We start from the raw sequence: 115,343 nt of genomic DNA on the forward strand, positions 1-115,343 counted from the left end.
ACACTCGCAACTGGACGCCAGCAGGCCCCGTCCGTCTCGGCCCCTCTCCGAACCTCACCCCGGCCGTGCAGGAGTTGAAGCGCATCGGCTGAACCCTCTCACGCGACATCTACCTTGACGCTCACCGTACAAGGGGCCCAAGTTCACGGCGGTTCGGAGGTCCAAGAAGGCGGGCAGGCCTCAGGCGGCGTTTCTTCCTGTGAGGTGGTCTTCTCGTCTGAGGGCTCTGGCTCGGGAGCGCTCACCTGGACGGCAAGGAGTACGCCAGCCGCAGATGGGGAGCGGGCAGCCACGAGGCGCAGGTCCCGACCGGGCCGGCTCTCGCGAAGTGCTGGCTCAGCGGGGGGAGTCACCGAGGGCTTTCTTGTGCCGCCGGCACGCGGCCCCTCAGCAGGGGCATGCCGCTGCTTCGTCGCTCCTGCTGCCCTCCGCATGTCCTCAACGTCCTCGCTCGGAGCATCCCGCGCGTGGGCCGCAACGCCTACATCGGCGTGGGAGCCCAGATGTGACGGTGAGCGACGGCGCGAAGATTGGATGGAGCCAGCGCGCCCGTCCCGGACGCCGTGGCCTCCGGCTCCAGTGTGGACGGCCTCCCCGCGAAGGAGCAGAAGAAGAACACGCTCATATGACGGGGACTTGAGCAGATCGGGGGTGAATCCTCTGCTACCGTCTCCAGTCGCGTGGATTCCCCATGACGAGCCTCAGCACCCACCCCATGGTCGAGACCTTGCGTCAGTACAAGGCCTCGGGTTCCTACGCCGAGCGCGAACGCTTCCGGTTCATGCTCCAGCTACTGCCCAGCATGGCGGCAGAGGAGCAACGCGGCGTCGTCCAGTTCGTCAGGCGGCTTCAGGACCGGGCATTCCAACTCCGGGCTACCCGTGAGCTGACGTCCTGGGTGCCTGGCGGCGTCCTGCTTCCGCTCGTGGACGTGGTCCTCAAGCGGAGTGAGCCACCCGGGCTTGCGAAGTCGCGGCGGGACACGCTCCGCAAGCTGCATCCCTTGCTGGCGCCTGTTCAATGGGACGACTCCTTCGGGCGCATCCACGGTCGTCAGGAGTTCGCGCGCCGTGTGGACTTCCTGATGGGGATCGCACGGGAACTTCCAAAGCGGCACCAGCCCCCTTTCCTGGATCAGGCCTTCATCGTCGCGGAGCAGACCCCCACCGACGTGAGGGCCTCTCTAGCGAAGTTGGAGCTGGCGGAGCTGGTCAGGGGGCTGTCGGAGCCCCTTCGTCCAAGAGTTCGTCCCCTGCTTGCCTCTCTTCCACCCTCGCCTTCCCGAAACAGGGCTGTCACCGCCTGGGCCCGGACGATGCGCCAGGACACGCCTTCCGGGTTCGAGGACTTCGTATGGGCACTCCAAGAGCTAAGTGAACCGACGTCGAGCGATACCCCGCCTCCGGGCGAGCGGGCCTCGGCATTGGCTTGGCTGGCCTCCACCCTGCCTGCGTCACAGGCGGAGCAGTCCCTGGAGGTCACCCTCAGCACGGCAAAGGACGACCGGCTCTGGATCCCCATCCAGATGGCGCTCGCCTGGAGCCTTCCGCGACAGCGACGCGATTCGCTGCTCGAACAGGCCTTTGTGCGGCTGACTGAGACCACCCAGCAGGACCGTGAGCAGATCCTCGAAGCTCTCCCTCCCTACCTGTCGGACGACCACTTTCGGGCGACTTGGCGGTTGGTCACTAGAGAGGCCGCACTACCACCGCTGAAGGTGCTCGTTTCGCTCCTGAAGCGAACACCCACCTGGGATCAATCGTCCTGGTGGCTGTTGCTGTTCGAACGCTCCCGCGAGTGGCCTGACCAGGAGCGCTGGGAAGGACTCGCCCAGCTGTCGCGCAGCCTGAAGCCAGCGCAGCGAGCCCGTGTAGTCGCGGCCATGAGCGACTCTCCGGATGCAAGGGAGCGGGCACTCACGTTGGGCACGTTGTCCCGCATGGCACGGTCGCGGGGAGAACGGGATATGCTGCGCGCCCGATCTGTCAACGCTTTGAGCGAGATGCAGTCGCCCGAGGATCGTGGGCGCACCTTCGAGTTACTCACCTCGATGGTTCCTCGCTTCGCCCTCCGGTCTATGGTGTCAGCGGATCTGTTCCCGGAGATCTCTCTCCAAGGGTCGAACCCGCGCGACCCTGGCATCCAGAGCACGCGCTCCCCGCCCCAAACCGATACCAAGATCCTGGAGGAGTTGAAGCCCCTCTCCCCACAGGAGCGGGCTGCGCTGATGCGCCAGATGATGCACCTTCTGGACGACGCACCTCCCGACCAGGACACGCCTCCCGAGCCGGTGATCAACCTCGGCTTCAGTGAGCGCCAGTCGCCAGATCAGGAGTTGCCGCGAGACGTGCCGTTACATCCCGCGACGGACTACCTCTTTTGGTTCGAGGTGGGCCGTCCCCTGAATCACTCAATCACCGCCGCGCGGCTGCCGCTGGCCACGGAGCCTATTCCCCAAGGCGCGGTCATCACTGTGGTGCTCTTCGGCTTCGAGGATGAACTGGAGGCGGAAGCGGGCCACGATGTGGGACGGCTGCGCCTGAACTCCAGCGGACAGGCGGTCGTCGAGCAATCCTCATCGCCTGCCCTGGAGGGTTCGGCGCCCTCCCGGCTCTTCTTCCCCGTGAGGACGCCCTCGCAGCGAGGCCTGCACCGGCTGCGTTGCAACATCCTCCACCAGAACACCCTGCTCCAGTCCTGGCTGATCCACGCGGAGGTCGGGGAGGGAAGCCCCGTGCAGCAGATCGCCCTGCGCGCCACCCAGGACTTCGTGTATTCGCGCACCTTGGAGCCCGCACTCCTGGAGCAGCTGCCGTCTCCGGAGCTGACGCTCATCCTTAACGGCACCGAGGACACAAGCCACCTCTTCATCTTTGGTGACGACATCAAGGAGCCCCTCACCTTCGACACTGCGGAGCTCAAGGGGCTGGTAGAGCAGGGACGCGACCGGCTCGCCGAAGCCACCTGGGGTCACCCCCGTCCCTGGAATGGTCAGGCCCCGTGTCGCTATGGCGACGGCTTGGACCCTGAGCGCCTACGCAGAGACCTCGTCGAGCTCGCGAAGACTGGCTGGCGTTTCTTCTCAGTGCTGGTGGGCCGGCTCTCCAGTGACAAGCGTGAGGAGTTCCGGAGGTCGTTCCTGCACCCCCACAGCCTGCAACTGGCGCTTAAGGAGTCACCCCAGGCCGTCTTCCCGCTGGCGCTTGTCTACGACTACAACATCGACACAGCCCATGCCCAGGAACGGTTCACGCTCTGCCCGGACTTCCTCTCCGCCTTGGAGGTGCAACGCCCGCTGGAGCAGACCGACTGCTTCATCTCCAGCTGCCGTCACGCAAGCCAGCGCAAGCCCACCCAAACCATCTGCCCCAGTGGCTTCTGGGGCTTCCGCCACGAGTTGGGGCTGACGCTCTCCACTCCCAGCGTGCGTGAGCCTCCGACGGCCATTCCCTACGCCTCCCCCAGGCATGTCGCGGTGGGGCTCTCCACGGACGCGCGGCTCATCCTACGCCAAGCCCATGTCCGCAAGTTGTGCGACACCATCCAGGCCGACTGGGTCCTCCGCGACACGCGCGACGACGTGCTGGATCTGCTCCGCGCCACCCAGCCTCACCTCGTCTATTTCTACTGCCACGGGGGAATCGACCCCCGGGATCGGTTCCCCTACATCCAGGTAGGCCCCAGCAGCGGCCCCGGCATCAGCCGGGATAACCTGGTGGCCTATTCCATCGAGTGGAAGCAATCGCGTCCACTCGTCTTCATCAATGGCTGTCACACCACGGCGCTAGAGCCTGAGGTCGCGCTGAACCTGGTCTCGGGCTTTATCGAGAATGCCCAGGCCTCGGGCGTGCTTGGCACGGAGATCACCATCCTTGAGGCGACTGCGCGCCCTTTCGCCGAGCACTGTCTCCAACGACTCTTTGCCGGGGCGACCATCGGGCGCGCGGTCCGGGACGCGCGCCGTGCCCTGCTGCAGGAGGGCAGTCCGCTGGGACTGGTTTACATCCCCTTCGTGTTGCCGGGACTGCGCTTCGCGCAGGCGCCCATGGAGCCCGTGCTCCAGAAGGAAGCCCCCGCGCCCATTCCAGCGTGAAGGCTCCCGCGTTTCACCGGCCGAAGGCCCCTCAGACGTCCGGCTCTAGGGGCAGTCGCGCCGCAGGATCCCCCAGCAGGATGAATGCGCGCAGGTCCTGGCGCATGAGAGTGAGGTCCGCCATCTCCATGTGGTCCACGTCGCGGCCTTGGTCCCTCGCTTCGTGCAGGTCGACCAGAACTGGCTCGATGTTGGCGCACTCGGAGGTTAATTGTCGTGCCGCGATGCCTACGCGGCGTCCCCTGGCAAGGTCCATGAGCGGCGTGGAGAAGCGCGAAGCCCTGGAGGGGCTACCAGCGTTCGAGGGCGACGCGGCCCGGAAGCTAGAGTCCCATGCTAGGTCGACGTGCGCGATGACGCCCAGGGGGCCCTTCGGGTTGGCGAGCGCCTTCTGCGGTAGCGCCGCCATGAAGGGGCGCGGCGCGGGCCCGTTCAGGTTTCGCAGTACTCGGTCCACCATGTCCTTTTCGGTGTCCATGCTCCGCAGCTGCTCCAACCAGGAAAGGTACGGGCTCACGGCGGGCATCCCCGCTCCGAAGCAGGCGAAGTAGAGCCAGAAGCCTCCTGGGAGGAAGGAACGGTCCTGGACGTCCTCGCCGCAGATCCGACGCCGGGCGGAGAAGCGCATTGCGCCCTGGAGCGCCTGCTGCGCTTGCGCGGATTCCCATCCGCCTGCGGACGCGCCCAGGCCATGGCTCATGGAGAGGAGCACCGCAGGGCGGGTCGTGTGGGTCGCATCGAGGAAGTCCTCGGGCCCATACCCCAGAGTATCCGGCCCGCGCAGCTCCGCCAGGGAGAGTCGCCTAGCGTCCACCGCCTGGCGCAGGTGTTGGTGACAGGGTTCCACGAGTTCCAGGTGACCGAGCCGGGTCTCGGACGTTCCATCCTTCGCCGAGAAGAGGAGCACCTCGGCCTCAGCCGCCCCCTCGCGCTGAGCCCACTGGCAGACCTTGCGCGCGTAGTGGCCGTAGTCCTCCACCTGTTCGAAGGCCAGTCGCCCCACATACGCGCGCGTGGAGAGAGCTTGCTGCAACGCGAGCGACAACCCCTCGAACCCGCCCAGCATCAAGAGATAGCGGGGACGTTCGTATTCGGCAGTGCCGTCGTGCCCGTAGTTCCGCTCACACCAGTCGTGGGCCTGCACACCGTCCAGTCCCACGGGCACGACATAGCACCTTACGTTCGCGCCCTGCTGTCGCGCCCGCAGATTCAGGAGCGGCTCCAACTCCTGGAGGATGGGCGCCATGTCCTGCCCCTGGGGAAGCACCAGCCCCCAGCGCTGCGCCGACAGCAGGTTCTGGTCCCCTCCGGGGTCACCCAGCATTCCGCCCAGATTCTTGCGGCGTGACTCGACCCCGGGCAGCAGCGCTAGCTCCCGTTCGTTCAGCTCAAGATGGATCTCGGATCCCTTCTCGGGCCCCGCGAGCAGCAATCGAAATGGGACTCGATTCCTTCGGGTCACGGGTTCCCCGCCGAGCCTGGAACGAGCAAGGTTGCCTCCTGGAGCGGAGGAAGGGCGGCTCCCTGCTCCCATTGAACGAGACGCATCGTCGCCCCACTTGCTTCGAGTGGCTCCACGGAAACATAGGTGAAGCGCCCCTGCGGGTGGGCATGCCGCAGCCTCGTGGGCTCCAACGAGGGGTTGTCCTGGAGTTCCAGCAGGAAATCCCGCCAGTCGGCAGCACTCGCGTCTGGTGCGGGCGTCCGCAGTAGCCAGATCCAGGTCCCGGTGTTGGCGAAGACGAACCCGGGCTCGGCCTTCCAGCGCGCGGAGTGCGTATGCCCCATCACCACCGCCTGGGCGCCTCCATGTCGCCGCGCCAACCGTCCGGCGCGCTCCACCTCACCGGAGTCGGGCTCCAGGTCGAAGTAGGCCACGCCCTGATACCCCACCATCCTGCGATGGAGTCGCGCGTAGCATGTCAACCCCGCGCGCATGAGCTTCCGCCGCGCGTCCTCAAGCACGTCGTCTCCATCGAAGGACGCGGGCCCGGTCGCCTCCAGGGCCTCGGCGAGCGCCTGGGTCTCGGGGGGCGTCAGCTCGGCTTCCTCCAGGCGGGCTCCCAGGCCAGCCCATTCGTCGGCCAGTTCCCCGTCGTTCGAATAGGCCGCGCGCAGTCCGCGGTTCCTGAGCAGGCCCACAACAATCTTGAGGGCGGCCGGCTTCAGCACGGTCTTCACCGCCGCAGGATTGGCGCCCAGGGCGGTGAGGACGGCCCCTTCGACATCGGGCTTGAGCAGATCCATATAGCGCATCCGCTCCTGGGCTTTGAGCGGGTTGAGTAGCTCCTTCACCAGCAATGAACCCGGGGGATAACGAAAGGGTGTGCTCGGGTCGCAGGTGCGGGCGAGTAGCTTGGCGTGGTCCACCCGGTTGAAGTCGTCATCCTGCTCGCCGTGCACGACCAGGACGCGAGCGCCGCCCACGGTGAGCAGCAAGGGCTCTGTCCCCACCTGGAAGGTCAGCTTCCGCGAGCCCCCGTCCGGCTGCTGGAGCGCCTCGCGGAGGACCTGCTGCACCTGGGGCAGCGCCAGTTCCAGGTCGTGGTTGCCCACCGTAACGATGGCCTCGCCACCCTTCAGGAGCACCTTGCCCAACGCGGTCATTACCCTTGAGGTCTGCGGGTGCCTCACCAGCGCCGAGGCCTGGCGTACCGCCCGGGACACGTCGAGCTGGAGGGGCTCCTCATCGAGGAGGAAGTCGAACGTGTCGCCGTTGAGCACGACCCTCGTCGGGGTGGAGGTCAGGGATTGCAGCAGGGCCGCCAATTCCTCTCCTCCCGCGAAGATGTCGTAGCGCCCCCCGTTGCCCAGGTGCAAATCGCTCAGGATGACAGTACGCATGAGACCTCCCTCCTGTGACCCACGGACACAGTCCTTAGCAAACCCTTGGTTGCGCCGCTCACCTGGGCTTTGAAGCCCTCATGACTCGAAATCCTATTTAAACCATGATTTCGCTAGGCGTCAGCCTCGCCGCGAGCACGGCGGACAATGCCGCCTTCGTCACGCAGATCGTGCCCACGATGCACCTCCCCGGGGAGGTGTGCATCGTCTCCGTGGACCATAGGCGGCATAGGAGCCCTGTTACGGGCGAGGGCCGGGGTAGGTGGTCGTCCAGGAGGGCCGCACGACACGCATGGGACGGTGCTGGAGGGCCCCGAGTAGGCGCGCTCCAGGCACCCCCTCCTCTGCGCAGGCGACCGGTCGCATTGGGCTCCGCCAGAGTGCATCCCTCAGCCGTGCGTCACTCCCACAGCGCCTGCTGCGATGGTCTCCTGGAATGTGCCTAGAGTGTGTGGGCAGCTCGGGCAGGTGACGGTCGCGAAGAATGCGGCGGATGACGCTGGGCGAGGTACGCCAGCACACTTCGCTGGCCTCCGCACCTTGGGCACGAGAAGACATCTACTGCGAACGTTCTGCGGAGCAACCTGGCCCAGTCCAGCCTCGGAGGGCGCTGACGACTCTCTCAGCTGCCCACGATTGCCGCCCCCGCAGATGGTGCCTCCTCCTCGCCTGAGGCCGCCGCCGGTGAGCGTCAATGTAGATGTCGCGTGAGGGGGCAGCCGATGCGCTTCATTTCCAGCACCGCCGGGGTGAGATGTGGAGAGGGGCTGAAGAAGGTGGCTGACGGGGCCCCTGGCTGAGCGCCAAGCAGGTGGAGAGGCCGTGCCGCCCCTCTGGGCACACCAAGTCGGCCGCATCAACCTCAACTGCCAGTGCCAGCGCGGCCCCGACACCGTTCCCTTCAATGGGCACAAGGACTCCGCAGAGGGCACCTTGGCTGTCGCCGACGCGCTGCACGTGTTCTCCATCCGCATGCCGGTCGCCGCGAAGACGACACCCGACAACACCACCCGGGTCCAATCCCTCCTGACCCGGCGCGAGTCAGACCTCCTGACCACGGACTTCCTGTTCTGAATTCCGACGCGCGCCGTTTCACGTGAAGGCGTGGCCTCACCCGCCATAGGGCGCGGTGAAATCACCCCAGCGGTTGTTGGGTTGCAGGCCCGTGCCGGGATTCTCCCGGCGATTGGCCTCGGTGCGCAGCTCCCGGGCCGCCGCGGCCAGCGCCTCGATGGACCTCACCCGCGCGTTGATGTCCGCGTCCTCCGCGCCCTCCAGCCTGAGGATCCAGGTCCGCATGAAGCGGACGGCGTAGAGCACCTCGGTGCGGTCGAAAATCTCACCCGTCCGCGTCAGGTCCTCCTCCACGAGATAGATGAACATCCGGGCGAAGTTCGCGAACATCCGGTCATGGACCGGACGTCTGCGATTGCCCGAGGGCGGCGGGCTGAAGTTGTCGCGCAATTGCTTGAAGCTGAAGGTGCGCACGCTGGCCAGCTTCCCCGTCCCGGCCCGGAAGCCCCCCGCCTCCATCCACCCCTGGGCGGATGACTTCTCCACCGCCATCTTCGCGAAGACGAAGGCGTGGTGGACGTCATAGAAGGGCAGCAGCACCGACTCCAGGTAGTCACCGATGAAGGTGGCGAAGCTGTCTCCCTCGTAGAGCAGCGCGGGGTCCCTGAGGAAGGACATCACGAACCACGTCTGCTGGAAGACCTGGCTCTGCTTGATTCGAGCCTCGGTGTAGGACGGCGTGTCGTGGATGGTCTGGTCGATGATGGGCGGCAGCAACGTGCAGGGATGGTTGGTGGCGTTGCAGGCCGTCTGCGCGGGGCGGGCCAGCGGCTGGATGCGCAGGTGGTCTCCGGTCTCCCAGATGGGATTGCGGGCGATGACCTTCTCCAGGTGGTCGGGGATTCGGGGCGTCCCGCCGCTCGAATCCACATCCACCAGGAAGTCTGGGTGGCGGTGGGTGCCGTGCCGCAGCATGTGCTGGAACACCTGGAGGGAGCGGTACTTCAACCGCATCCACTCGCAGGCGCGGGGGTAGTCCTCCAGGCGCGCGCCGCCCAGGTCCGGATTGCACTCCGTCAGGTCCTTCGCGGCGTCGTAGTAGCCCCAGAGGTTCTGGTCCGTGGGCTGGCTCAGGTAGGCGTCCACCCGCTGATACCACTCCTCACGCGCGGCGGCGCGAGGGCTCGAGGCGAGGTCGGGGAACCACTCGAAGACGGAGCGGTGCTCGTTTCCATGGAAGCCATCCTCGGCGAGATGGTCGAAGGGCAGCCCCAGCCGCAGGTGGCGCAGGTCGATGGCGTGCAGCTCGTCATAGGCCTGCCGTGCCTTGGCCAGCGAGTCGATGCGCCCGGTAGCCCACAGCAGCTGCCGGTCACCCACGAGGTGGTCCATGAAGGCCTCGTCGCGCTCGCTCTGCGCGGCCGAGTCGTGAACGGGGAGGCCCGGCGTCCGGGCGGCGAAGGGCTCATAGGCGGGCTGGAGCGGCCGGAAGCGCGCCGGATGGAGCAGGCGCGTCATCCCGTGTCGCTGCCGCACCACCCGGACCAGCTCGATGATGGCGCTGGCCCGGGCCTCGTCGACGTGTGTCACCGCTCGGCGGCGGAGGTCCGCGTCCGTGTAGCCCACGCGCGCCAGCTCGATGGCGTCCGGGCTGTGGCAGCCAGCACACGCGCCTCGCGTGCCCTCGTAGCGCCAGGCGTTGAGCCCCGCCGAATAGCGCGCCGCCAGCTCCTCCTCGGTGAGCGCGTTCGCTGGGACGTAGGGCGTGCCGCACCGGGCATCGGTGCCAGGGGGCTCCGGGCAGAGCAGGGACTCCGGATAGGCGACGGCCTCCGGGACGGGATCCACCGAGGGGGGCGGAGGGAGGGGGATCTCCTTCTCCTCGGACGGCGGAGACACCGGCGGGCCGGAGTCACTACAGGCAGCGAGGACGACCAGCAGCCCCACGGCGAAGAGCCACCTCGCCGCCTCGCATCGGGATGCACTGCGGGAGCGGGTGTGTTTGACGGAGGGCATGAGCTCATTCCACCATGCCCTGGGGACTCCGCGTCAATTCATGGAAGCTCGAAACCTGCCCATGTGGGCTGACAACAGGGCGTGCCTCCTCGCTGACTCAGAACAGGTAGCGCACGCCTCGTTTGTCCCACTCCTTCAGAATCTGTTCGTTGAACGGTTCCGATTCGTCCCAGCTCAGGCGCACCTCCCGCAGGGATGGCAACTCCAGCAGAAAATCGGGCGACCGTCCCAGGCAGTTGCTGTCCAGTTCGAGCAACTCCAGTCGTTTCAACTGGGTGAGGGTTTCGGGCAAGGCTTCCAGGGCGTTGCCAGCCAGTCTCAACTGTCGGAGGTTCGTGAGGTTGCCGATTTTCGGTGAGAGTCTGCGGAGTGGGTCCGAGACATAAAGCACTTCCAGGCTCCGCAGCGAAAAGACCTCGTCAGGCAACTCCTCCAGGCCGTTCTCCCAGAGGTCGAGCCTCCGAAGATGGGTGTAGCGCGCCAGTTCTGGAGAAAGAGAGGCCTTCGGGAATCCACCCAGGTCGAGCTGCTCCACGGCCTCAATCGCCGCCAGGGGCGAGGGCACCAGGTCCTCCTGCTCATTCATCAGCGCGATTCGGTACTCCAAGCCACTCCGCGCAACCCTCGTCACCTCCGGCTCTTCGGCATTGGCGTAGGTCATCCGCCAGATGGAGTCGAACAGCTCAAGCAGCGGCGACAGCACGGGGAACTCGGGAAGCAGGCCGAGCGCCTGCCGTACCTGCGCCGGCTCGGAGCTCTTCAAGAGCTGTATGATTTCCTGTTCGGAACCGGGTGCATTCATTCGCGCGAGCGTACCCTCGAACACGCGTGCACCTCGACTACCGCCCCTGCGTCAGGGAAGGTGCCGGCTCGGTTGACCCGGCTGAGTTGACCACCCGACGTGGATTCTGGAAGGCAAACGTGTCGCGAAGTACCCGCCACTGCGCGGTTGATGGCATGAGAAGCTCGTCCAGGAACGCGACACATGAGCGATTTCGAAACGGCGTGGCATGTGGAACCGGCGGGCAAGACGGGTGCGGACCGTGTGAGTGTCCTGACACGAGGGGACGCGACGGTGCTCGTGGTGGCGGATGGGGCGGGGAACTCACGACGTGGCGCCGAGGCCGCGGAGGCCGTGCTGCGTGGCGTCCAGGACGCCGTGGAGGCCGGGGCCGACGTGAAAAGCGCGCGGAGACCTGGCGCGAGGTGCTGGGGCGGTGCGACGCGGAGCGGATGGCCTCGGGACAGGGAGGGGAAACCACCGCCGTGGTCGCCTGTGTCACCCCACGGCGCGTGGTGGGGGCCAGCGTGGGGGACTCGGAGCTGTGGCTGTTCCAGGGCGGCGAATCGACCGCGCTGACGGAGCATCAACACCGCAAGCCCCTGCTCGGCAGCGGGCAGGCGCGGCCCGTCACCTTCGAACTCGCGTGGCGAGGTGGCGTCCTCCTCGGCGCGTCGGACGCCTTGTTCAAGTACGCCGACCTCCGGCGCATCCAGGCGCAGGTGAGCCTCTCCGACGCGAACGCCGCGGTGCTCGCGCTGGCCGCGCTGCCTCGACTCGCGAGCGGCGCGCTCCCGGATGACGTGGGGCTGGTCCTGTGCCGCCCGAGCGCTCCACGCCCCTGACTCCGTCCTCGGTGCGACGGAGTCTCTTCGTTCGTCGAGCAGCCGCTCCTGGAGTCGCCAGCGTGGAGGGTAGGCGCCGCCAGCCACACGGAGAGTAGGATGAGGCATGCCCTCTCCAAAATGGCTCCTCCCGGCAGCCCTGGCATTCGCTTGCGTCGCCTCCGCGGCCAGCCCCTTCCCCACCTATCAAACCCAGACCGTCGAGGGCTGGACGGTTCGCATCGATGACCGCCTGATGGCAGGGGCGAACAAGCCCCTGACGGAAAAGGCGCTGGTGCTCCTGGCGGCGCAGCTCAAGGAGGTCATCCGGATTGTCCCCGCGGGCCCCGTGGCTCAGCTCCGCAAGGTGACGCTGTGGCTGTCGCCGCCCTATCCCAACGAGCCGGAGGCGGCTCGGTACCATGCGGGCGATGTCTTGCTGCGCCGGAGTGGTCGCAGCCTGACGATGCTGAAGAGCATCGAGTTCACGAACGTCCTCATCTTCGAGAAGGAAACCCGGCGGATGCCCATATTCGTGCTCCACGAGCTCAGCCATGCCTATCACGACCATGTGCTCGGCGAGCACGCCGGCATCGAGGCGGCCTTTGCGCGCGCGAGGGAAAACAAGAGCTACGACTGCGTGGAGCGCTGGCGTGGGCCCGAGGTACCCATCACGTTCGAGCGTGCCTATGCCATGAACGACGATTGGGAGTACTTCGCGGAGACCTCGGAGGCGCTCTTCGGACGCAACGACTTCTATCCCTTCACACGGGAAGACTTGGCCAGGCACGACCCGGGCATGCTCGCGCTGCTCCAGCAGGTGTGGCAACTGCCCACGACCACGGCACCCACCCCGCCCACGACCTCCACTCCTCCGCCGGTGTCCGCCCCCGTCGATGCCCGCTGCTACTACCGGTTGACGACCCTGTGGCAGGGCGATGGCATGTCGCTGGACATCATCGGGGACGGCAAGGCCAACAACACCCCCATCCTCGCCACGACGGCCAGATACACGGGGCAGCTGTGGAAACTGACTCCGGAGGCCAACGGCTTCTACCGACTGACGACCCAGTGGCGTGGGACCAGCCTGTCCCTGGCCAACACCGCCGGCAATCGCCCCCTCCTCGTCAAATCGGCGGCTGTTCCGGAGCAGCGATGGAAGCTGACTCCGGAGCCCAACGGCATCTACAGGCTGACGACCCAGGCGCAGGGCGACGCGCTGTCGCTCGACATCGTCAATGACAGCAGGGCCAACAACATCCCCATCCTCGCCAAGACAAGCTGCAATGACTCGGGGCAGCTGTGGAAGCTGACCCCCGAGCGCCCTGTCGAGGATGAGCCGTGAGCGAGGGGCGGCTTGCTGCCCGCCTTCGCTCTCCGCCTGCACAGGTCCATTCCTGGCCGCGCCTCCCCGGATGTCTGGCTAGAGCTCGTTCAGGATGAGCAGGCCGCGCGACGAATCGATGATTTACCCGTAGTCATCGCCGGGTACGCGGATGCCGACGGCGCCCTCGAAAACGATGGTGCGCCCGGCGAAGGTGCCCGCTCTCCGGCCCGTTTCCGTTTTTAGGTGGCGTCACGCGAGGTCGCGGATGACGGTTCGCATGGGGCGATGACCTGCTCTTCCGCATTGCCGCCCTGCGCCATCAAGTCTCGGTTGTACGGGCAATCCACGATGAATTGTCAGCCGCCCGACACTTGCTTGTCCTTTTGGGCATACCCGCAGTGTGTGGTTCTTCACGGTTTCACTACCGTGTCCTCGCCGTGCCGGTCGGCGCCAGTCCTGGCTCTGGCCGCAGCAAACGCAGCCGAGGAGAACCTGTCATGACGACGATGAAGAAGTGGTGTCTCTCAGTCCTGGCTCCCGCGGTGCTTTCGTTCGGGTGCCTCGACGGTCCCGCGGTAGGTCCCACGGAGACAGCTCCCGAGGAGGTCCTCGAGGGGACGGTGTCGCAGGGCCTGGCGACCTTCACCGGCACCGTGCTCGACCCCAGCGGTCAGCCGATTGCCGGCGCCACGGTGGTCATCAATGGCATCAACCGGACCACCGACACGGCCGGCAAGTACTTCGTGTCCGTCAACAGCACGACGGGCTACATCATCAGCGTGAGCAAGTCGGGCTTCGCGCCGATGACCGACTACTTGAGCGCGGGCCTGCTCAACAACACCCACGTCCTGCCGCGCGCGCCCATCCGGCAGTTCAGCGCGACGCAGGCCATCACCATCGAGGCCGGTGACCTGTCCGTGGTCATCCCCGCGGGCTCCCTGTTCAACGCCGCGGGCCAGCCGGTGACGGGCACGGTGCTCGTCTCCGCCGCCACCTACAACCCGCGCGGCATGCCAGGTGACTTCACGGCGGTGAACCAGGGCGGCAGGCAGGTCGCGCTCGAGTCCGTGGGCGCCTTCTTCATCGGCGCGACGACGCTCGACGGCCAGCCGGTGAACCTCGGCAAGGACCGGACCGCCGAGGTCACCCTCCGCGTTCCGCAGGCCGCCGGAGGCCGCATGCCTCCCTGTGTGCTCAACGGCACCTGCCGCGCGGCTGGGTGGCGCTTCGACGCGACCATCAACCGCTGGGTGGAGCAGCGCGCCAACTTCCGCCCGAACAGCGCTGGCAGCACCTTCACGCTCATCGGCGGGCCGGCGTCCACGCCCAGCTCGGTCGTCCCCTCCAACGGCGGCCTCGGCACCTGGAACATCGACCTGGAGTTCACCAACCCCGCCTGCACCATCGTCGAGTTCGTGGGCTTCCCCGCGTACTGCTACGACATCAAGCTCAACCTCGCGATGCAGAACGCGGGCAACACCTTCGTCCCCTTCACGGACACGGTGACGCCGGCCATCCCGTTCGTCGTCCTCTACAACAACCGTCCGAACGTGGACCAGGAAGTCGGCGTCGAGTTCCCGCTCGGTGCGCCCGCGGACTGCGCCGCCAACATGACCATCTTCTCCAACCCCAACCCGACGGACCCGTCCACCTATCCCATCTACACGCCGACGGGCGGCTTCACCCAGTTCAACTCGGGCGCGCCCTGGGGCGGCACGGGCTTCCCCAAGTCGACCGTCACCCCCTTCGGCGACATCACCCTGACGGACATCGTGAACAACACCCAGCCGTGCAACTCCACGGTGACGTTCGTCTACAACCCGTAGGCCGGGCCTGAAACCCCGGCGCGGCCCCGAGTGGGCCGCGCCGGGACTCACCGATTGAATCAGGTCGGCGTCGTACAGGTGCAGGTGCTCGCGGGCGCGTAGCAGGCGTTGCTGCTGGCCGGGACGATGGAGTAGCAGTGCGAGCGTCCCGCCATCACCTCCGTGTCCGTGTACGTGGTGCCAGTGACGGTGGCGACCTTCGCCTTGCCGTAGTTGCACGCGGCGAAGCCGTCCGACTTCATCACCCAGTACTCGGTGGCTCCGGCCACCGCGCTCCAGGACAGGTTCGCCTGGCCAACGCCCGGCGTCACGGTGAGCGCGGGCGCCGCCGTGGGGCCGCCCACGCAACCCGCGTTGATGCGGGCCGGCGCGGAGCAGGCGATGTTGTGGCGAGCGAAGGCGGCGTAGATGGCCGTCATGTGCGGAGTGCCGTCGATGAGGCTGCCGTTGTCGTCGTCCGCCGCCAGCCACTGCATGTAGCCGTTGGTGGCGCCACAGCCGCTCGACGTGCCGAGCGTACAGTCACAGGCGTGCCAGATGCCGATGTTGCCGCTGCCCTGGTAGAACAGCTTGTTGCCCATCGTGTTGGCCGTGTTCGCGTCGTAGCTGAAGGGGGCCGCGCGCAAGTCGCGGGCGACGAGGTCCCATGCCGCCTGACGGACGGGAGAGGCCGCGCAGTGGACCTGCCTGCCGCAGGGTCCACCACCGCCGCCGCACCGACCACAGACGAAGTTCTGCGGCGTGGCGGGCGTGTTGGGCACCTGGGCCGCCCAGTCCGCGTCACGCACGCCCGAGCAGCGGCTGGCGCACCAGGGCGCTCCTGTCTGCGCCTCGTTCACGTTGTAGCCCGTGCCGTCCGGCGTCATGCCACAGCCCTGGTCGACGGTCTGGAAGAAGCCGTGGCCCACGCACGAGGTCGGCAGGCGGTAGATGGCCGCGATGTCCGCGTAGGCCTCGCTGGAGTTGCTCAGCGTGCCGGCGACGTCGTTGTCGTCCATGCCATGGCCCCACTCGTGGTCGAACACGGCGGCGATTTCGCCCGTGTTCCGGCACCCGCCGCCGCTGCGGAAGAAGTTGACCGTGGACCCCGTCCAGAACGCGTTGCAGGTGCTGACGATGTTCATGTTGGAGGTGAGCTGGCCGTTGAGCCACACGTTGGTGGGCAGCCAGCCTCGGGCAATCTGGGCAATCCGGTTCAGCTCGTAGAAGGAGCTGCGCGACGCGGAGGTGTTGCCAGCGGAGAAGCCCGGCGTGGTGCAGTCGTGCTGCCCGGTGACGCCGCCCAGGTCGATGGTGCCCGGGGCGGAGGCGGTGACGGGGCCGCAGTTGTCCTGGATGCGGATGTACTTGCCGTTGAGGGTGGTGGTGGTGGTGCCCGTCGTGTAGTTGAAGACGCCCGCGCTGTCCGTGTAGTCGTCCGGCCCCGGGAAGCCGGTGTCGGCCCACGGCATGGGCGTGTTGGCGAAGCTCACCCCGCACGTCGCCGTCGCGGTGCAGGTGTCCGTGTTGGTCAACAGATAGGCGCCGCCCTTGATGGTCTGGTCGAAGTAGTGGTTGTCGTCCTCGAGCGACAGCACCTCGCCGCGGGTGGCATCCACCGTGACCTTCCAGCGCTCGTGCTCACCGGGCTGCTGGAAGCCGTAGCTCCACACCAGCTGGTGTCCGTAGGCCGCGCCGAAGCCCGCGCCCTGGCGGGCCACGGGGACGATTTCCAGCGTGGGGGCCTTCCAGAGCGTGGAGGGGCTCTCGTAGAGGCCGAAGCGCTCGTAGCCCGCGACCATGGCCTGGTCCGCGGCCAGCAGGGGCAGGGGAGAGATGTCCACGTTGGCCCAGGACTCGGTGCCCAGCAGCACCAGGTTGCCGTGGCTGATGGTGGCCGCCATGCGTCCGTAGCGGACCGGGATGCCCTTGAGCTGCTGGGGGATGGAGACCTGCCACAGGTGCTCGGCGACCTGCTCGACGCGGGGCTCTCCCAACTGGAGCACGTCCACGCCAATCGCGGCCTGGTTGGCCTCGATGAACTGGAGGACCAGGTCCCCGACGACGGCCGCGTCCACCCGCGCGACGGCGCGACCCAATTGGTTGCGGACGGAGTCCAGCGTGAGCTTGTTGCCCGCACCGGTGCCGGGGATGAGGGGGACCGAGCCCATGAGGTTCGCGGCCGTGCCCGTCTGGGCATCGACGTAGACCTGGAAGCCGCGGCCGTTGCGCGCGAAGAAGTCATCCCACGCGCTGGCGCCCGAGCGGCTCAGCTTCGGCAGCGCCTCCTCGAGCGGCACCTGTCCGCTGGGGATGGTGAGCTCGGGCTTGAAGAAGGCCTGGCTCGCCAGCGAACCCGGCGCGGAAGGCGCTTCTGGCTTGAACGCCCAAGCGGGCGCCGCCAGCAGGGCGGTAAGGCAGACAGCGGACTTCAAGACATGGTGCATGGAATGGCTCCCTCGGCAGTGAATGACTGTCTGGAACGGGGGATGACGGAGGCCCGGGAGGGCGCCAGAAATCCCCGAGTTCCTTATATTTTACACTTCACTGAGGGTGTGCCCCGGAGGGCGTGAGGAGTGTTGGCCTGCGGACACTCCTGGCGCGACGGCGGATGGCAGACGCCATTCTTTGTCGTCTCGGAGACAGGGCAGACGCCGGGGCTTCTTTTCATGAGACGCATTGCGCCGGGGGCCAGGGCCAGGGTGCGTAAGCCCTGGAATTATCGAGAGATTGGAGCCTGCTTCCAGGTCCGGTTAACCTCCAGGGCCGCACTTCACCGCTCAGGGAGCCGGTCCGACATGTCCGAGCAGAAGCCCCGCCTCACGCGTCCCGTGGAGAATGTCCGCGCCGAGCTGCTCGCGGACCCAGACACCCAGCGCATCGCCAAATCGGTGGGCATGGAGCTGGCCGCCTACGTGGAGCTGGTGCTCGACTATGCCCAGCACCCGGAGAAGGAGCCGGTGCTGCAGGTCGTCCCGGACGAGGCGCTGCGGGCCGCCGGGTATGATCCACCCTCCATCCAGGAGGTGGGGGAGTTCTTCAAGAGCGCGGCGCGAGGGGAGCTGGGCCTGGGCCCACCGGCCTCCTACTCCACGGGCTTCGAGGCGACCCAGGCCGCCTCCCAGAACAAGCCCTCCCTGCGGGGCGACGAGAACCAGACGCGGGTCGAGGTCGACGAGGCCACCAGCCAGGCCCTCCTCAAGAACCTGCCCCGGGGGCCTGATCGCCTTTGAGGGGCCGGACGCAACTCCGCCGGGTAGTCCCCGATAATCAGGCAAACCTACATTTCACGAGGAAATCCCATGTCCGTCGGCGGCTCCAGTGGCGCGGGTGGTAGCAGCGGTGCGAACAGCGCGAGCAACTCCGCGAGCAACGCGGCGAGCAAGGCCGCCGACGCGGCGAGCAAGGCCGCGAACAGCATCAGCAACGCACTGGGTGGGCTCGGCAAGGCATTGGGGGGCCTGGGCGGACTGGCCAGTAGCCTGGGTGGGTTGGCCAAGGGGCTCAGCGACGCCGTCGGCAAGGTCTCCGAGGCGCTCGGGAAGATCTCCGGTCTGCTCGAGAAGGGCCTCAGCGCCATCACCGGTCCTCTCAAGGACATCGTCGGCAAGGCGCTGGACTCCCTGCCGTTCGGCATTGGCCAGCTGGCGAAGCCGTTCGCCGACAAGTTCATCGACAACGGGCTGTCCATGGTGGCCGGTGGCCCGCTGGCGGGCGTGAGCAGCATGCTCGGCCAGGCGCAGAACGTGGGCAAGCTGGCGGACACCGTGGAGACGGTCCGCAATGCGGCCACCACCGTGGGCGACATCGCGCAGGGCAAGTTCAACGCCCAGCAGCTCGCCGCCTTCGCGCAGTCGCAGCTGCTGCGCGGCGGTCAGTAGTCCTCGCTGGGAGCCCTCGAGGCTCCCGTGTCACCGCCCCGGTGTTCCATGCTCACGGCATGGGACCCGGGGCTTTTTCGTGGGCGTGAGTTCACGAGAAGTCAGATTTTTTTGGATGGCTTTGGTCGCCGAGGCAGTGGACAGACGCCACTTCCAGGCGCAACGAGGCAAGTCCGATTCGGCGGCAACTTCGTCATCGGGGGTCGGAGAATAGAGAGACAGCAGGTGGCATGCCTCCCCGCTGACCTCCTCCCGCATTGGGGTACTTCATGTCCGTGAGTGGAACGGGTTCATCTCGGAGCAGCTCGGGAAGCATGGCCGCCGGGCGCGCGGCGGACCGGGCGAGCGTGAGTGGGTATTCCGGCGACAGCCGCGCCTCGAACTCGAAGTCAGGTTCGATGGCTTCGGCTCGCGCGGCGGACCGGGCGAGCGTGAGCGGATATTCCGCCGAGAGTCGTTCCCCGAACTCGAAGTCGGGTTCGATGGCTTCGGCTCGAGCGGCGGACCGGGCGAGCGTGAAGGGATACTCCGCCGAGAGCAGCTTCTCACGGTCAGGCTCGATGGCTTCGGCCCGAGCGGCGGACCGGTCGAGCGTGCTCGGCTATACGAGTGGGTCGCTCCGCAAGGGCGCGTCGAACGAAACCGTTGGGGCCTTGCAGGACCGGTTGCGCTCCGCGGGATTCAATCCCGGAAAGACAGACGGGAAGCTCGGCCGCGCCACGGAGAAGGCCGTTCGCGACTTCCAGCGCTCGATGGGGCTCAAGGTGGACGGCGTGGTGGGGCGGCGAACCTTCGAGGCCCTCAACGGCCTTTCAAGCTTCTCGCCGAAGACGACCCGCGCCACGACCACCCAGCCGACGACTGGACGGGCGTTCGAGGGGATGGCTCGGCTCGCGGAACGGCACGGCCTCACCGTCACCTCGACCACGGGAGGAAGGCACAACCCCGGTTCGATGCACTACCAGGGGCGGGCCATCGACGTGCGCACCCGCGGCGTCCCGGCGGCGCGCCTCGAAGCCTTCATGGCCGATGCCCGGGCGCAGGGCTACACCGTGCGCGACGAACGGACACGCCCGAGGGGACAGGCGGTCTGGGGCGGTCCCCACCTCCACATTCAGAGGTAGTTCCACTCAAGCTGCCGCGCTCAAGGATGTTGAGATGGCCCTGGATGCCAATCTCCCCGGGGCGTGGTTGTGCGGGATGACAGGTCAGTCCTTGCACTGTCATCACAGCGGGCAGCCCGAGAGCTGCCCGCCGGAATACCTTCGCGGCTCGCCGTTCAATGGCTTGCGCGAATGTATCTGCTGTCTCCAACGACAACCCCGGTGACGAAGCGGCGTTGGCGTCGGATTCAATGACTCACAGCGTGCGGGTGCGCGTCCCCACGGTGGGCTGCACCGTCTTCGAGGGGCTGTTGTCGATGTCGATGATTTCGAGGGCGGGCGTCGCGCCGCCCACCGCGCCATCCAGCTGCGGGAGCTCCGCCGATTCGAGCGTGCGCAGCGTCTCCTTCTTGAGGGTGGGCTTCTTCGAGGGTCGGGTGCTCATGGCTGGGCGCTCCTGGTCCGGGATGAGTGGTCGCACACCGCACGCCCCACGGGTCGCACGGGACATCCAAGCCTAAGTCACGCAAAACAACAGCCTCAAGAAATAACTGCATCGTTGCTGTATAAGGGAATCCGAGGGTTCTTCTCCGACACGACAGCCGCCGTTCACATGCCTCCCCCATCTTCCCCCTCGCCTGACGCGCGTGAGAACCCAGCGGGGCGTACGCGCTCTGGTCGCGCGTCCCCCTTCGTCGCCGCGGACTTCTTCGTCCTGCGCACCCCGTTGCTGCCCTTTGACGCGCTCACGTCGTGGAGCGAGGGACTGGAGGGGCCGGAGGCCGCGCCAGACGCGCTCGAAGCGGCGCTCCAGCGAGACACATCGCGACTGCGCGCACGGCTGCGCCAGTGGGTGGATGACCCGCTCATCCAGGAGTCGCTCTTCATCGCCTCTCCCGCGCTGGTGGAGAGCCTGCACTACTGGCGGGAGAACGCCGACTCCGAGCAGGGCATGAAGGTCGAGCGGACTCTCGTGCGGTACTTCGCGCGAATGGCCGGGCGCAGCACTCCCTTCGGTTTGTTCGCGGGGCTCTCCATGGGGCGGTCGGGAACAGCGACACGGCTGCGCCTCTCTCCGCGCGAGGACCTGCGTCGCCACACCCGCCTGGACATGGACTACGTCTGCGCGCTCGTGGAGAAGGTGCGGCAGGAGCCTGGAGTCCGAGACCAGCTCTCGTACGTCCCCAACTCCAGTCTGTACCTGGCCGCGGGGCGGCTGCGTTACATGGAGATGCGGCACACCGGACGCGAGCGCACCTACCATCTGGTGGCGGTGGAGCCCTCGTCGTACCTGGACTCCTCGCTGGCGCGAGCCCGTGGCGGCGCGTCGCTGGAAGTACTCGCGGAAGCGCTCACCCGGGATGACGCCGACGTCGGACTGGAAGACGCCCGCGCCTTCATCGTGGAGCTCATCGAGTCCCAGGTCCTCATCCCCACCTGGGCTCCGCCGCTCACCGGGCCGGAGCCCATCCCCGCGCTGCTGGAGGCATCCGAGGGCTTGTCCGCGCTGACGCCCACGCGCACGAAGTTGGCCGCCGCGCACGAGGCGCTGGGTCGCATCGATGCCGCGCGTCCCGGTGTTCCCGTCGAGTCCTACCGCGACGTGGCCCGCATGCTCGAAGGACTGCCTGTGCCCGCGGAGCTGCCGCGCCTCTTCCAGGTGGACATGCTCCGTCCCGCCGAGGAGGCCACGCTCTCTCCTCGCGTGGTGGAGGCATGCCAGGGCGCCATCGAGGCGCTCCACCGCATCTCCGTGATCAGCGGCGTGGCCACGCCCCTAACGAGCTTCCAGCAACGCTTCGTGGCGCGGTACGAGACGCGCGCCGTGCCGCTGCTGGAGGCACTCGACGAGGAGACCGGCATCGGCTTCGCGGCGGACGGCGGCACGAGCAGTGGCACCGGCCCGCTGCTCCAGGGCTTCGCCTTCCCGCTCCAGGATGGCGACGGGCGCTTTCCTGGCGGTGCGCGCTGGCGCCACCTGCTGACCCGGTTGGAGTCCTGTTGGCGTGAGCAGACCCAGGAACTGGTCCTCACGGAGGACGACCTCCGCGCCCTTGAGTCCAGGGACGTGCCGCCGCTGCCGGAGGCCTTCTCCATCGTGGCGACAGTGGTGGGCGCCAGCACCGAGCAGGTGGACAACGGGGACTACCAGCTCGTCCTGGAGAGTCTCTCCGGTCCCTCGGGCGCGGTGATGGTCGGGCGGTTCTGCCACGCGGACCCGGCGCTGGAGACGGCGACGCGTGAGTACCTGCGCGCCGAGGAGGCACTGAGGCCCGAGGCCGTCTTCGCGGAAGTGGTGCATCTGCCGCAGGGCCGCATGGGCAATGTCATCTGCCGCCCCGCGCTACGCGAGCATGACCTCGTCTTCCTGGGACAGTCCGGTGTGCCCCCGGAGCATCGGCTCGAGCTGTCGGACCTGTGGCTCTCCGTCGAGCAGGGCCGACTGGTGCTCCGCTCCCGCAAGCTGGGGCGGGAAGTCATTCCCCGGATGACCCATGCCCACAACTACTTCTCCCTGGGGCTCGGGGCGTATCGCTTCCTGGGGCAGCTCCAGCAGCAGGGCGTCCAGAGCCTCGCGTTCTCCTGGGGGCCGCTGGCGCAGGCTCCATTCCTCCCTCGCGTCACGTATGGCCGCGTGGTGCTGGCGCTGGCGCGCTGGCGCGTGAATGCCGACGTACTCAAGGCCTGGGGCACGGCGCAGGGCACCGCGCGCTACCAGGCACTCCAGCGCTTCCGGAAGCAGGCCCGACTGCCGCGCTGGGTCTGTCTCCAGGATGGCGACAACCAGCTCCCCATCGACCTGGACAACGTGCTGAGCGTGGACACGTTCGTCCAGCTCGCGCGCAATCGTCCCTCGGGCGTGACGCTGGAGGAGTTGTTCCCCACGCCCGACGGGCTCTGTGTCACCGGACCGGACGGACGCTACATGCACGAGGTGGTGCTCCCGTTCCGTCGACGCGAGCCCCTGGCTCGAACGCCCCACGCGCCCGCCGCCACCGCGCCCGTGCCACGCACCTTTCCGCCCGGCTCCGAATGGCTCTACGCGAAGCTCTACACCGGCACGGCCACCGCGGACCGGTTGCTCACGCTCACGCTCGCGCCGGTCCTCCGGAAGCTCACCGAGACGGGCGCTGTCTCCCACTGGTTCTTCCTGCGCTACGGCGACCCGGACTGGCATCTGCGCCTGAGGCTGCATGGCGCTCCGCAGCGGCTCTACGCGGAGGCGCTGCCCGTGTTGCAGACGGCGTGTGCGAACGCGCTGGCCTTGGGCGAGGGCTGGAAGCTCCAGCTCGACACGTACGAGCGCGAGGTGGAGCGCTACGGTGGCCCCACGGGAATCTCGCTGTCCGAGCAACTCTTCGCGGCGGACAGCGAGGCCGTGTTGTCCCTGCTGGAAACCCACCCTGGAGACGAGGGGGCCAATCTGCGCTGGCGACTGGCGCTGCTGGGCATGGACACGCTGCTGGAAGGGCTTGGCCTGTCGCTGGAGCAGAAGCTGGCCGTGGCGAGTCGCTGCCGCAAGGGGTTCGGCGCGGAGTTCCGCGTCAACGCGCGCTTCGAGGACCAGCTCAGCCAGCGCTTCCGACAGGAGCGTCGGGAGCTGGAGCGGATGCTCGACGCGGCTCCGGAGGACGAGGGCCCGTGGAAGGCGGGGCTCGACATCCTGGCGCGGCGCGGAGCCCTGCTGCGGCCCCTCGCGGAGCAACTCCACGCGGCCGAGCGCGAAGGCCAGCTCACGCTTCCCGTGGCGGGGCTGGCCGAGAGCTTCCTGCACATGCACGTCAACAGACTGCTGGCGAGCGACCAGCGAGCCCAGGAACTCATCCTCTACGACTTCCTGGCCCGGCTCTATCGCTCGCGGCTGGCGAGGCCGCTCAAGGGGAGCGCATGAGGCTGCTCGCGCACGGCCGGGATGGTGAGCCAACAAGCAGTCGTCCCTGTTGGTCGGCTCCGGCGCATTCGCTATCGTCCCGAGCCGTCGGCCCGAGGCTGCATCCATGAGTGAGCAACCGCATCAGTCGTCCCTCTTCCGACAGGAAGCGCTCGACCACTACGCACGCCCCGAGGTTCGGGGAACCCTGCTCCGGGTCGACCCGTTCTGGGCGCGCGTCACGTACTGGCTCATCCTGGTGCTGGCGCTCATCCTCGGCGTGGGCCTCTCCGTCGTGGAGATCAACGACTACGCGACGGGGCCCGTGCTCATCCAGGTCCGGGGCCTGGAGGATTTGACTGTCACGTCCGCGGGGCGGGTCAGCAAGGTGCTGGTGAAGCGCGGGCAGTACGTCCAGGTGGGCCAGCCGCTGGTGGAGCTGCACTCGCCCCTGGAAGAGGCCGAGCGAAGCCGCATGACGCAGGAGTTCCGCTCGCAGCTGGCCGCGGGCCTGATGAACCCGCTCGACGCCAGCTCGCGCCAGGCCCTCTCCTCACTGCGCAGCCAGGTGGACTCGAGCGAGGCGCGGCTGTCGGAGCGCGTGCTCCGGGCCTCCGTCAGCGGCCGCATCTACGATGTCCGCGTGCGGGAGAACCAGTACCTGAGCGCGGGGCAGGCGGTGGCCTCCATCCTCCAGGACGGCTCGGAGGCCTTCGCGCTCGCGCTCGTGCCGGGGCAGTACCGGCCGATGCTGGAGCCCGGTCAGCAGATTCGCATGGAGGTGTCTGGCTTTCCGTACGTGTACCAGTACTTCCAGGTGACGTCCGTCAGCGACGAGCTGGTGGGGCCCGCGGAGGTGCGGCGCTACCTGGGGCCTGGCCTGGGAGACGCGCTGTCGCTGCAAGGCCCGCATGTGGCGGTGGAGGGCCGGCTGCCGGGTGCGACGTTCGACGTCGATGGACGCAGCTACTCGTATTACACCGGCATGCCCGGCGTGGCCTGGGTGCGCGTGCGTGCGCGCAACGGCTGGCTGACGCTGCTGCCCGTGCTCGAGCTCCTCGGAAGACCGCGTGGCTGAAGAAGACGACAAGGCAGGCTCTCTCTTCGACCGCTTCCCCGCGCTGGGCCGCATTGGCGAGCACCTGCGGCGCAAGCGTGTCCCCTTCGTGACGCAGCTGACGGCCACGGATTGCGGCGCCGCGAGTCTGGCCATGGTGCTGGGCTACTGGGGCCGACGCATCGACCTGGACGAGGTCCACACCGCCACGGGCCTGTCGCTGCGAGGCGTCAGCGCGCTGGCCCTGCTCGAAGCCGGCCAGCGCTTCGGGCTGGTGGGCCGGGCCGCGCGGGTGGACATCGACGAGCTGCATCTGCTGGAGCCCGCCACCATCCTCCACTGGGAGTTCCGCCACTTTGTCGTCTTCGAGCGGCTGACCTCCAAGGGCGTGGAGTTGGTGGACCCCGGCTTCGGCCGCCGCGTCGTTCCGATGGAGCAGTTCCGCAAGTCTTTCACGGGCATCGCGCTGCTCTTCGAGCCGTCGGAGACCTTCGAGACGGGGGGCACGGCGCCCGGCCCTCGCCGCTACCTGCGGCTGCTCACCGAGCGCGGCACCACGCTCCGGCGGGTGGTGGTGATGTCGGTGCTCTTGCAGTTGTTCGCGCTCGCGCTGCCCTCGCTCACCGGCGCGGTGGTGGACCGGGTGGTCCCCAGCGGAGACACCACGCTCCTGGCCATCCTCGCCGGGGGCATGGGGCTGCTGGTCGTCTTCCAGTTCGTCTCCTCGCTCGTGCGCGCGCACCTCTTGTTGCACCTGCGCACGTATCTGGATGCACGGATGACGGTGGGCTTCCTGGACCACCTGGTGCGGCTGCCGTTCTCCTTCCTGCAACTGCGCTCGACTGGCGACCTGATGAGCCGGCTGAACAGCAACGCCACGGTGCGTGAGCTGCTCACGTCGGGGGCGCTGTCCGCGGTGCTGGATGGCTCGCTCGTCGTCGTCTACCTGGTGCTGCTGTTCTTCGGCAGCTGGCAGCTCGCCTTGCTCGTGCTGGGACTGGCGCTGTTGCAGGTGCTCGTCTTCCTCTTCGCGCGAAAGCGCCAGCGCGAGCTGATGTCGCGCAGCCTCGAGGTGAACGCCAGCTCGCAGAACTACGAGGTGGAGCTGTTCAACGGGATGCAGACGCTCAAGGCCATGGGCCTGGAGGACCGGGCCGTGCAGCACTGGTCCAACCTCTACGTCGACGTGCTCAACGTCTCGTTGGACCGGGGGCGGCTGTCCGCGCTGACCGACTCGCTCACGTCCACGCTGCGCATGGCCTCACCGCTGGCGACGCTGGCCGTGGGCACGTGGCTGGTGCTGGACCAGCGGCAGCTCTCGCTCGGAGAGATGCTGGCCATCAATGCCCTGGCGGGGAACTTCCTGACGCCCATCTCCAGTCTGGTGGCCACCGCGTTCCAGTTGCAGTTGGTGGGCAGCTATCTGGACCGGGTGGACGACATCCTCCAGGCCCGCCCCGAGCAGACCGACGACACGCCTCGCCGCGCGCACACGCTGCAGGGTGGCATCCAGGTGTCTCACGTGTCCTTCCAGTACGGCAGCCGCTCCACGCCGGTGCTCCAGGACGTCAGCGTGGACATCCGGCCGGGGCAATTCGTGGCAATCGTGGGCCGCTCGGGCGCGGGCAAGTCCACGCTGGCCAACCTGTTGCTCGGGCTGTACCTGCCGACGCAAGGTGACATCCGTTACGACGGCATCTCCCTGCGGGAGTTGGACCTGCGGGCCGTGCGGCGGCAGATGGGCGCGGTGCTCCAGAACCCCGCGCTCTTCCAGGGAGACATCCGGAAGAACATCGCCTACTCCGACCCCACGTTGCCCCTGGAGAAGGTGCTCGAGGCGGCCCGTCGCGCGCAGATTCACGACGAGGTCATGGCCATGCCCATGAAGTACGAGACGGTCCTCAGTGACATGGGGCAATCGCTCTCCGGTGGGCAGCGACAGCGGCTCGCGCTGGCGCGTTCCCTGGTGCATGGCCCGGCCATCCTCCTCCTGGACGAGGCCACCAACGCGCTGGACACGAAGACGGAGCGGGCGGTCCAGGACGCCATCGCGGAGCTGAACTGCACGCGCGTCGTCATTGCCCACCGGCTGAGCACCATCCGGGAAGCGGACCTCATCCTCGTCATGGAGCAGGGCCGGCTGGTGGAGCAGGGGACACATGACGAGCTGATGGCCCAGCGCGGGCACTACCATGAGCTGGTCGCGCAGCAGGACCGCGCCGCGCAGCAGAAGCTCGTGGGCTGACGGACGCCCTCAGGGCGCGCGCTTGGAGACCGGTGGGGGAGCCAGCTCCACCTCGGCCAGCAGGCCCGTGGCGAGCTGCTCGCGCATCGCGCCGTCGATGAGCAGCCGGGCCTCGGCCTTCTGGTGCCGCGAGGACGGGTCCACCTCGGGCGCGAGGCTTTCTACCTGCGCTTTCAGCGTCACCCCCAGGGCCGGCAGGCGCACCTGGATGAGTGTGCCCGCGCGCACCGTGGGCGCGATGTGTTCCGGGACGGCGAAGCGCAACTTCAGCTCCTCGCTGACAAGCCGGAGGATGGGTGTCGCGCGGCCCACGAGGCCCCCGGGCACTTGATACAGCTCGGTGATGCGACCCGCGAAGGGCGCGCGAATCCGGGCCGTCTCCAGATTGCGGCTCGCGGAGTCGAGCAGGGCCTTGGCTTCCGCGCCGCGCGCCTGCGCCAGCTCCACGTTCACCTTCGCCAGGGCCACTTCGGTCTCCGCGGTCTCCACGGCTTCGGCGGCGGTGAACTGGCGGATGCTCTGCTCTCGCTTCAGCCGCTGCTGTGCCTGCAGCAACAGCAGCTCGGTGCGGCTCACCTCGGCCTGGGTGGCCTGGAGCTGGGCCTGCCGCGCGGCGGTCTCCAGTTGGAGGGGCTCCAGTTCCAGTTGCGCGACGACCTGCCCGGAGGTGACGCGTTCACCCAGTCGCGCCTTGAGCAACTGCAGCCGGCCCTCTTGTTGCGAGGTCAGGTCCAGCGTGTAGCTGGCCACCACCACGCCCACGAGGGAGTCCGAGGAGAACGCGGGACGCGATGCGGGGGCGCCCTCGGCGGGTGGCTCCGCATGGGCCAGCGGGCCACCGAGCAGGACGGCCCCTACCACGAGCCAGCGACTCGAACGCCGCGAGGTGCTTGCGGAAGCCTCGCGAGTCACGCGGCAGGCTCTTCGGTGAAGGTGACTCGGACGTCCATGCTGACCACGACGTTACACCGGGACCGTCTGCCTCCGAAATGGCTCCCATCCTCATCAGGGTGGCCTCGCCCCACTCAGGGTTGAAGGAACGGGGTGGCCTCTCGCCCGTGCGCAGCAGGCTGCACAGGCGCGTGCCCGCGTCTGCGCAACGGTGGCCATGCCCCCCGCGAGAGACGTGCGGCGCGTTCCTTGCTGATGCTCCTGCCCATGGGCAACGGCACCCATGCGTCTCCACTCATGCGCGCCTTCTACGTCGCGGGGATGACGCTCCTCATGGGGTTTTTCGGCTTCGCGATTCCATTGGCGTTCGGCATGTACCTCGACAGCCTGTCGACCGGCGACCATGGCGGGCTCAACTCCCTCTGTACCGCCCTGGGTGGCATCGCGGGCATCGGCGTGGGATTGGTGGCGATGCTGATCACCCTGGCGGTGATGTCGAGACGTCGTTGATAGGCGCATCGCACCATCGCCCGACTCGATGATGCGCGACGGTGTCGACGGTGATGTTTGTCGGAAGCGCGCCAGACACCGGACCCGCAATGAGTTGTCATGCAGGCGTGATACATGTCGGCGACACATCCCATGCGGCTGTCCCGCGCCTCGCGTTGAAATCGAGCACGGGGAGCGATGTGTCGTTGTGTGTCGTGAGCCGTACCGGGAGTATCACCCGTCGCCCCGTGAGCCAGGGCCTCTGGTAGCGTGCGCGATACATGGTTCCGACGCTCGTGACTCCTCTTCCCGAACCGGCTGAGCCGGACCTGTCCATCGCCTTCGAGCGCAACCTCGTCAACGAGCAGATTCGGGTGGCGCGGCGCCTGGGGGCGCTGCGCTTCGTCGGTGTGCTCGCCTGGCTCTGCCTGAGCGTGGGCCTTGCGTGGCCCGCGTCCCCGGTGGCGCTGGGCGGATATCTGGTGCTCGCGGGTGCGCTCTGGGCGGTGGCGGGAGGGGTCGCCCGCTGGTGCCGGTTCGCGGGCATGGCCGTGGCGCTGGTGGACGCGCCCATGGTCTTCTTCCAGCAGTACGTCACCCTCCAGGCCGGAGTGCCCGCCGACCTCGTGGGACCCATGTCCTGCGGGGTGTATTGCGTGCTCCTCGCGTTGTCGGTGCTGTCGCTGGACGTGGGCACCGTCGCGCTCTGCGCGGTGATGAGCATGGGCTTCACGGTCACCCTGATGAAGCTGGGCGAGCCTGGCGCGTGGAATCTCGCCCCCGTGCTCGTCGTCATCCTCGGCGTCACGGCCCTGACGCTCGGCTACGCCACGCACCGCATTCAACGCCTGCTGCACGGCATCTCCCGCGAGCAGGCCCGGCTCGAGCGGCTGGGGCGCTACTTCTCCCCCGAGGTGGCTCGCCACATCGCGGAGCGGGGCACGGGACTGGCGAATGGCCAGCATCGCGAGGTGACGCTGCTGTTCTCCGACATCCGAGACTTCACCTCCATGTCCGAGCAGATGGACAGCCCCCGGGTGGTGGCGCTGCTCAACGAGTACCTGTCGCGCATGGTGGAGGTGGTGTTCCGCCATGGCGGGACGCTCGACAAGTTCATCGGCGACGGCATCCTCGCGTACTTCGGCGCGCCTCTGGACCACCCGGAGCATGCGCGCGCGGCGGTGGCGTGCGGGCTGGAGATGCTCGACGCGCTGACAGCGCTCAACGAGGAGCGCGTGGCGCGGGGCGAGGAGCCGCTGCGCATCGGCATTGGCATCCACACCGGCCGCGTCGTCGTGGGGGACGTGGGCAGCACCCAGCGGCGTGAGTACACGGTGATTGGCGACGCGGTGAACCTGGCCAGCCGCATCGAAGGACTCACCAAGCAGGTGGGAACGCCGCTGCTCGTGTCCGCGACCACGCGCGCCAACGCGGGAGAGACCTTCACCTGGTCCCCCGCGGCCCCGGTGGCGGTGAAGGGAAAGAGCGAGCCGGTGGCCACCTTCGTGCCCGGCGTGGGCATCGCGCTCCTCGCGGGGCCTGTCGGGGCACGGGTCGTCACTCCACACGGTTGAGTGAAACCTCGGCTCCGCCGTCGCCTCTTTCCACGTCGGTCCGTGGCGCACCCGGGGCTCGCGCTAGCGGGAGTCTTCCGGCGCGCCCGCGAGGGACTCGGGCGCTTCGAGCTGGACGGCGGGCCCCATCCAACCAATCGAGGAGTAGGGAAGGACTTCCTCGGGGCCCGGCCCGATGCGGCCCTGGATGCGGAGGCGGACCCCTTTCCCGGTGACCTCCAACAGGGTCGCGAGGTCCGTGACGAGGCCGTGGTAACCGAACCGCACCAACATCACCTGACCGATATAGGGGGTGAGGTTGTCGCGGCAAAGGTCGGGGCCCCGCGTGAAGACGGGCTGGGCCTGGTAGTGATTGGTGGGGAGCTCGCCGGGCGGAGGAGTCGGGTGCTTCACCGCATGTCCCCTGGCGCCGTCCTCCAGTCGCGTGTGCCGCGTCCCCAGGGCCCAGCTCCAGGGCCAGGCATATTGCCCGGCGACGGCGAACATCAGCCGGCGTTCAAGCTTCTCGAGCAGTCCAGGATGGCAGGACACGGTGCCGTCCGACCGCACGTGGGTGAAGGCCCAGCCTCGCTCCGTCGGGAGGAACTGCCCTGGCTTCTCTGGCCAGGGACACCAGGACGGGGGTGGGGGCAGACGGCCCGCTTCGAGGTCGAACGAGGCCTGCGTCCTCAGCTCTCCGTTGGATGCGCTCCAGAACGCGAGCGCGGAGGGACCGATGCCCACGAGCGTGTCGTCGCCTCCCCAGAGCAGTCCCTGGAGGCCCTTGACGGCGGTGAGCCGGCGCAGGCGGCGGGGCTTCCGCCCGATGGCCCATAGCTCGACGCCACCGTCAGTGGTCAGGCATGCGGCCACGGTGCCATCGGGGGACCAGGCCCAACGGTGGGTGTCGGTCTGGTCACTGGGGTGAGCGAGCGCGGAGAGCTTCAGCCGACACAGGAAGGCTTCGTCCTCGAAGATGCAGACGGTGGGATGCACATAGTCATCCATGAGCACCGCCAGGCGTCGTCCATCGGAGGACCAGACGACCTCGCTGATGCCGACATGAGGCTGCTTGCCGGGGATGCGTTCGACGAGCGTGGCGAGGTGCTTGCCGGTGTGCCCATCGATGAGCTCGAGCCGTTGGTCGTCATGGACCAGGCGTGCACCGTCGGGTGAGAACGCGATGGGTGGTTTCACGCCTCCGAGCTGGAACTGGCTCGTGCCGCTCGCCACGTCGGTGGACGATGCGCCGCCCGTGCCGACGTAATCGAAGGCCTCCTCGTCCCAATCGCCTCCCGGCGTAAAACGGTAGCCATGAACGCGGGAGCCATCGCGGCTCCAGCGAACCCACGTGTCCGGGTTCGGGCGGTCGCGAGGCGGGACTGGCGGTGGCGGGCACCAGCGCACGTCCGCGCAGTCGTCGTTGAGCGAAGCACCTTCCCGGAATGGGACGATACAGCCGAGTCCGTTCTCCGGGCCGGGGGTGGAGACGAACAGGCGCGTCTCATCGGGCGACCAGCACCAGGCGGGAAGGTGTCCGAGGTTCTTCACGTCCTCGGGGCGCTTGACGTAGCGGGGATCCGGCGAGCCCCAGCGCCGGGTGACGTCGACCTTGAAGGACGGAGGGCCCTCGGAGAAGGGACGCAGCGCGCCGATGACGACGTCATTGAAGACGACGCCGAGCCACAGGCCCGACGGAGACCACTGGATGCAGGAGGACACCCTGCGACTCGCCACGCCCTTGTCGAACCCGTGGCTGGCGACGACTCGGCCCGTCGCCAACTCCCAGATGCGCACGTCGCCCCCGAAGAAGCCGAACCAGGCGTCGACGCGGAGGCTGGCGACGGCCAGATGCCTTCCGGAAGGGCTCAACGCGAAGGAACTCTGGTCGCCCGAGGAGTGCGGCGTCTCCACGAGCCGCGCGCCCATATCCAGGACGCGCTCGGAGACCCATCGGTGGAGGTCCGTGACGCCCCTTCGGCGCTGGAGTCGCCGCAGCCGCGCCCGCAGGGAAGGCAGGTCCCTGTGGGCCTCGAAGTGGCTGAAGTCAGCCTGCTTCAGCAGCGACTCGAGGGCCTCGTCGGAGGAGTGGTTCAGGGCGTGGAGGTCGATGAAGGGGCCTGGCATGGAGTGGATTGCCAGGGCGCGGCGGCCGCGCCCCGGTCCTCGACAGGAAGAACGAGGCTGCTCACGCGGGGTCGCGCGACATCGCCCCAAGTCGACGAGGCGCTCACACCGCCGTCCAGCCTCCGTCCACGTCGAGCACCATGCCGGTGGCGTAGGCGCACGTCGCCAGGAACCAGGCCGCGTCGGCCATGTCCCGAGGGACACCGGGCCGCTTCATCGGGACGTTGCTCGCGAGCGTGTCCAGGAACGCGCCCACCTGCGAGGCGGGCACGCCCCAGTCGATGGCGGTGTCGCGCGTGAGGCCTGGAGACAGGACGTTTACCCGGATGCCCCTGGGCGCGAGCTCGATGGCGAGCGAGCGGCCCATGGCGTTGATGGCGCCGCACAGGCCCGCGCCGCCCGCGTAGTTGGCGAGCGCCGCGTGGCCCGCGATGCCCGAGCACAACACGATGGCGCTGCCTTCGGCCATCTTCGGGACGGCGTAGCGACATGCGGAGAGCTGGCCGAAGAAGCGGTCATTGAAGAGGGCCCGCCAGGCGCTCATCGGCACCGTCTCCACGGGACCGAACACCGCGCCGCCCGCGCACGTCACCAGCAGGTCCACGCGTGGCACGGAGTCGATGAGCCGCTGCACCTGCGCTTCGTCACCGACGTCCGTCACCACGCCCCGGGCGCCATGCCCGATTCGCGCGAGGGCTTCGTCCATGCGCCCCTTGTTCCGTCCCGCGATGACGACCTCGGCCCCTTCAATGGCATATCGCTCGGCGATGGCCAGTCCAATGCCTGTGCTGCCACCCGTGATGATTGCGAGCTTCCCATCCAATGCACCCATGGCTGTCTCCAGTCGAAAGGGGCTCCACGTCCACTGCCGCCGTTCAGAACCCCGGGTTGAAGCCTCCCTCGGGAAACGCCTGCTTCGCGAGTTCCTGCATCACCGGGAAGCCGTCGAGGAAGCCTGCCTGGGCGGCGGGGATGGGTTTGCCGCTCGCGTCATGGAAGGCGATCTCCCGACACGTGAAGCAGACCACCGCGTCCACCCACGTCTTGCCAATCCAGAAGCGGAAGGCGATGTCCGGGTTGAACCCACACTTCCTCGGAGGATAGGACGCGGGGTCCTTGGCGGAGACCCAGAGGTCCGCCAGTGCCCGGCGTTGCTTCGAACTCAGCTCGGGACCCTCCTTGGGGAGGAGGAAGAAGCCGCTGCGAGGAGTGGTGTCGTCGCGTGCGGGCCCCATGTCCCATGTCTGGTCATTGTCCGCGAGGAAGATCTGCACCCGGTCCGGGCGGCGGAAGAAGTCCTCCGGGGTGGGAGGGGTGGAGCGCCCCGCGGCGGAACACGCGGTGGCGGCCATGGAAGACAGGAGGAGGGCGAGGAGAGCTGTGCGCATTCGCCCAGCCTAACCCTGACCGTGTCAGCGTCGCACGACCTCAATGGTGATGATGTTTGTGATGTGTTGGGCCAGGGCTCCCCGCCAACTCCATTGCGGAGTCGAAGTGCCGCCGCCATCCCTTCGAAGGCTTCTTGAAACTGGGCTACTCTCGCAGGCTCCATGCGATATGGGGGTTGGCACGATGAAGCGCGCTTGGCTGCGATGGATGTCGGTGTTGAGCCTGGGAGCCCTGTTCGTCACGGGGAATGCCCTGGCGCAGGCTCCCGTCACGGTGTCGCCGGAGACGCTCCGGGCCGAACGTCGGGTGAGATTGGTGAAGCTGTGGGGCGACGTCCGGTTCCGCCACCCCAGGGCCTTCTCCATGCCCGCCGAGTGGGATGCCGCCTTCCTCTCCGCGCTGCCCAAGGTGGAGGCGGCGGGGGACTCGGCGGCCTATGCCGCCGCGGTCCAGGGCATGCTCGCGACCCTGGGAGACGGGGCCACGCGGGTGGAGTCCGAGAAGCGTCCTGACGCGGGCCAGCCCCCCACGCTTCGCGCGCTCAAGAGCTGGGAGAAGGATGTCCTCGTGCTCGACCTGCGCAACCTCCTGGGAGAGCAGGGCTCCGCGTCGTTGCAGGAGTTGAGGACGACGCTGGACGCGGACGCGGCGAAGGCTCGCGCGGTGGTGCTGGACTTGCGCATGCGCGGTCTCAAACGCTACGGCCTCGCCTGGATGGTGGCGTCGTTGTTGCCCCACCTCGTCGACGGCGAGCTGCGGGTTCCCGGTCTGCGCGACCTTCGCCACAGTGGCCTGCGGCCACAGGGTGGCATGGAGGGCTTCTACCGCAGTGAGTTCAGGGTGCCCATGGACGATGTCGTCACGGGCACTCCGGGCAAGAAGCCCGCGCTGCTCGTCTTCCTGGTCGACACGGACTCCGCCATCGACCAGCCCGTCCTGGCCCTGCGCGCTCGCGGCAAGGCGCTCCTGGTCGCCGAAGGCCCACTCGATGACGGCGCCATGAACAACCAGGACACCTTGCCGCTGGGAGAGGGCTACAACGCCCTGCTGAGCGTGGACGAGCCGGTGCTGCCCCTGGAGGCGGACGTGAGTCGCCCCGCGCGTGTTCGTCTGGAGGGCCCGGATGAAGGGATGCGCCAGGCGCTCCTGCTGGCCTCCCGCCCGCCTCCCAAGCCGAAGGCCTCGGCCGCGCTCCCTCGGCCCGCGCTCCCCTGGCGCCCGGAGCCGACCTACAAGGACGCGCTCTATCCCTCGCGTGAGATGCGGCTGCTGGCCGGGGCCAAGCTGTGGACGGTGGTGCGCTTCTTCTTCGCCTACACGGAGCTGATGGACCGGCCCTGGGAGAGCCGCCTGCCAGGGCTGCTCGAGAAGCTGGAGGCGGCGAAGGACGCGAAGGCGTACGTGCTCGCGTTGGCCGAGGCGACCACCTGGCTCCAGGACGCCCATGCGATGGTGCGAGGCCACCCGGAGCTCCAGCGGTTCTACGGCACCATCCCGCCGGTCTGGGTGACGGACCTCGACGGCAAGGCGGTGGTGGTGGAGGTGCGCGATGCGGCCTCCGCGTCGGGGCTCGCGATAGGCGACATCATCGAGACGGTCGACGGGGAGCCCATCGACGCACGGGCACGCCGGGTCGCCCCCTACGTGGCGGCCTCCGTGGCCAGCTACCACCGGGACCTGACCCTGCTGATCGCGCTCGGGGGCGAGGCGGGCTCCACCGCCGCCCTGGGCGTGCGAGGCCCCCAGGGGCCCAAGCAGGCGAAGCTCATCCGCACGCCTCGGGCGAAGCTGCCTCCCTCGAAGGCCGAGTCCTACCGGATGCTGGAGGGAAACATCGGCTTCGTGGACCTGGGGAAGCTGGAGGTCCAGGAGGTGCCCGCGATGTTCGAGAAGCTCAAGGACACGCGCGGCATCGTGTTCGACCTGCGCGCCTATCCCCGCGGGACGATGTGGGCGCTCGGGCCCTACTTCGACGTGAAGGGTTCACGTCCCTTCGCCTGGTACATGCGCCCCTACTCGGGAGGACAGAACGTCGGTTGGGTGAAGTACGTCGACTGGCTGCGGGAGACGGACCTCCCCAAGTATCGGGGCCGCACGGTGACGTTGATCGACTCGCGCACCATCAGCCAGGCCGAGCACACCGGGCTGATGCTGGAGGCCGCGGCGGATACCGTCTTCGTGGGCAGCGCCACCGCGGGCACCAATGGCGACGTCACCGAGGCGATACTGCCCGGAGACATCTCCTTCTATTTCACCGGTCAGCAAGTACTCCACGGCGACGGCCGGCAACTGCAGCGCAAGGGCCTGGAGCCCGACGTGAAGCTGCGGCCGACGGTGGCGGGACTCCAGGCGGGTCGTGACGAGCTGCTGGAGCGCGCGCTCCAGATTCTGCGCGCGGAGCCCCCCAACAAGCCCGCGTCCTCGAGTCGCTGAGCGGCGCCTCCCGTCTTCGTCGGTGCCGCCACGCATGCGCCAGGGCCGGGGCGCATGCGTGGCGTTCACGTCTTCTCTGGAATAAGAGATTTCGAGATAAACATGTCTACATCCACCAAGAAGATGGACAGCCGATCCGCCCTCCCCAGGGCGGGCGGGCGTCGTCTCCGCGAGCCCTGATACAGGCGCTGAGCACCGCTTCCGCCCGGGGAAACGGGCGCGGACGAAGAAGTCGGGATTCACCCCACGGGTGAAACACAGACCATGATTTCGCTCTGGGTGCGTGCGGCCTGGCTCCCGCCTCGGATGTGACACTGGGAGCGGATGCTCCCCGCTCCCCGGCCAGGGGCTCGCCGAGGATGACTCGGAGTGAAGCCCCTTCCCCGTGGAGGCGTGAGAGCGGGCGTCATGAGCCCTTCTTCGCCTCCCTGCACCAGCGCCCTCCCTCGACAGGCCGCCTCCCTGATCGCTCCCAGAAGGCTCCCAGGTTCGGTGGAAATCCCGTATAGGGCCTGCTCGCAACGTGCGCGGCACGCGAGCGCCCCAGAGGGGGGATATCAGCCCCGGGGACTGCTCTGGAGGATTGGATGGAGTTGTCGAGTCTCGAGTCGAATTTCTGGGCAATCGCACCGGGTGTCATCGGCGCCGTGGGGCTGCTCTTCTCTGCGTTCTTCTACTTCCGGGTCAAGGCACTCCCCGACGGCGACGCGACGATGAATCGCATCGCGGGCTACATCCGCGAAGGCGCGATGGCGTTCCTCGTCCGTGAGTACAAGGTGCTCGCGGTGTACTGCGCGGTCATCGCGGTGTTCATCGGCTGGGCCCTCGGCGGTCTCGCGAGCGTGAGCTTCGTGGTGGGCGCGTTCCTGTCGCTGCTCGCGGGCTACATCGGCATGAAGGCCGCGACGTTCGCGAACGTGCGCACCGCGCAGGCCGCTCGCACCGGCTCGAAGCCGAACGCGCTCCTGGTCGCCCTGGATGGCGGCGCGGTGATGGGGCTCGCCGTCGCCGGCCTGGGCCTGATTGGCATGGGCGGCGTCTACTACTTCTTCAGGGGCCACGCGCAGCTGTCGCCCATCCTCCACTCGTTCGCCGTGGGGGCCAGCTCCATCGCGCTCTTCGCGCGCGTGGGCGGCGGCATCTACACCAAGGCCGCGGACGTCGGCTCCGACATCGCCGGCAAGGTCATCGAGAACATCCCCGAGGACGACCCGCGCAACCCCGGCGTCATCGCCGACAACGTGGGCGACAACGTGGGCGACGTGGCCGGCATGGGCGCCGACATCTACGAGTCCATGGTGGCCGCCATCGTCGCGGCCATGGCGATTGCCCTGACGGCCAACGCCACGGAGCTCTCCCGCCTCGTCGTCGACTCCTCGGCCACGGGAGGCGCGAAGGTTGCCGGCGTGGTGCTCCCGCTGGTGCTGTCCGCGGTGGGCCTCATCGTCAGCCTGCTGAGCATCTTCATCGCGCGCGCCCTCAAGAAGATGAACCCCGCGCAGGTGCTGCGCAGCGCCCTCATCCTGCCCCCCGTCATCCTGGTGGGCCTGTCGTTCGTGATGATGAACGTGTTCGGACTCTCCCAGAACATCACGGTGGCCCTGGCCGCAGGCGCCTTCGGCGGCGCCATCATCGGCCTCGTCACGGACTACTACACGTCCTCCACGCCCGTGCAGCGCATCGCGGAGGCGTCCATCACCGGCGCCGGCACCAACCTCATCCGCGGCCTCGCCGTCGGCATGGAGAGCGTGGGCATCTCCATGGCCACCATCGCGCTGGTGGCCTACATCGCCGACCAGGCGCTCGGCCTGTACGGCATCGCGCTGTCCGCGGTGGGCATGCTGGGTGGCACCGCCGTCGTGATGACGGTGGACGCCTACGGCCCCATCTCCGACAACGCGGGTGGCATCTCCGAGATGTCCGGCCTGGGCCCCGAGGTCCGCGCCATCACCGACGAGCTGGACGCGGTGGGCAACACCACGGCGGCCATCGGCAAGGGCTTCGCCATCGGCTCGGCGACGCTCACCGTCATCGCGCTCTTCTCGGCGTTCAACATGGAGGTCAACCACACGCGCATCGCGGCGGGTCTGCCGGAGATGAGCCTGCTGCTGACCAACCCGAAGGTCATCGTGGGCCTGCTGCTCGGCTCCATCCTGCCGTTCATGGTGGGCGCCTCCACGATGCTCGCCGTCGGTCGCGCGGCGGGTGCCATCGTCGAGGAGATTGGCCGCCAGTTCCGCGAGATTCCGGGCCTGATGGAGCTCAAGGCGGACCCCGACCCCAAGAAGATCGTCGACATCGCGACCAAGAGCGCGCTGCGCGAGATGATCTTCCCGGGTCTCGTCGCCGTCGTCGCCCCGCCGCTGGTGGGCTACGTGCTGGGGCCCAGCGCCCTGGCGGGCCTCCTGGCCGGTGCGCTCGTCGTCGGCGCCACCATGGCCCTCTACATGGCCAACGCGGGTGGCGCGTGGGACAACGCCAAGAAGTACATCGAGAAGGGCAAGCTGCCGGGCCACGCGAAGGGCTCGCACGTCCACAAGGCCGCCGTCGTCGGCGACATGGTGGGCGACCCGTTCAAGGACACCTCGGGTCCTGGCGTCGCCATCCTCATCAAGGTCATGAGCGTCGTCTCGCTGCTCGTGGCCTCCCTCATCGCGCTCCGGTAGTCCGCGTGATGTGGCGCGGCGCCTCGGTTCCGAGGCGCCGCCGCACGGCGGTCAGTGGCACGGACCTCGCGGCCTCCTCCAGGGGCCGCGTGGGTCCTCGGAAGCTCCGACGGGAGGAAGACGCGGGCCTTTGGCCCTGCGCACCTCCTGGACGCGTGAGCCCGCAAGCGGCTCGCTCCTCCAATGTCAGACAGCGAACACCTCGCGGACTCCGCCATGCGGGGCACCGGGGCGGTGCGTGCGCGCGTGCTACCTTTCGGGGTGTTTCGCGACCGCCTGCGCACCAGGCATGGGGGGGCAGCAGCAGCGACCCTCGCGAGCCTGACGCGCTCGCACCCGCTCCCTCGGGTGTGAGGGATGAGTGCCACCGCTGTTCCGCTGTCAGAGAGGTGTCCCATGGTCCTGGAGCTCTCCCAGCAGCAGATTCATCTCCTCTACGCCTGTCTGGCTGAAAGCATCGAGGACCTGCATGACGAGGTCATCCACACCGACATGCGCGAGCTGCGCGACTCGCTGAGGGACAAGCTCCATCAACTGCAAGCCATCCAGCGCCAGGTCGCGCCCCTGATGCAGCGGGAGCAAGTGGTCCGTTGACGCCGACCGCGCGCCAGGCGCGTCGGCGTCTGGGATTCGGGCGTCAGGGCTGGAGCGACACGCCCGCCTCGCCACGGCGCTTCAGCTCGCCCGCGGCCTGCACCGCCTTGACGAGCGTGATGACGATATAGGCGCGGATGATGAGGCCGAAGACCTGGGGCTTGCCGCCCTGGTTGATGGTGTCCATCACCGTCAGGACCGTGTCGCTGAGGTACAGGAGGATGGCGAGGATGGGGCCCGCGCGGGTGCCGCGATAGGTGAAGAAGCCGAACACCGCGGTCACCGCGCCGAAGAGGAGGGAGCCCACGCCCATCCCCAGGGCTGTCAGCTCCTCATTCTCCGTCACCATGGCGACCACGCCGAGCAGGGTGTTCAAGCCCGCCAGGAAGTAGAGCATGTACGCGGCGGACTTTATCCGCTGCTCGGGGTCCGTGGAGGACCCGGGCAGGGGCAGCCCGTTGCGCAGCACCGCCAGCTCCACGTTGAACACCCCGGATTGGATTTGAACGCTCAGGGTGCTTCCGTCCGGGAGCGTGAAGTTCACGCCCTTCTTGAGCGCGGACGACCCGCCGTCCGTGGTCCCCACGACCGTGCCATCGAGGATGACCGTGAACTTCTTCCAGGCCAGTCCCCACGACAGCTCCAGTCGCTGCGGCCCGCCCTCCTCCAGCGCCAGCTTCTTCGCACCCATGTGAAGCCCTCATCTCTGACCCGGACCGGGTCGAGAGGCCGACGCTAGCCGTTCAGCTCCGCGCCATCCATCCCAGGCCGATGATGAGCAGCACCGTCAGGTGGAACCAGCCCACGTTGCGAGCGAGCAGGGCCCAGCCCTCGCCCGAGCCCGGTGAGGTGCCGCGCCGGATGGCCGCCAGCTCCTGGTAGCCCAGCACGAGCCCCACGAGTCCCGGCACGAAGCCGATGAAGCCCACGGTGGCGAAGATGAGCGCCAGCGTCGCGCGCTGAGAGGGTTTCTCCCCCAACGCCACCGTGTGACAGCGCGAGCAGAGCATCCGTCCCACCTGCCACTTGCGGCACCTTTCACACAGGAAGGTGCCACAGCGGCTGCAGGTCCCCTCCGCGGGGCGCTCGGGATGTAGGGGGCACGGAGCGTGCGTCGCATCCATGCCCCTCTGTCTACCATGCCCCCCAGGGCGCACGTCGAACGGAGCCGGCGCTACGGCTTGGAGAGGAGAAAGGACGCGAGCTTCTCGACGACCTGCTCGTCCACATGACCTGGGACCGCGTATTCGGCGGGCCCGGGTTTGCCGGTGCCCTTGATGAACAGGTGATTGTTCTCCGGAACAGTCACCACCTCGACCTGGGCAACGCTTTCGAGACCACTTCTCCAGGGCGACAGGTCCTCGTCGGTGACCTGGTAGTCCCGTGCGCCTCGCATGATGAGGATGGGGCGCTGGAGCTTCCGGGCCATGGCGACGCCGTCGCGTGACGCCCAGTCCTGCCAATATGCCGCGGGCGCTCCCAGCAGTGTCCCGGTGCCGAGCTTCCCTGCCTTCAGCAGGCCCACGGTCTGCTCGAACTCGGCGAGCTTCTCGGCCGGTACTTCGAGATACCTCAGTTGTGCGAGCACCAGGTCCCAGGGCGGACGTCCGGGAGGCGCCAACAGGACCGCGCCCGCGACGGGCGCCGCGAGGACCGCGATCTCCGGAGCGAGGAGGGCGCCCAGGCTGTGCCCCACCACGAAGACCCGCTCGGGATGAATCTCCGGACGTGCCTTGAGGACGCCCACGGCCGCGACTGCATCCACGACGACCTCATCGTCGATGGAGGTGTTCGTGAGCTGTTGTCCGTACTGGAAGGTTCGCTTGTCGTAGCGCAGGACGGCGATGCCGCGAGACGAAAGCCCCTCGGCGATATCCTTGAAGGGCTTGTTGGGGCCAATGCTCTCATCCCTGTCATGGGGACCAGAGCCGTGGACCAGGACGACGCCAGGGAATGGGCCGCTCCCGGTCGGCACCGTCAACGTGCCCTTCAGCAGGAACGGCGCTCGTCCCACGGAGACTTCCTCGGTCCGGAACGCGGCGCCGTTGACGGCGGGCGTGGCGGACGTGGGCTGCACGACGACCTTCGCGGGGGCGGGCTCCGACACACGAGGCTCCGGCGAACTCGCACAGGCCGCGGCGACCAGGGTGATGACTCCAAGCATCTTCGCCCGATGAGGGGCGGCGTCTGAAGGGCGACAGGCAGCGCGAAGCATGTGGCTCTCCTCGTCACACGAAACGTCGTGGGCCTTCGTTGTTCGTCGACCTGCCTTTGCCCCCCTCGATGCGGCGATAGAGGACGTACGAGTAGATGACAGGGATGATGCAGGCGATGGAAACGGCCACGAGCACGGGGTTCGGCCCGGCGCCCAGCAGCCCCGCGACGAAGATGACGATGCCCGCGAGGACAAAGAGTCTTCCGCCCAGGCGGTGCGTGCGAAGCCAGACTTCGTCGCTCGCCAGCGTCCAGGGGGTTCGGATGCCAACGAAGAAGTTCTTGGTGAGCTTCCCCATGACGTTGCCCAGGAGCACGAAGAGCAGGCCCGTCGCCGCGGGAACCACTCGCTCCATGGGTACGGCGGTCCCGATGCCCGCGAGCAGGAGCAAGGCATTCATCAGGAACAGGAACGCGAGCGTCGTTGCCAGGACGAATTCGAAGACACCCTGAAACCGCTCCATGCGGTAGCCCTTGGGCGAAATCCGGGGGAGCACCACCAGCAATAGATAGATGCCGGCCATCATCAACGGCAGGACGAAGGGCCCCCACGGTTTCGGCGTGTGGCCATCCACGGCTCCCCGCGCATTCCAGTGCGTGGGTATCGCTTCCGGGAGTCGGCTGTAGAGCACGGCCGCCATCACGAACGACGCGATGACGAGTCCCAGGCTCAGCACGTTCGCGCGGCTGATTCTCATCGCTCTTCTCCATTCGGCTTGTCGACCTTGAAGAGGTCGAGAAGCAGGGCCGCTACGTCCTCGAACACAGTCGTGTTGAGGGAGTAGACGATTTGTTGTCCGCGTCGCTCGCAGCGCACCAGGTCGGCGGCCTTGAGGACGTTGAAGTGATGCGACAACGACCCCTTCGTGATGTCGAACGCCTCCGCGAGCTCCCCCGCGCTCTTCGAGCCGCCCTGCAGGAGCTTGAGCACCTTGCGCCGGGTCGGGTCCGAAATCGCCTTGAAGACTTCCTGCGTCCGCATCGCTACCTTTTTGATTGTTTGATGGGTTTCAAAATAACGACTTCGAAAATCCTGTCAAGGGGGGCAGGGGAGGGGAGACGTGTGCCCTGGGTGATTCCGCCTCTCCCTTTCACGTTCTTGCCGCGCCTTGGCCAATCCGGTCACGAAGCGCGTGGGGGAAGGCTCGGGTGCTTGTGCAATGGGATGCCCGCTCCTATTGGGGTCGCACGGTGCGCAACGCAAGTCGTGCCCCGCAGCGCAAACCCCATCAGCACAAGCGGACAAGGAGAACCCATGGCTTCCCCTACGGCTGCAATGGCAGTCAGCATCATCTTGATTCATGGCGGATTCGTCGACGGCGCGGGCTGGGCGTCCGTCCACAAGCTCCTGAAGAAGGAGGGCTACAACGTCACCGTCGTGCAGAACCCCACGCTGTCCCTGGCCGACGACGTCGCGGTCACGAAGCGCGCCATCGCCGCGCAGACGGGCCCCGTGCTGCTCGTCGGGCACTCCTATGGCGGCGTCGTGGTCACCGAGGCAGGGAACGACCCGAAGGTGGTCGGGCTCGTGTACATCTCCGCGTTCGCACCTGACGCGGGCGAGTCGGTCTCGTCGCTCATCGCCAACCCCCCGCCCGACGCGCCGGTCCCGCCCATCCTGCCGCCGCAGGACGGCTTCCTCTTCCTCGACCGCTCCAAGTTCCGCGCGTCCTTCGCGGCTGACCTCGATGCGGACACGGCTGCGTTCATGGCCGATTCCCAGGTGCCCTGGGGGGTGGAGGCGCTGGGAGGGAAGATCTCGCAGCCCGCGTGGAAGACGAAGCCGAGTTGGTACCTGGTTGCGTCGGATGACCGGATGATCCCGCCGGCGGCCCAGCGCAACATGTCCAAGCGCGCCGGCGCGACGGTCAGAGAAGTCGCCGCCAGTCATGCGGTCTATGTCTCGCGACCGAAGCAGGTTGCCGCGATCATCTCCGATGCGGCCAGGTCACTCGCGGCCAAGGCCCAGTAGCCAGGTTGCCGGCAGCCACGCCGTCTACGTCTCGCAGCCGAAGTCGGTCGCGGACATGAACGCCGCGGCTGCGCGCCGCCTGAGGCCAGGGAGATGATGCCTCAGCGCAGGCGCTGGCGTCGCCAGGCGCCCGGGCTCATTCCGACCACTCGCGTGAACGTGCGCGTGAAGTGACTCTGATTGGCAAATCCACAGGCCACGGCGATTTCGCTCAGTGACTGGGTGGCAGCCTCAATCAATCGTCGAGCCTTCTCCAGTCGCCGCCCGACGAGCCAGCGGTGCGGCGGCTGGCCGGTGGTCTCGCGAAAGGCGCGGGAGAAATGCCGCTCGGAAAGCCCGCACGTACGGGCGAGCTCAGCGAGTGAAACCGAACCGTCCAGGCGCGAATCAATGAGTTCTTTGACGCGTCGTGCGTGCGCCGGACTCAGGCCGCCTCGCAGGTTCGTGCGCGCTGCGTGGAATGCGCCGTAACCGCTCGCCAGATGCGTGACGAGCGCGAGCGCCACGTGGTCGGCGTAGAGCGTGCTGACCTCCTCCGGAGCAGCCAACGCAGGGCGTAGTGCGAGCAGCAGGTGTTGTACGACGGGATCCGAGAAGCCGACGCCCGGCTGGTGACGCAAATCATCGAGCGTCTGTGCACCCGCGTCCGCGGCATACGCCCCGAGTGCCTGTCGCTTCAGATAGATGCTCACGTAGTGAAACGGCCCGACATACTCCGAGGTCAGTGTCGAACGCAGGTCGACGATGCCGGCATGCCCCGCGTGGAAGTTCTGAGGCTGTATCCAGCGGTTCTCCGCGCGCATGGCGCCTCGCGGTCGTTCTCGCAGATGCAGTGTGAGCACGTATGCTTCGTCGCGCGGCACCGTGCCCGTGATGAGTTCGTTGGGGGCGTCGGACCGGAACTCGCCGGCGACCAGGTTTGAGCGCTGGAGCACGCGGGACTGGAGCTGCGCCCCAAAGGCCGCGGTGAAGGGAAGTTCAGCCCGTCGAGTCGAACGCGAATCCGTCATGCGAGTCTCCGCGAACCAAGAGCCATCGGTCATCCTATGTATGGCCGATTTCTCCGTAAACGATGATTGGCCCTCGATGCGGGAATGATGGAGTCCGGCGTCGTCCGTGCGGGAAAATTCTGTCGGTGGCAGGCCGTTGAAGTCAGATGTCGTGTCTCGATCAACGGGATACCTCCCAGGCCAATGCCACATGTCCATCCGGCCGCCAAAGCAGTCTGTCCACGCCATGGAGGGGGCGGTGTCAGTGAGGGTGACGCCACCCTCGCGCGTGGGCGGGGCGGCCCATGCGCACATATGAACTGGTCGGTTAAAAAGTGTTGACGAAGGAGACCTCGGGCTCTAGATATTTTAAACGACCGGTACATAAGTTGAGGCCGACATGGCGGAGTTCAGTGGCAAGGCGGCATTGGTGACGGGTGGTACGCGGGGAATCGGCGCCGCCATCGTCCGGCATCTGGCGAGGGGCGGAGCGGACGTCGCCTTCACCTATGCGAGCTCCGGGGAGAAGGCGGCCGCGCTGGTGGAGGAGCTCACGGCGCAGGGCCGCCGCTGCGTGGCCATCCAGGCGGACAGTGGTGACGCCCACGCGGTCCGGCAAGCCGTGGAGCGCGCGGTGTCGGAGCTGGGGCGCCTCGACATCCTGGTCAACAACGCCGGCATCTTTCCGTCCGGACCGTTTGAAGGAGTCTCCCTCGAGGAAATCGACCGGACCCTTGCGGTCCATGTCCGAGGCGTGTTCGTCGCCGCTCAAGCCGCGCTCGCCCACATGACCCACGGTGGCCGCATCATCTCCATCGGTTCGTGCTTCGCTCAGCGCGTTCCCTATGGCGGCGTCACGCTCTACGCGATGAGCAAGTCCGCGCTGGTGGGCCTCACGAAGGGCCTGGCGCGGGAAGTCGGCGAGCGAGGCATCACCGTGAACGTGGTCGACCCCGGGTCGACCGATACGGACATGAATCCGGCGGATGGTCCCCAGGTCTCGGCCGAGCTGGCGCTCATGGCGGTCAAGCACTTCGCTCGACCCGAGGACATCGCCGCCACCGTCGGACATCTGGCGGGCCCGAGCGGGCGCTTCATCACGGGGGCTTCGATCGCGGTCGATGGCGGCTTCACCGCGTGACCCGCGTCAGCAGGCGACAGATGACGACGAAGAAGGCGAAGAAGCAGAAGCCCGTCTCCGTGATGGGGCGGCCCCGAGGGTTCGACCGCGACGAGGCGCTCGTCGAGGCCATGCGTGTCTTCTGGGCACGTGGCTACGAAGGCACGTCCATCCAGGACCTCGTCGAGGCGATGGGCGTCAACAAGCCCAGCCTCTATTCCATCTTCGGCTGCAAGGAGGAGCTCTTCCGCGAAGCCGTCGAACTCTATGACCGGACCGAAGGCATCCATGTCTCGCGCAGCCTGGAGGAAGCGACCTCCGCGCGCGCGGCGGTGGAGGACATGCTGCGCGCCAATGCACGGGCCTATACCGCCGCCGACAAGCCACGGGGGTGCATGATTGTCCTGGCGTCGCTGTTGGGTGCGCCGGAGAACGAGGCGGTGCGGAGCTTCCTCGCGGAGAACCGCCTGAGCGGTGAGCGCGCGTTGAAGCGCCGGCTCCAGCGGGGAGTCGCCAACGGAGAGCTTCCCAAGTCCACTCCCGTGGAGAAGCTCGCCGCGTTCTACACCACGGTGCTCGAGGGACTGTCCATCCAGGCCCGCGATGGTGCTTCCGTCGAGAAGCTGACCGCCATCATCGATGCCGCGATGCTCGCGTGGCCACCTGTCGCCGGTTGAGCTGTCATCAACGAGCCAGGAGCCGTCGACTCTCGCCCCCTTGGGCAATTCATCCGCGCGGGCTCGTGGGTGCCGAGGCTGAAGTCGAGGGCCTTTAGCGGTTCTGGATGACGAGCCGCGCTTCGTCCCAGACGAGCCCATGACGCAGCAAGGTCTCCGAGAGGGGTGCTCCCGCGGGCGGAGGATGCTCCAGGGTGTCGAAGTGGAGGAGTCGGAGGGTGCGGTCGGAGGATGCCGAAGCCAGCACGGACATCCCAGGTGAGAAGGCCACCGCCGAGACAAAGCCCTGTTGGCCCCGGACGCTGCCCAGCAACTCCCCGCTGGGAAGGCTCCAGACCTTCACCCGCATGTCCATGCCGCCGGAGGCCAGGAACCTGCCATCGGGCGACACGCTCAGCGACAGCACGCCCACGGCGCCCTCATCCATGCTCTTCAGCAGGAGGCCATCGCTGGCGTTCCAGAGCCGGATGGGCTGCTTCATCCCCGCCGTCACCAGGTGGTTGTCGCCCGGCGTGAAGGCGAGTGCGCGGACGCGGTCTCCGACGTCCCACTGGCGCAGGGGCTGGCGTCGCGCCAGGTCCCAGAGACGCACGACCTTGTCCGCGCCTCCGGAGGCAAGCCGCGTCCCCGTCGAGTCGATGGCCAGGGCCCAGAGCTTCCCCGTGTGCCCGACGAGTCGCCCGAGCAGCACGCCGTCCGGCACCGACCACAAGGAGACGTCCCGCTCATCACCCACGGCCAGGACCTTCCCGTCCGGACTGAAGGCGAGCGCCCGCACCGAGCCTTTCACCGTGGACAGCTCACGGAGCTGCCGGCCCGTGGCGGCTTCGAGCAAGCGCACCTGTCCCGTCAGTGTGCCCGCGGCGAGAAGCCGACGGTCCGGGCTCGACGTGAGCGAGACCACCGCCTCCGTGCGCTCTGCTCGTGATGCGGGGGCGCTCCTGTCCGCGAGGTTCCAGCGGCGCACGCCGTCCTCCGCCCCGGTGAGGAGCTCCTGCTCCTGGGTGAAGGTCAGTGCTTCCACCCAGGCCTCGTGACCTCGAAGCATCACCTCGGCGGGTGAGGCGGGCCGGGCCCAGACATGCAGCGCTCCATCCATTCCCCCGGACGCGAAGGTGCGTCCATCCGGTGACAAGGCGATGCACGCCACGGCGGCGCGGTGGGCATCCAGGCGCTCCAGCAGCTCGCCGCTGCGCGCATCGAAGAGCTGCACGCGCCCATCCCAGCCTGCCTGGACGACGAGCCGGAACAGAGGGTCGATGGCTGTCGTCGAGATGTCGGCCTGAATTCTCAACACGTCGACGAGCTGCCCGGACCGGGGATTCCAGAAGCGGATGGAATGGTCCGAGGCCGCCGACATGGCGAGGCTTCCATCGGCGGAGAAGGCGGCCGACACCACCATCTCCTCATGGCCGGTGAGGCGATGGAGCGCCTCGCGGGTCTCCAGGTCCCAGACGCGAGCGGTCTTGTCCATGCTCGTCGACAGCAGCCATCGGCCGTCCCCCGAGAAGGCCACGGCGACGGCATACGCGTCGTGCTCGAAACGCAGTTGCTCCGTGCCAGTCGCCACGTCCCAGACGCGCACGGTCTTGTCCAATCCGCATGACGCGAGCTGATTTCCGCTGGGGGCAAAGGCCAGTCCCCGCACGACATCGGTGTGTCCCTGGAAGACGGCCACCTGCTGGCCCGTGCGAACATCCCAGAGGCGAATCTCTCCCGGCCGTCCGGCGGAGGCCAGCAGGCGGCCGTCCGGAGAGAACGCGACGGCGTGCACCTCCGCCGCATGGCCCTTCAGCTCCGCCACCGGCTCACCGCTGGCCGTGTTCCAGAGACGGATGACGGCGTCGAAGCCCGCCGAGGCCAGCAGCTTCCCGTCTGGCGAGAAGGCCGCCGCGAGCACGGAGCCCTCTGTCTTCGTCGTCCAGAGCTGGCGGGAGGCCCGGTCCGTTGCCCAGCCCAGGCCCCATCGCGCCTCGGCGGAGTCCTGCGTCGCGCGAGCCACGGAGAAGTAGCCCACGGCGAGCCCCCACTGTCGGGACTCGAGGGCTGTGTCCCCCTTCGCCAGATACACGCGTGCGCGGAGGTCCTGCTCGGTCGGGGAGGGTTGAAGGGTCTCGGCCTGGCGGAGGGCGGGGCGAGCCGCACAGGAGGTGAGCACCCACGCCAGAATCACCAGTCGCCAGCTCGGTCCGCTCATGTCTGGGCTCCTTTGTAGCGAAGCCGGCGTGCGAAGACGATTTCAAGCGCGCGTTTCCAGAGCGACGCCACTCAGACGTCGGTGGCCTTGGGTATGGCGCTTCGTTAGCGTGCGGGCCTGATGCACACTCCGCCCATGCCGCCTCCGGACAACCGCCGCACGAAGTCCCCCCTCCTCATCGCCGCCGGAGTGGGGCTGCTCGTCGTCCTGGGCCTCGCGATGATGCTTCTCCGTGGCGGCCGGAACTTCGCGCGGACCTCGGAGGATGTCGGGGGCCTCGCGGAGCTGGCGTCCATCCAGTCACAAATGCAACCCCTGGACGCGTGCAGGATTGAGTACGGCGCGCGTCGTGGCGGTCGCCAGGTCTTCGGCTCCTCGGATTCGGTGAAGGTCTTCTCGTGTGCCGAGTCCAGTGAGGTCGTCGGTGTCGACGTGCCCATCGAGCGGAGGACGGAGGGCGTCACCTTCGACATGGCCCGTCAGTCCAGGACGGAGCCGTGGGAGGTCCTGGTCGACAAGGACCGGGTGGCGCTCCCCGCGCTCAAGGGCGCCCTGGAGCAGCTCGCGCCCCTCATCCTCGAGCAGTACCCGCCCGTGCTTCTCCGGCAACGAGAGCAGAGAGAGGCGTACGACCGCGAGCTGAAGGCGCGGAAGGACGCGCAGCAGGCGCGCGAACAGGGCGCTCGAGACTCCTATCCGCGGTGACGCGGTCGGGAGCAGGTCCCGCACCCTTCCATCCTTGGGTGGTTCATCGAGCGCGGCCTTCCACGTTCGGCTGAATCCCCTTTCGTGAGGCCGCCCGTGGCCGTGCCTTGCCCTGGAGGGAGAATCGCTCGCTCAGGAGTTGGATGAAATACGTCAGCGGCGCGGAGCGCTGGCGGGAGGCTCGGGTGACGGCGCTCCAGCGGCGGCGGATTCCGCGAGGGGTGAGTCGGACCGTGTGCAGCCCGTTGCGTTGGGCCGGCAGCATCCATTCGGGCAGCGCCGTCACGCCGACGCCGCCACGCACCAGCTCAATCAGCGCCTCGGTGAGGGGCACGGGGGAGACCCGCTGCGGCTCGAGGCCCTCGGGCCAGAACACGCGCGTGAAGATGTCGAGCTGCTCCCGAGGCGCGGCATAGGTGAGCAGGTTCTCCGACACCAGTTCCCGCGCCGTGACGTGCCCTCGTCGCGCCAGCGCGTGGCCCTCGGGGACCACCAGCATGAGCTCGTCCTCGAAGAGCGCCGTCTGCGCCAGGCGGGCCTGCCGAGGGACGTCCGTCGTCAAGGCGAGGTCCAGCTCGCCATTCAGCAGCGCTCCCAGCGGCTGGCGCGTGGCCTCCAGGACGATGCGCAGCTCGACGCGCGGGTGCTCGGCCTGCCATCGCCCGAGGATGGGCGGCAGCCAGCCGTACACCGTGTAGCAACCCGTGCTGAGCCGCAGCAGGTCGTCCTGCGGGTGCGCGCGGCAGATGGCCTCGGCCTGGGCCACCTCGCTCAAGACGCGCCGCGCGGAGACGAGCAGCTTCTCGCCCGAGCCGGTCAGGAGCAGCCGTCGCTGGCGGCGCTGGAAGAGCTGCACGCCCAGGCGCTCCTCGGCATCGCGGAGCTGATGGCTCAGCGCCGAGGACGTGAGGTGGAGCTGCCGGCTCGCGGCGGCCAGACTCCCGGTGTCGGCGACCGCGGCAATCAGCTTGAAGTGACGGAGCTCGAGCATGCCGGGCAGTTTCACATGAACCCCATTCAGCATCATGGAGAAATCGTTTCGCTGCGCTCATGGCCTCGGCCTCCTTAACGTTGGCGTCCCCATGCAAGGAGGGCGGACAGATGCCCCACACCGACAGCTTCCCGAGCCCGCAGAGCCCTGTCGTATCCCCCTGGTCGTCCGTGCGAATCGACGACATCGAGCCCGTCATCGTCGGCCCTGGCTGCCTGCGCAGGGACCTGCCAAGCACACGTGACGTGAGGGTCTGGGTCGTGGACATGGCTCCCGGAGCTCAGTGGCCCTCCGTGGACGTCCACGACACCGGCGAGGAGGTCTTCGTGGTGAGCGGTGAGCTCATCGAGGGAGAGCAGCGCCTGGGCCCAGGCACCTACCTGTTCTTCCCACCCGCGAGCCATCACCAGCCGCGCACCGAGACCGGCGTGCGCCTCTTCGGCATCAATCTCGTGGCCTCCTCGGTGGCGCGATGAGCATCGACAACGGGGACCTGCTGGTTCGGCCCGCGCGGACGGGCCGCCGGGACTTCCTGCGTGCGGCGGCCGTGCTCTCCGCGGGCGCGGTCCTGTCATCCCCTGGCGTGGGACGCGCGACGAAACCTGTCGACACCGCGACGCTGCGCGCCCAGCGGCTGGCCTGGGCCGGAGTGCGATTGCGGCTCGGTCAGGACACGCTGTTCCTGGACCCATTGGTCGACTCCACCGTGTGGGGGGCCGCGCTGAAGGATCCGCTCGTCCCGATGGACGCGGGTGACGGCGGGCGCTACGTGCTGGTGACGCATCGCCATCCCGACCACTTCGACCGGATGGCCGTCCGTCAGGCGCTGGGCGACACCGGCACGCTGGTGTGCCCCCCGGACATGGCCGCGACCGCCGCCGCGTCGGGCTTCCGCGTGCGGCCCGCTCCGCTCTACGAGCCGGTCCTGCTCAATGACTTCACCGCCACCGCCGTTCCCGCCGAGGATGGTTACGGAGACACCCAGGTGTCGTGGATCGTCTCCGGTGGAGGCCGCCGCGTCATCCACTGCGGTGACACGCTGTGGCACGGGTCCTGGTGGCACATCGGACGTCAGTTCGGCCCCTTCGACGCGGCGTTCCTGCCCATCAACGGGGCGCGCTTCGGTTGGCGCAAGCCCGTCAGCGACGTGCATGGCGTCCTGACCCCGGAGCAGGCGGTCGCCGCGGCTGTCGTGCTGGGAGCAAAGCTCCTCGTGCCCATCCACTACGGCGTCACGTCCTCCGAGGACTATCAGGAGGTTCCGGGCGCGGAAGCGCTGCTCCTGGCCACGGCGCGCAAGAGGAAGGTGAACGTGGAGCTGGCGCGTCCGGGGGAGTGGCTGACCTGGCAGGCTCGGGGCTGAGTCCCCGCGCGCGGAGGCCGGGAGGGGAATGGCGGGGTGTGGCACGGAGAGTGAAGCTTCGCATACAATGTTTCACTCTCTCCGCGTCAGCGAAAGGCCCCTCGCACCATGGATTCCTCTTCCTCGCCCAAGAGCCCTCGGCGTGCCGTGGTGTGGTCGACGATGAAGTCGTACCTCAACGAGGCCGTGTCGTCGGCGCGGACGCGGCTCAACGAGCACGTTCCCCAGTTCGGGGCGCTGGAGCAGAAGTACCGGCAGCTCTGGTTCTCGCGCATCTACCAGCACAACTTCTGGCTGGATTCGGAGTCGCGCTCGGGGCCGGGCTCCACGCTGAAGGCGACGGAGTCCATCCGCCGCGAGTTGCCGGAGGTGCTCCGCAAGGCCCAGGCAAGGACGATGCTGGACGTGCCCTGCGGCGACTTCAACTGGATGCAGCACGTGGAGCTGGACCTGGAGCAGTACATCGGCGCGGACATCGTCCCGGACCTCATCGCGCTCAACCAGCAGCGACATGGAAGCGAGCGCCGCCAGTTCATCGTCCGAGACCTCATCCAGGATGACCTTCCGAAGGTGGGACTGGTCATGGTGAGGGACCTGTTCATCCACCTGTCGTATCGGAACATCTTCCGGGCGCTGGCCAACCTCCGGCGCAGCGGCACCGAGCACCTGCTCGCGACGACCCATGTGGGCTTGAGCCGCAACGAGGACATCGTCACCGGCATGTGGCGGCCGGTGAACCTGCGGCTGGCGCCGTTCCATTTTCCGGAGCCCATCCACCTGGTGGAGGACGCTCACAAGGGCCGCCACATGGGGCTGTGGCGGTTCGCGGACCTGGACCTGAGCCAGGGCCAGAAGACCGGTACCTGACGCAGGCCGCCCGCCCGCGGCATCCCGGCCGACGACCTCCTGTTCGTGCCTCACGGCCGAACAGGCCCTTGCGTGCGGACGCGGCCCGCCTGGGTGATGGGCCAGAGGCCTGTCCGTGCCTCACGGTCGAACAGGCCCTTGCGTGCGGACGCGGCCCGCCTGGGTGATGGGCCAGAGGCCTGTCCGTGCCTCACGGTCGAACATCCCATTGCGTGGCGACCGGTGGCCGGCGCGCACGAGGGGTTCGACCGCTGGATGGGGAGTCGCTCGGCGTTACCGCGAGGATCCTTGGGCGTGGAGTTCGAGCGGGAGCGGCGCCTGAAGCTGAACCTGCTCGCCCGAGCGTGGATGCTGGAAGGTGAGCGACTCCGCGTGCAGCAGGTAGCCGCCGTCTCCGGGCAGGCCCGGGTGCTCCGCCAACGGCAGTCCCCCCACGGCGAAGAGCGGGTCCCCCACGAGCGGGTGGCCGATGAAGGCGAGGTGGATGCGGATCTGCTCGGAGCGTCCCGTGTGGATGTCCACCTCGAAGAGGGTGTGCTCGGTGCGCCGCTCCAGCACGCGGGCCGTGCTGTGTGAGGGCTTTCCCCGTGCAGTGGCGCCATGCACCTCGCCCAGCAGCGGGTGGGGCACCAGTCCGATGGGCGCGCGGATGTCGTACGTCTCCTGGGTCGCGATTCCCTGGGCGAGTGCGCGGTAGCGCTTGTGTACGCGGCCTTCGCGCCAATCGCTCGCCAGGCGCGCGGCGGCGTCGCGGGTGCGGGTGAAGAGCACGAGGCCCGACGTCGCGCGTCCCAGCCGGTGCATGGGAACCGCCTCGGGCCATCGCGCCTGGACGAAGGAGAGCAGGGTGTTCTTGAGGAAGCCTCCCGAGGGCAGGGTCGGCAGTCCGCTCGGCTTCACCACGACGACCAGCTCCGCGTCCTCGTACACGAGCTCGAAGGACCGCGGAGTGTCCGCCTCTTCCCAGGGTGGGCGGTGCCAGCAGAGTAGCTGCCCCGGCCTCAGTGACTCCGAGCCGTCGGCGATGACGTCGTCGAGTCGCACCTCGCCCCGCGCGAAGCGCGCCCGCCACTCCTCCTCCGAGGAGTGACGATACTTGTCCGTCAGGTGGGCGAGCGCGCTGCTGCCCGGTCGGCTCCCGAGCTTCTCGCGGTACACATAGCCATCGTTGAGCAGCACTCGCGCACCCTACACCGCGTGCCCTCGTGGTGGGAGACACTCCGCTTCCCGCCGCCGTACTCCGCGTCTTGCTCACCGCCCACAAGGGGGTGACACATGGCTCCCCTGGGACGTGGAGCTGGCGCTCCCTGAAGGCTGTCCTTGCGAGACTGTTGCATCCAGGGTTCAGTAGACAGCCATGGCCTTCGCCCCCTGGCTGCCCTTGGTCGTCGCCCTGCATTCCGTACCCGCCGCCCCAGCGAAACCGGCGCCTGCACCTGTCTCCTTCGCGAGCTGGTTCGACGCGCGCGTGAAGGAGGAGGCGCCGAATATCACTGAGCGGTACCAGGTGGACCTCGACGGTGATGGTCGCGAGGACGAGGTGGTCTGCTTTCCCATGGCGTCAGTCGACCGTCCGAAAACCTGGGACGGACCTCCCGTCACGCTGGTGGGACTGGCCAGTGGTGAGCGCTTCGCGATGAGCGGAGGCGCGGGAGTGGACGAGCCTCTGGGCTGTCCGTCGCCCACCTCGACCGCCTCCGGCTCGGGCTTGCCGACCCTGCTCCTGCAACGTGCCGGCGCGGGGACCTCGTCATCGGTGACGCTGCGCTTCGACCGGAAGGGCCCGATGCTCGTGGCGAGCAACGTGAATCCACGCTTCAGCTTGAGGCGCATGGATTTGCTGGCCCAGAGCGCCGCCGCGTTCCACTACACACCACCGGACCCCGAGGACCCGGACTCCGAAGGGAATGAGTCCAAGTGGGAGGGTTCGGCTCGGGTGGTGTCGGACCTGGAGTCCACGGTGCTTCCTTCTCCGGGACAGGTCACCTGGGGCCCGGAGAACTGGAAGGGGCCCGAGGATGCGGACCTGACGGTGAGCCTGCGTCGTCGGGGCGACCTGATGGTGGTCAGTGTCCGGCTGAGGGATGACAAGACAGTGGTCGCCGCGGATGCGAGTCCCAAGGCCATCCTCGCCGCGGACCACCTCGAGCTGCGATGGATGGAGTGGGGCACCACCAGGTTCATGAGGGACCAGCAGGTGGAACTCGGGGTCGCGCGCAACAAACAGGGGGCGCCCGTGGCCACGTGGTTCAAGCCTCCCAAGAAGAAGGACACGCCACCGCCGACGATTCGGTGGACCTCCCCGGAGGCCGTGGAGGTGGAGGTGCCCCTGGCCTGGTTCATGCCGACGCCCGCGAAGCTCGATAATTACGACCCGACAAGGGCCACGGCCCATTTCACGGTGGTCTTCTCCGATGGCGACGGGCGCGGACAGGAGACGCTGGTAGGCGCCTCCCCGGGCATGCTCTTCGTCGCCGACCCGGGACGGCCCTTTCCCTCGCTGGCGCAGGTGGTCCAGCCGTGGGTGCGGGTGGAGGACGGCGCCACGTTGCGCAGCCTCCTCTGGTAGTCGTTGGAACGGTCAGCGTGGCAGTGGCGCGAGAGCAGCCACGCTGACGGTGGAGTGCCGAGCCCCTCGGTGCAGCCAGCGGCCCCACGGCCCAGCTTTGCGCGAGGAGGATTTCATGGCCTTTTCCGCCAGACAGTCGAACGCGCCCTTGCCTCTCGGCACGCTCGCGCCGCCCATCCGTGCTCCGGTGACTCCGGACCAGAAGGTCTCGCTCGAGGAGTTCCGAGGGGCCCCGCTGGTGCTGGTGTTCTACCCAGCCGACTGGAGCCCGGTGTGCAGCGATGAGCTGGCACTCTTCAACGAGCTGATGCCCGAGTTCGAGCGCCTCGGCGCGAAGGTGGTCGCCATCTCGTGCGACGGCGTGTGGTGCCATCTGGCCTTCGCCCGCGCGCGCAACCTCCACATGGTGCTGGCCTCCGACTTCCACCCGAAGGGAGCGATTTCGCGCGCCTACCATGCCTACCGGGAAGAGGACGGTATCTCCGAACGCGCGCTCTTCGTCATCGACGCCGAGGGCAAGATTTTCTGGAGCTACGTCTCGCCCGTGGCGGTCAACCCTGGTGCCGACGGCGTGCTGGACGCACTGGAGCGCCTCGCAGGGCAGCGCGCCGCCGAAGACGATGGAGGTCCGTCCCTGAGTCAGCGCGAGGAGAGCACCGAGCAGGAGGCACGGCCATGAGCAGACTGCGCACTCCCGTGGGTTCCCATGACCACATCCTCGGACCTGTCGACGCTCCCGTCATCCTGGTGGAGTACGGCGACTTCCAGTGCCCCTTCTGCGGACAGGCCTACGAAGAAGTGAACAAGGTGCTGGCCTCGATGGGCGACCAGCTGCGCTACGTCTTCCGCCACTTCCCCCTCACCCAGGCGCACCCCTACGCGCTCCAGGCCGCCGAAGCCGCGGAGGCCGCCGATGCCCAGGGCAAATTCTGGGAGATGCACGGCATGCTCTACGAGAACCAGCAGGCGCTCGACCCCGAGTCGCTGCTGGCCTACGCCCAGAAGCTGGGATTGGACATGGAGCGCTTCACCCGCGAAGTCTCCGAGCACCGCTACCTGGAGCGCATCCGTCGCGACTTCATGGGCGGCGTGCGCAGCGGAGTCAGCGGCACCCCGGGCTTCTTCATCAACGGCGCGCGCTACCAAGGCGACTTCAGCGCCTCCTCGCTCATCACCGTCCTTCAAGGCGGAGGTATCGAGTCGCCCAGCTACTTCTGAGCCCACGCGTCGTCCATGACTGAATGATGACCGTCTGATGGAGGCGAACACACCCTCGTGGGCGAGTGGCTGCGTACCGTGGCGGTTGGGTGCTCCCACCCAGGGGCCTTCGTGGCCCCACGCGCGAGGAGGCGCGTTCCGGATCCGCCATGCAATTCACCCTCTCGGGGCTGTGGGCCCATATGGGCCTCTTCGCGCAGGGCATCGTCATCGCGATGGGCATCATGTCGGTGCTGTCATTGGTCATCCTCGCCGAGCGCTCGCTGGTTTTCCGTGCGTCCCGTCGACACTCCCGCAGGTTCGCCTCGGAGATGGCCACGTTGCTCTCTCAAGGGGACTTCGAGACCGCGTCCCACGCGAAGCTGGGCGCGGACGTGGGCTACCTCGGCCGGACCATCCGCGCGGGGCTGACGGCGTACCGCATCTCCTCCGATGACAGTCGTGACGAGGTGATGGAGTCGGTGGCGCGCAGCCTGGAGCGTCAGGCTCAGCGCGAGGTGCAGAGTCTCAAGCGCGGCCTGGGCCATCTGGCCACCGTGGCCTCCACCGCCCCCTTCGTGGGCCTGCTCGGCACCACCATGGGCATCGTCACCGCGTTCCAGCAGATGGGCGAGGCAGGGGCGGGCGGCATTGGCACCATCTCGACAGGCATCTCCGAGGCGTTGGTCACCACCGCCTTCGGGCTGCTCGTCGCCATCCCCGCGGTGATGGGCTACAACTCCTTGCAGGGTTGGGTGGATGCCCGCGCCGTGGACCTCGCCGAGGCCAGCAACGAGTTCCTCGACGCCGCGGCGCGGGCCCTCAAGCGCGCGCGCTCCGCCGTGGTGTGATTCCTTCACCTACTCGGCGATGAGCAGCACCTCGCGGCTCGTCTGGTTCGTGGAGAGCGCGTACTGGTAGTCCCGCGCTCTCACGGTGACCTTGCGCTTGTGACGCTGGAGCATCCGCTTCAACTCCTCCACCGAGGGGACTCCATCCGAGCGATAGGACACGACGAGGATGCTGTCCCGCCACCGCTCGAACACCGCCTCGAAGGCGGAGGCGATTCGCGCCGGGCTGGCCCACGGTGTCTCCACCCGCCGGTAGGGTTTGTGTTTGTAGCGGGCATCGAACCGCTCCGGCCAATTGCTGTACTCCGTCAATCCCTCCATGAAGTGATAGAAGCCCAGGTAGTCGACGCCAACACCCTTGGCCGAGATGTATGGCGGGTCGAGGTACGCCAGGTCCGCTTGGGCTTCGAGCCGCACCGCGTCCCCACACGTCGCGACGTTCACCCGGCCGTTGTCGAAGATGGCGTCACTCGCGGCGGAGGCGGCCTTGGCGATGTGGTCCGCGAAGGGCCTGTCCCACGTCGCCTTGTTCCCGAAGGAGCGCTCGACGCTCGCCTCTCGCATGTAGAGGTTGGCGCGGTGGAAGAGGTTGTAGGGGCGCTTGGCGATGCAGGCCTGGAACACCGCGTGGTACGCGAGGGCCTGTTTGTAATCACCCGGCAGCTCGGCCAGGTTCTGCGCCAGGACATCGAGGAGCTGGTTCTCGTCGTCCGGGTAGTAGATGCCACCGAAGGTCCGCGCGATGAAGTCTCCATAGGTCCGCTGCCGCCGGGCGAGCAGTGCTGACACGTCGTCGCGCTCGAAGCGCGTCGAGGGGTTTTCGATGAGCGCCTTGCCGATGAGGTGGTTGGAGCGAAGGCAGTCGTTGTAGTGGACCTGCTTGCCTTGCACCTTGAAGAGATAGGACACCGAGCCCGTGCCGCCGAAGAGGTCGACGACGGAGTCGAACTCCAGGGACTGGAGCTGCTCCCAGAGCCACCCGAGGACCTTGAGCTTGCTGCCCTGATACCGGGTCGCGGGGAAGCGCTCGATGGAGGGCGGGGGGCTCACGGGCTGCTCACGTAGACGAGGCCCTCGGCGCCGGTCAACCTCCGCGACGCCCAGGGGCCTACGGCGTCGGAGGCCGCGCGGGGGGCACGGTGTCTTGTGGAGGGGGCACGGTGTTCACGGGCGCGGAGGTCCCCGTCGGAGTCACGAGGTTCGCGGGGCCCGGGGACTCTCCTGGCACCGAGGGCTCGGGTGGCTCGTGTCCGCGCAGGGCGATGGCGGGCAGTGAGGCGGTCAGCACACCCACGTCGAGGAAGCCGTGGAACCCCTCGTCGTCCAGCTCCGGGAGCATGCGGATTGCCGCGGGCGTCTCCGGGCGAATCGCGACCTGGGGACCCGGGGTGATGCCCATGATGTTGCAGTCCATCTCCCCGTTCAGCTCCAGGTCACATCCCCACCGTCGGCCCTGCGCGTAGCCCACCTCCAGCACCTTCAAATCCCGGGTGCTCTGAAGCAGGTGCTTCGACATGGGGACGAAGTCGTCGCTCCAGTCCGCGTCCCCCAGCCGTGTGTGGGCATTGCCCGCGAGCACCAGGAACACGTCCTGGGGGCGCGCGCTGCGCGGGTTCAACACCTTCCGGGCCATGTAGGCGTCGCGTGCCTTCCCATGGTTCATGTCCGTGTCCATGGCCACCACGAAGACGGAGCGCCCGGCGGCACGCAGCGCCCGGACCCGGTCGATGAGGTCCATCACCGCGCGGCTTCCCCGGCCGTCCTGCTGCGGCTTGCGCCAGAAGTTCCCGCGCAGCAGCGCATCCTGGTCCGCGGGGCGCCCCGGGCTCGCCAGATAGGTATTGATGCGCTCCTGCTCCTTCTCCGGGATGGCGAGGGCCACGGTGACGCCGAGCCCCGCCTGGGTGGCCTCGCACGCCAGGTCTCCCACAGTGGCGGGAATCTCGCGGGTGCCGAGCTGCTCGCCGATGAGCACCGTCAGCCCGGGCCGCAGCATCGACTGGAAGCCGGTGACCTCCCGTGCGCAGGGCTCCTGCACCTCATCCTTCCAGCGCTTGAGATAGAAAGACGGGTCCCTGGCGAAGGAGTCATCGCGCGCGAGGCTGAGCGAGCCGGTGAGCGTCTCCAGCGAGGGGCGCGACTCCAATCGCAGGGTGAGGGTCTGCTCCAGCTCCAAATCCCGGGTGCCCTGCACGGCTCCGTTCAGTTCGACCCAGGGCGCCACGTCTCGCTCCCGCTGGGCGAGCTCCACGGGTGCGCCTCTCCTCACGAAGCTCTGCTCGAACCGCTCCATCAGCATGAACCGCGAGTTCAGCTGCCCTGACGCCTCGGGCTTGATTTCAACGTCGTTGCTGAAGGCCACGCGCTTCATGCGGAAGATGCGGATGACGGACTCGCGCTCGGAGATCAGCTCGCCGGCCACCAGATAACGCGTGGAGTCACCGTCGCTCTGCCATCCCCAGGACTGGGCGCTGAGCTGCGCGGTCCGCCACTCGGTCAGCAGATATCTCGGGTCCTCGAGGGGCTTGAGGACCCAGCCCTGCTCCGTCATGAGCTTCGTGGCCTCGGCCAGGGCCTTGTCCACGGGTATCATGAAGATGTGCTCGTAACGGGGCTGCTCGGGTTCGGGCGCGACGGGGGGCGTGGCCTCCGCCACGGCTGGCGCCTGCGTGGGACGCGCGGTCGTCGCACATCCCGCGAGGAGCAACACGAGACCGGCCAGGGCTCGACGCATCGGAGGGCTCTCTTCCTTCGAAATTCCGCAGGCGGGGCTGGAACGTCCGGCCGCCCGAAGAATATCGGAAGCGCCCACCCGGGGGGCCCGCGTGCGGGGTGGAAGGTGACATCGAGCCGACACACCGTGCCGACCTTGTACTTCGGAGGGCAGTGGCGCCGCGCTCCCGCGCCGAGGGCGTGTGAACGTGTCGCCTTGGGGGCTCGCGTTGACAGGGCCCTTGGGTGAATCCGAGAGTCTCCGTGCATGAAGAAGAAGCACCGCCGAATCGTGGTCGATGACGTCACCTTCGCCTGGGCGGGCGACTGGTCCCACATCGGTGGGAGGCGCGTGGTGTCGCTGCGCGCGTGGCACCAGACCGACGACGAGCGGCCGGTGGGCCCGGTGCTGTCGGTGAAGCTGGTGAACAAGCACGGCGGCATGGTCGATTGCGCGGCCGCCGTGCCTCAGGACGCTCGCGCCGCCATCCTGCTCGGAAGGGCGCTTGGCTGGTCTCCGGAAGGTCGCGGCGTGTTCTGGATACTCCCCACGCATGGCCTTGCGCTCCAGGACCTCGACGTCGTCGACCCGGCGACGCTGGGATGAGGTGGCTGGCGACTGGCCGCTCCCGCCTCCACGCCCGCTGACGGGCCGTGCGGACGAGCTGGTGGCTCGTCATCCAGACACCCTACTTTCAGTCCAGGAGGAAGCGTCCCATGAGCGGAGCCTCGTCACGACCTGTCGAGAAAAGCGGAACCTTCAAGCTGGGCGGAGACCTGCCCATCCACCGCCTGGGCTACGGCGCCATGCAGCTCACCGGCCCCGGCATCTGGGGACCTCCGAAAGACAGGGCGGAGGCCGTGCGCGTCCTGCGCCGCGCTGTCGAGCTGGGTGTGGACTTCATCGACACCGCCGACTCCTACGGCCCCTATGTCAGCGAGGAAATCATCGCCGAGGCCCTGCACCCCTACGCCAAGGGCGTCGTCGTGGCGACCAAGGCGGGGCTCGTGCGCACCGGCCCCCATGAGTGGCACCCCGTGGCCGCGCCGAAGTACCTGCGCCAGGAACTCGAGCTGTCCTTGCGCCGGCTGAAGTTGGAGCGCATCGACCTGTACCAGCTTCACCGCATCGACCCGAAGGTCCCCGTGGAGGAGTCGCTCGGCGAGCTGAAGGACCTCCAGAAGGAAGGGAAGATTCGCCACATCGGCCTGTCGGAGGTCTCCGTGGAGGACATCCAGCGGGCGCGCAAGGTGGTGGACGTGGTGTCGGTGCAGAACCGCTACAACCTCACGGACCGCGTCCACGAAAAGGTGCTCGACTACTGCGAGCGGGAGAAGCTGGGCTTCATTCCCTGGTTCCCCCTGGCCACGGGCGGACTGGCGAAGCCCGGCGGCGCGCTCGACGCGGTGGCGCGCAAGCACCAGGCCACGCCCGCGCAGATTGCCCTCGCCTGGCTGCTGGCCCGCTCGCCGGTGATGCTGCCCATTCCGGGCACCTCGTCCGTGAAGCACCTGGAGGAGAACCTCGCGGGCGCGGAGGTGAAGCTCGGCAAGGAGGAACTGGCCGCCGTGGATGCACAGGCGTCGGGGCGCTGACGCCGCGAGGCTGAAACGACGAACCCCGGACGCCGGGCACCCGCGACAGGGGCCGGCCTCCGGGGCGCCATCAGCCTCGGCTCCTGCCTACGGCAAGGTCAGGATGCCCCACTGCAGGAAGAAGTTCTGGATGGACGAGCGCAGGCTGTTGGTCTGCGGGATGCCCTGCGACGTGCCGTAGGTCCAGACCGCGGCATGCCCATTGGGGCCGTACGGGCACCGGGCGTACCCGTGGATGGCGATGGAGTGGCCGTTGGCCACGGATGCCGACGCGAAGTAGGGGAAGGTCGCCGCCGCCTGCACGTAGCCATACGAGTCGACCCGGCCCGTGCTGCCGATGTTGGAGAAGACCGTGGCGCCGTTGATTTGATTGAACGAGCCGCCCTGGCTGGCGGACGGGGTCAGCAACGGGGTGCCATCCACGCGGTAGACGGCCTGCTCCTTCGCGGTGGCGGAGCTGCCGGGGCTCGTGTAGGTGACGAACGTGGAGCCACTGACGCGTCCCTGGTGGTCGAAGCGGGCCGTGCAACTGGAAATGCAGGGGACGAGGCGAGGGAAGGGGAAGGGAATGACAATCACCTTGCCCCAGGGCCAGTTGAGGATGATGTCCTTGTAGTAATAGAAGACCCACTTCGTGCAGTTGAGCTTGAGCCTGACCTGGCTGATGCCTGTCACGCTGGTGGCGATGCCTGACGCGTTGCCTCCAATGGCGACCAGGGAGTGCTTGGCGCCCGGCCCGTTCCAGCCCGCGAGGGTGCCCGAGGCGTTCGTGAAGTTGATGCCATAGCCCAGGAAGGCCGGGCTGTGGGTGTAGACGGCCTGCCACACGCAGGTGCAGGGGCCGCTGAGCATGTACTTCGACATCGCGTGGGTGTAGGCGAGCGCCTCGCCGAGCAGCCGGGGGTTGTTGGCCTTCACCGCCTCGATGAGGTCAATCTCCTTGTCGGGGTTGCTCTCCTCGAGCTTGGTGATGACCTCATCCAGCTCCGCGCTCAAATGCACCACGTCCGAGTTGGACGCCGCGCCGGGCGCCACCGTCAGCGTGCACTTGTCGTCCCCATCCGTGCAGTCCAGGTTGACGGTGATGGGAAGGGTGGCGAGGGGCTCGGCCTTCGGGTCCTTGGTGTCCACCAGGACCAGCCGCTGGTTCCAGCCGGTCTCCCAGGGCCGCAGGAGTGCCTTCTCCAGCTTGACCTCCGATTCCTTGCCGGGCTGCGGGCTCACCTCCACGCTGTCATTGGCGCTGTCCTTGCCGTCATAGGAGACGAGCTTCGCGCCATCGGGAAGGGCCTGCTTGTCCGACCAGAGGATGCCCACCCGCAGGGCTCCTTCCTCCAGCTTCAGGCTGGTGATGGTCGCGACCGGGCCTTCCTCTCCTTCACCAGGTTCGGCGGCGGCTCGCGCCGACGGAGCCAGCAACAGGCCCCCGAGCGCGAGCACGGACAGCGGAAGGGAACGCAGGGGGAGCGAGACGAGGTCCAGGAGACCTCGTACGGAACGATATGACATGGGGAAACTCCTTATGAAGCAGGAGACACGGTCGACAGGGGTTGTCGTCCGTGGATGTCTGTCCAAGCAGGTCCCATGCCGGTTGATGCGATATGTCTGTTTTAGCAGGGCTGGCGCGGAGGTCTTGAGGGGGCTGTGTCTGACTTTGGACAGGGGCTCGTGGCCTTTTGCGCCACGAAACCGCCCGGGGTGTAGCGCGTGACGCTACTCGCGTGGCCCGCACCGGAGGCGCAAGACAGACGCCGTGGGCGCGTCCATGCCCACGGCGAAGCTCCCTCGGCGTCACGGCGTGCCGAAGTCCTGGGTCCAGTAGTGCCGGTAGGTGCTGCTCGGGGCATTGAAGTAGCCGATGCCAATGTGCACGAGCAGCGGGTTCATGATGTTCGTGCAGTGCCCGCTGCTGGCCATCCACCCGTTGACCACCGCCGCCGGCGTGGAATACCCGGCCGCGACATTCTCCGCGGCGCGCCGGTAGGTGTAGCCCGTCGCGGTGATGCGCTGCCACGGCGTGGAGCCATTGGAGCCGGTGTGGCTCATGAAGTTGTTGGTGCCCATGTCCTTGGAGTGCCTGCGCGCCGCACACCGCAGGCTCGCGTGGTGCGTCAGCGCGGGCGCGGGCGCTTGCGCCACCCCGCCACAGACCGCGCCCGCGGCCCGGCGCTGGTTGACGAGCGTGAGGACCTGGTCCTCGAAGCCCGCCCAGGCCGGGTCCCACGTCGCCACATCGTCGCAGACCGCGCTGGCCGTGACGTCGCCGGCCGCGGTGCCGCCTGTCTCCGTGCGGACCGCTGGCACCAGGGCGCCTTCCTCCTCCGCGATGGAGGACGGTGTCTCCGGACCACCACAGCCACCGAGCAGCGCGGCACCCAGCAGGAACAAGGGAATGGAGCGGGAGGTCATGTCGAATCCTTTCTCAAGCAGATGTGTGGCCACCTCATCGGAGGCGGTCTCCTCATCCTGGCGAGGCTCGACGGGATGTCGAGAGGGAACCCGGCGCCCGCCTGCTCGCGCGGTGCGCCGTGCGCCCACTCCAATGCAAATGTTACCGGGACACAGTGACGTCGCCGGCTCAATTCCTCACATGCCACCCGTTGTTCCCGGGACGAACGCAATGTTCCGCTGTCGCTGGTTCAGCATTCGCCCGGAATGAATCGCGGGGAGTCCCAAACCCTAGAACACGCGAACGGGCCGGAGCCGAATCGAGGACATGCCATTGCCGAGCGCGCCCTGGGAGTTGTCTCCCCACCCCCAGACGACGCCGTCCGACTTCACGGCGAGGGAGTGCTGGGCGCCCGCGGAGATGGACACCATCCCGAAGAGCCCCTGCACCTGCACGGGTGACGTCCGCCGGACCCCCAGGCTTCCATCGCCGAGCTGTCCCGTGTCGTTGGCGCCGAAGCTCCACACCGTGCCTCCTGTCTTCAAGGCGAGTGTGTGCCCGTCGCCACCGTCGATGGCGGTGATGCCGAAGAGGCCCGGCACCTGGGGCGGTGTCCGTGAGAAGGCCGGCGCGCTGACTCCGAGCTGCCCCTGGGTGTTGTCGCCCCAGGCCCACACCGTCCCATCCGAGCGCAGGGCTAGGGAGTGGTTGCGACCCCCGAGCACCGTGCCCTGTCGAGCGAAGCCCTCGGCTGCTCGCACGGACCCCAGCTCGAAGCGCCGGAGCTTCCTCGGATGCCACGGTTCATGATTCCCCCCATCGCGCGGGCGACAGGGGAGGCAACGAATCACCCAACCGACCTCGCTGACAACAGGGACTCGGTCCCCTCGTGAGGGGGTGGTCTGGGGTACGCTGTGGGGGAATCTCTTCAGCGAAGGCACGCCACCATGACCGCGCAGCTCCGCGACACCGTCGAATACCGCAAGCACGCCTTCGAGCTCGCGGGGGTCCGTGGCTCCAGCCTGTTCGAGCCATCGACCCAGGGGCTGACTCCCGCGGCCATGTCGACGGCCTGCCAGCGAGGCTTCCTCTGTCTGTACCGCGTCGCGGAAAAGCGGCTCCAACTGGAGGAGCTGCGCATCGGCCTGTCGGCGCAGGAGGAGCAGGCCGTCCAGGAGGGCCGGGGCACGCCGCTGTTCGGCCAGCTTCCCGCCTACGTCAGCGAGACGCACGAGCGGGTCATCTACACGCGCTTGCGCGCGCCCGTGGCCTTCACCGGGGGTCTGCTGGTGGTGGACGGCTTCACCCGAGGGGTGCCCGTCCAGGACGGACTGCACCCCGCCTGGAGTCGCAAGCGCATCCAGGAGCTGCTGTTCGAGGGCGGGCGTCTGGTGGAGGAGCGGGACTGCGGGGAGGTGATGACGCGCGTGCGCGAGCGGGTGCGCGAGAAGTCGCTTCAGCTGGACCTCGCGGCCCACCGGGCCCAGCTCGCGGAGTGGCTCACGGACGCGTTCCGTCTGGACTACGGCTCGGCGACGTGGGCCGCGCCGCGCGGAGGATGAACTGGGGGAGCAGCTCCTCGCGGAACTTCCTCCAGAGGGCCACGTGGTTGTAGTTGCCCGCGGTGAACATCACCACGAGGTCCAGCTCGGGGACGACCATCACCAGCTGTCCGCCGTTGCCGCTGGCTTCGTACTGCGAATACACCCGGTCGCCCACGCGCAGCTCGTGGCGCCACCACGCATAGCCGTACGTCCTGCCGGGCTCCATCGTCGCGTGGAGCGCCGTGGAGCGCTCCACCCAGCGCTGGCTCACGACGCGCCGTCCGTTCCACACGCCGCCCGACAGGTAGAGCTGTCCGAGCTTCAGCGCGTCGCGGGGCCGCATGAAGATGCCGCCCCCCAGGTACTGCTCCCCTGAAGGCATCAGGTCCAGGTGGTAGCCGCGCAGCTGGAGCGGCTCGGCGACGTACCGGGTGAAGAACTCCGGTATCCACGTCCGCGTGGCCTTGCGCAGCACGCCGCCCAGCAGGTTGATGTTCGCCGAGCAGTACACGCCCTTCTCGCCCGGCGCCCGCGTCATCGGCAGGTCCAGCGTGTACTTGTACCAGTCGGGCACCGTGTCATCGAGGCGCTCCTCGTTGCCCGGGGAGGCCTCGTCGTCGTCGTCACACGCGAGGCCCGTCGACATGGTCATCAAATGCTCGACGGTGAGCTTGCGCTTGCGCGCATCCAGGTGGGCGAGCTTCCCCCGGTACTCGGGAAACAGGGAGACCACCGGCGTGTCGACAGTGAAGGGCGCGCCCTGGTCCAGGGCGATGCCCATCAAGAGGGGCGCATGTGTCTTGGACGCGGAGCGCAGGTCATGGGGCCGCTCCTTGTCGAAGCCCTGGAAGTACTCCTCGAGCACCAGCTTCCCATGGCGCGCCACGAGCAGCCCCTGGATGGCGGGCGCCGCGTCGGGGCCGGGCTGCTGGTCCAGGATGCGCTGCACGAGCTCGCGCAGGGGCTGGACGTCCATGCCGACGTCGTCGAGAGAAGCCGTCGTCCAGCCATCCTCCTCCGCGATGGGTTTTTCATACACGTACGCGCCCGTCGCGGGGATGCGCGGATGGAGGCCCACGGCCTGGTCCCGCTCCCGGGGCGTGAAGTCGAACGTGGCGTCCAGCGGTGGGTAGAACAGGGACAGCCGCCGGGCCTGGGCGTCGAAGCGCCCTTCGAGGCGCGTGGTGCCCCGGGTCGCGACGAGTTGGACGAGGCCGTCCTGGACGCTGACGCGAAACAGCAGCCTGTTGCCGAAGTTGCGCTCCGGATTGCGGATGAAGGCGCTCAGCGTGCCGTCGGCCTGCTGCTGGATGACCAGATACAGGGAGAAGCGGTCCTCGAGCGGGGCGACGTCGCCCCGCCAGATGTTGGCCCGGAGGGCACGCAGCTCCACCGGGGTGGCGAACTTCATGCCGCTGGTGCGCACGCGCGGCTGAATCCAGTGGCCGCTGATGCGCTGGCCGTCGTCCGAGAGCGTCCCGCGCAGCTCGCCCTGGCCGCCGGGGAGGATGAAGGAGACCGCCTTTCCCTCCAGGCGCGCGGGCACGTCGAAGCCCGCGATGCGTGCGCGCCAGGCGTGCGTGTCGCGCGTCAGCGTCAGCTCGCCCCGGACCTCCGGACCCAGGACGCGCTCACTTCCCCACGTGCCCACCAGGGCCTGTGCCGGGTCGGCTGGCGCGGGCGCCGCACCCGTGAGCCATGGGAGCCAGGCGAGGAGGAGCCAGAGCGTCGATGGAGCCAGGGAGCTCGAGTCGCGATGGGAGGCCATGCCGCGACGCAAGCTACCAGAGGGCCTCCGCCGGACGAGTCTGGTTGTCACCTCCGTGAGACACGTCACGGCCGTGTTCCGGGCGTGTCATCCCGTGAGCCGTGAGAGGACAGGAGCCCTGGAAAATGGGAGGCGCGCCCCTCCTGAAACAGCCCGCCAGGGGTATCGGGCAAGCTGGTAGCGTGCCGCGCATGGCGAGCAAGAAGAAGTCCACGTCGAGTGAGACCCCCGTGGCGGCCTCCTGGAGCCAGGTCGGCAAGTTCCTGGGAACGCAGTGGCCGTCGTTCGTTGAAAAGCATTCGGCCGGAAAGAAGCCGTGGTCGCGAGGGGGGCCCATCAGCGATGCGTTCGCGTCCTGGGGGCAGCCCCTGCCCAAGGATTTGACCCAGCTGCTGCAGCCGCTGGCGGAGTGTGAGCCCCCGCCGCTCGAGGAACTCACGCTCGGCTCGGATGCTCCGCGGACGACGCCCGGCAACCTCATGGAGCAGCGCATCGTCGCGGCCCAGAGCTACCGGCCGCTCTGGAAGGAACTCACGGGCGGCTTCGTCGAGATTGGCGCCACGTCCTCGGGTGACCTCTGGCTGTATGCCCGTGAGCCCCAGCGTGGAAAGGCTCGCGCGCAAATCTATCTCTTCAACCATGAGACGGATGGCATCGAGGCGCCGCAGGCCGAGAACCTCGACGCCCTGGTCTTCCGCGCCGCGCTCGTGCGGGCTCATGCGCTGGGTGAGGTCGACGCGGAGACGTTCAAGCAGGCCCGTCAGAAGCTGGACACGTGTGTCGGAGAGCTGGGCTTCGAGGAGACCCTGGCGGGAGTGAAGCCCTACGTGGCCAAGGAGGAGCCGGCCTACAAAAACGACCTCAGGGCTGGCTGGCTGGTGACGTTGCTGACGGAAGTGGGCGCGTCCGACGCGGAGCTGCGCGGAGCCTTCGACGTCGAGATGAACCCGCCGCTCACCGAGGAGCGACTCGCCACGAGCGCGGAGCGGTTCAAGACGTATCCGCCCGCGGCCTTCTACTTCTGCATGGCGAGCTTCTTCGCTGGCGACGAGGCGCGGCTCACTCAGGCTCTGGAGCTGTGCCGGCTGAGCGATGCCCCCCTGGTGAAGGACCTGGTCGCGCTGATGGAGGAGCTTCGCGCGGGCCGCAAGCAACTGGGCGCCATCTCCGACGTCCAGGCCCTGCGACAGCGGGTGATGGGACTGGCGCTGTGGGACGAGGAGGGGCGTGCGCGGGCGAAGGAGAAGGAGGCCGCGGCGGCGGCGGTGAAGGTCGCGAGCGCCGCGCGAGAGGGTTCGCTCGACGCGCTCGCCTGGGAGGCCGTGAAGGACCCCGCGCTCGGCGCCGCCATCCAGGAGGCCTATGCGGCGGATCCGTCCATGCAGGCCACCGTCGCCCTGATGTCTGCGTGGAAGGACGAGGAGAACTACCGCGACGAGGGGGTCATCGCGGAGCTCATCGCGGAAGGAGACCGTCGCGCCACGCCGCTGCTCATCTCCATCGCCCGGTACGGGGAGGGTGGCGAGGACCTCATCGCGCTGGAGGTGCTCGCGGCGTGGGCCGAGCCTCGCGCCGTCGAACTCGTCCGTGACGCGGCGTTCGCCGAGGACCGCTTCCACCTCAAGCGCCACCTGTTCATCCAGCTCATCCAGGCCCTGGGAGACAAGGCGAACACGAAGCACCTGCTGGCGGTGCTGCGCATGTATCCGCTGAAGGACGGGGATTCGGAGCGCAACCGGATGCTCGGCGCGCTCGTCTTCGCGCTCGGCGAGCTGGGGGACCCGGCTGTCGGTGACACGCTCCTGCGCTATCTGGAGCGCACGGTGGACGCCGTGGGCAAGGAGGCGCCCATCTCCTTCTCGGAGGCCGTCTGTTACGCGCTGGGCGCGGTGGGGGAGACCCGGGCGCTGGCGCCCCTGCTGGCGCGCTTCGAGGAGAAGCCGTGGAAGCTCTCCAGCTCGCCCGCGACGTGCTTCGCGCTCGGTCGGCTCGCTGGAACCGCCGACCCCGCGTCGCGCGAGAAGGCCCTCGCGTTGCTCGAGAGCAACCGCTTCTCGAAGGGGTTCTTCATCGACGTGAACAAGCAGAAGCACCCGAATACCATCGCCGGGCTCTTCCGCGACGTGGGCGGCCTGACGGTGGCGGCGTCGGGTCAGTTGATGCTGGAGGTCGCGATGGCCGGGCTCACCGAAGGCGCTCGGCGCGAGGAGGCGCTGGCGAACCTGCGCGAGCTGGTGACGGGCGTGCTGACGCAGTGGGAGGCGCGCTCCTCCAAGTACTGGACGGGCTATGACGGGTACGCGCTCCTGGCCTGGGCGCTGCTGGCGCTGCGGGCACACCCGGACCTGGGCCGCGAACTCGCGCGTCCGTTCGTCACCTCCGACGTGCCGCTCGTGCGCCTGCTGGCGAAGCAGGTCGTGGGCGCATAGGCCGCACGCGCGGGGCCTGGGGCCGGGCATGGGTGTAAAGCCCGGCCCCGCGGCCTTCGCGGCGTTGCTTCCGGATGGGGGACTACTTCGGCCCTTCGCGGAAGATGGCTCCCGCGAGGGTGGCCGCCACCGTCACGCCGGCGAACGCCACGAGCGCCGCGGAGACGAGCGAGAACAACATGGGCAGCCCCGCGTCGAAGTACACGACGGCGACCCAGCCCACGCCCGCCGCGATGACCATGCGCGCGGTGCCCGCGAGCACGGGCCAGAAGACGCGCGCCACGCCCTGGGCCGCGAACCCCAGCACGAAGCCCAACCCCAGCAGGCCGTAGAACGGCGCGACGATGCGCAGGTACGTCACGCCCGGCGCCAGCACCGCCGCGTCCTTGCTGAAGAAGTGCAGCCACGCATTCGGCGCCACGGCGGCGAGCAGCCCGATGGACCCCGCCACCCCGAAGCCCAGCCACGCGCCCACCCAGGCCGTGCGCCGGGCGCGCTCCCAATTGCCCGCGCCCGCGTTGGTGCCGACCATCGTCAGCGCCGCCGTGCCCAGGCCGAAGAGCAGCGGCACGAGCAGGTAGTCGAGCCGGGCCGCGATTCCGTAGCCCGCCAGCGCCTCCACGCCGAACAATCCCACCGCGCCCGTGACGATGATGACCGTCAGGTTGGGCTGCACCGCGCTCAGCGCCGTCGGCAGGCCCACGCGCAGGATGTCTCGAATCAGCCGCGCCTCCAGTCGCACCGGCGCCAGGCGCAGCGAGGTGCGGCCCGAAGCCAGGTGCCGCAAGAGCCAGAGCGAGGCCCCCAGATAGAACAGGACCATGGCCAGCCCCGCGCCCGCGATGCCCAGCGCGGGCAGCGGCCCGGCTCCGAAGATGAGCACGGGGGAGATGACCACCAGGATGCCCGCGCCGGCCAGTGTCACCGTCGCTGGCAGCTTGACGTTGCCCGCGCCGCGCAGCGCCGCCGCGAGCAGGTTGACGACCCAGAAGGGGATGGCGCCCGCGAAGAGATAGTTCGAGTACCGGACCGCCGCCTCCAGCGCCCCCTCCGCGCCCCCCAGCGCCCGGTAGAGCGCCGGTCCGAAGAGCCACGCGAGCACGGTGGAGGCCAGCCCCAGCCCCAGCCCCATCACCACCGCGTGCCACACCAGCGCGTCCGCGTCCTCCTTGCGATTCGCCCCCGTCGCGCGGGCGACCGCGGAGGCCACTCCGCTGCCGATGCCACCGTTGGACATCATCGTCATCAACATGAAGATGGGGAACACCAGCGACACCCCGGCCAGCGCGTCGGTGCCGAGGAAGCTCACGTACCAGGTCTCCACCACCCCGACGAACGCCTGCGCCACCAGCACCACCGTGGTGGGCACCGCCAGCTTCAGCAGCGTCGGGAGGATGGGGGCGTTGAGCAGGGCCTCGCGGATGCCGCTCGCTCCCCCGGGGCTCGTCCCACGCTCGCTGCTGGCCTCGGTGCTCAAGGGGACCGCGCTCTTCAGCTGCATGGGGTAGCTCCCGGGTGACGTATGATGAGCGTAATATGGTCTTGCGGGGGCTCGCAGTGAAAAACGCGCCAGGGCTCAGTTCAGCACGAAATCCTTGTCAGGGAGCAGGGGCGGAGGGAGCGGCTCTCCCGCGAGGTCCATCACCGAGCGCTCGATGGCGCGGGTCATGGCGTCCAGCGGCAAGTCATTGGGTTCGGTGCCGAAGGGGTCTTCCAGCTCCGCCGTCACCGTGTCGAGCGCGATGAAGGTGTAGGCGACGAAGACGGAGACGAGCGGCGTGGACCAGCCCAGGCTGCCGGTCAGCGCGAAGGGCAGCAGCAGGATGTAGAGGTACACCGTGCGATGCAGCATCACGCTGTAGACATAGGGAATGGGCGTGCCGGCGATGCGCTCACATCCGCCGAGCACCTCCGAGAGCCGGTCCAGGTTGTCGTCGAACGAGGCCACGAGCACCTCGCCCAGGCGGCCCTGGTGGCGCAGGCGGGCGACCCACTCGGCCAGGCCGAGGACCACCCGCGCGGGGCGGTGCTCCGCGGCCACCACGCGCTCGCGCACGCCGGAGTCCAGGGTGTCGAGTGGAACCGAGGTGCCGCGGAGTTGGTGGTTCAGCGAGACGGCCAGGGCGCGGAGCAGGTCTGTCACCTCGCGACGCTCCTCCAGGGAGAGCGCGGGGGAGGGATGGGTGAGCGCCTGTCTCATGAAGGAGCGCGAGACAATCATCAGCGAGCCCCAGAGCTTGCGGGCCTCCCAGAAGCGGTCATACGCGGTGCTGTTCCGGAAGCCGAGGAAGATGGCCAGCGCGACGCCGAGCAGGCCCAGGGGGCCTTCCCGCAGGTTGAAGGGATGGGGGCCAGTGGCCACCGCCAGGCAGGCGAGCGCCAGGAAGAAGCCCAGCCGAGGCAGGATGCGGGGGACGACGGAACCGCGCCAGACGAACAGCATGCGAAGCCAGTGCATTCGCGGACGAACAATCATGCGGCCCCACTAACCATGGCCGAGGGCGCTCGTCGACCACGGAGCCAGAGGACACGGGGTGGGGTTTCGGGCCATCGCGCTTGAAGGGGCGGGTTCGGGGATTCGCGTCGACGCCTGCTTCGCGGCGGCCGAGGTCGCGAGCCCTGGGCCGAGGGTCGGGCGTTGCCTCATTGGTGGAACGTGGACACGCATCTCCTCCAAGAGGTCACGGTCCATTTCGTGGGCGGAAGCGCTCCGAGCGACGCATGGGTCGCGCGGCCCTGGACCGACGTGGAAGCGCGACGGTTCGCCCTGGAGGTCGGCTCGTGATTCGTCTGAGCAACAGCACCCTGGTGTCCCTTCCGGCCGGCGTGGAGGGCCCCGCCTATGACCGCACCCGGGTGACGCCGGGCATCGCCCACCTGGGCGTGGGCCAGTTCCATCGCGCGCACCAGGCGCTCTACCTGGACCGCTGCCTCGCCCTCCCCGGGCAGGAGCGCTGGGGCATCGTCGGCATTGGCGTCCTGGATGGAGCCCGGGAGCGCCACAAGGCGGACGCGCTCCACGCGCAACAGGGCCTCTACAGCCTGACGGAGTTTCCCGCGCGGGGACGTCCCACGGTGCGAGTGGTGGGCTCGCTGGTGGGCTACCTCCATGCACCCGAGGACCCCGAGCGCGTGCTGGAGCTGCTGGCGGCTCCGGACCTTCGCCTCGTCACCCTCACGCTCACGGAAGGGGGCTACAACCTGGACGAGGCAGGGCAGTTCCTGCTGGAGACGCCCGCCGTCGCGAGGGATTTGGACAGCCAGGTGCCGACCACCGCCTTCGGGCTCGTCACCGAGGCGCTGCGTCGACGGCGTGAGCGGGGCCTGGGGCCGTTCACCGTGCTGAGCTGCGACAACCTCCGTCAGAATGGCGAGGTGGCCCGGGACGCCTTCCTGTCATTCGCCCGGGCCCGGGTGCCGTCGCTCGCGAACTGGATGGAGGAGCACGTCACGTTTCCCAGCGCCATGGTGGACCGCATCACCCCCGGCGTGACGGAGCACGAGGCGGCCCGGCTCAACGAGGCCAGCGGACTGGATGACGCGCTACCTGTGTACTCCGAGTCATTCATCCAATGGGTCATCGAGGACAGGTTCTGCGCCGGGCGGCCGCCCCTGGAGCGGGTGGGGGTCCAATTCACCGACGACGTCGGGCCCTATGAGCAGGTCAAGCTGCGGCTGCTGAATGCCTCACACAGCCTGCTCGCCTTCCCTGGCCTCCTGATGGGCTACCGCTTCGTCGCCCAGGCCATGGAGGACCCCGCGCTGGTGTCCTTGCTGCAAGCGTTCCTGCGCGAGGACGCGGAGCCGTTGCTGCATCCGCCGCGAGGGTTCTCCGTGCGGGACTACGGCGACACGGTGCTGGAGCGATTCAGCAACCCCGCCATCAACGACCAACTCCTGCGCATCGCCAGCGACAGTGCCTCCAAGCTCCCCCTCTTCGTCCAGCCCACGGCGCGAGAGGCGCTGCGCGAGGGCCGCGACACCCGGCGCATCGCGTTCCTGCTCGCCGCGTTCTGCGAGTACCTGCGGGGAGTCGACGAGCGCGGCCATGTCTTCCTTCCCCTGGAGCCGCACCTGACGGGGGCCGAGGTGAGGCGCGCGCACGCCACGGACTTGAAGGCGCCCCTGGGCCTGGAGCTGTTCCAGGGGTGGGGTCTGGCCGAACATCCCGGGTTCGTGAAGGACTGCGTCCACTTCCGACGGGAGCTGCGCTTCAAGGGTGTCTCGGCCACCCTGGCGGAGCTGGCGCGGTCGACGGAAGCGGCCTCGGCTTGAGCGCGGGCGAGGGCCGGTGTGTCAGGCCCTCGCCTGGCCCACCATGTCCGACGCGCTGGTCCGCTTCCCTCGACCCCGTGTCCGTCGACCCGCCCCGGTCGAATCCAGGACCGCGAGGTCGGAGGGGAAGCAGACCCCAGGGAGGTGTCGGTGTGGCGCGCCTGCCAGTGCCCGAGTCACGGGGCGCCGGAACTCAAGGGGATTCTGGTCGACGCTGAAATCAGCAGCGTGATTGCAACGGTTGTTTGGTGGCGTGAAACGGGGGCTTCATGATGACCGCGGGCGTTCGAGCGCGCTTTCGCGCCGCGCCTGACTGGAGTCCATCTCGATGCGAAACCTCGTCAGTGGGTGCCGCCGTTCCCTGGTGGTGGCCCTTGGGTTGTTGCTGGCCTCGTGCGGTGACGCGCCCGTCGAAAGTCCGGCCCCACCGGAGATGGCACCCCACCTCCCCAGCACCCCGGATGGACAGGTGCATGCCATGTCGTTGCAGGCCTTCATCGTCTGTGACCCGCCGAATGTCTTCACGTCGTGCGAGGGGTACGTGACAGGGGGCGTGGCGCCCTACACCTTCTATTTCGGGCGGAACATCATCGAGTACGAGACGGGGCGGCAGTACTCGGTGACGGGGCCAGGCACGGGGGGCTGGTACCCCTATGGCTGCACGCCTCCTTCCGAAGAGCAGCCCGCGACCTTCGACGAGCAGCCGACCCTCCGGGTGCGCGACGCGCTGGGCAACTACTCCCCGCTGGTGACGGACTCCTATCGCGCCTGCCACGCGCCGTAGTGGGCGCCGCCGGTGCGCGCTACTTGCTGTCGAGCGTGAAGACGCCGTCCCAGTCCTCGGGCGGCGGCGTCACGAGCAGGGTGTCGCACCGCGCGGCGAAGCGCTGGGAGGGAGGGTCCTCGGGCGAGGCGAGGAACACCGCGCGGGCCTCGGTGAAGCGCCGGGCCCGGTAGAGCGCGAGGCCCTCCGCGAAGCGGACGAGGTGCGGCGCGGGAGAGGTGCCCGCCACGCCCACGAGCTCGAACACGCGGACGGGCTGCTGCTTGCCTTTGACGCGCAGCAAATCCAACTCGCGGGCCAGCACCACACCGCGCGCGGCGAGCAGCGTGTCCTCGGCGACGAGCGTGCGGGTGCCGTAGACCTTGGCGGCACCCTCCAGGCGCGAGGCGAGGTTCACCGTGTCGCCGATGACGGTGTAGTCCTGGGCCGCGCTGGAGCCCAGGTTGCCCGCCACGGCGTGGCCGGTGTTGATGCCGATGCGGCAGTCGAGCCTGGGCAGCCCTCGCGCCTCGAACACCGGAGACAGCCGGTCCACCACCGCGAGCAGGTCCAACGCGGTGAGGCACGCGCGCGCCGCATGGTCCTCCAGCGGGAGCGGCGCGTTCCAGAAGCACATGATGGCGTCGCCGATGAACTTGTCGAGCGTGGCTCCATGCTGGGTCAGCACGCCCGTCGCCTGCTCGAAGTAGGTGTTGAGCAGCGCGACCAGTTCCTCCGGGCTGAGCTGCTCGCTCATCGAGGTGAAGCCCACCAGGTCGCTGAACAGCACCGTGAGCAGCTTCCGCTCGCCTCCCGGCGCGGCCTTCTCCGGATTCTTGAGCAGCTCGTCCACCACCTGCGGCGCGAGGTAGCGCTTGAAGAGGCCTTTTATCTGGTCCCGCTGTCGCAGGCCGCTGACCATCTCGTTGAATGCCTGCGCCACCCGGCCCACCTCGTCGGTGCCGCGCACGGGCACCTCGACGGTGAGGTCTCCCAGCCGCACGCGCCCCGCCGCCTCCTCCAACCGCACCAGCGGCGAGGCCAGCCCGCGCGCGAGGAAGAAGGCGGCCGCCAGCGCGAACAGCGCGATGCCCACGGCCGTGGGCACCAACCACAGTCGGAAGCGCCGGAGGATGGGCTTGATTTCAGCGTCGAAGTCCCGGAGGACGAACACCTGTCCCATCCGGGCCCCGTCCACGCCGAGGAGCGTCCCCTCGCGCACCAGGTAGTGCGTGTCGCCGAGGTACACATCACGCGCCTGCCCGGCCTCCAGCTTCGGACCGTCCAACCGCGTCTCCAGCGGGAGCTGGGACGCCGTGGCTCCGTCCTCCGCGCGGACAGCGAAGCTGGCGCGGGTGTCCGCCATCTGCGGCCCCGGTGCCCTGGGGGCCATCGGGTCCTCCAGCAGCACGTCCTTCACCCATTGGCCCGACAGCACCACCCCCACCGGTTCGCGCGAGGCCCCATAGGCGGGCTGCGCATGGACGAGCAGCAGGTCCCCCTCGCGCACCTGCTCCAAGGGGATGAACGTGAAGGGCAGGGAGCGCAGCTGCGCGGGAGACCAGAGCGCCGACGTGGGACCGCGCCTCAGCGCGGTGTCGAGCAGCGGCAGCGCCAGTGGCTGGTCCCCCAGTTGCTCCGGCTCCGCGCGGGTGTAGACGAGCCGCCCGCTGGCGTTGAAGAAGGCCCAGGGAGGCTCGCCCCCGAACGCGTCGGTGTCGGCGGAGGAGATGACCTCGCGGGCATAGCGGATGCCGTCGGTCTCCGCCGTCTCGTCTCCGAGCCCGGCCTCGGCGTCGAGGGAGTTGACCGAGAGGGACATCCCCCTGAAGGAGTGGTCCATCGTCCGCGCCTCGGCCACGTCGCGGATGCGCTCCTGACTGGCGCGGGCGAGCTGCTGGAAGGCCACCAGCGTGCGCTCCAGGTCGCTGGCGATCTTCTGCTTGGCCGCCGCCTCCACCGCGAGCGTGGTGAGCACGAGCGCCGCGACGAGCGCCGCGCCTGCGAGCGCCATGAAGGCGAGAACGAGCTTCCGGGTCAGCGTCACCGCGCGAAGGATAGCCGCGCCCGGGCGCTCCCCGCGAATCTAGGGACTCTTGCCGGAGTAATCGGGCCGGGGGCCGTACTTCTTGCCGTGTTTGTCCAGGTGGGTGTCGTCGGCGCGCGTCTCGGTCAGCTCGAGCGTGGCGGTGGCGGTGCCTCCCGACTCCACGACGACCTCCACGCGGGCGATGTTGCTCTTCTCGTCCCGCCGATGCACGGCGAAGAGGGGATGGCGTCCGGGAGGCACGCCTCGCAGCTCGAAGCGCCCGTCCTTGTCCGTCACCGCGAAGGCGCGGTTGGGCACCACCACCACCGTCGCCACCATCTGCTCGTGGATGTCGCAGTACACGTCGATGATGCCCGTCTTCTTGAAGGTCTCGACGTAGGCCTCGCCCGGCCGGTTCTTGCCCGCGTCGAACCTGCGCGCCACCGAGCGCGAGAAGACGTTGTGCAGCACCACGTCCCGGTTGGAGAACTCCACCTTCTGTCCCGCGACGATGGGCAGCACCGAGGGGAAGAAGGTCTTGTCCCGCTGGCTCATCTTCGCCACCTCGGCGGGGGGCTCCTCGGTGTAGCCGGTGAGGTAGACGACCACGCCGGAGCGGTCCGCCTTGGGCGTCGGCTTGCCGTCCGGACCGATGACGAGGATGCGCACCTCTCCTCGCACCGCGCCCGGCTCGGCGCTCGCGAGGGACGCGGTCATCAGGAGCGACAGGAGGAGCGACTTCACAGCGCCACCGCCCAGATGAGCCTCGGCATGAAGCGAGGGGTTTCGTCGGTGATGCCCGTCAACCCGACGAAGGTGCCGGCGGTAATCCACATGCGCCCGAACGTCCAGGCCACGCTCGGACCGACGAAGAGGTGCGGGTCGCCTTTCACGTCCTTCAGCCCGAACTCACCGAAGGACTCGAACGACAGCCGCAGCTCGTCCGGGATGACGGGATAGGAGACGCCCGCGGAGTACGTCCCGAGGATTTGGACCGGGGCGTCGCCGCCGCGCAGCCCGGGGATGCCCACCTGTGCGCCCAGGTCCAGCGCCACGCGCAGCCCGCTGTCCCACTGGTAGGAGCCGACGAGGTCGGCGTCCACGCGCGACGGGCTCGCCTCGCGGATGGACTGGTGCCAGACGGCGCGGATGAGCGGTTGGAACGCGCGGTCATCGCCTCGGGGAAAGAGGCGGTAGCGGAAGTCGGCCTCGAAGGAGTCCAGCTCCGTGATGTCCCGGTTGGCGCGCACCTGGAAGGGGATGGCGAGCTCCAGGTGCTGGCTCAAGCCGATGACGGGCCCCCACCAAATCCAGTAGACGGAAGGACGGTCCGGGAACGCGGGCGCGCGGCTGCGGGCCCACAGCCACTGCTCCAGCTCGACGTCGCCCTTGGGCACGATGTCGGTGTCGAACGTCCAGATGAAGGGGCGGCGGCCGGCCAGGGCAGGCTCGGCCCACGTCACCCCCAGGATGCATGCCACCAGCGCCAACCAGCGGACTGCTCGCATTCGCGCTCCCCACCCCGGGCGACAGGGTGCTCGTGCTGGTGCCTAGCACACCACGCCCGGAGGTGGGACCGACAGGCGATTACAACCGGTCGCTGATTCGCTGCTGCAACAGCCAGTCGTAGAGCTCCAGGGTGGCGTAGGCGGTGTCCCACGTCGCCTCGTTGTGACCTGCGTTGGGGATGATGGTGACGCGCATCTTGCTCTCACCCGGGCCGCACTTCGTGTCGAGCCACGTCTTGACGCTCGTGGCGCGGGACGGCGTGTCCAGGGCGCCGTGGAAGGCCCAGATTGGCAACGGCTTCAGGTTGCAGATGTTCGCGTTATTGGTGGGCGTGGAGGTGATGGAGATGGGGACGATGGCCGCCAGTTGGCTGGTGTGGTTCATGCCCAGCTCGATGCTGATGTTGCCGCCGCCGCTCAGTCCGGTGACGTAGACGCGGTCCGCGTCCACGCGGTAGTCCTTCTTGGCGTCCTCGATGAGCGCGAGCAGCGAGGGCGCGGCGAACCAGCCGGTGCCCGTGTTGTCGAAGGGGAGGCGCTGATTGGGCGAGATGACGATGGCCTTCATCGCGGCGCGGAAGCTGGCGGAGGAGAACTGCCGGGCCAGGCCCTCCGGATTGCTCAGCACCGCAGTGCGGTCGACGGTGAGGGTACTGCCTCCGATGCCGTGCATCCCGATGATGAGCGGCCAGCGGGTGGTGCGGTCATTGTTGTACTGCTCGGGCAGGAAGAGGGCGTAGTCGTAGCGGACGTTGCGGACCAGCGTCTGCTGTCCGGCCGCGCACGTGGTGGGGCCGGTGGGAGTGGCGGCCGGTGTACCCATGAGCTTCAGCTCGCGCAGCCGGCAATGGGGCTTGTCCTTGCACACCACCCGGACCTGCGTGGTGATGACGGGCGTGGTGAAGGTGAGCGTCTTCTGCGTGGTGCTGAGCGGGTTGCCGTCCACCACGGTGCCAGGAATCGTCTTCCAGCAGCCGCCATTCCAGGCCTGCAACTCGAAGGCGGGCATCGCGTTGGTCGCGGTCGCCGAGGTGCCCAGGTGCAGCTCCGCGCTGCTCACCTCGTAGGCGCCCTGGAGGTCCACGTCGAGGTAGTTGTGCGTCTGGAAGTGGAAACCGGACTCCCACCGGGTGGCGAGGTCTCCGTCCACCGCGTTCGCCGGCGGGAGGGATGTGTTGAAGGAGCCCGCGGTGGCGGGTTTCTTGAACGCCACGTCGGTGAGCACGGCTGGCGGCGCCGTCACCGTCACGCTCACCTCGTCGGAGGCCGTGGCTCCGTCGTCGTCCGTGGCGGTGAGCCGGAAGACGAAGACGCCGGCGGACAGGCCCGCGATGCTCAAGGAGGCGGTGGTGGTGCCGCTCAGCGTGGCCGAAGGGCCGCTCACCTGCGTCCAGGCCAGCGACGTCACCGTGCCGTCCGCGTCGGTGGCTCCGCCGACCAGCGTCACGCTGCTGGTGGGCAGCGTCAGCGACCTGTCCGCGCCCGCGTCGGCCACGGGCGGGATGTTCACCTGCGTCGAGTGGGGCGTGCCGAAGACCCACAGCTCCTTCACCCGGCAGTTGTCCGCGAGCGGGTCCCTGCATGAGAAGCGCACCTTGTTCGCCGTCACCGGCTGCGTGAACGTGGTGGACACCGCGATGCTCGTGTTGGCCGTCTGGCTGGCGCCGGGGATGGGCTTCCAGCCTGTCCCGTCGTCGTAGAACAGCTCGTAGCTCTGGATGACACGGGTGTCCCGGAAGCCGGTGTAGAGCTCCATCCGGACCAGGTCGAACGTCCCCTGCAGGTCGATGTCGAGCAGGCGCGTCTGGTTGTAGATGCCAGGGCACCAGCGCGACGTATCGGTATTGATGTCCCCATCCACCGCGTACTCCGGACGGAACGGGTCCTGCGTGGAGCTGGCCGTGGCCGGCTTGTTCAAGGTGACATTGATGAGCTCGTCGATTCTGGCGCGCTGCTGCGCGGGCTGGAGGGCGCGCTCGTCGCCCTCCGGTGCTCCGCAGCTCACGAGCGCACTCGCCACCAACATGCTGATGAGGGATTGAAGCCGTCGCAAGGTGTCCTCCTCGGGATGGGGAAGAGGACATCTTGCATCAGTCACAGGGTTTCAAATCCGCAAAAGTTGTTATTCGTGTAATTCGCATGTAATGTCATGTCACCACTTGCCGGCGTGTGCGCCTCCGTCCACGTGGAGGACTTCGCCCGAGACATAGGTCGCGCCGTGAAGGTAGAGCACCGCGTCCACCATCTCCGCCACCGTGCCGACCCGGTGCATGGGGGACATGGTCCTGAGAAAGGGATGTTTGTCCTGGGAGTGCATGGGCGTGTCGATGGCGCCCGCGGCCACGGTGTTCACGCGGATGCCCTGGCCCGCGTATTCGATGGAGAGCGCGCGGGTGGCGGTCTCGAGTCCGCCCTTGGTCAGGATGGCGAGCGCTCCGGAGACGCCCGAGATGGGCTGCCCCACCAGGGACGTGCCGATGTTCACGATGTGCCCTGCCTTCCGGGGCACCATCCACCGGAGGGCCTGCTGGCTCATGTGGAAGAAGCCCGCGATGTTCGTCGACACCAGCTGGGCGAAATCGCTCTCGTCATAATCCGTGAAGGGTTTTGCGATGAAGAGGCCCGCGTTGTTGATGAGCAGGTCCACCTGCCCGAAGCGCGACTCCGCGACCTCGAAGACCTTCCTCGCCGTCGCCTTGTCCCCGACATCGCCGTCCACGAGCGCCAGTTGCTCCGTCGGCACGAGCGAGGGCTCGCGCGACGTCTGCCTCGCCGTCCCCACCACCGAGAACCCTCGCTCCAGCAGGGCCCGGGTGAGGCCCAGACCAATTCCACTCGACGCACCCGTGACGACCGCGACCTGTGAACCCATGGTTTCGCTCCGTGAACGGGCGAAAAGCCCGTCTCGCCGGGCCTAGGTCGTCACGCGCCGGACTGTTACAGGCCGTCGTATTCGAAGGAGCAATGGCGCAATTGCTCACGGGCGCGGTGGAGGAGGACTCGGACATAGCCGTCGGAGATGCCGAGCAGCTTTCCCACCTCGCCGCTGGGCTGTTCATCCAACAGACTGAGCATGACCACGCGACGCTGAAGCTGGGCCATGCGGGAGATGCACCCGTGCATCCAGGCCAGTTGCTCGGTGCGGGAGATGAACTCCTCGCTCGTCACGGTGTCCTGTGCGGCCTCCCCCGCTTCGAGCAGCAGTCGCGCCTTGGACTGGCGGGAGTGTTTGCGTCGGCGGTTCATGAGGTTGTGGCGGAGGATGACCGTCAGCAGCTTCACCGAGTCGTCGGAGTCCCGCGCGATTTCCCGCGCCTCCGGGAGGCGGAAGAACGAAAAGAAGCTCTCCTGGACCGCGTCGAGCGCATCCTCCGCATCCAGGCCCCGACGGCGGGCATGGGTGAGCAAACGCTCCCGGTGCTCATGCACCAGCTCCGCCACCCACGACAAGAAGCCGGGGGAGATGGGCGGCGAGGCGGGGAGTTGGGAGATGTCCTTGGCCGTCACGTTCCTGCTCCTGAAGAGGGTCTCAGCCCCCTAGGTCTCCAGTAGCGGCGTCGTTACAAGGTTTCCACGGGAAGCGCCCGGAGGCCGTGGGCCACGAAGCCCAGCATCAGGATGGAGGCGGATGGGGTGCTGTAGAAACGGTGGTATCCCGCGCGCACCTGTTCCAGCTCCTCCAGGGAGATGAGCCCGGCATCCATCGCCGGTCGTAGCCGCTCCGGGTCCAACTGGCGTCGGAACGCCTCCAGGCCCAGCGCGTCGCTGTGGTACGCGATGACGTCCAGCCGGACGTCCGTGAACCCCGCGGCGGTGAGCAGGCGCACGAGTTGGCGACCGATGAAGCGGTTGCCGCCGCGGTGGAGCTGAAGCCGCTCCGCCTTGCGGTGGATGGACTCCAGCTCCGGCAGGGACGGCTCCGCCACGCCCCACAGTCCCGCGTCCAGCTCGCTGACCACCAGTCGCCCTCCAGGACGAAGCAACCTGAGGGCCTCGCGCGCCGCGAGCAGGGGCTCCTCCAGGTGTTGAAACACGAAGCGCGCCAGCGCCAGGTCGAAGCGCGCGTCGGGCAGCCCTGTCTCCAGGACGGAGCAGCGGTGCACCCGCGCGCGTGCGCCCAGTCGGGCCTCCGCGAGCACACACATCCCAGGGTTCAGCTCCACGACATGCAACGCGCCGGAGGGCACCAGCTCCAGCAGCTTCTCCGCGACGAACCCAGGCCCGCCTCCCAGCTCCACCACGGACATGCTCTCCGTCAGCCCCAGGGCACGAAGGAGCCGACGCTCCTCCGGCCAGCTCAGCTCCACCTGGGCCTTCAGCCTCGCGAGCTCCTCGCCGAGCCCTCCTGAGTGTTCCTCCGGACGATATGAGCCACTCATTCCGCATCCCAGCGGCGAGCACGCATCGGCAGCCCGCCCGAGGGACGCAGTGTCACCAGCGCCTCCGGCTCCACGCGGCGTCCTTCCACGTGCTGGAGCTGGAAGCGCTGGACGACCATGGCCAGGACGAGTCGCGCCTCCATCATCGCGAAGTTGCGACCGATGCAGACACGTGGGCCTCCGCTGAAGGGCAGGTACGCATAGGGATGTCGAGCCGAGGCGCGGCTGTCCCGGAAGCGCTCCGGGTCGAAGGTCTCCGGCTCGCTCCAGTAGTCAGGGTGGCGATGGAGCAGGTACGGGCTGACGATGACCAGGGTGCCGGCGGGGAGGTGATAGCCACCCACGCAGTCGTCCTCCCGGCAGATGCGCGACATCAACCACACCGGGGGATACAGGCGCATCGCCTCCTGGAGCACCCGTCCTCCGAAGTCGAGCGCCCGCACCCGCTCCGCCACCAGTGGCTTCGTGCCCAGCAGCGCCCGCGCCTCCTCGCGCACGCGAAGCCGAGCCTCCGGATGCAGGCCGAGCAGGTGCAGGCTCCAGGTGAGCGCCTTGGCCGTCGTCTCGTGGCCCGCCATCAGGAAGGTGAAGATCTGCTCGCGCAGGACGCGCTCACCGGCGGGTCCGTCGAGCGCGGGAGGATGCCCTTCCAGGAGCAGGGCCAGCAGGTCCGTGCCTCCACCCGTCTCGCGCCGCCGCGAGAGGATTCGCTGGACGAGCGTGTCGATGAGCTGGCTCGCCTCGCGGAACTGTCGCAGGCCCACGGCGTCCTCGGCGTCGAAGCGGGACATGAAGCTGTTGAGCCGCTGCACCGCCCCGGCGAAGTCCGTCGTGGCGTCCTCCAAATCACAGCCGAAGAGACAGCGGGTGACGATGCGCAGCGTGAGGTGCCCCAGCTCGCGCTCCACGTCGAAGGGGATGCCCGTGCGCGCCGGGTCCTCCCAGCGACGCAACATGTCCTCGGTGCACTCCGCCATGACCTGGACCCAGGGCTCGATGCGACTGTGCTCGAAGGCGGGACGGGCCACGCGGCGCTGCTCGGCCCAGGGCTCACCCTCGGTCGTCATCAGGCCCTGGCCCAGCATGGGCAGGAGCATCATCAAGTCGGGCGTGCCCTGCTTGACGTAGTTGCGCGCGTGACTCTGGAGCACGTGCTGCGCGTGGAGGGGATGGTTCACCACCACGGTGGACCAGCCTCCCGCCGTATAGCGGAAGAGGCTCCCGTACCTGCTGGCGCTCTCCGTGAGGAAGCGCAGCGGCTGGGCGCGCAGGGCTCCCAAGTCAGGAGCATCCGTCACCAGCGGAGGCAGGGGCAGGTTGAGGTCCGTCAGGCTCATGGCATCACCCTGAGCACAGGCTCTCGGTCCTGGAAGAGGGGATGTTTCGCCGCGCGGTACGACGCGGAGAACACCCCCTGGAGCTTGCGGTACTCCCGCATGAACTCCTCCCGAGGCATCCGCGTCCGCGTCACCGCGTGCTGCAAGTCGAAGTGCTCCCAGTGGGGCCGGCCATTCGGCTGCCGCTCCAGGATGTGCTCGAACGACTCGCACGCGGGTGTGCCCGGCAGCGGCGTGAGCAGGGTGAAGGACGGATAGTCGACGCCCTGCTCACGGATGAATGTCGCGAGCTGGTCGAACTCCCGAGGCGTGTACTCCGGCTTGACGATGAAGCTGGCGAAGACGTGGATGCCCAACTCTTTCGCCGCCTGGAGCCCTTGGAGTATCTGCTCGCGCGCCTGCCGCTTGTTGTAGTCCTTCAGCTCGTGGTCGAGCACCGCCTCCAGCCCGAAGAAGACGCGCCGCAGGCCGATGTCCCGCCACCGCCGCATCAGGTCCAAATCCCTCAGGAAGGAGTCGATGCGGCAGTACGCGAAGTACTCCTTCTCCAGTCGAGCGGCTTCAATCTGCTCGGCCAGCGCCCACATGCGACGCGGGTTGACGAAGGGCTCGTCGTCCACGAGGAAGACATAGCGCTCGGGGATGGTGGCCAGCTCCTCGACGACGCGCTCGACGTCGCGCTTGTAGTAGCGGCCGTCCATGATCTTCCACAGCGAGCAGAAGTTGCACCGGAAGGGACAGCCCACCGTGGTCCGCAGCAGCGCGATGGGCTTCATCCAGTCGATGAAGTAGCGCGCCCGGTCCGCCGGCACGAGGCTCCGATCCGGAAAGGGCAGCGCGTCGATGTCCAGCTTGGGCGCCTCGCCTCCGAAGCGGAACGTGTCCGGGGCGCGCGCCCACGCCCCTGGGATTTCCGTGAGCCCGTCTCCCGCCTCCAGCGCCTGGAGGATGCGCCGGAACGGGCGGACTCCCTCGCCACTCACGACACAGTCAATCTGGGGCTCGAAGAAGTCCTCGGGCATCAGCGTCGCATGGTGTCCCCCCACCACCGTGCGCACCCGGGGCAGCAACGCCTTGGCCTGCCGACATAGCTCCAGCATCCGGGGCACGTGCATGGAGTAGCCCGTGACGCCCACCACGTCGGGCTCGAAGCTCCACAGCGTCAGCGTCAAATCATGGGGATGCAGGCGCAAATCGAGCAGCCGCACCTCATGGCCATCCTGACGGGCCCCCGCGGACAGGTACTCCAGGGCGAGCGGCTCCGCGATGGCACCCAGGTCTCCCCAGCCGATGAGCTCCCTCTTCGCGTTGGGATAGAGCAACAGGACCTTCATGTGCCGTCCTCCTTCGCTCGGGTGCCGAGCGCGAACTCACCCACCGCGCCCTCGGCCAGCGGGGGGATTCCACTGGCGCGCGCGAACAGCTCGGAGTCGCCGCCGCCCAGCGCGCACGGCGCCAGGTCCATGGCGGTCGCCGCCAGATACAGCGTCTGGAACAGCACCCCGACGTTCTTGAGGATGAGCGCGTAGCCCATGGCCTGGTACTTCCAGAAGACGCGCGGGAAGCGGGCCGTGATGACGAGCAAGACCTGCGGCCGTCCCTCCCGGGCGAGCGTGTGCCAGGCGCCTTCCAGCAGCTGCTCCACCTGCTGCGTTCGGGGCGTCAGCTTGCACAGCTCGTGTTGCCCGGAGCGGTACTGATACAGGCCGGACTCCAGGCCCTCGCAGCGGTCCACGACGAGGTACAGCTCCAGCTCATACAGCGCGCCTCCACCGGGGTAGGGGCGCTCACCCAGCTCGCCATGTTCCGTGGAGAGGACCCGACGCGTGCGCGCCGCGCGGTACAGCAGCTCACCAAGCTGTTCGAGGCTGATGGGCGGCTCGCCATACGTGCGAAGCGAGCGGCGTCGCTCCAGCACCTGGGTGAAGGGCGCGTCCTCCTGCGAGAGCCGCTTGAGGTCGGGCCGGGGCAGCGGCACCACCGCCTCCGTCATCCGGGGCTTCAGCGCGGGCAGGGGCTCCATCCGGTGCTCGAAGCGATACGTGGCGCCATAGGGGCTCGGCAGTCGCCCCAGTCGGCTGTGCCCATGGAACAGCAGGTCCTCCGGCTCCCACAGCGCCAGCGCGGCGTCCTCCTCCTCGGGGACGTGCACCGCCTTCGCGTCCAGGAGCATCCCCAGGAGGAGGTCCACGGCCTTGATGGGCAGCGTGGCGGCGCGCTCCGTCAGCTCGGCCAGGGAGCGCGGGCTAGACAGCTCCGGGAGGAGCGCCGCCGCCCGTGTGTCCCGCAGCAGCACGCGGGCGTGGGACGCGGGGACTTCCACCACGAGCTGGTGGTCCTCGCGACGCACGCACGCGAGCCGTGAGAGGACATACTTCGCCTCGGGCCTCCGGGGCTCCGAGTGGCCGGGGGCCGTGCTCGGCAGCAGCGTCGCCAGTGGTGCGTCCTCCAGCAGCAGCGTCCGGTACAGGAAGTCGTTCCGTGCGAGGGATTGGAGCAGGTGGTCCAGCAGGAGGCTCGCGGTGGGCCCGTCATGCGGCTCCGCGGTGTCGAGCAGCTCGTGTTCCGTGCCGCCTGTCTCCAATTGCTGGAGCGCGGCCCGGGCGCCAGCGGACAGGCCGCCGAACTCCAGACCGAAGCGAGGACTGGCGACGACGCGCCGCCCATCCTCCAGCGTGTGGACCTTGATGCCGGGCGTGAGCCCGAAGGATTCATGGAGCCGCATCGCGTCCGCTCCTCAGAAGAAGATGCCGGTGGGGTTGAGCTGCTCCTCGCGCAGCGGCCGCTGGACCCAGCCCAGCCGCGCGGGCACGTCGTAGAGCCGGCCCGGCCCGAAGCGCTTCCAGAAGTGACGCATGCCGGGGACCATCACCTTGACGACGGGCAGCCCCACGTCGGGCTGCGTCTGGTCCAGCACCAGCGTCTCCATGCCCGCGCGCCTGGCGTGCGCGACACAGCGCTCCACGTCCACGCGCAAGTCACCGGAGGACAGGTCGGGGAGCAGGCCCAGGGGGCGCGCGGGGGCGTTCGGGTCAGGGAGCAGATAGGGCTGGTTCGCCGCCGTCGCCGTCTGCCACCACCGGACGGCCTCCCGCTCGGGGAACCAGTAGAGCGTCTTGCCGTCCGCGTCCCGGTGCTGCACGGCGGGGAGGAACTGGTTGACCTCCGTGAGCGCCCGCAGCAGCGCGACGCGCGCGTCCAGGTGCGCGCCGAAGCCCACGACGATGTCCTCCACCGGCGAGTCCCATCGCCGTGACACCGCCGCGAGCGTGGGAATGCCCAGGTCCGCGGTGACGTCCAATACCCACAGCTCTCGCTGGAGTCGGCCGTAGTGCTCCCGCAGCGCGTGGACATACGGCAGGTCCACGCTGTCCAGGTCCACGGCGGGCCGCCGCGTCCGCGAGTACCACCAGAGCGCCACCGAGTCGCGCTCCACCAGCTCCAGGAAGCCCTGGAGGATGGCCTCCTCCAGCGTGTTGCCCGCCGCGCAGCCGTTGGAGTCGCTGGAGCAGAAGAACCACTTGCGCAGGTCCGGGTGCCCGAAGGAGCAGTAGGCGCTGGGGACGTGGCGGAAGCGCTCGTGCGTGAGGGACCACGCGTGAGTCCAATGGATGCGCCGGTCGGGGTCGAAGACCTCCGGCACATGGTGGAAGCCGGACGGGTGTGAGGCGTTCCACTCCGCGCGCTGGGCGTATTGCGCGGGGCTGAAGTTCATCAGCGCGTTGGGGTGGACGGCCTCGTCCCGGAGCTCGTGGAGGCTTGCCACGTGGCTCCACTCCTCACCCCGGTAGACGCCGGAGTAGCGCTCGATGGCTTCGCACAGCGCGCTCACCCGGGCCTGGGCATCCGTCGTCCCCTTGCCCCCGCTGCGGCCCCGGAGGTTGAGCAGGACGAAGCGCAGGTCCTGCTGCATCAGCGCGAAGTTGTGTCCGGCCGCGTAGCTGTGGACCAGCCCCGCGCCGTCGTCCGCGCTCAGCGGCTCCAGGTTGCGCACCACGCCGGTGATGGGGCTGATGTGCTTCTCCAGTCGCGCGAGGGTCTGCTCGGGGGACTGGGTGCGATGGCCCCCGTCACCGTCGAACCGCTTGGGACAGGGCCTGGGAATGACAGGCAGCGGCGCGCGCGACGTGGCCTCCGCGTCCGAACACACCGGACACTGGGGTCTGCGCACGAGCGCGTGTCGCTCCAATTCCAGCGTCGTCAGGTCCAGGGTGACCAGTTGTTCGCTGAGCGGGTGCTCGGGGCCGAGCACCAGCGCCTTGGCCACCTCCAGCGCCGCGAGCTGGAAGGCCGTCCCGGTGGTGGCCGACAGGCTCGCGGCCGGCAGCACCAGGGGATGGACGTGGCCCTGCTCCCGCTCCAGGAAGGACTCGAGCTGCCGGTTGGAGCGCAGGCGCTGCGCGAGGCAGGCCCAGCACGCGGTCAACGCGGGGCGGAAGACGGGCCCCAGCCACAGCGTGCCACCCACGGGCCTGGCCAGCATCCAGGGCCGCCGCGCCGCGAGCGCCTGGCGGTTGAGCGCATCGAGCGCGGGGTGCAGGTAGTCGTCGCAGAGCACCAGCTGGAAGCCCGCCTCACCCTCCGAGCGCAGGCCCTGGGCGCGCAAGGCCTCTCGCTGGGACTCCTGCCACGCGCCCCCGAGCGAGACGATGGACACGGGCGTCTGGAGGCGCTCGGCCACGGTGGCCATGTCCACGCCGAGCGCGTGCCAGAAGGGGGCCTGCTCCGGTGCGTCGGTGCTGCCCTCGAGGATGCAGCCCTGCTCCGCGGCGATCTCCAGCGCGTGGGAGACCTCCACCAGGGACAGTCGCGAGGAGAGCGCCTCGAAGACCTCCGGCAGCGAGTGGTGTCCGTCCAGCAGTGGCACGAGCAGGGGGAAGGCGCGACCTCGCAGGAGCAGGTAGTCCTTCTCGTGCAGAAGCAGCACCGTCGACTCGTCGACGCGCTCCACGCGGCAGTGGCTCTTCCAGACAGGTCTCGACAGCATTCGTGACTCCCGGGGGCATGAAGCGTGGGCACCGCTGGAACGACAGGGGCGACACCGGAGCCCGGTGGCGCGCGGCCGCCGGGTCCGGAGCGATGCGCGGGGCTCAGGTGCAGGTGCAGCAGGGACAGCAGCAGCAGCAGACCGAGACATCCTTGGCCGCCGCTCCCGCCGTCCCGCCCGGCGTCACGGTGGGCTGCGGCGGGATGAACAGGGTGATGTTCCCGTCCTTGTTGCGGTCCCAGCTCTTGAGCTGCTCGTCGTAGCCCGTCGTCGTCGCTCCGCTGTACGCCTCGGTGAACGCCACCGACTTGGGGATGGTGTCGAAGCCGTAGACCTTCAACAGGTTCGGGTCCTGCTCAATCTGGCCTTTCTTGCCAGGGTTCGCCCAGACATCCTGGATGAGCTTGGAGTACGCCGTGCGGAAGTCCGCCATGTTCATGCCTCGCTGCGAGTGGTGAGCGGCCCCGGATGAAAAACCAGTACGCGAAGACACGCTCGACAGGGCCGCCGCCGCGTTGTGCATGACGCACGCCAGACGCGAGCACCACCACGCTCGCGAGTCCTGTCGCTGGGATGCGACACATCCCGCGTCTCGAAAGTCGCCGCGCTGCTTGCTTGCCACAAGCATTTGCTTGTCACGGGGACGCCGGCACACGCGTTTTCATCCCAGACGCGCGCGAAAGGAGAGGGTTGTCGAGATTTTTGACTGGTTGAGGTTTTGCAGGCCGGTGCGCCCCGCTTCCCCCACCCATGTTTGAGTTTGGAGCGGACGAATGCCGACGAGTCGAACCGACGCGTTTCTTCCGGTCATTGGTGAATCCATGTCCGGACTGATTCAGGTCCTGCGGGTCTTCACGCAGCAGGAGGACACCATCCTCATCAGCGGGCCCACGGGCTCGGGAAAGTCGAGGCTGGCGCGCTGGAGCCACGAGCACTCGGGGCGCAAGGAGGGGACCTTCGAGGTGCTGGATTTGATGACGGTGCCGGAGGAGCTGCAGATGGGGGCGCTGTTCGGCTGGAGGAAGGGCGCCTTCACGGGGGCGGTGCAGAACAGCCCGGGCTGCCTGGCGCTCGCGAAGGGCGGCACGCTGTTCATCGACGAAATCGACAAGCTGTCCCTGCGCGCGCAGGCGGGGCTGCTCCACGTGCTGGAGGAGCGGACGTACCGGGTGCTGGGGGAGGGCACGCTGCACCGCGCCGACGTGCGCTTCATCGTGGGGACGAACGTGGACCTCCACGAGGCGGTGACGGCCGGGAGGTTCCGCGAGGACCTCTACTATCGCGTCAACGTGCTCCCCATCCAGATTCCGCCCCTGGATGCGCGCCGGGACGAAATCATCCCGTGGGCGCAGTACATGTTGAGTCGGCGACACCAGGAGCGCGAGCGCGAGGGCCAGGCGCAGATGGCCCCGGATGCGCAGGCGCAGCTGCTCAGCCGCAGCTGGCCGGGCAACCTCCGGCAGCTCGACAACATCGTCCGCCGTGCGTACTCGCTGGCGGTGATGTCCCAGGTCGAGCACGAGGTCCTGCTGAGGGACAGTCATGTGATGCAGGCGCTGGGCTACGAGGAGTCGCCCACGTCGCGCTCGCTCATCGAGGCGCTGCGCGTGGCGTCCGCGTGTTTCGTCATGGAGGCCCAGCGCGCCGCGGTGCCATGGGACCTGGACCTGGCGGATGCGTTTCGTGGCTTCGTGCTCGGCACCGCCGTGCGGCAGGTGGGGCGGGAGGAGGCCTTCCTCCTGTTGGGCCGCAAGCGGCTCTTGAAGAATCGCAATCACTACAAGGCGCTCGAGCGCGAGCTGCGGAAGGTGGACGCGCTCGTCGAGGCGGTGGGGCAGTCGCCCTCGCCCTTCACGGACCTGGTGGACCTGACGCTCGGGAAGGTCTGAATGCGCCCCGAGCAAGAGGAGTCGAGCGCGTCCGGGTCCACGCGCTTCGAGGCGCTCTGGAGTCAGCACCAGCGCGCCCTGCTGCGAATCTGCGAGCGGACGCTGGGGGACCTGGACGCGGCGAGAGAGGCGATGAGCCGCACGGGAGTGCGTGTCTGGCTTCAGATGTCGCGCTCCTCCTCCCAGGAGGAGTGGCCCTGGGCGCTGCTGCGTCGGGTGGCCATCAACGTCTGCATCGACCTCCAGCGTGAGCGGCGCCGCCAGTCGTGGCGGTGGACGTCGCTCGACGAGGAGCTGGGGGATGGCGCGGAGCTGGAGGCGGCGCGGCCGTGTGGGGAGCAGGAGGAGCAGCAGTTGCAATCGCTGTTGCTGGAGCTGCTGGAGTCGCTGCCGCCGCAACTGAGGGCCTGTGCGCGTCTGGCCTTCGTCGAACAGCAGGGCTACGCGGACATCGCGGCGACGCTCCGGCTGACGCCCGCCAACGTGCGCAAAATCGTGGAGCGCTCCCGCAAGCGGCTCGTCCAGCCGCTGGCCCAGGCGGGGGTGATTCGCGACGAGGCCAGCTTCCATCGCTGGCTGTCGGGGCGGCGCAAGCGGACGGACGGCTGATGCGCGCCGAGCCGGCTCCCATCCATGAAGGAGGGATGGGAGCCGGCCCGGTTTCAGCCGCGACGAAGGCTCACTGGCGCGCGGCGGCGACGGCACCGGTGACGGTGCTGACCAGGGGCCCGATGAGCGCGGGCGCGGTGCTGACCAGGTGCTGGAGCACGTCCGTCCAACCCTTGTCGGCGGCGGTGCCCATCACCGCGGGCTGGTAGCCCTTGCTGGCGGCGGAGACGGCGCCGCCGATGGTGTTCACCAGCGGCCCGATGAGGTGGGGCGCGGAGGAGACGAGGGACGAGAGCACGTCCGTCCAGCCCTTGTCCGCGCCGGCCGGCTGGTAGCCCTTGCTGGCGGCGGAGACGGCGCCACCGATGGTGTTCACCAGCGGCCCGATGAGGGCGGGCGCGGTGCTGACCAGGTGCTGGAACACGTCCGACCAGCCCTTGTCGGCGGCGGGCTGGTAGCCCTTGCTGGCGGCGGAGACGGCGCCGCCGATGGTGTTCACCAGGGGCCCGATGAGGGCGGGCGCGGTGCTGACCAGGTGCTGGAGCACGTCCGTCCAGCCCTTGTCCGCGCCCTGCGGACCCGTGGCCATCAGGGGATGTGTGAGGCCGATGGGCAGGCCAACGAGTTGCGAGAGGCCAGGGAGATTCGGCATCTGCGGATACGTCATGGTTTTGACTCCTTCGTTCGACTGGGTGACTGCGGGAGCCGTGGGAGCGCCCAGCCCGAACGGCAGGCTGACCGGGACCACGGTTTTCGGCGCTGCGCCGAAATCGGTGTTGAGGAAGACGGAGCGGTTGCGCACCCAGTTGGTGTCGGGCGTCACCAGCAACTCAGGCGTCTGCTGGAAGCCCAGGCTGGAAATCTGGGCCGCGGCCTGCTGGAGGCACTGCGCGTAGGAGACATTCGGCGTCCCACCGAGCACCTGTCCCAGCGTGAAGGTGAACACAGACAGGTTCTTGGTGAGCTGCGTGCCCGCGGCCGCCGTCTGCTCGGCGGTGCAGGCCGTCAGCAGCGTGCAGTTGGCCTGGGGTGGCTCGGCCGCCACCTGCGGGTCATACGCCTTGGTGACAGCCACTCCCGGGAGAATCTGGACGGGCCGGCCGAAGCCCCGGAAGGGAATCTCCCCGGCGCGCTCGTCGGAGCTCCGGTGCAGCCAGGAGCGCTGGTGCGCCTGCGTGGCGGGCAGGAAGGCCTTCTCTCCCGTGGTGGCTCCGAAGTCGCGAGGGTCGATGTATGCCTTCACCTTGGCCAGCTCGACGCGGCGGGTGGCTCCCAGTTGATGGAGCTTCCGGGCGAAGTCCGACGCGATGAAGAGGTCCTTCTCCATCCCTCCGGAGTGGCACGCGTCCAGGACGGTGGTCAGCACGCCCTCGGGGAGCGGCTGGGTCAGCTTGGAGAAGTCCTGGTCGAAGAAGAAGTCGTCGTAGAGCACCAGGCTCTCTCGCCAGACCTCGTCTATCTGCACGCGGTAGCCATGGCCGGAGAAGAAGAAGACCAGCGCGTCATCCTGCGTGGCACCGTCGAACAGCCAGGCCAGCGACTCCTTCAGGTTGCTCAGCGTGGCGGCCTCGTCCAGCCGGACCTGGATGTCCTTCGGCGCGAACCCATACTGCGTCCCCAGCAGGCTCACCATCAGGTTGGCGTCGTTGATACAGCTCGACAGTTGATTGATTTGGGGACGGTAGTTGTTGATGCCCGCGACGACGGCCTTGCGGTTGCGAATCTGGTTCGGCGCGCGCAGCTCCGAGGAGGTGCGCTTGGTCGGTGTTTCCTTGGGAGCGGGGGGCGGACTCGCGGGGGGCTTGGGGGTGGCGTCCGTGCCGCTCGGGGTAGAAGGACTCATGGCGTGCTTCGCCTCCTGGGGCGCTTCGGGAGCACCGCGAAAGCGCGGTGGGTGGTGCGCCTTGAGAACGAACGGAGGGCGCGTGGCGTGACACGTCCCGCGGACGTCAATCGCCAGCACTCGAGGGCTGTCACGAGCCCTGCTTACGGACCGTTATGGGAGGCGCGGTCTGGATGCGATTCGCGCGGGAGGAAGTCGATGCCGAAATACTGTCGAGAGAAGTTCGAGAACTCCACCACGGGGAAGGAAGTCTGGGTGTGCTGGCAACAGGACAAGCACGTCCACGACGCTTCACTCATCACCACGATTGCCCAGTGGCTCGGCACGAATCAGGGAGGGGTCTGGCAGGTGCGTGCCAACAGCTACCAAAGCAATCAGTCCTCACCTGGAGAGAATGATTTGTCTTACTCCAGTTGAGGACACCGGGGTGGAGGGAGTCTCCCGGCTCCCTCCACCCCGGGCTGTCTTCACCCCGGGTGGTTTCATGCGACAAGCCACTTTCGACGGGGAGCCCCGCTCTTTAGTGTGCCGCCGACATGAACCTCCCCGCATGTCGCTCTTCCGCCGTCTCGGTCCCCGGGTCCGTACGAACCACCGTCCCGTGTCAGCGCGCACCCTCCCGCCTCCGGCTCTCGTTGCTGGTCGCCCTGGTGGCGCTGGGGGCCACGGGCATGGGGTGCTCATCGGACGAAAGCCCGCCGCCCCCTTCCTCGGGTGGAGACGCGGGCACGCCCCGCCCGGATGCGGGAGGTCCACCGTCGGACGCCGGTACCGAGGAGCCCGCTCCGGATGCCGGTGGAGAGCCGGCGCCTGCCTTCACCGTGCTCCCGCCTTCCGAGCCGACGCTGCGCTTCGCGCCGCGGAACACGACGCGCTTCAGCGTCCAGGTGCGACGTGATGACTCGTTCACCGGCGACGTCACCCTCACGCTGGAGGGGCTGCCCGCCCACGTCCTGGCGGACGCGCTGACGCTGTCCGTGCCGGGGGCGGAGAACCTGGCCAGTTTCGAGCTCCACGTGGAGGAGGCCGCGGCCTATGGGCGCTTCCCCATCCGGGTGGTGGGAGAGGGCCGGGGGGAGCGTGTCGAGGTGTCGGTGACGCTGGAGGTCCAGCCGGGGCAGGCCGCGCTGGATGTCTCGTTTGGCTCACAGGGGCTCATGCTCCCCGCGCTGGGGCTGTCCGCGGTGAGCATCAACGCCATGGCCGTGACGCCGGACGGGAAGTGGATTCTCGCGGGCTCCACCGGCTCGGCGGGCCTGAGGGACGTGCTGGTGGCGCGGCTGCTGCCGGACGGAACGCCCGATGTCTCGTTTGGCACCCAGGGCACACGCGTCATCGACGTCTGTGACGGTGATGACTACGTCGACGCCGTCACCGTGCTCTCGGACGGGCGGGTCGTGCTCGCCGGTGGCGCCATCGCGGACACCAACAGCTGCACGGCGCGCAACTACCAGAGCCTGCTGCTCGTGCGGCTCACCGACACGGGCGCGCTGGACACCACCTTCGGGACGACGGGGGTGAGGACCTTCCAGCTCTCCGCGGGCAACGCCACGCTGCATGCCCTCACCGTGGACTCCCGGGGCCGCGTGGTGGGCGCGGGGACCGTGCAGAACACGGACCGGGACCAGGTCCTCGTGCGACTGCTGCCGACGGGCCAACTCGACACCTCGTTCAGCGCGGACGGACTCGCCTGGGAGGACGTCGGCGAGGACGACGAGGGGCTGGGGGTCATCGCGCTCGCGGACGACTCGCTCCTGCTTGCGGGCACGACGGCGTCTCACAACCATGGCCTGTCGCTGCGGCGCTATCAGGTCAACGGTGAGCGGGACCGCGCCTTCAGCTACAGCCCTCCCGCCTATGTCACCCCCAGGCTCACGCCCCGGACGCTGCACCTCCTGGAGGGTGGCAAGGTGCTGGTGGGGACTCGCGCCGTGTTCAGTGGGGAAGGGGCCGGCACCGGCGCGGGGCTGCTGCGAATCGACAGCGGCACGGGCGCGGTGGACTCCTCCTTCGGCACGCAGGGCTCCCGCTACTTCGTGACGGTGGAGAATCAGGCGAGGGACGTGCTCGTGGGCACGGGGCTGCTGCCGGGCGGCGACATCGCGCTGTCCACGGTGTACCGGGACGAGTCGGGCGTGCCGGGCCTGGGCCTCATCCATGTCTCCGCGAATGGGCTGACGGTGCTGCGCTCGCACCACTCGGACCTGCCCGGAAGTGAGCGGCCCCTCGTCGCGCGGCTCGACGCGGAGGGCTTCTTCCGGGTGGCGGGACTGCACACCGCGCCGGGACAGTCCGTGGAGACCCCGTTCGTGGCGCGCTTCTGGCCCTACTGAGCCCGTCCCCTTCCGCCTCCACGCCCCGTCAGCTGTCGAGGGGGCGTGGGGCGCGTTGACTCGCCTGGAGGGGGCTCCGAGAATGCGCGCTCCCCAGGCCCCGTGGAGCCCCGCTTGAACCTGCTGACCCGCGTGAAGAAGAGCCTCCGACACCGGGCCGCCCATCAGGCCTCCCAGCCCCTCTCGAAGCTGCTCAGCCTCACCGGCTTCGGCCGCTATGGGCCGGGCCCCCAGCTGAAGAGCCCGGAGCCGCTGCGGCAGGCGGGCATCCCCTACGAGACGTTCCGCTTCGACGTGGCCGGGCTGGACCGTTTCTGGAACGAGCTGCAGGCGGGCAGCCCCGTGCTCCGGCACTACTGCTCGCTCCAGCCCTACTGGGAGAAGCGTTCGCAGTACCACTACTCCTGGACCCAGCTGGCGCCGCTGCTGTCGCGCGAGGACGCCGTCTACGTCGACATCGCCTCCACGCTGAACAGCCCCTACCTGGAGGTCATCCGCGCCCTGGCGAAGACGCGCAACGTGTTCGTCCAGGACCTGGTGTTTCCGCCCGGCATCAACGGTCATGAGATTGGCGGCTCGGCCGCGGAGCTGCCGCTGGGCAATGCCTCCGTGGATGCGATGACGCTGCACTGCTCCTTCGAGCACTTCGAGGGGACCGCGGACACGGGCTTCATCCGGGAGGCGGCGCGGGTGCTGCGGCCCGGGGGCCGGGTCTGCATCGTCCCGCTGTACCTGGGCGAGTATGCCTTCACGATGTGCGACCCCGCGTGGGGTTATGACATCCGCCGCGAGGCCGAGCCCGTCATCCACCTCTTCCCGGGCTGGGGAGAGCGGCACGGGCGCTTCTATGGCGTGGACACGCTGAAGGAGCGCGTCCTGGACCCCGCTCACGCCGCGGGGCTCACGTCCCGCGTCATCCACTTCGAGAACATCCTCGAGCTGCACCCGACCTGTTACACCCACTTCGGCCTCGTGCTGGAGAAGCCCGCGGTCGGTTGAGGCTCGGTCCCCAGCCCCGTGCCCGGGGCGGGGGCCTCTCCCCTGAGGTCGTGGCACTGAAGGCATCGCGCCGGGCGACACGCGCCCAGGCGCGGTGGCGCATTCTTTCTTCATTTCCAGGTCGCGAACGCGAAGCGTCGAATGCGGTGCGCCACCTGGGCGGTAGGTGTGTCTCCCTGATGAAGCCGGAGTGCGAGCCGCACCCTGTCCGAAACGTCTGCTGTCGGGCGACACCCGCGACCTGAATGACCTGTCACGCGACCCATGCGCCGACCCTCGCGGCGCGTGACGGTCGCTGTATGTGTTTCATGTTTCATGTGACGCAAGGGTTTTTCGGTGAAAACAGGCATTAAATCCTGTCGCGAAACTCGCTGTCTCACATTCCGACAATGTTGAAGCGCGGGCTGGCAATGTGCCGGGCTCCTCGCCGTTCTCCCGCGCCTCCCCCATCCCCCAGGAGGTTGTCATGGCCATTCCTAGAGAGCTGCCCACGAAGGTCCGCAAGCCCGTAGAGCAGCCCAAGCCGAAGCCGAAGGCTCCCAAGGTCACGGCCGCGCAGGCGAAGAAGAAGGCGGAGAAGGCGCGCACGGAGGCCAAACGCACGCTGCAAAAGGCGCACGCGTCGGAGAAGAAGGCGACGGAGGCGCGCAAGACGCGCGGCGACGCCGGCTCCCGGCTGGACAAGGCGGACAAGGAGCGCGCCGTCGCGCTCTCTCCCGGCGCGAAGGACACGGCCCAGAAGAAGGTTGAGACGGCGTCCAAGGACCTCGACAAGGCGGACAAGGCCTCGAAGACGGCGAACGAAATCGCCGCCAAGGACAAGCGCGAGGCCCTCGCCGCGGCCAACAAGGCGCTCGCCGCGGAGAAGGAGGCGAACGACGCCGCGGAGAAGGAGAAGCTGCCCAAGCCGTACGCCCTCGCGGACCGGCAGAAGGATGTCTTCGACGCGGGCAGCCTGTCCGCCAAGGACCAGGAGAAGTTGTTCGGGACGAAGTCCGTCGTCTCCTCGAAGGAAGCCGCGACCTCCGATGCCAGACGCGTCGCGGACGCCTCCTCCAAGAGCCCGCGCGCTGGCGCCGAGGAACTCAAGCGTCAGCTCGCGCTCGGTCAGGACCCCGCGTACCGCAAGGCCCTGGTGAGCGAGTCCGCGCCGCAGGTGCAGAAGGCCGCGGACGCGGTGGGTGACAAGAAGACGCCCGCGGAGGACCGCAATGCCATGGTGAAGAGCCTGGCCGACAGCGCGGCGCTGGCGGGGCCCGAGGGCCGCAAGCCGATTGTCGACAAGCTCAACGCGCAGAAGGACCAGGCGACCGTCATCGAAGGCCTCAAGTCCCAGGGCAAGGATGCCAACACCCTGGCGCTGGGCGCGACGATGGCCCGCGAGCTTCGGGCCTCCGCCCAATTCGACAAGGCCGACGCCATCACCCAGGCCAGCCCCGAGCTGAAGAAGGCGGCGGCGGAGTCACCCCTCGATACGGCGCTGCGCAAGGAGGTGGACCTCCAGACGGTGGCCGAGGAGAAGGCCGGTCTTCAGAAGGGGATGTCGCAGACCCAGAAGGACCTGAAGGCTCGGACCCAGGCGCTGGAGAAGCTGGCCCAGCAGCCGGAGAAGCTGCCGCCCGGAGTCTCCATCGAGAGCCGGGACGGGTATGGCACCACGCTCGTGACGAAGGATGACAAGGGGCAGGTCACCGAGCGGACGCGGTTTGGCGACCGCGACGACATGACGTACGTCACGTCGCAGAAGTTCGACCGGGCGAAGGGCACGGTGGAGGAGGAGACGCTGGAGGACCACCACAAGATGGGCACGCTGACGAACACCCGCGCCGCCTGGACGGACAAGGACGTCGACGCGGCGTCGAAGGTCTCCAGCTTGCGTGACGTGGAGAAGCGCAGGAGCGCCGACCCCAAGGCATCCTTCGAGTCCCGCGAGCTGTCGGTCGACGGGGACAAGCGCCTGGTCGAGAAGACCGTCACGGAGGATGCGAAGAACGGCACCACCCAGACGACCCGGACCTTCGGCACCCAGGATGACGAGAAGGGGCTGAACGACCAGCTCAAGGGCAAGTTCGACGACGACCGCCCCCTGGACAAGGTGGACACCAAGACGGTCCACATCCCGCCCGAGGGGGCCAAGGACCCCGACGGCAAGCCCGCCAAGGCCAGCTACACCTTCGGCACGTCGTACTCCCAGGACAACGCCCGCGTCACCGCGAGCGAGAGCAAGGTCTTGGACCGGCCGGAGAAGAAGCCTGGCGAGAGCTCGTACGACAGCGGCTTCTACGACGCCGCGGGGGACGTGGAGTACCGGGCGGAGAAGGAGAACGGCTCGCCCAAGAGCTGGACGCTCCAGACGAGCAATCCCGGCGAGCTGAACACCCAGACGTTCATCGAGGGCAAGGAAGACCTCTCCGTCACCACCCGCAAGAAGTTGGACGGCAACACCGTCACGGAGACCACCGAGGGCCGGGTGCCCGACCCGAAGAACCCGGACGGGGACCCGGTCAGCGTGAAGGGCGACACGAAGCGCACGTTTGACGGGAAGGGGCGGCTGGCCTCGGCGCACTCGGACCAGACGGAGGCGGACGGGACGCGCACGGTGCGCGACTACGCGCTCACCGAGAAGCGGGACGACAAGGGCCGGCTCCAGACCACCGAATCGAGCACCACCTCCACGCAGCCCAAGGACGGCCCCGCCGTCGAGGCTCGCAGCGAGCTGACGCGGACGTTCGACGACAAGGACAGGGTCGTCGCATCGCACCTGGACCAGACGGACGAGACGGGCGCGCGCGCGGTGCAGGACTACTCGCGCGAGGAGAAGCGCAACGCCCAGGGCGAGGTGGAGATCCACGAGCGCACCACATCCAGCCTGAAGCCCAAGGACGGCCCCAAGAGCACCCAGGAGCAGGAGCAGGTGTCCGTCGACACGAAGACGGGACCGGAGCTCATCCGCGCCTCCAACAAAATCACCAACGCCGACGGGACGGCCCAGCACTCCATCACCCCCGAAGGACAGACGCTGACCGTCAATGGCGAGAAGGTCGACTCGGTCGACGCGCTCAAGGCGCTGCCCAAGGGGCAGGCGTCGCTGGGCGGGGCGGCGGTGGATGGCCTGTCGCAACAGGTCAGGGACTTCAATGAGCTGGCGCTCGCGATGTCTCCCAACCGGGCGTTGAACCCGGACAAGGTGGAGCGCAACGACTTGAAGGAGGTGAAGGCGGCGGTCTCAGCCAACTCCGTGGGCATGCTCCGCCTGAAGGAGGCGCTCACGCCCGCGCTCAATGGCCAGCCGTCGCTCAGCCTGGACCCCAAGGCACGCCTGGTGGGCGGAGCGAGCGGGATTGCCGGCCTGGCCGGCAGCGCTGAGATTCTGGCCAAGGCGGGGCCCCTGTTCATGCGGGACTTCAGCCAGGGCAACTACCTTGGCGCGGCGAAGGACGGGGTGGCGCTCGTGACGGGCACCATCGGCGTCGTGTCGGGTGGCAGCGCCGTCACCACCGCGCTTCGTGGCGCGGGCAGTGGCCTGACGCTGGACGGAGGCGTCATCACCGCGGGACAGCGCCTGACGCCCATGCAGGCAGCCAAGAGCCTGAACGGGCTCGCGAAGCTCACCGCGGGGCTGGGCGTCCTGAGTGGCGGCATGCAGGCCTACGACGGCATCCAGAAGGGCAATGGCTGGGCGGTCGCCAGCGGCGTGACGACGGCGACCGCGGCGGTGGGTGGCTACCTGGCGGCCGGCGCCGCGGCGGGAGCCTGGGGCGGGCCCGCGGGAGCCGCCGTGGGACTGGCGATTGGCCTGGGCGCGTGGGGCATGACGAAGGCGTTCGACCACTTCGACAAGAGCGACGTGAAGATCGCCCAGCCGACCATCTGACGACGACGTCCTCCTTCCCGGGCACGTTTCGCCCGGGAAGGAGGGGTGCCGCGCGTGTTACCGGTTGGGAGGCGCCCCCAGCGTCACCCAGCCACTGAGCGTCTTGTTGCCGTCGGTGTGGCTCTCCACCGCGTAGAAGAAGTGGCGAGTCGCGTCGGAGGCGTCGACGAAGCGCACCGCGGTCGTTTCGGAGAGGTCCTCGCTGGCGGCGACCTCACCAATGGCCTCCATGTCGCCCGCCTCGGGGTTCTCGCTCCGGTAGACGACGTAGTGCTTGTGGTGCACGGTGTGCGGCCACGTCAGCTCCGTGTACTTGCCGTCGACGCCGCGCACCGCGAGCTCCACGGCGACCGGCTCCGTATCCGGCGAGATGACGTTGACCTCGTACCTCACGCCACCGATGGGGTCCTTCCGGTCATCCCTCTCGAAGATGTTCATCGGGAAGAAGCCCTCGGGCCCGTCCGACAGGAAGTTCACGTGGATGCGCTCATCCATCTCCTTGTCGGTGTGGAGGCCCAGCGCGCCGCCGTGGCCGCCGAAGAACAGCGTCGTGCCTTCGACACCCTCCAGGCCCTCGGCCTCGCCGCCCGCGGCCTCCCAGGCCGCGAACAGCCGGTCCGTCAGCGTCAGCGTCACGCGGCCCGGGAACGGCTCTGCCTCGGGACGGATGAAGAGCGTCGTCGCATGGCCCACCGTGGGGCGCACGTCATACGTGGTGGTGCCCGTGCCGCCGGGCAGCATCCGGACCACGTCCACGTTGCGCCAGGCGATGTTGTTGTTGAGCTGGGTGTTGGTGACGGTGTCGGAGCCGATGATTTCCGGGTAGCTCATCGGGTCGCCGTCGGACACCCACCGCGCCAGCAGGCAGTAGTGGCCGGGCAGGGGGACGTTGGCCCATTGGATGCGGATGTCACGCGTCTCGCCCGCGTCCAGGAAGATGTTGTGTTGGGTCTGGATGCGCCTCCAGCTCGTGGAGCCCCAGGAGGAGTTGCCGCCCGACGCCAGGTAGTACAGGTGCAGCGAGCCACCAATGGGGCCGGTGGGGCGCAGCGGGCCGTAGTTGCGCAGGGTGACGAAGACGTAGTTGTTGGGCGTGCCGAACACGGGGTTGGTGGAGCTGGCGCAGCCGTTGACGTTGTTGCACACCTTGATGTCGGGGCTCGTCCAGATGGCGCCGGAGCTGGGCTCCCAGCCGTTGTCGGCCGGCGTGTCGCGGATGAAGACGTCGGACGGGGTGCGGCAGTCGCTCAGGAAGTCCTGCACGGCCTGGGGCACGTCCGCGCCGCTGGGCGCCGTCAGCCGGTAGGCCCCCTGGGAGACGGTGGCGTAGTTCTGCATGATGCCCACCACCGTCGGGTCGGGCGTGCCGCCCGTGGGGACGTAGACGGCGTGAATCCGGATGCCCTCGTTGTAGGCCTCCTGGGCCTGGAGGCTGGCCAGGGCGTTGCTCGTGTACGAGTCATTGAAGCCGCCGGGCAGGTTGTCGGTGATGAGGACGACGACCCGGCGGGCCCCCGTGCGCCAGTAGCCCGTGAAGGCGCCGTTCTGGTTCGGGCGGAAGGCGATGTTGTGGATGACGGTGTTGAGCGCCTCGTCGGACGCCTCCGGCAGGTTCCACCCGCCGTTCGCGGTCAGGCTGGCGATCTGCGCCTGCATCTGGGCGTCGTTGCCCGCGCCCAGGTCCACGCGCACGGTGACGTCGTCCTGGAAGGTGACCAGGCCCAGCCGGTAGTCGCCGTTGGACGACGTCTGGATTTGCGTCAACAGGTTGGAGAAGTTCGCCTGGAGGGCGGTCAACGAGCCGCCCATGCTGCCCGTGTCGTCGATGGCGAAGACCACGTCCAGGGGGCCGCACTCGCACGGGTCGACCTGGGGCGGCTCTTTCGGAGGAACCGGGGCGGGAACCCTGGCGGCCGAGGCGACCTGGGAAGACATGAAGAGACAGAGCATTGCCGCGCCGAGCCAGGACATGGCTCGTGGGCGGAGCGTGTTTGACTTTGACATGTAGTGGTTTTCTCCTACGGGGTTTCCACGTCATGTCGGAGAGGGATTGGCGGGGCGTCGACGTGGCGGGCGGTTTGTGAGCAGGAAGCAAGCCATTGCGGGCTTGCGAGTCATTCAGGCGGTTGCGGGGACACGGCGTGGCGGGATGGGTTACTCACGGGGTGGTTTTGTGAAGTTTCCCGCTACACCTCGCACGTGGCGGACGTGTCACAAGCCCCGGGGGCGTGTCGTCTCGGGGATGTGCGGCCGGGGCTTCCGGTCTCACGCTCTCCAACCACCCTGGTGCACCGTGCCCTACAAGTTCCTGAAGCAGCCGAAGACGCCTCCCGACTCCAAGCTCTGTGGTTTCTATGCGCTGTACCACTTCACCAATGGCGGGCTGACGCGGGACGAGTTCATCCAGAAGGCGACGCAGCACTACGAGACGGCGCTCGGCCTGCCGAACAAGGAGGCCCAGGAGATGGTGATGGATGGCAATGACCCCTCCGTCCTGGGGTTGTATGGCCTGGCCCAGAGTGACGCGGACACGCTCAAGAAGCGGGGCGTGGGTGTGATTGCGGACACCACCCGCGGCCACTTCTTCACCGTGCGCCAGGAGAACGGCGTCTGGTCCAGCTACGACAGCTACAACCATGACGCGGCGAAGGCCTATCCCTCCTTCGAGGCGCTCCAGAAGGCGGAGATCGGCAACAGTCAAATCTGGGTCTGAGGGAGGTCGGCGGGACAGCCCTGCTCGGGCGTGCGAGATTGGAGCCTTTGACGAGGACTCCCGCTTGCGCGCCCGAATCGCCGCCCCTTGGAGTGTCGGACTGGCCTTGGTTGTCCTTTGCCTCGCGTGTGCCCACCGGCCGTCGTCCCCGAGGTGCTCGGCGGGGGAGACGCTGTGCTGGGACTTCGAGGAGGGGCGGCTGCCCGCGGGTTGGACACCGCACCGTGACGAGTTCAGCGGGCGGCTCGTCGTGGATGACACCCGGGCCCATGGCGGCAGGTATGCGCTGCATGCCAGCCAGTTGGTGGGAGGCCGGGAGGGCGAGCAGGGGGGACCGAAGAAGACGGTGCGCTTCGAGCTGCCCGGGGACTTCGGCCCCGTGCTCTGGGGGCGCGTCTTCGTCTACACGACGCCCGCGCGCCCGGCCTCACACGCGGGACTCTTCAACGCGCGCTATCCCCGGCCCGGGAGTGATGACGGCGCGTTCCAGGCGCTCGACTGGTACGAGGTGGCGACGTACCAGGAGAAATACATGGCCCTCTGGCATCCGCCGGAGCCGCCCGGCTTTCCGGAGTGGGTGCAGGTCTCCGACACGCCGCTCGTGCTGGACCGGTGGGTGTGTCTGGAGTGGCTCTTCGACGCGGCGAACGGGGAGGCCCCGGAGGCCGCCGAGCCGCGTGTCTGGCTCGACGGCGTGGAGCTGGCCTGGCCCCGGAAGTTCGTCTTCTCCGACCCGCCCACGGACACGCCTCCGAAGCGGGAGAAGGCCCGGAGCTTCACGGTGCTGGAGACGGGCGTCTTCCTCTACCAGGGGCTCTCCGTGCCCACCGACTGGTGGCTCGACGACCTGGCCGTCGGTGGGCAGCGGGTGGGGTGCTCCCCGCGTTGAGGATGGGCCCTGGATGAAGCGGGGCTCGCGCACGTCTCAGAAGAGCTTCTTCAGGTACTTGCCCGGCTCCTTGGCGAAATCCACCGCGTAGTTCAACCCCTTGTCGACGGTATCCGTGATGGCGCCCCCGGGGTCGTTCATGGCGGTCTCCTTGAGGTCGATCATGCCGGTGTAGCCCAGCTTTTCCTTCAGGTGTTTGGTGGCATCCTCGGTGCTCATGCCGGTGAGCGTCGCGCCTCTCCAGACAGAGATGGGCCCCAGGTCCTGCAAGCGTTTGATGTCGTCTGGATTCGTGGGGTGCTTGCCGTACTCGAAGACGAAGGTGACAGGCTGTGTGACGCCGCCAGTCTCGACCATCTTCACCATTTCGGAGATCGGGTCGGACCCCGCTGGGACCTTGTCGGGGGAGGGAGGGTTGATGGCGATGGTGGCTCCGGGGAACATCGCCCGCGTCTCAACCCCATGGTCGGCTGCCTTTTGGAAGCCGTAGTTGAACATGAGCTGATGGTCTGGAACGCCCGACGCGCGGACTTCGTTCAGGAACCCATTGTTGAAGGCATCGGCATCCTTCACGTCCAGCTTGAGGCCGACCCCCAGCTCCTTCCCCTTGTTCAGCCATTCCGTGAGGGTGAGGTTGTCGCCCTTCTCATGGATGGGGTCGTGCCGCATTTCGATGCGACCCTTGTCATTGATTTCCATGCTGACGTCGCCCTCCATCCAGTTGTAGTCCCCCTTGGCGGCTTTGTTGAAGTCGCCGCGGGTGTTGGTGGAGTGGGCGTTGTGGGCGTCAGCCAGCTTCATGTCCGGCTTCCAGCGAGGCTCCTGCGCGGGAGGGGGCGCGGGAGGGGGCGGAGCACTCGGCGCGGGTCCTGGCGTGGGAGAAGGCGTTGGGGAAGGCAGACCCGGCGCGGCTTCCGGCGTGGGAGGGGGGTGGGGGCCAAGGAGACCGGGCGTGGGTCCCGGCGTGGGAGGGGGTGAGGGGACACCAAGACCCGGCGCGGCTTCCGGCGCGGAAGGGGGGCGGGAGGCAAGGAGAACAGGCGCGTACTGGGGGGCTCCCGTCAGGTCCGGTCCCGTGGGCAGGTTCGGGCTGGCCACGAACTCGTCCTTCGTGGGCATTCCGATTTCCGGAGGGGGTTCGGGCGGCGGCGGAGGGGGCGGCGGAGGCGGCTGGACCTCCACGGGAGTTGTCGCAACGGGAGGGCGTCGGAATGCGAGATCAAGCCAAGAGGCCATGGGGTGCTCCAGGGGTGGGGGATGAGGACTTCATCCCGTGGAGTCCCCCTGGCCTGAACTGGCGCATTTTCCGCCCGCCGCCCGGAATCAATTCCCTCCGGTGGGGGCGTGAATCCTCAGCACATAGAGGAAGTCCTTGATGCTCCGACCCCGGGCCACGACCAGTCCCTCCCGCAGGATGACGGTCTCCTCCAGCCCATCCTGGAAATGCGTCAGGGGCGTGGGGTCCTCCTGACGATGGAAGGAGACCGGCCCTTCGCCCAGGACTTCCCAGAACCGGCGACGCGTGACGTCTTCCGGAGTGGCGCTGCCAGGCAACTCCTCGCGAGGCGCGCCCGTGGCCAGGTCGAAGAGGCGCGTCACCTGGTCATTGGACTGGGTGACGAGCAGGTCCTCTCCCACGGACACGGAGAAGGGCAGGGACGGATGCGGCAGCTCGTACTTGAGCGCGCCCGTCTGGACATCGAAGAGGCGCACTCGCCTGTCCAACCCACAGGCCGCCACGAGCGAGCCATCCGCGGAGAGCCCCACGGCCACGACGTCGTCGTTGCTGACCTGGATGAGCCGCAGTGAGCCCGTCGTCAAATCGTAGACCTCCAGCTCTCCGGAGGCGCGTCCCACGGCGATGCGAGGCGCGCGGGTCGCCGCCGCGTACGCGGGCTCGGGCTCCAGCAGGGTCCGGGTGGTCAGGACGTTCCTGCCGCTCGTCACCTCGTACACCCACACGCGAGCGTCCTCGGAATAGCCACACACGACGTGGGCGCCGTCCGGGGTGAAGGTCACCAGGGTGACGGGTCCCTTCGCGCCGCGCAGGGTGTGCAGCAGGGCTCCATCGGAGACGCGCCAGATTCGCACGCACCCATACTCGAGCGCCGCCGCCACCCACTGGCCGTCCGGAGAGAAGGCCAGCGGTTGTTTCATGCTGAGGCGCTTCTTCGTGTCGTTCGGGTCCAGCGGCCTGGCGAACAGGGTCCGCACCGGAGTCAGGCTCTTCGCGTCGAGCAACCGGACCCCGCGCCGGGCGGGCGTCTCCATCATGAGATGGATGCCATAGGCGGCCAGGGTCCCATCGGGACTGAAGCACCACGGCTGCATGGGTGTTTCGTCGAGGTCGGGAGGACAGTTGCGAACGCACCCCTGGGCGTCGATGGCGAGCCACGCGTCGAACCGCTGGGCGATGGCGAGCCCCCCCTCTGGCTGGCCCCAGAGCTGTTTCATGCGATGCGGCTCCGCCAGGAGGACGGGCGGCGGCGAAGCGTAGAGGTCGCTCACGAGCAGGCCGCCATCGGCCGCCGTCAACGCGAAGTGCTTGCCGTTGGGAGAGAAGGCCGCGCCGCGCTGATGGCCATCGGAGGGGTAGGGCCTGGACCACAAGGCCGTGCCTTCGCGGACGTCCACGACCTCCACCCGGTTGTAGGACAGCAGACCCAGCCGGCTCGTTCCGAGCCAGGCGACCTGGGAGTAGCGCCCCTCGCCGCGCGTGCCCGGCAGCCGGGTCCACGTCCGGGTGTCCGCCACGGCGATGCCCTCGAACACCGCCCAGGCAATCCACTCGCCATCCGGACTGAACTCCACCGTGTCGACGTATCCGTCGGAGGCGATGCGCTCCACCTGCGTCCACGTCGCGGTGTCCCAGATTCTCAGCGTGGAGTCGGAGCCGCCGCTCGCGAGCCAGCGCCCCGACGGGTGGAAGGACAGGCTCAGCACGGACTGCTCATGTCCCTTCAGCGTCTTCACCGGGCGGCCGGATTCCACGTCGAACACGTGCACGCGCCACCCCAGGTTGCCGGTGGCGAGCAGGCGTCCATCCGGGCTGAAGGCGACCGAGGTCACCTGTCCCTCCTGACCCGGAAACTCCTTCAGGAGCGCTCCGGTCTCCACATCCCAGATGCGGGCGTCATGGTCCCTGGAGCCTGATGCCAGTCGCGTTCCGTCCGCGCTCCAGGCCAGGCCCCGCACCTCGCCTTCGTGGCCCGCCATCACCTGGAGGCACTCGCCGGTGGCCGCGTCCCAGACGCGCACGTTGCCGTCGTCGGACCACGAGCCGGTGGCGAGCTTTGCCCCCGACGGGCTGTAGGCCGCGCACAGCACCTGGGCGTCGTGCCAGAAGAGCGAGTCCGCGCTCTCCAGGGCGCCACGCAGCGGCAGCAGGGACTCCACCCAGGGCGCCGCGCCCGCCGCGTCCCGTTGCTTCCGCCAGTGGTTCGCGAGCGCGAACAGATGCGCGTCGGGATGGCTCCACGGGCCCTGGCTCTCGGGCGCGAAGTGCGTGGCGGCGTCGGGCGCGTCGTGCCAGCGAAGGCGGTTGTAGAGGCTCTGGAAGAGGGCCTCGGGGTGCGCTTGAAGGAAGGTGGCGTCGAACTCGACGGCCTTGCGGAGGACTCGCAGCGTCCTGGGTCCGACGGCGGGGCCGTCTTCCTTCAACACGAGCGCGTCGGGCGGCGTGCGCGCGAGTACCTCGTCCAGGGTGGCGAGCAACGCCGCCACGCCCTGGGTGCTCACGAGGTTTTCGAGGGTGGAAAGCTCGGTGAGGGACTGAAGGTCGTAGGTCATCGAGGGTGGGACTCTCGCACGTCCGACGGCCCCTGTTGGAGCCCCCGGCTATGCGTTCTTTCGTCCACGAGGACGCGACGCCTTCGCCTCGGGAGCGTCGGTGGGGCCCGGAGCGTCCTTCAGGGCCATGACGGCCTGGACGATGTGCTCCGCGTCGATGCCGGCCGCGCTCAACAATTCCTCGGGCTTGCCGGAGCCGGGCAGGGTGCGCACCGCCAGGCGCTTCACGACAGGCAGCGGCTGGGGCTCGTCGGAGAAGGCCTCGAGCACCGCGTCCGCGAGTCCGCCTTCGGCCCAGTGGTCCTCGACGACGATGAGCCGCCCCTGGGTCTCCCGCGCGGCCTGCCGCAGCGTCTTCACGTCCACGGGCTTCACGGAGTAGAGGTCGATGACGCGCACGGAGACACCGGCTTCCTGGAGCCGCGCATGCGCGTCCAGCGCTTCGTGCAGGGTGATGCCCGCGGCGACAATCGTGGCCACGTCCTTGTCCGAGCGTCGGAGCACCTTGCACCCGCCGATGGGGAACTTCTCGGAAGCCGAGTAGAGGACGGGCGTCTTCGCGCGGGTGGTCCGCAGGTAGCTGATGCCGGGCAGGTCCACCAGGTGGGCCATCAACGCGGCCGTCTGGTTGGCGTCGCTCGGGTACAGCACGGTGCTGCCCGCGACGGCGCGCATCATCGCCAGGTCCTCGAGTCCCATCTGCGAGGGGCCGTCCTCGCCGATGGAGCAGCCCGCGTGGCTGCCGCACAGGTGCAGCGTCGCGTTGGAGACGGCCGCCATGCGAATCTGGTCATACGCGCGCGACAGGAAGGCCGCGAAGGTGCTGATGAAGACGCGCTTGCCCAGCACCGCCATGCCCACGCCGCTGGACACCATGTTCTGCTCGGCGATGTACATCTCGAAGTAGCGCCGCGGATGGGCCTCCCGCAGCTCCTCCGAGTACGTGGAGTTGGACACCTCCGCGTCCAGCGCGATGAGGTCCGGGTGCGCGTCACCGAGCGCCTTCAGGGCATCGCCGTAGACCTTGCGGGTGGCGACCTTCTCGTCGGTGGCGTAGCCCGGCAGCTTCAGCGGCGCGGCCGACTCCTGGGGGGCGGGGCGGGTCGCCTCCGGCTTCTTCACCTCGATGCGCAGGTGACGCTCACCGCCGAGCTCCTGGATGGCCTCGCGCGCCTTGTCCTCGGGCAGGGGCTTGCCGTGCCAGCCTTCCTTGTTCGCGATGAGCGAGTAGCCGTGGCCCTTCTCCGTCTTGAAGATGAGGCAGGTGGGCTTGCCCTTCGTGGACTGGGCCTCGGCGAGGGCGCGGTCGATGGCGCCCAGGTCATGTCCGTCCACGGCGAGCGCGTGCCAGCCGAAGGCGCGGGCCCGCGCGACATAGGCCTCGTCGTTCCAGCCCAGCTCCGTCGGCCCGCTCTGGCCCAGGCGGTTCATGTCGATGAGGGCGCAGAGGTTGTCGAGCTGGTAGTGAGAGGCCTTGTCGAACGCCTCCCAGACCGAGCCTTCCGCTGTCTCGCTGTCGCCCATCATCACGTAGGTGCGGAAGCCGCGCTGGTCCAGCCGCGCCATCAGCGCCATGCCCACGCCCACGGCGAGCCCCTGGCCGAGCGAGCCGGTGGCCACGTCCACGAGCGGCAGCACATGCGGGTTGGGATGCCCCTCCAGCCGGCTGCCGAGCTTGCGCAGCGACAGCAACTCCGCGTCGTCGATGGCGCCCACCGCCTTGAACGCCGCATAGAGGACCGGGCAGGCGTGACCCTTGGAGAGCACGAAGCGGTCGTTGTCGGGGGCCTTCGGGTGCTGGAAGTCGAAGCGCAGGTACTTCTGGAACAGCACCGCGATGATGTCCGCCGCGGACATGGAGGAGCTGGGGTGTCCCGAGCCCGCCGCGGTCGTCGCTCGGATGCTGTCGACTCGAAGCTGCGCCGCGAGCTCTGCCAGTGTGTCTGCCATCGTCTCTCTCCGGGCTGGGGACCCCCGTAGGGTGTTGACGGTGGAGTCCCTGGTGAAGCGGCGCGGCCATGAAGGGGAGGGAGGGTCCGAGGGTCCTCTCTTCGGAGAGCAGCCCGGCGGGGGGGCTCCTGGGCGCAGGCCCGCTCACGGGCGAACGTGGCATGGGCAGATTGAGGACCAGGGGAGGAACGTCCCAATGAATCCACTGCGTCAGCTCGCGGAGTTCGGCCAGGCCGTCTGGGTGGACAACCTCCAGCGGAGCTACATCACCCAGGGCACGCTCAAGAAGCTCATCGACGAGGATGGGCTCAAGGGCCTCACCTCCAACCCCACCATCTTCCAGAAGGCGGTGTCGGGCAGCGAGGACTACGCGGACCTGTTCGTGGCGGCGCGCGCCAAGGGGCTCTCCGCCAATGACGTCTACGAGCAGCTCGCGGTGCGTGACGTCCAGGGCGCCGCCGACATCCTCCGGCCCGTCTATGACGCGCTGAAGGGGAAGGATGGCTTCGCCTCGCTGGAGGTCTCTCCCCGGCTCGCGAACCAGACGCAGGCCACGCTCGAGGAGGCCCGGCGGCTCTGGAAGACGCTGGCGCGACCGAACGTGATGATCAAGGTCCCCGGCACGGAGGCCGGGGTGCCCGCCTTCCAGCAGCTCATCACAGAAGGGCTCAACATCAACGTGACGCTCCTCTTCAGTCAGCAGCGCTACCGGCAGATCGCCGAGGCGTACCTGTCCGGGCTGGAGAAGTTCGCCAAGGCGGGTGGAGACCTGAGCACGGTGGCCAGCGTGGCCTCGTTCTTCGTCAGCCGCATCGACGTGGCGGCCGACAAGGAAATCGAGCAGCGGCTCAAGTCGGGCGCCTCCGCCGAGCAGCGCAAGACCCTGGAGGCCCTGAGCGGCAAGGTGGCCATCGCCAACGCGAGGCTCGCGTATCGCATCTACCAGGAGCTCTTCAGCAGCGCGCGTTGGAAGGCCCTCGCCGCGAAGGGCGCGCGCGCGCAGCGCGTGCTGTGGGCGAGCACCAGCACGAAGAACCCGAAGCTGCGGGATGTGCTCTACGTGGAAGAACTCATTGGCCCCGACACCGTCAACACCATGCCCCCGGCGACCATCGACGCCTTCCGGGACCACGGCAAGGTGCGCACCAGCCTGGTGGAAGACGTCGCGGGCGCCAGGGAGACGATGCGCCAGTTGGAGGCGGGCGGCGTCTCGATGAAGTCCATCACCGAGCGGCTGGCCGTGGACGGCGTGAGGCTCTTCGAGGAGTCGTTCGACGCGCTGCTGGGGGCGGTGGGGGAGCAGCTGAAGAAGCAGTAGGCGCCAGCGCCTCGAAGGTCTTCCGGTGGGATGTGCCCTGGAGGTAGTCCCACGCCTCGGCATCCGTGAGCCGGCCTTCCGTCTGGGCCAGCAACTCCAGAAGCAGCTTCACCAGCGTGCCCTCGTCGCGAGGGGCGGTGTCCTCCGAGGTCTTCCTCAGGGCGCGCTGGATGGCGAGGGCCACCTGCGCGGCATGTTCCTCCGAGGCACTGGCCACCCGCGCCAGCGTCATGGACAGGCGCTTGAGGTTGATGAGCCCCGTGGGGCGCAACTCGCGCAGCATCTCCCCGAGCTCCTCGGCGGTGAGTCTCCCCGTGGCGAGCGCGGAGATGGCGGCGTCCACGCTCACGCCATGCTCACCAGGCTCCTTCGTCGCCAGACCCATGGCGAGCACCAGCCGGGCCATGGAGCCCAGGCGCAGCCAGGGGTGAAGCAACTGCTCGTACGCGACGACGTTGCTCCAGTTGGCCTCGCTCCAGTCGATGTTCATGGCCAGCTCCTCCGCGTGGCTGGCGAAGAACGCCTCCAGTCCCGAGGGCCAGAGCGTCGCCGCCCAGCGCGGGTAGGGCTTGCCGCCGCCGCCGTTCTCCTTGATGAGCATCAGGCCCGGAATGTCCTGGCGTTTGAGCTTCCCTGGCGCGATGGGCTTGGGCGACGTCGAGATGAACAGGTCGTGGAAGGTGAACTTGCCGGAGCGTCGCGCCTTGATGGTGAAGGTGTGCTCCGACTCCGGCGTTTCACCCCGATGCCTCCGCGCCACCGACACACTCACGTCCACTGTGTCAGGTGCGCTCTTGCCCAGCCCCAGGGCCCAGGCGACGAGCTTGAATGCGTCACTTCGCGAGCGGCTCGACTGCTTCAGCGACTCCAGGGCCTTCGAGTCTCGAACGGGAGCGAGCCGACACAGGGCGAGACACAGGTCCGAGAGCGGGGGCTCTTCCGCCTCGGGTGCGCGCGCCAGCAGGCGCGCCACCAGCGTCTCCGGAGCAAGCCACCCGCCCTCATGGGTGGGCATGGACAACAGGCCCTCTTCACGTCCCGCGTCCAGGGCCCTCGCGAGGTCGGAGATGCGTTCGCTCAGCAGTGGCAGGAACACCTCGTGTCCGGGCGTGAGCGCCGGCTCGGGAACCTCGCGCAGCGTGGAGTGGGCCTCGCCCGGGGACGCGAGCCATGCGAGCGCGAGGCCCGCGAGGCGAACCGCCAAGGATTCTCCATAGGTCTTCGCGCTCAGCTTCCTGGCGCGCTTCGCCAGGGCGGAGGTCCGCCGCGCGAAGTCGTCGGGACGCTGTCGGCCCAGTCGGGCCACGCCATCCAGCACGCGCTCGACCTCCATCGGATTGCCCGCGTCCTCGATGCAGGTGGAGAGCGCGGAGAGCAGCTCGTCGAGGCTCGCGATGGGCGTCACCGCGAAGCGCGCGTCCGTGGGTGAGGCCGGCGCGCGAGGCTCCCCGGAGGGCTTCTTCTTGTCCGCTGTCCTGGGAGGTTCCGAAGCCATGGGGCGCGTGCTCTCACCCAGCCATGCCTGGACGTGCTTCTTCAGCGAGGCGGCCACTCCGTCCACCCGCTCCTCGACGGCGGTGCGAAGGGCCGCGTCGGGCGTCTTCGCCAGGGACTCCAGCGCCTTCAGCACGGCCTTCTGCACGTCCACGGCCTCGTGCGCGAGGCCGGAGGCCAGGGCCCCCGTGATTCGCTCACGGGAAGCGCCGGACTCGCGCTCGCCGAGTGCCTTGAGGAGCTTCACCGCCTGCTGCGCGGTCCCCTTGTGCCGGGCCAGCAGCACGGGCTCCAGCGCGGGCAGGGCGGAGTCCACGGGCAAGGGCTCGCGGGCCTCCAGCGCGGTGACGACGTCGAGCGCGAGGCTGACCGTCGCGGGGATGGAGCTGCCCAGGAGGCGCAGATAGCGGTCCCTGTGTCGCGCCAGCTCCTCGGGGGTTGGCTCCAGGGCCTCGTGGAAGCGGGAGAACCAGCCCGCGCGAAACGCCGCGAAGTCGCGCTCCAGTGCTCCCAGCGTGGCGTCCAGCAGGCGCCCTCGCTCCAGCGTGCCCTGACGCATGTGCCGCAAGAAGACGGAGGCCCAGGTCTTGTCCTCGAAGGTGTACTTGTCCTTCGCCGCGAGGCTCAGCTCTCCGCTGCCCTCGACCTCGAACAGGCGCCACGCCTCGTGCTCCAGCAGTCGCGGGTCCGTGTCGAAGGGGTTCGGATGGAAGCGCGTGTCCAGGAAGAGCATGCCCGTGGTGTAGTTGTCATGGGTGGGGCGACGGGACACCCCCTTGCGCATGAGCATGCGCGCCACCCAGAAGTAGGACGGGGCGAGCGCGACGAGCCGCTCGGCCGCGTCTTCCAGCCAGTCCGGTCGCAGCTTCGCGGCCAGGTCGGCGGCCTCCTCGGGAAGGGCACCGAGGAGGCGGGGCGTCCAGTCCGAAGGCGGGACGGTGAAGAAACACAACATGGCCAGCACCCGGGAGCGTTCGCGCCGGAGCGCCTGTTCCTCGCGGGAGTCCGACCAGTGCTCGTCCCGGAGCGCCTTGTCCCGCTTGAGTGCCTCGGGGCCGAGCTGTCTTCGCTGCGCCGGAGTCAGTCCCTCCAGCAGAGTGGCGCAGGCGGCGGGGCTGGGAGCGGCGAGCAGCGCATCGAGGGGCGAGGTCGTCATGAGGCGTCGGGGTCCTCGGCGCGCTGGGCGTGTAGCTGCGCCGCGAGAAGGTGTTTGCAGGGGCCTCGCTCCAGGGCGTGGCGGGAGAACCAGGGGCAGCCACAGCGCAGCGGCTCTCCATCCGCGTCCAGCAGGGCGTGGTAGGTGACGTCCGCGCCGCGCACCCACCAGGCGTTCGGGGTAGAGGCGTCCGGTTCCAGTGCACCCGCCTCCAGCAGCGCGCGTGCGTCGGAGAGGCGGGGTGCGAGAGCCTCCACCTGCTCGAGGTCGAAGGGCAGCTCCCGGTGGAAGAAGGCGGCCGTCTGCGAATCGAAGCCCACCAGTCCCCTGACGCCGAGCACCTGGAGACCGTGCCACACGAGGTCCTCGGGCGCGGACAGCTTGCTCGCCAGCGCGCGGGGCTCCAGCACGGCCTCCCAGCGCAGCTCCGCGCGCAGCGTGGACAGCATCTGCTCCATGGCGGGGCGCTGTGCCAGGGCCGACAGCGTCTGCCCCTCGCCGGAGAAGCCACGCCACACTTCGCCGGAGAGCGCGAGCGTGAAGCGCAGGGCGCCCATGTCGAGCACGAAGGCACTGGCCTGGCCCCGAGGGTCCGCGTGCAGGACGAGTCGCTTCGCGAAGGGGACCAGGTCCTCCAGCACGCGCAAGCGCTCCAGGCCGGTGAGGCGCATCGCGCCCGTCGCCGCCGTCGAGCTCAGTCGCACCGAGCGTCCCTGGGGCACCAGGTAGTGCGGGCGCTTGTCGGTGCGTGTTCGAGGAAGGCCGCGCAGGAAGCGCAGGGCCTCCGTCGCGGGCAGCTCCGCGAAGGGCGTGAGGCGGGACAGGTACGCCTGCACCTCGGCGAAGCCCTTGAGCCAGCGCAGTGGCAGCGGCACCTTGCGCTCCACCACCCGTGCTTCGCCGCGCTGGAGCGCCACCTCCGCGTGGCCCACGGACAGCGCGAGCGGCTCCTCCGCGCGCACGGTGGCCAACGCCGCACGCATCGGCGCGTTGAAGTCCACGTTGGTGGTGCCGAACGAGGCGACGTCACCTTCGTAGGCCCCCGGCGTGAGGTCCACGCGGGCATAGGTGCTGGCGCAGCCGGAGAACCCCTCGAAACGCAGCATGCCGCGTCCGCATGTCACCACCGGGTCGGCTTCGAGCAGGATGCGGTGCAGCATGGCGGGAGGGACATGGAAGCGCGTCCCCACCACGCGGGACAGGGCGCGCAGCGACAGCGCCGTCAGCCGGGGTTGGAGCAGGCGCCCCTCGAAGAAGTACGGCTGGGGCGCGCCGCCGCCGGAGGTCATGAGGCGCAGCGCCTGTCCGCGCTCCTCGGCCACGAGCTCCGAAGGGCCGCTGTACTGATAGGTGTGGCTCAGGGCCGTCATGTCTCGTCACCTCACACCGCGTGGAGGCGCGGGGTGGGTGCGACGCTAGCGTGACGACCTGCCTTGTCCAGTGACGCCTGGCTCGCCTGCCGTGAGGTATTCCCGCGAATGGCGTGGATGCGGGACCTTCACGCCTGGTGTCAGGCTCGCTTGGACGATGCGCGGGGTGCACTCCGATGGCATGGTGACCTTCGACATGACCCGCCCCGCCGTGACGTTGCTCCTCTGCTGTGTTCCCTGGTTGGTGTTCGCGCAGGCCCCCGTGAAGGAGCAGTGGGTCGTCACGACGGACCTGTGGGGCAATCCGCTCTATCAGGCCCTGTCGCTGGAGCGGACGGGCAAGCGGCTGGGGGGCGAGTTCGACGGGGACACGTTGGAGGGTGAGCGGACGGGCCAGGAGGTCCGCTTCACCGTCACGGACTCAAACAAGGCGCGCTACACCTTCACGGGCAAGGTGAGCGGGGACACGATGCGGGGCACCGCGGACATGCCCGACACGAACAACGCCCAGGCGCGGGTGAAGCATGCCTTCACCGCCCGGCGCATCGCCGAGCGTCCCTCGGGGCCTCCGCGTCGTCACGAGTTCAAGCCCACCACCTGGTCCAACGAGTTCTCCGCGACGCGCGAGCCGGTGCTGACGCTCTGGGCGGGTGACACGCTGAAGACGACCACGCTCGACTCTGGTG

Annotated in this window: 90 protein-coding genes (1 of these 90 running past the window's edge); 43 read left to right on the top strand and 47 right to left on the bottom strand. The window is 68.4% G+C overall.

Annotation, left to right across the window (positions count from 1 at the left end; all coding sequences use genetic code 11):
- Window positions 1–481: 481 nt before the first annotated feature.
- Window positions 482–625: a hypothetical protein gene (locus HUA78_RS46000; RefSeq protein WP_217442677.1), complete on the bottom strand. Its 144-nt coding sequence runs from the start codon at window positions 623–625 to the stop codon at window positions 482–484.
- 66 nt (window positions 626–691) lie between these two features.
- On the opposite strand from HUA78_RS46000, the gene HUA78_RS32560 reads away from it, so the two are divergent.
- Window positions 692–4,093, top strand: a complete 3,402-nt coding sequence (locus HUA78_RS32560) for a hypothetical protein (protein ID WP_174467043.1) — start codon at window positions 692–694, stop codon at window positions 4,091–4,093.
- A 31-nt stretch (window positions 4,094–4,124) separates the two neighbouring features.
- Here the strand turns inward: HUA78_RS32560 and HUA78_RS32565 are convergent, their stop codons facing one another.
- Both HUA78_RS32565 and HUA78_RS32570 read right to left on the bottom strand, forming a co-directional pair.
- Entirely contained in the window at window positions 4,125–5,417 is a 1,293-nt protein-coding gene (locus HUA78_RS32565) for a hypothetical protein (protein WP_174467042.1), read from the bottom strand.
- A gap of 134 nt (window positions 5,418–5,551) precedes the next feature.
- On the bottom strand, window positions 5,552–6,937 hold the full coding sequence (locus HUA78_RS32570; RefSeq protein WP_174467041.1) for a metallophosphoesterase: 1,386 nt from the start codon (window positions 6,935–6,937) through the stop codon (window positions 5,552–5,554).
- 822 nt (window positions 6,938–7,759) lie between these two features.
- On the opposite strand from HUA78_RS32570, the gene HUA78_RS32575 reads away from it, so the two are divergent.
- Entirely contained in the window at window positions 7,760–8,011 is a 252-nt protein-coding gene (locus HUA78_RS32575; protein ID WP_254624016.1) for a hypothetical protein, read from the top strand.
- A gap of 36 nt (window positions 8,012–8,047) precedes the next feature.
- Here HUA78_RS32575 and HUA78_RS32580 read toward each other — a convergent pair whose 3' ends face one another.
- Entirely contained in the window at window positions 8,048–9,967 is a 1,920-nt protein-coding gene (locus HUA78_RS32580; protein WP_174477912.1) for a hypothetical protein, read from the bottom strand.
- Between the two features lie 97 nt (window positions 9,968–10,064).
- Window positions 10,065–10,793 (bottom strand): leucine-rich repeat domain-containing protein, encoded by a 729-nt coding sequence (locus HUA78_RS32585; protein ID WP_174457977.1) that lies wholly within the window; start codon window positions 10,791–10,793, stop codon window positions 10,065–10,067.
- A 407-nt stretch (window positions 10,794–11,200) separates the two neighbouring features.
- On the opposite strand from HUA78_RS32585, the gene HUA78_RS32590 reads away from it, so the two are divergent.
- The 3 genes from HUA78_RS32590 to HUA78_RS32600 all read left to right on the top strand — a co-directional run bounded on the left by HUA78_RS32590 (window position 11,201) and on the right by HUA78_RS32600 (window position 14,725).
- Window positions 11,201–11,593, top strand: a complete 393-nt coding sequence (locus HUA78_RS32590; RefSeq protein WP_217442678.1) for a hypothetical protein — start codon at window positions 11,201–11,203, stop codon at window positions 11,591–11,593.
- A 106-nt stretch (window positions 11,594–11,699) separates the two neighbouring features.
- Window positions 11,700–12,917: an RICIN domain-containing protein gene (locus HUA78_RS32595; RefSeq protein ID WP_174457979.1), complete on the top strand. Its 1,218-nt coding sequence runs from the start codon at window positions 11,700–11,702 to the stop codon at window positions 12,915–12,917.
- 479 nt (window positions 12,918–13,396) lie between these two features.
- A complete protein-coding gene (locus HUA78_RS32600) occupies window positions 13,397–14,725 on the top strand; it encodes a carboxypeptidase-like regulatory domain-containing protein (protein ID WP_174457980.1) in 1,329 nt (442 codons plus the stop codon).
- A gap of 59 nt (window positions 14,726–14,784) precedes the next feature.
- On the opposite strand, the gene HUA78_RS32605 is transcribed toward HUA78_RS32600, so the two are convergent.
- The gene (locus HUA78_RS32605; RefSeq protein WP_174457981.1) at window positions 14,785–17,151 is read right to left on the bottom strand and encodes a hypothetical protein; all 2,367 of its coding nucleotides are present in this window, start codon (window positions 17,149–17,151) and stop codon (window positions 14,785–14,787) included.
- 351 nt (window positions 17,152–17,502) lie between these two features.
- On the opposite strand from HUA78_RS32605, the gene HUA78_RS32610 reads away from it, so the two are divergent.
- The 3 genes from HUA78_RS32610 (at window position 17,503) to HUA78_RS32620 (ending at window position 19,709) form a co-directional block, all read left to right on the top strand.
- Entirely contained in the window at window positions 17,503–17,937 is a 435-nt protein-coding gene (locus tag HUA78_RS32610; protein WP_141640780.1) for a hypothetical protein, read from the top strand.
- A 69-nt stretch (window positions 17,938–18,006) separates the two neighbouring features.
- The gene (locus HUA78_RS32615; protein ID WP_174477914.1) at window positions 18,007–18,585 is read left to right on the top strand and encodes a hypothetical protein; all 579 of its coding nucleotides are present in this window, start codon (window positions 18,007–18,009) and stop codon (window positions 18,583–18,585) included.
- Between the two features lie 560 nt (window positions 18,586–19,145).
- Window positions 19,146–19,709, top strand: a complete 564-nt coding sequence (locus HUA78_RS32620) for a peptidoglycan-binding protein (RefSeq protein ID WP_174457843.1) — start codon at window positions 19,146–19,148, stop codon at window positions 19,707–19,709.
- Window positions 19,710–19,944: 235 nt separating this feature from the next.
- Here HUA78_RS32620 and HUA78_RS32625 read toward each other — a convergent pair whose 3' ends face one another.
- Window positions 19,945–20,133, bottom strand: coding sequence for a hypothetical protein (locus HUA78_RS32625; protein WP_174477915.1), 189 nt, complete (start codon window positions 20,131–20,133; stop codon window positions 19,945–19,947).
- Between the two features lie 168 nt (window positions 20,134–20,301).
- Here HUA78_RS32625 and HUA78_RS32630 point away from each other — a divergent pair, with 168 nt between their 5' ends.
- The 3 genes from HUA78_RS32630 (at window position 20,302) to HUA78_RS32640 (ending at window position 26,861) form a co-directional block, all read left to right on the top strand.
- Window positions 20,302–23,580: a lantibiotic dehydratase gene (locus HUA78_RS32630; protein ID WP_254624017.1), complete on the top strand. Its 3,279-nt coding sequence runs from the start codon at window positions 20,302–20,304 to the stop codon at window positions 23,578–23,580.
- Between the two features lie 106 nt (window positions 23,581–23,686).
- On the top strand, window positions 23,687–24,637 hold the full coding sequence (locus HUA78_RS32635) for an efflux RND transporter periplasmic adaptor subunit (protein WP_174457841.1): 951 nt from the start codon (window positions 23,687–23,689) through the stop codon (window positions 24,635–24,637).
- Complete coding sequence (locus tag HUA78_RS32640; protein WP_174477916.1) at window positions 24,630–26,861, top strand: peptidase domain-containing ABC transporter; 2,232 nt, start codon at window positions 24,630–24,632, stop codon at window positions 26,859–26,861. The genes HUA78_RS32635 and HUA78_RS32640 overlap by 8 nt, the downstream gene beginning before the upstream one ends.
- A 9-nt stretch (window positions 26,862–26,870) precedes the next feature.
- On the opposite strand, the gene HUA78_RS32645 is transcribed toward HUA78_RS32640, so the two are convergent.
- A complete protein-coding gene (locus HUA78_RS32645; RefSeq protein ID WP_174457839.1) occupies window positions 26,871–27,722 on the bottom strand; it encodes an efflux RND transporter periplasmic adaptor subunit in 852 nt (283 codons plus the stop codon).
- A 327-nt stretch (window positions 27,723–28,049) separates the two neighbouring features.
- Here HUA78_RS32645 and HUA78_RS32650 point away from each other — a divergent pair, with 327 nt between their 5' ends.
- Complete coding sequence (locus HUA78_RS32650; protein ID WP_174461115.1) at window positions 28,050–28,262, top strand: hypothetical protein; 213 nt, start codon at window positions 28,050–28,052, stop codon at window positions 28,260–28,262.
- Between the two features lie 260 nt (window positions 28,263–28,522).
- Window positions 28,523–29,815, top strand: a complete 1,293-nt coding sequence (locus HUA78_RS32655; protein ID WP_254624018.1) for an adenylate/guanylate cyclase domain-containing protein — start codon at window positions 28,523–28,525, stop codon at window positions 29,813–29,815.
- A gap of 63 nt (window positions 29,816–29,878) precedes the next feature.
- Here the strand turns inward: HUA78_RS32655 and HUA78_RS32660 are convergent, their stop codons facing one another.
- The 3 genes from HUA78_RS32660 to HUA78_RS32670 form a co-directional block, all read right to left on the bottom strand.
- Window positions 29,879–31,921, bottom strand: a complete 2,043-nt coding sequence (locus HUA78_RS32660; protein WP_174477917.1) for a WD40 repeat domain-containing protein — start codon at window positions 31,919–31,921, stop codon at window positions 29,879–29,881.
- A 103-nt stretch (window positions 31,922–32,024) separates the two neighbouring features.
- Entirely contained in the window at window positions 32,025–32,753 is a 729-nt protein-coding gene (locus HUA78_RS32665; protein WP_174461117.1) for an SDR family NAD(P)-dependent oxidoreductase, read from the bottom strand.
- 43 nt (window positions 32,754–32,796) lie between these two features.
- Complete coding sequence (locus HUA78_RS32670) at window positions 32,797–33,309, bottom strand: hypothetical protein (protein WP_174477918.1); 513 nt, start codon at window positions 33,307–33,309, stop codon at window positions 32,797–32,799.
- A gap of 184 nt (window positions 33,310–33,493) precedes the next feature.
- Here HUA78_RS32670 and HUA78_RS32675 point away from each other — a divergent pair, with 184 nt between their 5' ends.
- The 3 genes from HUA78_RS32675 to HUA78_RS32685 all read left to right on the top strand — a co-directional run bounded on the left by HUA78_RS32675 (window position 33,494) and on the right by HUA78_RS32685 (window position 39,003).
- Window positions 33,494–35,743, top strand: a complete 2,250-nt coding sequence (locus HUA78_RS32675; RefSeq protein WP_174477919.1) for a S41 family peptidase — start codon at window positions 33,494–33,496, stop codon at window positions 35,741–35,743.
- A 587-nt stretch (window positions 35,744–36,330) separates the two neighbouring features.
- Window positions 36,331–38,409 carry a sodium-translocating pyrophosphatase gene (locus HUA78_RS32680; RefSeq protein ID WP_174477920.1) on the top strand — a complete coding sequence of 693 codons (2,079 nt, stop codon included), beginning with the start codon at window positions 36,331–36,333 and terminating at the stop codon, window positions 38,407–38,409.
- Window positions 38,410–38,805: 396 nt separating this feature from the next.
- Complete coding sequence (locus HUA78_RS32685) at window positions 38,806–39,003, top strand: hypothetical protein (RefSeq protein ID WP_141640799.1); 198 nt, start codon at window positions 38,806–38,808, stop codon at window positions 39,001–39,003.
- A 43-nt stretch (window positions 39,004–39,046) separates the two neighbouring features.
- On the opposite strand, the gene HUA78_RS32690 is transcribed toward HUA78_RS32685, so the two are convergent.
- From HUA78_RS32690 to HUA78_RS32710, 5 genes are all read right to left on the bottom strand, one after another.
- On the bottom strand, window positions 39,047–39,694 hold the full coding sequence (locus HUA78_RS32690; protein ID WP_174477921.1) for a hypothetical protein: 648 nt from the start codon (window positions 39,692–39,694) through the stop codon (window positions 39,047–39,049).
- Window positions 39,695–39,746: 52 nt separating this feature from the next.
- Window positions 39,747–40,013: a hypothetical protein gene (locus HUA78_RS32695; protein ID WP_246136953.1), complete on the bottom strand. Its 267-nt coding sequence runs from the start codon at window positions 40,011–40,013 to the stop codon at window positions 39,747–39,749.
- A gap of 164 nt (window positions 40,014–40,177) precedes the next feature.
- The gene (locus HUA78_RS32700; RefSeq protein ID WP_254624019.1) at window positions 40,178–41,218 is read right to left on the bottom strand and encodes a S9 family peptidase; all 1,041 of its coding nucleotides are present in this window, start codon (window positions 41,216–41,218) and stop codon (window positions 40,178–40,180) included.
- Window positions 41,219–41,231: 13 nt separating this feature from the next.
- On the bottom strand, window positions 41,232–41,915 hold the full coding sequence (locus HUA78_RS32705) for an SdpI family protein (protein WP_174477922.1): 684 nt from the start codon (window positions 41,913–41,915) through the stop codon (window positions 41,232–41,234).
- Window positions 41,912–42,199 (bottom strand): autorepressor SdpR family transcription factor, encoded by a 288-nt coding sequence (locus HUA78_RS32710; protein WP_141640803.1) that lies wholly within the window; start codon window positions 42,197–42,199, stop codon window positions 41,912–41,914. The genes HUA78_RS32705 and HUA78_RS32710 overlap by 4 nt, the downstream gene beginning before the upstream one ends.
- 273 nt (window positions 42,200–42,472) lie before the next feature.
- Here HUA78_RS32710 and HUA78_RS32715 point away from each other — a divergent pair, with 273 nt between their 5' ends.
- Window positions 42,473–43,189, top strand: coding sequence for an alpha/beta hydrolase (locus HUA78_RS32715; RefSeq protein ID WP_174457831.1), 717 nt, complete (start codon window positions 42,473–42,475; stop codon window positions 43,187–43,189).
- A gap of 101 nt (window positions 43,190–43,290) precedes the next feature.
- On the opposite strand, the gene HUA78_RS32720 is transcribed toward HUA78_RS32715, so the two are convergent.
- On the bottom strand, window positions 43,291–44,199 hold the full coding sequence (locus HUA78_RS32720) for an AraC family transcriptional regulator (RefSeq protein WP_174457830.1): 909 nt from the start codon (window positions 44,197–44,199) through the stop codon (window positions 43,291–43,293).
- A gap of 379 nt (window positions 44,200–44,578) precedes the next feature.
- Between HUA78_RS32720 and HUA78_RS32725 the strand changes: the two genes are divergently transcribed.
- Window positions 44,579–45,319 (top strand): 3-oxoacyl-ACP reductase family protein, encoded by a 741-nt coding sequence (locus HUA78_RS32725; RefSeq protein WP_174477923.1) that lies wholly within the window; start codon window positions 44,579–44,581, stop codon window positions 45,317–45,319.
- Window positions 45,320–45,339: 20 nt separating this feature from the next.
- Window positions 45,340–45,975 (top strand): TetR/AcrR family transcriptional regulator, encoded by a 636-nt coding sequence (locus tag HUA78_RS32730; RefSeq protein ID WP_174477924.1) that lies wholly within the window; start codon window positions 45,340–45,342, stop codon window positions 45,973–45,975.
- A gap of 94 nt (window positions 45,976–46,069) precedes the next feature.
- Here the strand turns inward: HUA78_RS32730 and HUA78_RS32735 are convergent, their stop codons facing one another.
- Window positions 46,070–48,172: a WD40 repeat domain-containing protein gene (locus HUA78_RS32735; protein ID WP_174477925.1), complete on the bottom strand. Its 2,103-nt coding sequence runs from the start codon at window positions 48,170–48,172 to the stop codon at window positions 46,070–46,072.
- 120 nt (window positions 48,173–48,292) lie between these two features.
- Between HUA78_RS32735 and HUA78_RS32740 the strand changes: the two genes are divergently transcribed.
- Window positions 48,293–48,877, top strand: coding sequence for a hypothetical protein (locus HUA78_RS32740; RefSeq protein ID WP_174477926.1), 585 nt, complete (start codon window positions 48,293–48,295; stop codon window positions 48,875–48,877).
- A gap of 43 nt (window positions 48,878–48,920) precedes the next feature.
- Here the strand turns inward: HUA78_RS32740 and HUA78_RS32745 are convergent, their stop codons facing one another.
- Window positions 48,921–49,868: a LysR substrate-binding domain-containing protein gene (locus tag HUA78_RS32745; protein WP_254624020.1), complete on the bottom strand. Its 948-nt coding sequence runs from the start codon at window positions 49,866–49,868 to the stop codon at window positions 48,921–48,923.
- A gap of 110 nt (window positions 49,869–49,978) precedes the next feature.
- Between HUA78_RS32745 and HUA78_RS32750 the strand changes: the two genes are divergently transcribed.
- The 3 genes from HUA78_RS32750 to HUA78_RS32760 all read left to right on the top strand — a co-directional run bounded on the left by HUA78_RS32750 (window position 49,979) and on the right by HUA78_RS32760 (window position 52,098).
- A complete protein-coding gene (locus HUA78_RS32750) occupies window positions 49,979–50,344 on the top strand; it encodes a cupin domain-containing protein (protein WP_246136956.1) in 366 nt (121 codons plus the stop codon).
- Window positions 50,341–51,231 (top strand): MBL fold metallo-hydrolase, encoded by an 891-nt coding sequence (locus HUA78_RS32755; RefSeq protein ID WP_174457823.1) that lies wholly within the window; start codon window positions 50,341–50,343, stop codon window positions 51,229–51,231. The genes HUA78_RS32750 and HUA78_RS32755 overlap by 4 nt, the downstream gene beginning before the upstream one ends.
- Window positions 51,232–51,339: 108 nt before the next feature.
- The gene (locus HUA78_RS32760; RefSeq protein ID WP_174477928.1) at window positions 51,340–52,098 is read left to right on the top strand and encodes a class I SAM-dependent methyltransferase; all 759 of its coding nucleotides are present in this window, start codon (window positions 51,340–51,342) and stop codon (window positions 52,096–52,098) included.
- Window positions 52,099–52,371: 273 nt separating this feature from the next.
- Here the strand turns inward: HUA78_RS32760 and HUA78_RS32765 are convergent, their stop codons facing one another.
- Window positions 52,372–53,277, bottom strand: coding sequence for an RluA family pseudouridine synthase (locus HUA78_RS32765; protein WP_141640813.1), 906 nt, complete (start codon window positions 53,275–53,277; stop codon window positions 52,372–52,374).
- Between the two features lie 178 nt (window positions 53,278–53,455).
- Between HUA78_RS32765 and HUA78_RS32770 the strand changes: the two genes are divergently transcribed.
- The 4 genes from HUA78_RS32770 to HUA78_RS32785 all read left to right on the top strand — a co-directional run bounded on the left by HUA78_RS32770 (window position 53,456) and on the right by HUA78_RS32785 (window position 56,715).
- Window positions 53,456–54,667: a hypothetical protein gene (locus tag HUA78_RS32770; protein WP_174477929.1), complete on the top strand. Its 1,212-nt coding sequence runs from the start codon at window positions 53,456–53,458 to the stop codon at window positions 54,665–54,667.
- A 115-nt stretch (window positions 54,668–54,782) separates the two neighbouring features.
- A complete protein-coding gene (locus HUA78_RS32775) occupies window positions 54,783–55,346 on the top strand; it encodes a redoxin domain-containing protein (protein ID WP_174477930.1) in 564 nt (187 codons plus the stop codon).
- Window positions 55,343–55,885 (top strand): DsbA family protein, encoded by a 543-nt coding sequence (locus HUA78_RS32780; RefSeq protein WP_174457819.1) that lies wholly within the window; start codon window positions 55,343–55,345, stop codon window positions 55,883–55,885. The genes HUA78_RS32775 and HUA78_RS32780 overlap by 4 nt, the downstream gene beginning before the upstream one ends.
- Before the next feature lie 149 nt (window positions 55,886–56,034).
- Window positions 56,035–56,715 (top strand): MotA/TolQ/ExbB proton channel family protein, encoded by a 681-nt coding sequence (locus tag HUA78_RS32785; RefSeq protein ID WP_174457818.1) that lies wholly within the window; start codon window positions 56,035–56,037, stop codon window positions 56,713–56,715.
- Between the two features lie 9 nt (window positions 56,716–56,724).
- Here HUA78_RS32785 and HUA78_RS32790 read toward each other — a convergent pair whose 3' ends face one another.
- Together HUA78_RS32790 and HUA78_RS32795 are read right to left on the bottom strand one after the other, a co-directional pair.
- Window positions 56,725–57,765: a DNA adenine methylase gene (locus tag HUA78_RS32790; protein ID WP_174477931.1), complete on the bottom strand. Its 1,041-nt coding sequence runs from the start codon at window positions 57,763–57,765 to the stop codon at window positions 56,725–56,727.
- Between the two features lie 58 nt (window positions 57,766–57,823).
- Entirely contained in the window at window positions 57,824–59,449 is a 1,626-nt protein-coding gene (locus HUA78_RS32795; RefSeq protein WP_174477932.1) for a hypothetical protein, read from the bottom strand.
- Between the two features lie 246 nt (window positions 59,450–59,695).
- Here HUA78_RS32795 and HUA78_RS32800 point away from each other — a divergent pair, with 246 nt between their 5' ends.
- Together HUA78_RS32800 and HUA78_RS32805 are read left to right on the top strand one after the other, a co-directional pair.
- Complete coding sequence (locus HUA78_RS32800; protein ID WP_174477933.1) at window positions 59,696–60,034, top strand: hypothetical protein; 339 nt, start codon at window positions 59,696–59,698, stop codon at window positions 60,032–60,034.
- 110 nt (window positions 60,035–60,144) lie between these two features.
- A complete protein-coding gene (locus HUA78_RS32805) occupies window positions 60,145–61,023 on the top strand; it encodes an aldo/keto reductase (RefSeq protein WP_174477934.1) in 879 nt (292 codons plus the stop codon).
- 87 nt (window positions 61,024–61,110) lie between these two features.
- On the opposite strand, the gene HUA78_RS32810 is transcribed toward HUA78_RS32805, so the two are convergent.
- From HUA78_RS32810 to HUA78_RS47805, 3 genes are all read right to left on the bottom strand, one after another.
- The gene (locus tag HUA78_RS32810; protein ID WP_174461135.1) at window positions 61,111–62,532 is read right to left on the bottom strand and encodes a hypothetical protein; all 1,422 of its coding nucleotides are present in this window, start codon (window positions 62,530–62,532) and stop codon (window positions 61,111–61,113) included.
- Between the two features lie 282 nt (window positions 62,533–62,814).
- On the bottom strand, window positions 62,815–63,432 hold the full coding sequence (locus HUA78_RS32815; protein WP_174457811.1) for a CAP domain-containing protein: 618 nt from the start codon (window positions 63,430–63,432) through the stop codon (window positions 62,815–62,817).
- A 270-nt stretch (window positions 63,433–63,702) separates the two neighbouring features.
- Window positions 63,703–64,173 carry a hypothetical protein gene (locus HUA78_RS47805; RefSeq protein ID WP_174461136.1) on the bottom strand — a complete coding sequence of 157 codons (471 nt, stop codon included), beginning with the start codon at window positions 64,171–64,173 and terminating at the stop codon, window positions 63,703–63,705.
- A gap of 186 nt (window positions 64,174–64,359) precedes the next feature.
- Here HUA78_RS47805 and HUA78_RS32825 point away from each other — a divergent pair, with 186 nt between their 5' ends.
- The gene (locus HUA78_RS32825; RefSeq protein WP_174461137.1) at window positions 64,360–64,974 is read left to right on the top strand and encodes a hypothetical protein; all 615 of its coding nucleotides are present in this window, start codon (window positions 64,360–64,362) and stop codon (window positions 64,972–64,974) included.
- Here HUA78_RS32825 and HUA78_RS32830 read toward each other — a convergent pair.
- Window positions 64,913–66,724 carry a serine hydrolase gene (locus HUA78_RS32830; RefSeq protein ID WP_174477935.1) on the bottom strand — a complete coding sequence of 604 codons (1,812 nt, stop codon included), beginning with the start codon at window positions 66,722–66,724 and terminating at the stop codon, window positions 64,913–64,915. The genes HUA78_RS32825 and HUA78_RS32830 overlap by 62 nt on opposite strands.
- Before the next feature lie 191 nt (window positions 66,725–66,915).
- Between HUA78_RS32830 and HUA78_RS32835 the strand changes: the two genes are divergently transcribed.
- Window positions 66,916–69,153: a HEAT repeat domain-containing protein gene (locus HUA78_RS32835; protein ID WP_174465030.1), complete on the top strand. Its 2,238-nt coding sequence runs from the start codon at window positions 66,916–66,918 to the stop codon at window positions 69,151–69,153.
- A gap of 82 nt (window positions 69,154–69,235) precedes the next feature.
- Here HUA78_RS32835 and HUA78_RS32840 read toward each other — a convergent pair whose 3' ends face one another.
- Window positions 69,236–70,654, bottom strand: coding sequence for an MATE family efflux transporter (locus HUA78_RS32840; protein WP_174477936.1), 1,419 nt, complete (start codon window positions 70,652–70,654; stop codon window positions 69,236–69,238).
- A gap of 75 nt (window positions 70,655–70,729) precedes the next feature.
- Window positions 70,730–71,629 carry a bestrophin family protein gene (locus HUA78_RS32845; protein ID WP_174465029.1) on the bottom strand — a complete coding sequence of 300 codons (900 nt, stop codon included), beginning with the start codon at window positions 71,627–71,629 and terminating at the stop codon, window positions 70,730–70,732.
- Between the two features lie 305 nt (window positions 71,630–71,934).
- Between HUA78_RS32845 and HUA78_RS32850 the strand changes: the two genes are divergently transcribed.
- Together HUA78_RS32850 and HUA78_RS32855 are read left to right on the top strand one after the other, a co-directional pair.
- Entirely contained in the window at window positions 71,935–73,428 is a 1,494-nt protein-coding gene (locus HUA78_RS32850; protein WP_217442679.1) for a mannitol dehydrogenase family protein, read from the top strand.
- A gap of 328 nt (window positions 73,429–73,756) precedes the next feature.
- Window positions 73,757–74,212, top strand: coding sequence for a hypothetical protein (locus HUA78_RS32855; protein ID WP_141640832.1), 456 nt, complete (start codon window positions 73,757–73,759; stop codon window positions 74,210–74,212).
- A gap of 19 nt (window positions 74,213–74,231) precedes the next feature.
- Here the strand turns inward: HUA78_RS32855 and HUA78_RS32860 are convergent, their stop codons facing one another.
- From HUA78_RS32860 to HUA78_RS32915, 12 genes are all read right to left on the bottom strand, one after another.
- Window positions 74,232–76,238 (bottom strand): adenylate/guanylate cyclase domain-containing protein, encoded by a 2,007-nt coding sequence (locus HUA78_RS32860; RefSeq protein WP_174461142.1) that lies wholly within the window; start codon window positions 76,236–76,238, stop codon window positions 74,232–74,234.
- Window positions 76,239–76,277: 39 nt separating this feature from the next.
- A complete protein-coding gene (locus HUA78_RS32865; protein ID WP_371745708.1) occupies window positions 76,278–76,964 on the bottom strand; it encodes a plastocyanin/azurin family copper-binding protein in 687 nt (228 codons plus the stop codon).
- Window positions 76,961–77,728 (bottom strand): hypothetical protein, encoded by a 768-nt coding sequence (locus tag HUA78_RS32870; protein WP_141640834.1) that lies wholly within the window; start codon window positions 77,726–77,728, stop codon window positions 76,961–76,963. The genes HUA78_RS32865 and HUA78_RS32870 overlap by 4 nt, the downstream gene beginning before the upstream one ends.
- Before the next feature lie 79 nt (window positions 77,729–77,807).
- On the bottom strand, window positions 77,808–79,781 hold the full coding sequence (locus tag HUA78_RS32875; RefSeq protein ID WP_174477938.1) for a discoidin domain-containing protein: 1,974 nt from the start codon (window positions 79,779–79,781) through the stop codon (window positions 77,808–77,810).
- Between the two features lie 99 nt (window positions 79,782–79,880).
- Window positions 79,881–80,600, bottom strand: coding sequence for an SDR family NAD(P)-dependent oxidoreductase (locus tag HUA78_RS32880; RefSeq protein WP_141640836.1), 720 nt, complete (start codon window positions 80,598–80,600; stop codon window positions 79,881–79,883).
- Between the two features lie 65 nt (window positions 80,601–80,665).
- Window positions 80,666–81,235, bottom strand: a complete 570-nt coding sequence (locus HUA78_RS32885; protein ID WP_174477939.1) for a sigma-70 family RNA polymerase sigma factor — start codon at window positions 81,233–81,235, stop codon at window positions 80,666–80,668.
- Window positions 81,236–81,288: 53 nt separating this feature from the next.
- The gene (locus tag HUA78_RS32890) at window positions 81,289–82,107 is read right to left on the bottom strand and encodes a class I SAM-dependent methyltransferase (RefSeq protein WP_174477940.1); all 819 of its coding nucleotides are present in this window, start codon (window positions 82,105–82,107) and stop codon (window positions 81,289–81,291) included.
- Window positions 82,104–83,444 carry a cytochrome P450 gene (locus HUA78_RS32895; RefSeq protein WP_174477941.1) on the bottom strand — a complete coding sequence of 447 codons (1,341 nt, stop codon included), beginning with the start codon at window positions 83,442–83,444 and terminating at the stop codon, window positions 82,104–82,106. The genes HUA78_RS32890 and HUA78_RS32895 overlap by 4 nt, the downstream gene beginning before the upstream one ends.
- Window positions 83,441–84,778: a B12-binding domain-containing radical SAM protein gene (locus HUA78_RS32900; protein WP_174477942.1), complete on the bottom strand. Its 1,338-nt coding sequence runs from the start codon at window positions 84,776–84,778 to the stop codon at window positions 83,441–83,443. Before HUA78_RS32900 ends, HUA78_RS32895 begins: the two co-directional genes overlap by 4 nt.
- The gene (locus HUA78_RS32905; RefSeq protein WP_174461148.1) at window positions 84,775–86,169 is read right to left on the bottom strand and encodes a SagB family peptide dehydrogenase; all 1,395 of its coding nucleotides are present in this window, start codon (window positions 86,167–86,169) and stop codon (window positions 84,775–84,777) included. Before HUA78_RS32905 ends, HUA78_RS32900 begins: the two co-directional genes overlap by 4 nt.
- 12 nt (window positions 86,170–86,181) lie before the next feature.
- Window positions 86,182–88,431, bottom strand: a complete 2,250-nt coding sequence (locus HUA78_RS32910) for a TOMM precursor leader peptide-binding protein (protein ID WP_174477943.1) — start codon at window positions 88,429–88,431, stop codon at window positions 86,182–86,184.
- A 103-nt stretch (window positions 88,432–88,534) separates the two neighbouring features.
- Complete coding sequence (locus HUA78_RS32915; protein ID WP_174457796.1) at window positions 88,535–88,864, bottom strand: hypothetical protein; 330 nt, start codon at window positions 88,862–88,864, stop codon at window positions 88,535–88,537.
- Between the two features lie 388 nt (window positions 88,865–89,252).
- On the opposite strand from HUA78_RS32915, the gene HUA78_RS32920 reads away from it, so the two are divergent.
- Together HUA78_RS32920 and HUA78_RS32925 are read left to right on the top strand one after the other, a co-directional pair.
- On the top strand, window positions 89,253–90,320 hold the full coding sequence (locus tag HUA78_RS32920; protein ID WP_305794702.1) for a sigma-54 dependent transcriptional regulator: 1,068 nt from the start codon (window positions 89,253–89,255) through the stop codon (window positions 90,318–90,320).
- Window positions 90,321–90,929 carry an RNA polymerase sigma factor gene (locus HUA78_RS32925; protein ID WP_174457794.1) on the top strand — a complete coding sequence of 203 codons (609 nt, stop codon included), beginning with the start codon at window positions 90,321–90,323 and terminating at the stop codon, window positions 90,927–90,929.
- 70 nt (window positions 90,930–90,999) lie between these two features.
- On the opposite strand, the gene HUA78_RS32930 is transcribed toward HUA78_RS32925, so the two are convergent.
- Complete coding sequence (locus HUA78_RS32930) at window positions 91,000–92,772, bottom strand: caspase family protein (RefSeq protein ID WP_174477945.1); 1,773 nt, start codon at window positions 92,770–92,772, stop codon at window positions 91,000–91,002.
- A gap of 198 nt (window positions 92,773–92,970) precedes the next feature.
- Between HUA78_RS32930 and HUA78_RS32935 the strand changes: the two genes are divergently transcribed.
- From HUA78_RS32935 to HUA78_RS32950, 4 genes are all read left to right on the top strand, one after another.
- Complete coding sequence (locus HUA78_RS32935; protein ID WP_174457792.1) at window positions 92,971–93,189, top strand: hypothetical protein; 219 nt, start codon at window positions 92,971–92,973, stop codon at window positions 93,187–93,189.
- 218 nt (window positions 93,190–93,407) lie between these two features.
- Complete coding sequence (locus HUA78_RS32940; protein WP_254624022.1) at window positions 93,408–95,105, top strand: delta-60 repeat domain-containing protein; 1,698 nt, start codon at window positions 93,408–93,410, stop codon at window positions 95,103–95,105.
- Window positions 95,106–95,219: 114 nt separating this feature from the next.
- Complete coding sequence (locus HUA78_RS32945; protein ID WP_174457790.1) at window positions 95,220–96,104, top strand: class I SAM-dependent methyltransferase; 885 nt, start codon at window positions 95,220–95,222, stop codon at window positions 96,102–96,104.
- 466 nt (window positions 96,105–96,570) lie between these two features.
- The gene (locus HUA78_RS32950) at window positions 96,571–99,978 is read left to right on the top strand and encodes a hypothetical protein (protein ID WP_174477947.1); all 3,408 of its coding nucleotides are present in this window, start codon (window positions 96,571–96,573) and stop codon (window positions 99,976–99,978) included.
- 57 nt (window positions 99,979–100,035) lie between these two features.
- Here HUA78_RS32950 and HUA78_RS32955 read toward each other — a convergent pair whose 3' ends face one another.
- The gene (locus HUA78_RS32955; protein WP_217442680.1) at window positions 100,036–101,913 is read right to left on the bottom strand and encodes a vWA domain-containing protein; all 1,878 of its coding nucleotides are present in this window, start codon (window positions 101,911–101,913) and stop codon (window positions 100,036–100,038) included.
- A 358-nt stretch (window positions 101,914–102,271) separates the two neighbouring features.
- Here HUA78_RS32955 and HUA78_RS32960 point away from each other — a divergent pair, with 358 nt between their 5' ends.
- Window positions 102,272–102,691, top strand: a complete 420-nt coding sequence (locus HUA78_RS32960; protein WP_174457787.1) for a hypothetical protein — start codon at window positions 102,272–102,274, stop codon at window positions 102,689–102,691.
- Between the two features lie 106 nt (window positions 102,692–102,797).
- The gene (locus HUA78_RS32965) at window positions 102,798–103,580 is read left to right on the top strand and encodes a hypothetical protein (RefSeq protein ID WP_174477949.1); all 783 of its coding nucleotides are present in this window, start codon (window positions 102,798–102,800) and stop codon (window positions 103,578–103,580) included.
- 36 nt (window positions 103,581–103,616) lie between these two features.
- On the opposite strand, the gene HUA78_RS32970 is transcribed toward HUA78_RS32965, so the two are convergent.
- From HUA78_RS32970 to HUA78_RS32980, 3 genes are all read right to left on the bottom strand, one after another.
- Entirely contained in the window at window positions 103,617–104,381 is a 765-nt protein-coding gene (locus HUA78_RS32970) for an FAM151A/B family protein (protein WP_174477950.1), read from the bottom strand.
- Window positions 104,382–104,903: 522 nt separating this feature from the next.
- Window positions 104,904–107,369: a WD40 repeat domain-containing protein gene (locus HUA78_RS32975; RefSeq protein ID WP_174477951.1), complete on the bottom strand. Its 2,466-nt coding sequence runs from the start codon at window positions 107,367–107,369 to the stop codon at window positions 104,904–104,906.
- Window positions 107,370–107,417: 48 nt separating this feature from the next.
- Window positions 107,418–109,319 carry a transketolase gene (locus HUA78_RS32980; RefSeq protein WP_174477952.1) on the bottom strand — a complete coding sequence of 634 codons (1,902 nt, stop codon included), beginning with the start codon at window positions 109,317–109,319 and terminating at the stop codon, window positions 107,418–107,420.
- Between the two features lie 196 nt (window positions 109,320–109,515).
- Between HUA78_RS32980 and tal the strand changes: the two genes are divergently transcribed.
- Window positions 109,516–110,637 (top strand): transaldolase, encoded by a 1,122-nt coding sequence (gene tal, locus HUA78_RS32985; protein ID WP_174477953.1) that lies wholly within the window; start codon window positions 109,516–109,518, stop codon window positions 110,635–110,637.
- On the opposite strand, the gene HUA78_RS32990 is transcribed toward tal, so the two are convergent.
- Window positions 110,543–113,287, bottom strand: coding sequence for a DUF6493 family protein (locus tag HUA78_RS32990; RefSeq protein WP_174477954.1), 2,745 nt, complete (start codon window positions 113,285–113,287; stop codon window positions 110,543–110,545). The genes tal and HUA78_RS32990 overlap by 95 nt on opposite strands.
- On the bottom strand, window positions 113,284–114,657 hold the full coding sequence (locus HUA78_RS32995; protein WP_174477955.1) for an SWIM zinc finger family protein: 1,374 nt from the start codon (window positions 114,655–114,657) through the stop codon (window positions 113,284–113,286). The genes HUA78_RS32990 and HUA78_RS32995 overlap by 4 nt, the downstream gene beginning before the upstream one ends.
- A 181-nt stretch (window positions 114,658–114,838) precedes the next feature.
- On the opposite strand from HUA78_RS32995, the gene HUA78_RS33000 reads away from it, so the two are divergent.
- Window positions 114,839–115,343, top strand: partial view of an acetamidase/formamidase family protein gene (locus HUA78_RS33000; RefSeq protein ID WP_254624023.1) — the 5' portion only. Its footprint extends 818 nt past the window's final position; the window shows 505 of its 1,323 coding nt (coding positions 1–505); it begins with the start codon at window positions 114,839–114,841; its stop codon lies off the right edge, out of view.

It is taken from the genome of Myxococcus sp. CA033 (assembly GCF_013336625.1).
GTDB classification, from domain to species: Bacteria; Myxococcota; Myxococcia; order Myxococcales; family Myxococcaceae; genus Myxococcus; species Myxococcus llanfairpwllgwyngyllgogerychwyrndrobwllllantysiliogogogochensis.

Bases quoted from the DNA above. Each gene is read 5' to 3' on its own strand.
- HUA78_RS46000 (WP_217442677.1), bottom strand. From the start codon at position 625: ATGAGCGTGTTCTTCTTCTGCTCCTTCGCGGGGAGGCCGTCCACACTG.
- HUA78_RS32560 (WP_174467043.1), top strand. From the start codon at position 692: ATGACGAGCCTCAGCACCCACCCCATGGTCGAGACCTTGCGTCAGTAC.
- HUA78_RS32565 (WP_174467042.1), bottom strand. From the start codon at position 5,417: ATGCTGGGTGACCCCGGAGGGGACCAGAACCTGCTGTCGGCGCAGCGC.
- HUA78_RS32570 (WP_174467041.1), bottom strand. From the start codon at position 6,937: ATGCGTACTGTCATCCTGAGCGATTTGCACCTGGGCAACGGGGGGCGC.
- HUA78_RS32580 (WP_174477912.1), bottom strand. From the start codon at position 9,967: ATGCCCTCCGTCAAACACACCCGCTCCCGCAGTGCATCCCGATGCGAG.
- HUA78_RS32590 (WP_217442678.1), top strand. From the start codon at position 11,201: ATGGCCTCGGGACAGGGAGGGGAAACCACCGCCGTGGTCGCCTGTGTC.
- HUA78_RS32595 (WP_174457979.1), top strand. From the start codon at position 11,700: ATGCCCTCTCCAAAATGGCTCCTCCCGGCAGCCCTGGCATTCGCTTGC.
- HUA78_RS32600 (WP_174457980.1), top strand. From the start codon at position 13,397: ATGACGACGATGAAGAAGTGGTGTCTCTCAGTCCTGGCTCCCGCGGTG.
- HUA78_RS32605 (WP_174457981.1), bottom strand. From the start codon at position 17,151: ATGCACCATGTCTTGAAGTCCGCTGTCTGCCTTACCGCCCTGCTGGCG.
- HUA78_RS32610 (WP_141640780.1), top strand. From the start codon at position 17,503: ATGTCCGAGCAGAAGCCCCGCCTCACGCGTCCCGTGGAGAATGTCCGC.
- HUA78_RS32615 (WP_174477914.1), top strand. From the start codon at position 18,007: ATGTCCGTCGGCGGCTCCAGTGGCGCGGGTGGTAGCAGCGGTGCGAAC.
- HUA78_RS32620 (WP_174457843.1), top strand. From the start codon at position 19,146: ATGGCTTCGGCCCGAGCGGCGGACCGGTCGAGCGTGCTCGGCTATACG.
- HUA78_RS32625 (WP_174477915.1), bottom strand. From the start codon at position 20,133: ATGAGCACCCGACCCTCGAAGAAGCCCACCCTCAAGAAGGAGACGCTG.
- HUA78_RS32630 (WP_254624017.1), top strand. From the start codon at position 20,302: ATGCCTCCCCCATCTTCCCCCTCGCCTGACGCGCGTGAGAACCCAGCG.
- HUA78_RS32635 (WP_174457841.1), top strand. From the start codon at position 23,687: ATGAGTGAGCAACCGCATCAGTCGTCCCTCTTCCGACAGGAAGCGCTC.
- HUA78_RS32650 (WP_174461115.1), top strand. From the start codon at position 28,050: ATGCGCGCCTTCTACGTCGCGGGGATGACGCTCCTCATGGGGTTTTTC.
- HUA78_RS32655 (WP_254624018.1), top strand. From the start codon at position 28,523: ATGGTTCCGACGCTCGTGACTCCTCTTCCCGAACCGGCTGAGCCGGAC.
- HUA78_RS32660 (WP_174477917.1), bottom strand. From the start codon at position 31,921: ATGCCAGGCCCCTTCATCGACCTCCACGCCCTGAACCACTCCTCCGAC.
- HUA78_RS32665 (WP_174461117.1), bottom strand. From the start codon at position 32,753: ATGGGTGCATTGGATGGGAAGCTCGCAATCATCACGGGTGGCAGCACA.
- HUA78_RS32670 (WP_174477918.1), bottom strand. From the start codon at position 33,309: ATGCGCACAGCTCTCCTCGCCCTCCTCCTGTCTTCCATGGCCGCCACC.
- HUA78_RS32675 (WP_174477919.1), top strand. From the start codon at position 33,494: ATGAAGCGCGCTTGGCTGCGATGGATGTCGGTGTTGAGCCTGGGAGCC.
- HUA78_RS32680 (WP_174477920.1), top strand. From the start codon at position 36,331: ATGGAGTTGTCGAGTCTCGAGTCGAATTTCTGGGCAATCGCACCGGGT.
- HUA78_RS32685 (WP_141640799.1), top strand. From the start codon at position 38,806: ATGGTCCTGGAGCTCTCCCAGCAGCAGATTCATCTCCTCTACGCCTGT.
- HUA78_RS32690 (WP_174477921.1), bottom strand. From the start codon at position 39,694: ATGGGTGCGAAGAAGCTGGCGCTGGAGGAGGGCGGGCCGCAGCGACTG.
- HUA78_RS32695 (WP_246136953.1), bottom strand. From the start codon at position 40,013: ATGCTCTGCTCGCGCTGTCACACGGTGGCGTTGGGGGAGAAACCCTCT.
- HUA78_RS32700 (WP_254624019.1), bottom strand. From the start codon at position 41,218: ATGCTTCGCGCTGCCTGTCGCCCTTCAGACGCCGCCCCTCATCGGGCG.
- HUA78_RS32705 (WP_174477922.1), bottom strand. From the start codon at position 41,915: ATGAGAATCAGCCGCGCGAACGTGCTGAGCCTGGGACTCGTCATCGCG.
- HUA78_RS32710 (WP_141640803.1), bottom strand. From the start codon at position 42,199: ATGCGGACGCAGGAAGTCTTCAAGGCGATTTCGGACCCGACCCGGCGC.
- HUA78_RS32715 (WP_174457831.1), top strand. From the start codon at position 42,473: ATGGCTTCCCCTACGGCTGCAATGGCAGTCAGCATCATCTTGATTCAT.
- HUA78_RS32720 (WP_174457830.1), bottom strand. From the start codon at position 44,199: ATGACGGATTCGCGTTCGACTCGACGGGCTGAACTTCCCTTCACCGCG.
- HUA78_RS32725 (WP_174477923.1), top strand. From the start codon at position 44,579: ATGGCGGAGTTCAGTGGCAAGGCGGCATTGGTGACGGGTGGTACGCGG.
- HUA78_RS32730 (WP_174477924.1), top strand. From the start codon at position 45,340: ATGACGACGAAGAAGGCGAAGAAGCAGAAGCCCGTCTCCGTGATGGGG.
- HUA78_RS32735 (WP_174477925.1), bottom strand. From the start codon at position 48,172: ATGAGCGGACCGAGCTGGCGACTGGTGATTCTGGCGTGGGTGCTCACC.
- HUA78_RS32740 (WP_174477926.1), top strand. From the start codon at position 48,293: ATGCACACTCCGCCCATGCCGCCTCCGGACAACCGCCGCACGAAGTCC.
- HUA78_RS32745 (WP_254624020.1), bottom strand. From the start codon at position 49,868: ATGCTCGAGCTCCGTCACTTCAAGCTGATTGCCGCGGTCGCCGACACC.
- HUA78_RS32750 (WP_246136956.1), top strand. From the start codon at position 49,979: ATGCCCCACACCGACAGCTTCCCGAGCCCGCAGAGCCCTGTCGTATCC.
- HUA78_RS32755 (WP_174457823.1), top strand. From the start codon at position 50,341: ATGAGCATCGACAACGGGGACCTGCTGGTTCGGCCCGCGCGGACGGGC.
- HUA78_RS32760 (WP_174477928.1), top strand. From the start codon at position 51,340: ATGGATTCCTCTTCCTCGCCCAAGAGCCCTCGGCGTGCCGTGGTGTGG.
- HUA78_RS32770 (WP_174477929.1), top strand. From the start codon at position 53,456: ATGGCCTTCGCCCCCTGGCTGCCCTTGGTCGTCGCCCTGCATTCCGTA.
- HUA78_RS32775 (WP_174477930.1), top strand. From the start codon at position 54,783: ATGGCCTTTTCCGCCAGACAGTCGAACGCGCCCTTGCCTCTCGGCACG.
- HUA78_RS32780 (WP_174457819.1), top strand. From the start codon at position 55,343: ATGAGCAGACTGCGCACTCCCGTGGGTTCCCATGACCACATCCTCGGA.
- HUA78_RS32785 (WP_174457818.1), top strand. From the start codon at position 56,035: ATGCAATTCACCCTCTCGGGGCTGTGGGCCCATATGGGCCTCTTCGCG.
- HUA78_RS32795 (WP_174477932.1), bottom strand. From the start codon at position 59,449: ATGCGTCGAGCCCTGGCCGGTCTCGTGTTGCTCCTCGCGGGATGTGCG.
- HUA78_RS32800 (WP_174477933.1), top strand. From the start codon at position 59,696: ATGAAGAAGAAGCACCGCCGAATCGTGGTCGATGACGTCACCTTCGCC.
- HUA78_RS32805 (WP_174477934.1), top strand. From the start codon at position 60,145: ATGAGCGGAGCCTCGTCACGACCTGTCGAGAAAAGCGGAACCTTCAAG.
- HUA78_RS32810 (WP_174461135.1), bottom strand. From the start codon at position 62,532: ATGTCATATCGTTCCGTACGAGGTCTCCTGGACCTCGTCTCGCTCCCC.
- HUA78_RS32815 (WP_174457811.1), bottom strand. From the start codon at position 63,432: ATGACCTCCCGCTCCATTCCCTTGTTCCTGCTGGGTGCCGCGCTGCTC.
- HUA78_RS32825 (WP_174461137.1), top strand. From the start codon at position 64,360: ATGACCGCGCAGCTCCGCGACACCGTCGAATACCGCAAGCACGCCTTC.
- HUA78_RS32830 (WP_174477935.1), bottom strand. From the start codon at position 66,724: ATGGCCTCCCATCGCGACTCGAGCTCCCTGGCTCCATCGACGCTCTGG.
- HUA78_RS32835 (WP_174465030.1), top strand. From the start codon at position 66,916: ATGGCGAGCAAGAAGAAGTCCACGTCGAGTGAGACCCCCGTGGCGGCC.
- HUA78_RS32840 (WP_174477936.1), bottom strand. From the start codon at position 70,654: ATGCAGCTGAAGAGCGCGGTCCCCTTGAGCACCGAGGCCAGCAGCGAG.
- HUA78_RS32845 (WP_174465029.1), bottom strand. From the start codon at position 71,629: ATGATTGTTCGTCCGCGAATGCACTGGCTTCGCATGCTGTTCGTCTGG.
- HUA78_RS32855 (WP_141640832.1), top strand. From the start codon at position 73,757: ATGCGAAACCTCGTCAGTGGGTGCCGCCGTTCCCTGGTGGTGGCCCTT.
- HUA78_RS32870 (WP_141640834.1), bottom strand. From the start codon at position 77,728: ATGCGAGCAGTCCGCTGGTTGGCGCTGGTGGCATGCATCCTGGGGGTG.
- HUA78_RS32880 (WP_141640836.1), bottom strand. From the start codon at position 80,600: ATGGGTTCACAGGTCGCGGTCGTCACGGGTGCGTCGAGTGGAATTGGT.
- HUA78_RS32890 (WP_174477940.1), bottom strand. From the start codon at position 82,107: ATGAGTGGCTCATATCGTCCGGAGGAACACTCAGGAGGGCTCGGCGAG.
- HUA78_RS32895 (WP_174477941.1), bottom strand. From the start codon at position 83,444: ATGAGCCTGACGGACCTCAACCTGCCCCTGCCTCCGCTGGTGACGGAT.
- HUA78_RS32900 (WP_174477942.1), bottom strand. From the start codon at position 84,778: ATGAAGGTCCTGTTGCTCTATCCCAACGCGAAGAGGGAGCTCATCGGC.
- HUA78_RS32905 (WP_174461148.1), bottom strand. From the start codon at position 86,169: ATGCGGCTCCATGAATCCTTCGGGCTCACGCCCGGCATCAAGGTCCAC.
- HUA78_RS32910 (WP_174477943.1), bottom strand. From the start codon at position 88,431: ATGCTGTCGAGACCTGTCTGGAAGAGCCACTGCCGCGTGGAGCGCGTC.
- HUA78_RS32915 (WP_174457796.1), bottom strand. From the start codon at position 88,864: ATGGCGGACTTCCGCACGGCGTACTCCAAGCTCATCCAGGATGTCTGG.
- HUA78_RS32920 (WP_305794702.1), top strand. From the start codon at position 89,253: ATGTCCGGACTGATTCAGGTCCTGCGGGTCTTCACGCAGCAGGAGGAC.
- HUA78_RS32925 (WP_174457794.1), top strand. From the start codon at position 90,321: ATGCGCCCCGAGCAAGAGGAGTCGAGCGCGTCCGGGTCCACGCGCTTC.
- HUA78_RS32930 (WP_174477945.1), bottom strand. From the start codon at position 92,772: ATGAGTCCTTCTACCCCGAGCGGCACGGACGCCACCCCCAAGCCCCCC.
- HUA78_RS32935 (WP_174457792.1), top strand. From the start codon at position 92,971: ATGCCGAAATACTGTCGAGAGAAGTTCGAGAACTCCACCACGGGGAAG.
- HUA78_RS32950 (WP_174477947.1), top strand. From the start codon at position 96,571: ATGGCCATTCCTAGAGAGCTGCCCACGAAGGTCCGCAAGCCCGTAGAG.
- HUA78_RS32955 (WP_217442680.1), bottom strand. From the start codon at position 101,913: ATGTCTTCCCAGGTCGCCTCGGCCGCCAGGGTTCCCGCCCCGGTTCCT.
- HUA78_RS32970 (WP_174477950.1), bottom strand. From the start codon at position 104,381: ATGAAGCTGGCTGACGCCCACAACGCCCACTCCACCAACACCCGCGGC.
- HUA78_RS32975 (WP_174477951.1), bottom strand. From the start codon at position 107,369: ATGACCTACGACCTTCAGTCCCTCACCGAGCTTTCCACCCTCGAAAAC.
- HUA78_RS32980 (WP_174477952.1), bottom strand. From the start codon at position 109,319: ATGGCAGACACACTGGCAGAGCTCGCGGCGCAGCTTCGAGTCGACAGC.
- tal (WP_174477953.1), top strand. From the start codon at position 109,516: ATGAATCCACTGCGTCAGCTCGCGGAGTTCGGCCAGGCCGTCTGGGTG.
- HUA78_RS32990 (WP_174477954.1), bottom strand. From the start codon at position 113,287: ATGACGACCTCGCCCCTCGATGCGCTGCTCGCCGCTCCCAGCCCCGCC.
- HUA78_RS32995 (WP_174477955.1), bottom strand. From the start codon at position 114,657: ATGACGGCCCTGAGCCACACCTATCAGTACAGCGGCCCTTCGGAGCTC.